Here is a 110,633-nt window from a genome sequence, read left to right on the forward strand (position 1 = left end):
TGAGTGTGTAACCCTTTGTATTTGGGTAGCAGCGAAGGATGGATATTGAGCAGGCGGCCCTGATAGTGGCGGACGAAATCAGCGCTGAGGATGCGCATGAAGCCGGCCAGCACCACCAGCTTGGGCTGGAAAGCGTCAATCAATTCGATCAAGGCGGCATCGAAGGCCTCGCGACCTTCGAACGCCTTGTGATCCAGGGTGCGGGTGTCGATACCTGCATCCCGGGCGCGCTGCAGGCCGTAGGCATCAGCGCGGTTCGAGATCACGGCACGAATGCGGGCAGGGTTGCCCGCAGTCTGTGCGTCGATCAAAGCCTGCAAGTTACTGCCGGTGCCGGACAGCAGCACCACAACATCACAGGTCTGCGACATCGGCTCTTGCATCAGTGCGCCTTGAGGTTCTTCAGTTCGACCTGGGCCGCGCCTTCGGCAGCGGTGGAGATCTGGCCGATGACCCATGGCTGCTCGCCGGCTTCGCGCAGGACGTTCAGCGCGGTTTCAACGTGTTCCTGAGCAACGCAGATGACCATGCCGACGCCGCAGTTCAGCACGCGGTGCATTTCGGTTTCGTCAACGTTGCCTTTCTCTTGCAGCCAGTCGAACACCGCTGGACGGTTCCAGCTGGCCACGTCAACCACAGCCTGGGCGCCTTTTGGCAGGACGCGCGGGATGTTGTCGAGCAGGCCGCCACCGGTGATGTGGGCCATGGCCTTGACCGCACCGGTGTCCTTGATCAGCTTGAGCAGCGGCTTGACGTAGATGCGGGTTGGCGCCATCAGCAGGTCGGTCAGCGGTTTGCCGTCGAGCTGGATGTTCTCGATGTCAGCACCCGACACTTCGATGATCTTGCGGATCAGCGAGTAGCCGTTGGAGTGCGGGCCGGAAGACGGCAGGGCGAGCAGGGCATCGCCGGCGGCCACTTTCGAGCCATCGATGATTTCAGCTTTTTCTACAACGCCGACGCAGAAACCGGCCAGGTCATAGTCTTCGCCTTCGTACATGCCAGGCATTTCAGCGGTTTCGCCGCCCACCAGCGAGCAACCGGACAGTTCGCAGCCTGCGCCGATACCGGTCACCACCTGGGCAGCGGTGTCGACATTCAGCTTGCCGGTGGCGTAGTAGTCGAGGAAGAACAGCGGTTCGGCACCGCAGACCACCAGGTCGTTGACGCACATGGCAACCAGGTCGATGCCGATGCTGTCGTGCTTGTTCAGGTTCAGCGCCAGACGCAGCTTGGTGCCGACGCCGTCAGTGCCGGAAACCAGTACAGGCTGCTTGTAGCCGGCCGGGATTTCGCAGAGGGCGCCGAAACCGCCCAGGCCGCCCATGACTTCCGGGCGCGCAGTGCGCTTGGCGACGCTCTTGATGCGTTCGACCAATGCTTCACCGGCGTCGATGTCTACACCGGCGTCCTTGTAGCTCAGGGAGGGTTGCTTGCTCATGATCCAGGCCTTTAGGGGGGATTCAGGGGTAACGACCGATCTGGCGGGAACGCTGAATGAGTCCTGGCGGGGTGGCCGCGCAAAAATCCAGAGTGCCCGGCCATTGCCGGTCTGCGAAGGCGCGCGATTTTATCAGGCTTGAGGGGCAGCGGCCATCCTCGGGCCGACGGGCAGGGACATATCGCGCAAAAAAAGCCAAAAAACACCGTCGCTGGTGAGCGACTGCGTCCCTGTATAAGGTAGGGCCGTTTACCGTCTATGGTTATGACGGGGTGAAAAACTTCTGCCGAGCCTGTGAATGTTTTGCCGGGTGCTGTGGTCACAGCCCTGTTCAAGCGCGTTCATGCGTTCAGTTCCAGCCGCTTTTTGTCGTCGGGAATCTTCCATGCGTCTGTGTAAATTGCTGTTTGCCGGTTGTTTGTCAGTCCTCAGTCTGGCCAGTCAGGCCGAAACCGTAAAAGGTCTCTATCAGGTGCGTGAGCCGGTGAGTAGCCAGGCGCCGCAAGAACGTGACCAGGCCACGCAACGGGCGCTCGATACTTTGGTCCTGCGTCTGACGGGCGATGCCAAGGCCGCGCAAAGTCCCGCACTGGCCGCGATTCGCAAGGATCCCCAGCAGATCATCAGTCAATACGGCTACGACGCCGGGCCTCCGGAAAGCCTGCAGGTCGAATTCGACCCGGCCAGTACCGATCGCGCGCTGCGTCAGGCCGGTCTGGCTCTGTGGGGTGCCAATCGGCCGTCGATTCTAGGATGGTGGCTCAATGATTCGAGTGAAGGCTCGAGCCTGGTTGGCGATGCCCAGTCCAGCGCCGAGCCGTTGCGCCGTGCCGCGCAGCATCGTGGCTTGCCGCTGCGCTTGCCGTTGGCGGATTTGAGCGAGCAATTGGTGGCTACCGCGCCGAATCTCGAAGGTAACGACCCGGCGCCGTTGCGCGATGCTTCGCAGCGCTATGGAGCCGACGGTCTGCTGGCGGTGCATGCCCGTGAGGAAGGTGGGCAATGGCAGGCCAAGTGGCACTTGTGGCTGGGTGATCAGCGCGAGCAGGGCACCGCCCAGGGTGCCGACAGCGCGGCGTTGGCCGATGCCGTATTGCTCGCGGTGAGCGAGCGCCTGGCGCCACGTTTTGCCGCCAAACAAGGCGTGGCCAGCGAACAGTTGCTCGAAGTGCAGGGCATGAACCTTGAGCGCTATGCCGCCCTGGGGCGTTTGCTCGAGCCTTTTAGCGCGCGTTTGCAGCGGGTAGTGGGCGACCGGATTGTCTACCGGGTCAACGGCAGCAGTGAACAGTTGCGTGCCCAGTTGGGCCTGGCGCACTTGCAGGAAGTGCCCGCGTCGGCACCCGCGCCCGTTGCCCCGGCTGCGGATGGCGCATCTCAAGCTCCGGCGGCAGCACCGCAGGCGCAATTGAATTTTCGCTGGTAAACGTTCTTTCCTTATATAGAAGCAATGGAGTGGTTCATGGTCGATTCGCGGCGTTGGGTTTGGCTGGGTGTGGTCGTCCTGCTGTGCGTGTTCATTTACCTGCTGCACCCGATCCTCACACCCTTTCTGGTGGCGTTGGGTCTGGCGTACCTGTTCGATCCGCTGGTCGATCGCCTGGAAAAATACGGGCTGTCACGCACCTGGGGGGTAGTCGCGGTATTTGCGCTGTTCACCTTGATTGTCATGGCGATGTTGCTGGTGCTGGTGCCGATGCTCGCCAAGCAGTTGTTGCGCTTGTATGAGCTGGCACCACAGATGCTCGACTGGCTGCAGCACGCGGCCATGCCCTGGGTCCAGGCCAAGCTCGGCCTCAATGATGGCTTCTGGAAGTTCGACAAGGTCAAGGCCGCCATCAGCGAGCACATGGGCCAGACCACCGACATCGTCGGCGTGGTGCTGAGCCAGGCGACGGCCTCCGGCCTGGCCTTGATCGGGTTTCTGGCGAACCTGGTGCTGATCCCGGTAGTGAGCTTCTACCTGCTGCGTGACTGGGATCTGATGATGGCGAAGATTCGCAGTCTGTTGCCGCGTGATAACGAAGAACGGATCGTCTCGCTGGCGGGCGAATGTCATGAGGTGTTGGGGGCATTCGTGCGCGGGCAGTTGCTGGTGATGCTGGCGCTGGGGGTGATCTATGCCGCCGGCCTGATGCTGGTGGGGCTTGAGCTGGGTCTGTTGATCGGCTTGATCGCCGGCCTGGCGGCCATCGTGCCGTACATGGGCTTCGTCATTGGCATCGGTGCGGCGTTGATTGCCGGATTGTTCCAGTTCGGCGGTGACCTGTACCCCATGGTCGGGATTGTCGCGGTATTCATGGTCGGTCAGGCCCTTGAAGGTATGGTCCTGACGCCGTTGCTGGTGGGCGACCGGATTGGCCTGCATCCGGTGGCGGTGATCTTCGCGATCCTCGCCGGCGGCGAACTGTTCGGCTTTACCGGGGTGCTGCTGGCGTTGCCGCTGGCGGCGGTCATCATGGTGCTGGTGCGTCATTTGAAGGATCTGTACAAGGATTCGCAGATGTACAGTGGTGCCGACGACCCGGAGTTATAGGTACAGTTAATCGTGCGTACGGGCGGCCTGCGTTGACGGCGGGGCGCCAGGTTAACGCAAACCTTTGATTTTGCTTGTGGTCTATCGCATTGTGCCGCTCGCGTCACGGGTATAAACTTTGCAAACTTTACACAGAGGCCACTAACGGTTCCTCAGGAACTGTTCAGTCAGCATGAAACCGATTCAGCTGCCCCTAGGTGTGCGTCTGCGTGATGACGCTACCTTTATCAACTACTACCCTGGCGCCAACGCCGCTGCACTCGGCTATGTCGAACGCCTGTGCGAAGCCGACGCCGGCTGGACTGAAAGCCTTATTTATCTGTGGGGCAAGGACGGCGTAGGGCGTACCCATCTGTTGCAGGCCGCGTGCCTGCGCTTTGAGCAGTTGGGCGAACCGGCGGTCTACCTGCCTTTGGCCGAGTTGCTCGATCGCGGTACGGAAATTCTCGACAACCTCGAGCAATACGAACTGGTATGCCTGGACGACCTGCAAGCCGTCGCCGGTCGGGCTGACTGGGAAGAGGCGCTGTTTCATCTGTTCAATCGCCTGCGAGACAGCGGCCGTCGCCTGTTGATCGCGGCGTCCACGTCGCCCCGCGAATTGCCGGTCAAGCTGGCCGACCTCAAATCGCGCCTGACCCTGGCGCTGATTTTCCAGATGCGCCCGCTGTCCGATGAGGACAAGTTGCGCGCGTTGCAGTTGCGCGCATCGCGTCGCGGCCTGCATCTGACTGATGAGGTCGGGCATTTTATTCTGACTCGCGGTACCCGCAGCATGAGTGCGCTGTTCGAACTGCTCGAGCAGCTCGATCAGGCTTCCCTGCAAGCGCAGCGCAAGCTGACAATTCCTTTCCTCAAAGAAACCCTGGGCTGGTAAAACCGCGGCCTGCAGAGCGTTTCGGCATATTCCAGGCGCCAAAAATCTCGCTGGCGGAGAGGCCTCGCAGCGCGCGTGGAAATTAAATGGGCTTAAGCGCTTAGATGTCAGGGCAAAACGGCAAAGTCACATTTAAATCGATTGAATTTGCAAATGAGGATGATAGAAGGCATAGTCTCGGCTTCTTTACACATTCAGCCACGGTCGTGCCCATGCTAAAGCGCTTCGCACCCCTCGTGCCTCTCGCACTCGTCACCCTGTTGTTTGGTTGCGCTGCGCACTCTCCAGTGTCCCAGCAGGATATCCAACAGCAACAGGCTAAAAACTCGGCTACCGCCCAGTCTTCCGCTCTTTATCAGGAAGAACTGGCAACCGAAAAAGAGCTCGCCGATTTCGCGGGCAGCAAGCCTTATCAAATGCCGGTCCTGGCCGACAGCATCCTCGAACGTGGCATGTCCCTGATCGGTACCCGCTACCGTTTCGGCGGTACCTCTGAAGCTGGCTTCGATTGCAGCGGTTTCATCGGCTACCTGTTTCGCGAAGAAGCTGGCATGAACCTGCCGCGCTCCACTCGCGAAATGATCAACGTAGACGCACCGCTGGTTTCTCGCAGCAAGCTGGAACCGGGTGATCTGCTGTTCTTCGCCACCAATGGTCGTCGCGGTCGTGTCAGTCACGCCGGGATCTACCTGGGCGACAATCAGTTCATTCACTCCAGCAGCAGCCGCAGTGGCGGTGTTCGGGTCGATAGCCTGGGCGACAGCTACTGGAGCAAGACCTTCATCGAAGCCAAGCGTGCCCTGGCGATGGCTCCGACTACGGTCACCGCGCGCAAATAAGCTGGCGGACAAAGGCGCTGTAACCCCTGTGTTAGAGCGCCCACAGTCCAACAAAGCGATCTCCCTCGGTAATACCCCTTCTTTTTGTGGTGCAAACTTAAAGTCTTACTTGAAGTTTGACGCGTAGCCGCTAGAATTCTGATCTATTGTTAAAAACTAACCGCGTAAGCCCTGCTTACGCGGTTTTGTTTTCAGCCTCCCGGCAGAGAAAGCCGCAGCCAGTTCAGGATGTTCTGTGATGACGAAGTCGGCCCGCCTAGCACTGATTGTCTGCGCCGCGCTGCTCAGCGCTTGCGCCAGCCGCACGCCACCTCCTGCAAAAGTGGTTCGCGCGCCGGTTTTCGCCCCCACCCAAACCTTTTCTCCTGTCGCTGACGACGTGCTGTTTCGGGCCCTTGGCCTGGTTGGCACGCCTTATCGCTGGGGCGGTAACACACCGGATTCGGGCTTCGATTGCAGTGGCCTGATTGGCTATGTCTATCGCGATGCGGCGGGCATTTCCCTGCCACGTACCACCAGCGAAATGATCGGCATGCAGGCCCCGAGTGTCGGCAAGGATTCACTGCAGACCGGCGATGTGATTTTCTTCGCCACCAACGGCGGTTCCCAGGTCAGTCATGCCGGAATCTACGTGGGTGAGGGGCGCTTTGTGCATGCGCCTGCGACGGGCGGAACGGTCAAGCTCGACAGTCTGTCCAAGGCGTATTGGCAACGGGCCTACCTGAGTGCCAAGCGCGTGTTGCAGCCTGAGCACCTGGCGCGCAATCCCTAGTCAATTTCCGGGTAGGCGGAGGTGGTCATGACCGCACGAACGCTTAACCTCGACGACGCCCTCTATCACTACCTGCTGGATGTTTCGCTGCGTGAAACGCCGCTGCTGCGCCGTTTGCGTGACGAAACCCAGGCCCTGCCGATGGCGCGCTGGCAGGTGGCGCCCGAACAGGGGCAGTTTCTCGCCTTGCTCATCAAGCTCACGGGTGCCCGGCGCGTACTCGAGGTGGGGACCTTCACCGGCTACAGCGCGATGTGTATGGCGGCGGCGCTGCCCGAGGATGGCCGGCTGATCTGCTGCGATATCCCCGGCGACTACAACGCCACTGCTCGCCGTTATTGGCAGGAGGCCGGTCTCAGCGAGCGCATCGAGCTGCGTCTGGCGCCTGCCTTGCAGACCTTGGCCGAACTTGAGCGGGAGGGGCAGGGCGAATGCTTCGACCTGATGTTCATCGACGCGGACAAGGCCAATTACCCGGCCTATCTGGAGCATGCCCTGCGTTTGCTGCGCACCGGTGGGCTGGCGGTGTTCGATAACACCCTGTGGAGTGGGCGAGTGCTGGAGAGCAATCCGCAAAGCGAAGATACTCGCGCCATCCAGGCCTTGAATCGGGCGCTGAAGGATGATGTGCGGGTTGATCTGTCGTTGCTGCCACTGGGTGATGGCCTGACGCTGTGCCGCAAGCGCTGACATTAGCGTGTAGCGGACACTCGCCAGACCTTGTTGCCCACGTCATCGGCCACCAGCAGGCTACCCTGTTGATCGATCACCACGCCTACCGGCCGTCCCATTGCCTCTTCATCCTTGTTCAGAAATCCAGACAGGACATCCACTGGCACGCCAGAGGGTTTGCCGTTGTGAAAGGGCACGAAAATCACTTTGTAGCCGCTGTGGGGGTCTCGATTCCATGAGCCATGCTGGCCAATGAACGCACCCTCGGTAAAAGGTGCTGGCAACTTGCTGCCCTCGGCAAAGGTCAGGCCCAGCGAAGCCGTGTGCGGGCCTACGGCGTAGTCCGGGGCAATGGCTTTGGCGACCAGGGCCGGATCCTGCGGGCTGACCCGCGCATCGACGTGCTGTCCGTAATAGCTGAACGGCCAGCCATAGAAACCGCCGTCCTTGACCGAGGTGATGTAGTCCGGCACCAGGTCGCTGCCGATCTCGTCCCGTTCATTCACCGCCGTCCACAGTGCTTTGCTGTTTGGTTCCCAGGCCATGCCGTTGGGGTTGCGCAGGCCGGACGCAAAAATCCGGTGATTGCCGGTGGCCCGATCCACCTCCCAGATCGCCGCGCGACCCTGTTCCTGGTCCAGACCGTTCTCACCGACATTGCTGTTGGAACCCACGGTGACGTAGAGCTTGCTGCCGTCGGCGCTGGCGATCACATTTTTGGTCCAGTGGTGATTGAGGGGGCCGCCTGGCAGGTCGATGACTTTCATCGGTTTCGAGCTGATCGTGGTTTCACCTTCGACGTAGTTGAAGCGCAGCAGCCGGTCGGTATCGGCCACGTATAAGTCATTGCCCACCAGGGTCATGCCGAACGGCGAGTTGAGGTTTTCGATAAAGGTGGTTTTTGTCTCGGCGACGCCATCGTGGTTGCTGTCACGCAGCAGGGTGATGCGGTTGGCGCTGGGCACCGTGGCGCCGGCACGGCCCATGACTCTCTTCATGACCCAGCCGCGCAGGCCTTTGCTGTCGTCTGGTTTGGGCGGCGCGTTGGTTTCGGCCACCAGCACATCGCCATTGGGTAGCACGTACAGCCAGCGCGGATGGTCGAGGCCTTCGGCGAAGGCCGCGACCTGGGTGCCGGGGGCTGCGGTCGGTTTGGCGCCATCGCTCCAGCCCACGGCCGGGGCGATGTTGACGGTGGGCAGCAAGGTTTTGTTCGGTGCCGGCAACTCGGGGGAGGGGCCAGTGCCCTCGGCGACTTTTAATACCGCGGTTTCGCCGCAGGCGACCAGGACTGCGGCCAGTGTGAGGACAACTGTCAGGCGGGACGTTTGCATGCCGATCTCCCATTCATAACCGCACATGAGGGGTAGAGGATGGCGCGCCGCCGAAGGTTCAATCGGTCAGAGAGCGGCTTCCTTTAATTGACGCTCCACCCCCAACCCACTAACCTTCGCGACTTGTTTCAGGTGCTCGGTGACTCGTGGGTCGATCGAGTGAAACAGGGAAGCCGGTGAGGGCGCGTTCTGCTACAGAACGGGCGACGATCCCGGCGCTGCCCCCGCAACGGTAAATGAGTAAAAGTGCTGCCATCAGCCACTGTGTCGAGCGCGACATGGGAAGGCGCAGCGCCCGGCCAATGGCCGCTCATGAGCCCGGAGACCGGCCTGATCCATCCAGCGGCATCACGGTGGGCGATGCCAGGCTTCTTGCCGTCTATTTCCATGCCTGCCCGCCGTTATCCAGCCTCAACGGAGAGCTCCCCCATGACTGATTCCCCCGAACGCGACGAACGTCACCTGGCGCGCATGCTGCGCAAAAAAGCGGTGATCGACGAGCGCATAGCCAACTCGCCCAACGAATGCGGGCTGCTGCTGGTCCTGACCGGCAATGGCAAAGGCAAGAGCAGTTCGGCGTTCGGGATGCTTGCACGGGCCATGGGCCACGGCATGCAGTGCGGCGTCGTGCAGTTCATCAAGGGCCGCAACAGCACCGGTGAGGAGCTGTTCTTTCGGCGATTCCCGGAACAGGTGCGGTTTCATGTGATGGGCGAAGGGTTCACCTGGGAAACCCAGGATCGCCAGCGTGACATCGCTGCCGCCGAAGCCGCCTGGGCCGTGTCCCGCGAGCTGCTGCGCGACCCGGCCATCGGCCTGGTGGTGCTGGATGAGCTGAACATTGCTCTCAAACACGGCTATCTGGATCTTGATCAGGTGCTCAGCGACCTGCAGGCCCGTCCGCCGATGCAGCACGTGCTGGTTACCGGTCGCGGCGCCAAGCCGGAAATGATCGAGCTGGCGGACACCGTCACCGAGATGGGCATGATCAAACATGCATTCCAGGCCGGGATCAAGGCGCAAAAAGGTGTCGAGCTGTGAGCCACTGTTCATGAATAACCCTCGTCATTGCCCCGCCGTACTGATTGCCGCGCCGGCGTCCGGTCAGGGCAAAACCACCGTCACCGCCGCCCTGGCACGCCTGCATCGCAATCAGGGACGCAAGGTCCGGGTGTTCAAGTGCGGCCCGGATTTTCTCGATCCAATGATTCTCGAGCGCGCCAGCGGCAATCCCGTGTACCAACTGGACATGTGGATGGTCGGCGAGCAGGAAAGTCGACGCCTGTTGTGGGAAGCGGCCCTGGACGCGGATCTGATCCTGATCGAAGGGGTTATGGGGCTGTTTGATGGCACCCCGTCCAGCGCCGACCTGGCCCGGCACTTTGGGGTGCCAGTGCTGGGGGTCATCGATGGCACGGCCATGGCCCAGACCTTTGGCGCTTTGGCCCTGGGTCTGGCGCGCTATCAGCCGGACCTGCCGTTTGCCGGGGTCCTGGCCAACCGGGTCGGCACCTTGCGTCACGCGCAGTTGCTCGAAGGCAGCTTGACGGAGGGCTTGCGCTGGTATGGCGCGTTATCCCGCGAGACCGGCATCGAACTGCCGAGCCGTCACCTCGGGCTGGTGCAGGCCAGCGAACTGAATGATCTCGATCTGCGTCTTGATGCGGCGGCAGACGCCCTGGCCAGCAGTTGCGAGGTGGCATTGCCGCCCGCCGTGACCTTTGCCGCGCCCGAAGTGATCCCCGCCGAGCCGCTGTTGGCCGGGGTGCGCATCGCCGTAGCCCGCGACGAAGCCTTTGCCTTCACCTATGGCGCGAGCCTCGACCTGTTGCGGGCGATGGGCGCCGAGTTGTGTTTCTTCTCGCCGATTCGTGACCAGCAATTGCCTGAGGCGGACAGCCTGTATCTGCCCGGTGGCTATCCGGAATTGCACCACGAGGCACTGGCGCAAAACAGCGCAATGCTCGCTGCTATCCGCGCTCACCATGACGCTGGCAAACCCTTGCTCGCCGAGTGTGGCGGCATGCTTTACCTGCTTGACTCGCTGACCGACGTTGAGGGCGTACGCGCCGAACTGGTCGGCTTGCTCAGCGGTGACGCGGTGATGCAAAAGCGTCTGGCCGCGCTGGCATTGCAAGCCGTGGAGTTGCCGGAGGGCGCGTTGCGCGGGCATACCTATCACCACTCGCTGACCAGCACCTCGCTTGAACCGATTGCCCGTGGCCTGAGCCCGAATGGTGGGCGTGGTGCCGAAGCGGTCTACCGTGAAGGGCGGATGACCGCATCCTACGTACACTTTTACTTCCCCTCAAATCCGTCAGCGATCGCCGCGTTGCTCGCGCCTACAGCGAACCACTCATGAGCATCAACGCGTTTTCCGAAGCGGAACGCCAGGCGGTCTATCGGGCCATAGCCGAGCGCCGCGATATGCGCCATTTCAGCGGCGGCACCGTCGCGCCGGAGCTGTTGCGGCGCCTGCTCGAAGCAGCGCATCAGGCGCCGAGCGTCGGTCTGATGCAGCCCTGGCGGTTTATCCGCATCAGTGACCGGGATTTGCGCCGGCAGATCCAGAATCTGGTGGAAGAAGAGCGGATGCGCACCGCCGAGGCGCTGGGTGAGCGCTCCGACGAATTCATGAAACTCAAGGTCGAAGGCATCAACGACTGCGCCGAAGTGCTGGTCGCGGCCTTGATGGATGACCGTGAGCGGCACATTTTTGGCCGCCGGACCTTGCCGGAAATGGACATGGCGTCGCTGTCCTGTGCCATCCAGAACCTTTGGTTGGCTTCTCGTGCCGAAGGTCTGGGCATGGGTTGGGTGTCGTTGTTCGAGCCACAAGCGCTGGCCGAATTGCTCGGCTTGCCGGCGGGGGCCAAGCCGCTGGCGGTGTTGTGCCTGGGACCGGTCAACGAATTCTATTCAGCGCCGATGCTGGCGCTGGAGGGCTGGGCGCAGCCGCGTCCGCTAAGCGAACTGCTGTATGAAAATAGCTGGGGAGTGAGTCAATGAGTGTGGCGTTGCTGAGTGTCGCCGCCGTTGCGCTGGACGCGTTACTGGGCGAGCCGAAACGCTGGCATCCGCTGGTAGCGTTCGGCCGCTTTGCCGATCGGGTCGAGCAGCGCTTCAATGCCGCCGGTCGCGGCTGGCGCAGTCATGGCGTCACTGCCTGGGTGATCGTGGTCGTGCCTTTGACCCTGCTGGCCACGGCCTTGTCCTGGTTGCCCTATATCGGCTGGCTGGTGGAAATTCTCGCGTTGTATTGCGCGCTTGGCCTGCGCAGTCTCGGCGAGCATGTCGAACCGGTGGCCCGTGCCTTGCGCAGCAACGACCTGGACGAAGCCCGCCACCGCGTCGGTTATCTGGTCAGTCGCCAGACCAGCGAACTGGACTCTACCGAAGTTGCCCGGGCGGCGACTGAGTCGGTGTTGGAGAACGGTAGCGACGCAGTATTTGCGGCGTTGTTCTGGTTTGCCGTGGCCGGTGCGCCGGGTGTGGTGCTTTATCGCCTGAGCAATACCCTTGATGCGATGTGGGGCTATCGTAATGAACGTTTCGAGCGTTTTGGCTGGGCGGCGGCAAAAATCGACGATGTGCTGAACTATGTTCCGGCGCGGCTGGTGGCCCTGACTTACGCGGTGTTGGGCAAAACCCGTCTGGCGCTCAAGTGCTGGCGGACTCAGGGGCCGACCTGGGACAGTCCCAATGCCGGGCCGGTCATGGCTGCCGGTGCGGGGGCACTGGGTGTGGAGTTGGGTGGGGCGGCGATCTATCACGGCGAGCTGCATCAGCGTCCGCAACTGGGCGAGGGTGTGCCGGCGGATGCCGACTCGATCGACCGTGGCTGGCAACTGGTCCAGCGCGGGGTGTGGTTATGGTTGCTGATTCTCTGTGTGGGAGCCGAGTTCTATGCTTGAGCACGGTGGCCGCCTGCGCAAGGCGGCCTTGCACTATGGCATTGCTGAAGCCGACTGGCTCGACCTCTCCAGTGGCCTGGCGCCGTGGCCGTGGGCGATCCCGGAAATCGCACCGCGAGCCTGGGCACGCTTGCCGGAAACCGAAGACGGCCTGGAGCAGGCCGCGCGCGAGTACTACGGCGCCAGCCAGGTGCTGCCGGTCGCCGGTTCGCAAATGGCCATCCAGTTGCTGCCGCGCTTGCGCCGTGCCGGCAAAGTCGGCGTGCTTTCTCCCTGTTATGCCGAACACGCCGAGGCCTGGCGGCGCAACGGTTACATCGTGCGCGAAGTGGTGGAGCAGGAGGTGGACTTCTACCTCGATAAGCTCGACGTGCTGGTGGTGGTCAATCCAAACAATCCCACAGGCTTGAGCCTGACCCCGGAGCGCTTGCTTGATTGGCATGCGCGGTTGGCCCAGCGCGGTGGCTGGCTGGTGGTCGATGAAGCCTTCATGGACAACACCCCGCACCTGAGCCTGGCGGCCTTTGCCAACCAGGTCGGGCTGATCGTGTTGCGCTCTTTCGGCAAGTTTTTCGGCCTGGCGGGCGTGCGCCTGGGTTTTGTCCTGGCGGAACGCAAATTGCTCAAGTTGCTCGCCGAACAGGTCGGCCCCTGGGCGGTCAGTGGGCCGACGCGGGTGCTTGGCCAGGCTTGCCTGCGCGATACCGAAGGGCATCAGCAGCAACGCCTGCGCAGCGAGGCGGCCAGCCTGCGTCTGGTCGAACTCCTCGAACGGCATGGCTTCAAGCCCCACGGTGGTTGCGCGTTGTTCCAGTGGCTGATCACCGAGCGCGCCGAGCACCTGTACGAATTCATAGCACGGCAAGGCATCTTGCTGCGCCTGTTCAGTCACAACAGCAGCGTACGTTTTGGCCTGCCGGCTGACGAAAATGACTGGCTGCGCCTCGAACGCGCCTTTGTTGCCTACGCCAAGGAAGCCTCATGACTACATTGATGGTGCAGGGCACTACGTCCGATGCCGGCAAGAGCACCCTGGTGACGGCGCTGTGTCGCTGGGTGACGCGCCAGGGCGTTGCGGTGGTGCCATTCAAGCCGCAGAACATGGCGCTCAACAGTGCCGTCACTGCCGATGGCGGCGAGATCGGCCGGGCCCAGGCGGTTCAGGCCCAGGCCGCGCACCTCGAGCCGCACACCGATATGAACCCGGTGCTGCTCAAGCCCAACAGTGACACCGGTGCGCAGGTGATCATCCACGGTCGCGCCGTCACCACGATGAACGCCGTCGCCTATCACGACTACAAAGCGATCGCGATGCAGGCAGTGCTGGCTTCTCATCAACGCCTGAGCGCGACGTACCCGGTGGTCATGGTCGAAGGTGCCGGCTCACCGGCGGAGATCAATCTGCGCGCTGGCGACATCGCCAACATGGGCTTCGCCGAGGCGGTGGATTGCCCGGTGCTGCTGATCGCCGATATCAATCGCGGCGGTGTGTTCGCCCATCTGGTCGGTACCCTGGAGTTGCTCTCGGCCAGCGAACAGGCTCGGGTCAGGGGCTTCATCATCAATCGCTTTCGCGGTGATATCGCACTGCTGCAACCGGGCCTGGACTGGCTCGAGGCGCGCACCGGCAAACCGGTGGTTGGCGTCCTGCCCTATGTCATGGACCTGCACCTGGAAGCCGAAGACGGCATCGACCAGCGCCAGACCGACAAGGCCGAGCAGGTGCTCAATGTGCTGGTGCCGGTCTTGCCGCGCATCAGCAACCACACCGATTTCGACCCGCTGCGCCTGCATCCTCAGGTCAACCTGCAGTTTATTGGCCCCGGCCAGCCGATACCGCCGGCTGATCTGATCATCCTGCCGGGCTCGAAAAGCGTGCGCAGCGATCTGCGTTACCTGCGCGCCAACGGCTGGGACACTGCCATTGCCCGGCATCTGCGTTACGGCGGCAAGGTGCTGGGGATCTGTGGCGGCCTGCAAATGCTGGGCGAGCAGGTGCATGACCCGTTGGGCCTGGAGGGCGCGGCGGGCTCCAGCGCCGGCCTGGGGTTGCTGGCCTTTGAAACCGTGCTCGAACAAGAGAAGCAACTGCGCAACGTGCGTGGCCGGCTGGCGCTGGAAAATGCCGAGGTCAGCGGTTACGAGATTCATGCCGGGGTGACCAGCGGCCCTGCGTTGGAAAATGCGGCGGTATTGCTGGATGACGGGCGTTGCGATGGCGCACAGAGTGCCGATGGGCAGGTACTGGGCACTTACCTGCACGGTCTGTTCGAATCTGCGGCGGCGTGCAGTGCACTGCTGCGCTGGGCCGGATTGCAGGATGTGCAGGAGGTCGATTACCACGGCTTGCGCGAACGCGATATCGAACGCCTGGCGGATCTGGTGGAAAAACACCTGGATACCGAATTGTTGCGTCAGCTCTGTGGGATTTGAATTGACTGCTCGGGATGAGGCTCTCAGCCTCACGGCATTTTTCAGGAAGCCTTCATGCACCAACTAATCCTCGGCGGCGCCCGCTCCGGCAAAAGCCGCCTGGCCGAAAAGCTCGCCAGCAACAGCGCCCTGGAAGTGATCTATATCGCCACCAGCCAACCCCTGGATGGCGAAATGAATGCCCGCGTGGCCCATCACCGTGAACGCCGTCCCGTCGAATGGGGCTTGATCGAGGAACCGCTGGAGCTGGCCCGTGTGTTGCGCGAAAACGCCAATGCCGAGCGTTGCCTGCTGGTGGATTGCCTGACCCTGTGGTTGACCAATCTTTTGATGCTCGATGATCCCGCGCGCCTGGCCCAGGAGCGTGAAGCTTTGCTGGAGTGCCTGGCGACATTGCCGGGTGAAGTTCTGTTAGTCAGCAACGAGACCGGTATGGGTGTCGTGCCGCTGGGCGAATTGACTCGCCGTTATGTCGATGAAGCCGGATGGCTGCATCAAGCCCTCGCCGAGCGTTGTCAGCGTGTCGTATTGACCGTTGCCGGCTTGCCCCTGACGTTGAAAGGTAGTGCGTTATGACAGATTTCTGGTGGCTGAATCCCTGTAAGGCCGTTGATGCCGAGGCTGTTGCCCAGGCGAACGCCCGGCAGCAGCAACTGACCAAACCCGCTGGCTCGCTAGGCCAACTGGAAAACCTCGCGGTGCGACTGGCCGGGTTGCAGGGGCGGGTAAAACCGAGCCTGGAGCAACTGTGGATCACTATCTTTGCCGGTGATCACGGGGTGGTTGCCGAAGGTGTCTCGGCCTATCCGCAAGAGGTCACTGGGCAGATGTTGCACAACTTTGTCAGCGGCGGCGCAGCGATCAGCGTGTTGGCGCGGCAACTGCGAGCGCAGTTGGAAGTGATCGACCTGGGCACGGTGAACCCTGCGTTGGACCTGCCGGGTGTGCGCCACTTGCGTCTGGGGGCCGGCACGGCCAACTTCGTTCAGGGCCCGGCAATGACCGCAAGCCAAGGCGAGCAGGCGCTGCAGGCTGGTCGGGACAGCGTGTTACGGGCCATCGAAGCAGGCGCCCAGTTATTTATCGGTGGCGAGATGGGCATCGGCAATACCACGGCGGCCAGCGCCTTGGCGTGCGCCTTGCTCGACTGCCCGGTGGCGCATCTAACCGGTCCGGGCACCGGCTTGAATGCTGCCGGCGTCAGTCACAAGGCGCAGGTCATTGAGCGCGCCTTGGCCGTGCATGGTGCGCAGCGTGGCGATCCACTGCAGACCCTGTTCAACCTTGGCGGCTTTGAGATCGCTGCACTGGTCGGTGCGTACCTGGCCTGCGCCCAGCAAGGCTTGCCGATCCTGGTGGACGGTTTTATCTGCAGCGTCGCCGCGCTGGTGGCGGTGCGCCTGAACCCGGCGAGCCGTGAGTGGATGCTGTTCGGCCATCGCGGCGCGGAGCCAGGACATCGCCATCTCCTGGAGAGCCTGCAGGCCACGCCGTTGCTCGACCTTGGCCTGCGCCTGGGCGAGGGCAGCGGGGCGGCACTGGCCGTGCCGTTGTTGCGCCTGGCCTGTGACCTGCACGGACAAATGGCGACCTTTGCCGAGGCGGCCGTTGCCGACCGTCCCGCATGACCTTGCACCTGGACCTGCTGCGCCACGGTGAAACCGAATTGGGCGGCGGCCTGCGCGGCAGCCTCGACGACGCGCTGACCGCCACCGGCTGGCAGCAGATGAGCGCGGCGCTGATCGATCGCGGCCCTTGGGACCGGGTGATCAGTTCGCCATTGCAACGTTGTGCACAGTTTGCCGAGCAACTGGCGTTTCGCCTGGGTGTGCCGGTCAGTCTGGAAAAGGACCTGCAGGAACTGCATTTCGGTGCTTGGGAAGGGCAGAGCGCAGCGGCGTTGATGGAAACCGACGCGGAAGGGCTCGGTTTATTCTGGGCTGACCCCTACAGTTTCACCCCGCCACAGGGCGAGGCGGTGATTGATTTCTCCGCGCGCGTGTTGGCAGCGGTCGAGCGTTTGCATCAGGCCCACGCGGGCGAGCGGGTGTTGCTGGTCAGCCATGGCGGAGTCATGCGCCTGCTGTTGGCCAGGGCCCGTGGCTTGCCCCGCGAACAGCTATTGAATGTCGAAGTCGCCCATGGAGGCTTTTTCTCCTTGAGCGTCGCCGGCGCGGGTCTGCTGCGGGAAATGTCGTGAACCTGCTGCCCTTGTGGATCGCCCTGCAATTTCTCAGCAGTCTGCCGATTCGTCTGCCTGGCATGCCTGCGCCTGAGCAGATGGGCCGATCGCTGCTGTTCTACCCGCTGGTGGGCCTGCTGTTCGGTGGGTTGTTGTGGGCGCTGAACGCTTTGCTGGCGGGCAGTCCCGTTTGGCTGCACGCGGCCCTGCTGCTGACGGCCTGGGTGATGCTCAGCGGCGGCTTGCACCTGGATGGCCTGGCGGACAGCGCGGATGCCTGGCTTGGCGGTTTTGGCGACCGCGAACGCACCCTGACCATCATGAAGGACCCACGCAGCGGACCGATTGCGGTGGTCACGCTGATGCTGGTGTTGTTGCTCAAGTTCACCGCGTTGCTGGCGTTGATCGAGCAACAGGCAACGGTCGGCTTGATTCTCGCACCGCTCCTCGGGAGGGCGGCTCTGCTCGGCCTGTTCCTCAATACGCCGTATGTACGGGCAGGAGGTCTGGGTCAGGCGCTGGCTGATCATTTGCCTCGTCAGTCTGCGGGTTGGGTGTTGCTGGCCAGTGCCCTGGCCTGCGTGTTGTTGGGTGGCTGGAGCGGGTTGCTGGCGCTGATGATGGCGTCGTTGACGTTCTTTGTCCTGCGCCGGCTGATGCTGCAACGCCTGGGTGGTACTACCGGCGACACCGCCGGAGCGTTGCTGGAACTGCTGGAAATGACTGTACTGGTGGTGTTGGCGTTGCACTGAATAAGCCGGTAACTGCAGACAATGCTTGCTTTGGATTAATCGCGGGTATATACACGCACCATGATTGCCTCTCAATGTTTGTGTATCAACCTGCGTCGCGCCGCACGTGGCGTCAGCAGGTATTACGACGGCGCCCTTGATGGCTTCGGGATCAACGTTGCCCAGTATTCTTTGCTGTGCAACTTGCAGCGCCTGGATCAGCCGAGCATTTCCACGCTGGCCGAGGCCATGGGCCTGGACCGCAGCACGCTGGGGCGCAACCTGCGGGTGCTGGAAGGCGAGGGGTTGGTACGCATGGATGAAGGTGAGGATCAGCGCAACCGCATCGTGCAACTGACGCCAGCCGGGCATGAGCGCCTGGCCGCGGCGTTGCCGGCCTGGGAAGCGGCGCAGCAACGCTTGATCGATAAATTGGGCGCCGAGAAGCGCGCAACCTTGCTGGCCTTGCTGGACGAACTCGCCTGAGGCGGGTTTTTTCGAGTTAAAGCGGGTATGTACCCGCATCTGGAGAATAAAAATGACATCGATGTGGCGTACCAGTGGATGGGTCTTGCTCGGGAGTGCGCTGATCCTGGCGTTGTCACTCGGTATCCGGCATGGCTTCGGCCTTTTCCTGCCGCCCATGAGCGCGCAGTTTGGCTGGGGACGTGAAGTCTTTGCCTTTGCCATTGCCTTGCAGAACCTGATCTGGGGTCTGGCGCAACCCTTTACCGGAGCGCTGGCCGATCGCTTTGGTGCGGCCAAGGTGGTGCTGGTGGGCGGCATTCTCTATGCGGTCGGCTTGATGTTCATGGGCCTGGCCGATTCACCGTTGTCCTTGTCGCTGAGTGCCGGGCTGTTGATCGGTATCGGTCTTTCCGGCACCTCGTTCTCGGTGATCCTCGGTGTGGTCGGGCGAGCCGTACCGCCGGAGAAGCGCAGCATGGCCATGGGCATTGCCAGTGCTGCCGGCTCCTTCGGACAGTTCGCCATGTTGCCGGGCACCCTGGGCCTGATCGGCTGGCTTGGCTGGTCCAGCGCGCTGTTGGTGCTGGGCCTGTTGGTGGCGATGATTGTGCCGCTGGTGAGCATGCTCAAGGACACCCCGCTGCCGACCTCTGGACATGAGCAAACGCTGGGTGAGGCGTTGCGCGAGGCCTGTTCCCACTCTGGTTTTTGGCTGCTGGCGTTCGGGTTTTTTGTGTGCGGGTTCCAGGTGGTGTTCATTGGTGTGCATCTACCGGCTTATCTGGTGGACCAGCACTTGCCGCCCACCGTCGGCACCACGGTGCTGGCGTTGATCGGTTTGTTCAACATTTTCGGCACCTACACCGCAGGCTGGCTCGGTGGACGCATGTCCAAGCCGCGTTTGTTGACGGCTCTGTACCTGTTGCGAGCGGTGGTGATCGGACTGTTCCTGTGGCTGCCGGTGACACAAACCAGCGCCTATTTGTTCGGCATGGCCATGGGCTTTCTCTGGCTGTCCACGGTGCCATTGACCAACGGTACGGTCGCTACGCTGTTCGGCGTCAGAAATCTCTCTATGCTGGGAGGAATCGTCTTCCTCTTCCATCAGTTGGGTTCTTTCCTCGGTGGCTGGTTGGGCGGCGTGGTGTATGACCGAACAGGAAACTATGACTTGATCTGGCAAGTGGCGATTCTTCTCAGTCTGCTGGCCGCGGCCCTCAACTGGCCTGTGCGCGAACGCCCGGTGGCGCGTCTGCAAGCCCAGGCGGGTGCCGTGTGAGCCGTATTGGCCTGTCAGTGGTGGCGGTGGCCGCTGGCGCTCTGCTCCTGGCGCTGGTCTGGTGGGGCTGGCATCAGGGTGGGTTGGCGTTGATGCAGTTGGGTCTGGGATCTTGCTAGATAGCCACTTGCCATTAATTGCGCGGGGCGAGTAACGTCGCCCTCTGACACCTACTCAAGGACGCTCGATATGCCGCTGCGCTGGCTTGCTGTTCCCGCTCTTTTGTCGATGTTCACAGGTTCCGTGCTGGCGGCTGAATGCCCGCCGCTACTGACCGGTTCCCTGCCCAAGTTACACGCCAAGGACAGCATTGACCTGTGCCAGCGCTATGCCGGCAAACCGCTGGTGGTGGTCAATACCGCCAGCTTCTGCGGCTTTGCCCCGCAATTTAAAAGCCTTGAAGCGCTGTATCAGCGCTATAAGGGCCAGGGGCTGGAGGTGCTCGGCGTACCGTCCAACGACTTCAAGCAGGAATCCGGGGATAACGCCGAGACCGCCAAGGTCTGCTATGTGAACTATGGCGTGACCTTCACCATGACCGAGGCCCAGAAGGTTCGCGGTGATGGCGCCACTCACTTGTTCAAGATGTTGGCGGAGCAAAGCAGTTCGCCGAAGTGGAATTTCTACAAGTACGTGGTCGACCGCAAAGGCAATGTGATTGCCAACTTCTCCAGCCTGACTAAGCCAGACAACCCCGAATTCATTGAGGCGGTCGAGAAGGCCCTGGCCTCCCAACCCTGAATGACGCCCACTAAAAAGCCCCGCCTCGGTCAACCGAGGCGGGGCTTTTTCACTTCACTTGCCGAGCTGTTCAGGCCTGTCTTGCATCAGAAGCGGTAGGTCGCGCCAACACCGAAGCCGTTCGCCCAGTTTTCATACTTGGCGTTGTAGCTTTGGCCACGGTCGTTGCTGTTGTTGACCTTGACGGCTTCTTCCTTGAGGTAGGAGTAGGCCAGGTCGATGGTCAGGTCATCGGTCGGGCTCCAGCCAGCGCCCAGGCTGAAGATGGTGCGGTCGCCGGTCGGGATGCGCGGTGAGCGATCAACGTTATTGGTCGGGGCCTGGTCGAACGACAGGCCGGTACGCAATACCCACTCTTTGTTCAGCTGGTACGAAGCACCGATGGCGTGTGCCCAGGTGTCGTGCCAGTTCTGCTCTTCGGTAATTTCGCCGAATTGACCTGCCAACACGCCCGGCACGCCGCTGTTCTCGACGGTGATTTCTTTCAGACGGCTCCAGCGGGTCCAGGTGCTGCCTGCATACAGGGTCCATTGGTCATCGAGGGCGTGCGTGACCGAGAAGTCCACGGATTCCGGGGTGGTCAGGTCCAGGGATGCATCGTACTTCTGGTCCTTGCTCTGGCCGGCCAGCGGCAGCAGGCCGTAGTTGACCTTGGTATTGCCTTCGAGCTTGTACTTGACCTTCGAGTGGTAGGTCAGGCCGACACGGGTGCTGTCGGTCAGCTGTGCCAGCACGCCGATGTTGTAGCCCACTGCGGTGTCGTCACCCTTGATGCGTACATGGCCATCCGGGGCCGCTTGGGTAATCGACAGGTCCGACTCGAGTTTGCCTTCGATGCGGTTAAAAGTCGGGCCGAAACCGATAGAGACCTTGTCGTTGAAGGCGTAGGAAACGGTTGGCTGCAAGGTCAGGACTTTAACGTCGCTCTTGGTGCCAAAGTATTTGCCGGCGAAACCGTTCTCGTAGTCGGTCACCAGGCCAAAGGGTGCATACGCGCCAATACCGACAGCCCAATGCTCATCGATCGGCTTGACGTAGAAGCCCATGGGTACGCCGATGAACGGCACCATGTCGCCTTTGTTGGTGCCGCCGTTAGGGCTGGAGCTGGCATGGCTGATGTCGGTATGGGCATCGAGCAGGGCGACCCCGCCAGTGACTTGTTCACGCTTGAGGCGCGACATGCCGGCCGGGTTGCCATAAATGGTGCTTGCATCATCTGCGACAGAAGAACGCCCGGCGAAACCTGTACCCATCCCGCTGATGCTTTGTTCGTTGATGGCAAAGCCAGCTGCGAAGATCTGGGTGGATGCCAAGGTAACAGCGAGGCCAAGGGTGGTTTTGAGCATGACTTTTTTCATTATTAGAAACTCCGGGTGATCACCGGAGCGGAAACTACCAATATTTTCACTCCAACGCCATAGCCTGTAATGCGCGAGTTAGAGCGCTTTTGTAGGACAATCCTACCAAATTCGCTGCTATTTCGCCGATCTTGCAATTTGCCCGGTCAGCATGCCACCTGATTCAGCGGTGAAACACAGGCCTGCCAGGCGCAAGTGTAGTCGCGCAGGCGCCCTTGTGGATTGAAAATCTGGCGCCATATTTTTGCCATGCCGAGCACGTCATCGGCGGCCGGGAGTGGGGTGTTCTGTTCTTCGATCAACAGCCAGGCAATGGCCGTGGCGTAGCGCAAATTAACCGTGAGTTCCAGGTGCGGACCGCTGAGGAAGGCGTGCTGGCTGGCGAGTCCGCGAACCAGGCTGGCGCGCTCGGGATCCAGAGCCAGGTAATCGTCCCACAGGGCTTGATGGCGAAGTTCACCAATCCGGTACAGGCCATGGCCACGGCGGTCATGCAGGCCGGAGCCCAGGGCTGACTGGCTGGCGGCAACTCCCAGCAGCAGGGTTTCGGCTGTCGTGCTGTGACTTCCCAGATAAATCAGGGTCGGGCGGATCACAAAACGGCACAGTTCGCTGGCGGCGATACCCATAAGGCCCTCGAAACGTAAAGTGGGCGGCGATGCCTGATTGGGTGGGCTTGGCAGCGGTGGGTCGACTCAGGCTCGCCGGAAGCGGATCAAGCCGCTTGAGTTGAAGTGTAGTGTCATATTCTTGCTGTAAAGGCCTGTTTTTAAAATATTTCCGGCTGCGAGTTATAACCGTTATATCGGTTGGTGCTTAGGCCGCTGTCGGTAGGCGAGAAATAAAAGGCAATAAAAAGCCCCGCATTTTCGGCGAGGCTTTTCAGGTTTTCAGCCTTTCTGGCGTCTCAGGCAACCAGTGCCTGACGGGTACGCTCGATCACGGCCTGCAGCGGCTCGGCGCTGGAGTATTGATCGGGGTACAGGCGTTCGCTGTGACGAGCGATGCCGTGTTCGTTGACCAGGGTAAAGCTGAAGCAGCCTTTGCGAGCGGCCATGATCAGGCAGTTCATCGGTGCGAAGGCGTTGGTTAGGGTGCGAATGGCATCCTGAGTATGGATTTGAGTCGACATAATTATGGGTGTTCCTACAAATGACACGGATAAGAACCGTGCAACGTTAAAACGTTCCAGTAACGTCGATCACCATTGATCGAACGAAGAACCCGACTGGAACAAAGCAGCCAGTTGAAGCGCTATAAGTTTGCGCGCTTGGGCCGGCAGGTAGGTACTTAGGAGGGCAGGCGACACATCAAGGGCAAAGGTTCTGGGCCCGGGGTGAAGATCCTGATCAATTTGCAGGTTGGTTCGGTCAGAGTAAGCGAGCTTCAAGGCACCCATTGCGTTCGTAGCAGAACAGGGTGGTTGCAAGCATTACCTGGAAACCATCGAGGTGGCCGCCCCTGTGATATCGGTGATGGCTTCTCTTTAGGGAAGGTAGACCGCAGGCGTTGTTCGACCAGAATTGACTTTCAGCTTGGTACTAACGCCGCGGATAGTAGCGCATTGAATTGGGGAATGGAAGTGTGCTAGGTGAGAAATATTTTGTTACCTGCGTCGCATTGCGTGCCTCTGGCTATTGACTCTCCCCCGAGCAAGCAGCCACCGATCATTCTGGATCCAGTTGTTACCGATCTTCAAAAAATGCCCGTTAAAAGTGCGTCGATATAACCGCTATCCAGGTACTTGTGCACATTCCGGGGGCAGGTTGTCACCGTACTGTCATGTCGCCTTCGAGGCTGATGGGTGCCTGTAGCGGAAATTTAAGTCAATGAAAAACATCGCTTTTTTTTACTGGTGAAAAAATCGTCAGTTTGAGCGGGAGCCCCATTCCACAGGGGTTACGGGCAGTTCAAGGGGTGTTGTCCACTGAGTTATCCACAGCTTCTGTGGATTGTCCCGAGCGCTTGCTCTAGCACGGGCGTGCCGGGTTTTTTTCGACTTTACCCACGCGAAAAAAGGAGTAAAGTGGCGCGCCCTCCGATCTGTCCCACAGTGCTTTATGAAGTTTCGCTCAGTATCAACTTCTGTTACCGACAAACACTCCAGTGTTACCCCGCCCAAGCGCATTTCGATGCGAGTCGCTGAGTGGCTGCTCGATAGTCCACGCTTGGGCGAAAACCCCAACGTCAAGCACTTGGCCGGGCGTTTGCTTAAGGCGCCTGCCCGGGAAGGGGTGGTGGCCGCGCAAAGTCGTCTGGGTCAGTTAATGTGCCGCGAGTGTGGCAATGCCCGGGACCGCCGTATCGGCCAAGACCTGCTGCGCCAGGCCGCCCGCGCCGGCGACCGGCGTGCCCTGCGCGAACTCGGCCAGATCGAAGACTGAGCTGTCCAAGCCTTGCCGGCTTGGTTAACCTTCGAGTTTTAGTGGATCGGCAGGAGTCTTCATGGCTATGGACTTGACCAGTGTGTTGCTGGGGCTGGCGGCTGGCGCTTTGCCGTTGCTGTTTTTGGCCTGGCAACTGCAGCGCCGATTGAGCTCGGCGCAGGCCGCGCAGTCGCTGCTGGAGGAGCGCCTGGCGACCGCCCAGTTGGCGCAGGACGGGCTGAATGCCCAGCTCGATGCCTGTCGCGACGAAATCAGCGACCTCGGGCAAGCCAATGCCAGCAAGCAGGCAGACCTCGCTGCCGTCCGCCGGGAGGTCGAGTTGCTGCAGATCGAACGTGATAACGCTCGTGACGCCGCCCATGCCTGGAACCTCGAGCGCAACAGCAAGGAGATTGAGTTGCGCCGGCTGGACGCCCAGGCGGCGTCGCTCAATGCCGAGTTGCGCGAGCAGCAGGAAAGCCATCAACAGCGCCTCAACGACCTGCAAGGCTCGCGGGACGAGCTGCGCGCGCAATTCGCCGAACTGGCCGGGAAGATCTTCGATGAGCGTGAGCAACGCTTCGCCGAGACCAGCCAACAGCGTTTGGGGCAATTGCTCGATCCGCTGAAAGAACGCATTCAATCGTTCGAAAAGCGCGTCGAGGAAAGTTATCAGGCCGAGGCGCGCGAGCGTTTTTCCCTGGCCAAGGAGCTGGAGCGCCTGCAGCAACTGAACCTGCGTTTGAGCGACGAAGCGACCAACCTCACGCGCGCCCTTAAGGGCCAGAAGACCCAGGGTAACTGGGGCGAGTTGATTCTGGAGCGGGTGCTCGAGCACGCAGGTCTGGAGAAGGGGCGCGAGTACCAGACTCAGGTCAGTCTCAAAGGGCCAGACGGGGAGCGTTTTCAGCCGGATGTGCTGATTTATCTGCCGGGCGACAAGCAGGTGGTGGTCGACTCCAAGGTCAGCCTCACGGCCTATCAGCAGTATGTCGCGGCGGACGATGCGGCCATCGGCCAAGCCGCGCTCAAGCAGCACGTGCAATCGTTGCGCAATCACGTCAAGGGCTTGTCCGACAAGGACTATAAACGCCTGGACGGCCTGCACAGTCTGGATTTCGTCCTGCTGTTCGTGCCGATCGAGGCAGCGTTCTCGGCGGCTTTGCAGGCGGAGCCGAACCTGTTCCAGGAGGCATTCGATCGGCACATCGTGATTGTCAGCCCGACCACATTGCTGGCGACCTTGCGGGTGATCGACAGCCTGTGGAAACAGGAGCGCCAGAGCCAGAATGCGCGGGAAATTGCCGAGCGTGCTGGCTGGCTCTACGACAAGTTTGTGCTGTTCATCCAGGACCTGGACGAGGTGGGCAATCGCCTGCAGCAACTGGATAAAGCCTACAGCGCTGCCCGCAACAAACTGACCGAGGGCCGTGGCAACCTGGTCAGTCGCAGCGAGCAACTTAAATTGCTCGGTGCGCGAGCCAGCAAGAGCCTGCCAGCGGACCTGCTGGAGCGGGCGATGACCGATGTCGATGGCCTGGCCGAGCTGCCCGAATAGCTACAGCGGCAGGTGCCGACTCAACAAGGCGCGCAAGGCAGCCGGTTTCACCGGCTTGGGCAAATAATCCAGGCCGGCTGCATGCACTTGGGCGATGCGCTCGGGTCGCCCGTCGGCGCTGATCACCACGCCGGGCACTGGCTCGCCGAGCTGGGTGCGCAGCCAGGCCATCAGCGCAGTGCCGGTTTCGCCCTCGTCGAGGTGGTAGTCGACCAGCGCCAGTTGCGGGCGCACGCCATCGTTGAGCAGGGCCGCGCATTCGGCACGGTTGCGGGCGGTGTGCACCTGACAGCCCCAGCGGCTGAGCAGGCTGTTCATGCCAATCAGAATGCTGTCTTCGTTATCGACGCAGAGCACTTGCGCGCCGGTCAGTGGTTGTCCGTTCGCTTCGCTGACTTTTCCCGTTGCGGCGGTTTGCGCGCGGGCCAGCGGCACGCTGACGCTGAACACGCTGCCCCGGCCCGGCCAGGAGCGCACTTGCAGTGGGTGACCGAGTACCCGACACAAGCCATCGGCAATCGCCAGACCCAGGCCCAGGCCTTTCTCGGCGCGAGTCTGGTGGCTGTCCAAGCGCTTGAACTCTTCGAAAATCACCTGGCGCTTGTCTTCCGGAATGCCCGGCCCACGGTCCCAGACTTCCAGGCTCAGGTGTTCGCCCTGGCGCCGCACGCCGAGCAGAACAGGCCCTTTGGCATAACGGAACGCGTTGGTGAGAAAATTCTGCAAGACCCGGCGCAACAGCTTGGCATCACTGTCAACGCGCAGGCGGCTGCCGCGCACCCGGAACTTCAATCCTTGCTCCTGGGCCAGCGCCTTGAACTCGGCGCCCAGGGTGTCGAACAGCTCGTTGAGCTCGAATGGCTTGCGGTCCGGATTGATCTTGCCGTTCTCCAGGCGCGAGATGTCCAGCAGGTCGCTGATCAAGTCTTCGGCCGAACGCAGTGAGCTGTCCAGGTGTTGCACCAGTTGCCGGGACTCGTCCGACAGGTCGTCGTCGCGATGGGAGAGGGCGGCCGAGAACAGACGCGCAGCGTTCAGCGGCTGCATCAAGTCATGGCTGACCGCAGCAAGGAAACGGGTTTTCGACTGGTTGGCGGCTTCTGCGGTGCCTTTGGCTTCGGTCAGGGCGACATTCAATTGCGACAGCTCATGAGTGCGCTCGGCGACTCGGCGCTCCAATCCTTCATTAGCCTCAGTCAGCGCCTGCTCGGCTTCGCGGAACGCAGTAATGTCGGTGAAACTCATGACGAAACCGCCGCCGGGCATCGGATTACCGATCAGCTCGATCACCCGGCCGTTGGGGAAAAGTCGTTCGGAAGTGTGGGCCCGTCCCTGGCGCATCCAATGCAGGCGGCGTGCGACATGCACCTGGGCTTCGCCGGGGCCGCACAGGCCGCGTTCGGCATTGTGGCGGATGATGTCGGCGATCGGCCGGCCGACGCTGATCAAGCCGTCCGGGTAGTCGAACAGTTCCAGGTAACGGCGGTTCCAGGCCACCAGCTTCAGCGACTGGTCGACCACGCTGATGCCCTGGGTGATGTTTTCAATCGCGCCTTGCAGCAAGGCGCGGTTGAACTGCAACACTTCCGACGCTTCGTCGGCGATGCGGACGACATCCTCAAGCTGCATTTCCCGCCCTTCGATAGCCGCTTTCACCACGGCGCGGGTGGAAGAAGCGCCAAGCACCCCGGCCAGCAGGCGTTCGGTATGGGCGATCCATTCGTTGTCGGCATTCTGGTTCGGGTTGAAGCCCTTGCCCTGGCGATAGGCGAAACGAATGAAGCTCTGCCGGGCGCGCTCTTCACCGACAAAACGTGCCGCCAGTTGCAGCAGGTCATCGATCTGCACCGCCAGCATCGAACGGGCACTGGGCCGCGCGCTGATTTCCTGGCCGATAAAGCGACCGGCCTGCCAGTGCTCCGAGACGCGGGTGCGCGACAGCACCGAAACCCAGGCAAACAGGGTGAAGTTACCGGCCAGTGACAGCACCACGCCTTGGGTCAACGGGGTGATCGGCAGGTTCAGCGGATTGCTGTGCAACCAGCCGAGGCCGGGGAAACTGCTCAGTGACCAGCCCATGCTGTGGGCGGCAATCGGCAGGATCAGGGTGTAGAACCAGAGGAAGGTACCGGCGGCGAGGCCGGCGAAGACACCGCGGCGGTTAGCCTGTTTCCAATACAGCGCGCCGAGCATCGCGGGTGCCAGTTGGGTCACCGCGGCGAAGGCGATTTGACCAATGGTGGCGAGGCTGGCGGTGGAACCGAGCAGGCGATAGGCGACATACGCCAGCAGCAGGATGACTACGATGCTGACGCGGCGTACCGAGAGCATCCAGTGGCGGAACACTTCGAACGGTCGCTCGGCATTTTTGCGCCGCAGCAGCCAGGGCAGCAGCATGTCGTTGGAGACCATGGTCGACAGCGCAACACTGGCGACGATCACCATGCCGGTCGCGGCTGAGGCGCCACCGATAAAAGCCAGCAACGCCAGGGCCGGATGCGCCTGGGCCAGGGGCAGGCTGATCACGAATGAGTCGGGCAGGACCGAACTGGGCAGCAGCATTTGCCCGGCCAGGGCAATGGGCACCACGAACAGCGCCGCCAGTGCCAGGTAAGCAGGGAATACCCATTTCGCCAGGCGCAGGTCTTGGGGTTCGATGTTCTCCACCACGGTGACGTGGAACTGTCGGGGCAGACAAATGATAGCCATCATGGCAACCCCGGTCTGCACCACCATCGAGGGCCAGTTGATGGTTTCTTTCCAGTATTGCTCCAAGCGCGGGGCAAGCATCGCCTGGTCGAACAGGTCGTCGAAGCCGTCATACAGGCCGTAGGTGACGAACGCGCCGACTGCGAGAAAGGCGAACAACTTGACCAGCGACTCGAAAGCGATCGCCATTACCATGCCCCGGTGGTGCTCGGTGGCATCTAGGTTGCGCGTGCCGAAGACAATGGTGAACAGCGCCAGAATCAGCGACACAATCAGCGCCGTGTCCTGGGCGCGGGTGCCCATGGCGTCGGCTCCGGCGCCGATCAACAGGTTCACCCCGAGGACGATGCCCTTGAGTTGCAGGGCGATGTAGGGCAGGACGCCGACCAGGCAGATCAACGCCACCACCACCGCCAACGATTGGGATTTGCCGTAGCGGGCAGCGATGAAGTCGGCAATCGAGGTGATGTTTTCCTGTTTGCTGATCATCACCATCTTTTGCAGGACCCAGGGTGCCAGCACCAGCAGCAGGATCGGTCCGAGGTAAATCGGTAGAAATGACCAGAGTTGCTCGGCAGCCTGGCCCACCGCGCCGAAGAAGGTCCAGCTGGTGCAATAGACGGCCAGCGACAGGCTGTACACCCAGGCGCGCATGCGCGGTGGCAGCGGGGTGCTGCGCCGATCACCGTAGAAAGCGATAGCGAACATGATGGCCATATAGGCCAGGGCGACGGCGGCAATCAGCCCGCTGGACAGCGACATGGAAACTCCTGACAAAAGGCACCCGGGAGCGCGGCCCGGTCAGACAGTCTCGCACGTAGTCCCGGCGACGTCAGTGTCGACCAAGGTCGGAGCGCGGCGGGGTGTCGCAGGGACAATCCCGTGTCGTTCAACCGAGCGCTTGAGTTAGCCTTGGGGCCTGACCTGGACCGATTCAAGGGAGTTGATTCGCAATGAAGATTATCCGCAGCAAATCCTTTACGGGTGAGCGTGCCTGGGCCGCGCTGGATATTGCCAATATGAACGGGATTACCACCCGCCTGCACTGGACCGATCAGCCCTACAAATGGCACGTCAACGATGGCCAGGAAGTGTTCGTGGTGCTCGATGGACAGGTGCGGATGCATTACCGGGAGGAGGGCGTTGAACAGGTTGCCTTGCTGGAAGTCGGCGATATTTTTTATGCCACCGTCGGCACAGAGCATGTGGCCCACCCCCAAGGGGTGGCGCGGATCCTGGTGGTCGAGACGGAGGGCAGTGTGTAGCTTTATATCTGCAAAATAGATAACAGTTAGAGAAAATACCCGTTATATGGATATTCGATCCGGTTCTATGATGGATTCAACCTCATCAGGGGACAGGAGATCAGCGTGCACACCATCCATAACAGCAGAATCATCAGCCGGCCATTGAGCCAACTGCAGCATCCGCGTGAAGTCATTCGCCAATTCACGCCCAACTGGTTCGCCGCCACCATGGGCACCGGGGTGCTGGCGCTAGCGCTGGCCCAATTACCGGTGCGCATTCCCGGACTGCACGCTGTCGCCGAGGGGTTGTGGCTGTTCAATATCGCCCTGTTCGTGCTGTTCAGTGTGCTGTACACCGCGCGCTGGGTGATGTTCTTCGACGAGGCGCGGCGGATCTTCGGGCACTCCACTGTCTCGATGTTCTTCGGCACCATTCCCATGGGGCTGGCGACCATCATCAACGGCCTGCTGGTGTTCGGCGTGCCGCGTTGGGGGCAGGGCGTGGTATCGCTCGCCGAAATCCTCTGGTGGCTGGACGTGGCCATGTCCCTGGCTTGCGGCGTGCTGATTCCGTACATGATGTTCACCCGTCAGGAGCACAGCATCGACCAGATGACCGCCGTCTGGCTGTTGCCCGTGGTGGCGGCGGAAGTCGCGGCGGCCAGCGGCGGCCTGCTTGCCCCTCATCTGGCTGACGCTCATGGGCAGTTGGTGATGCTGACCACCAGCTATGTGCTATGGGCGTTCTCGCTGCCGGTGGCGGTGAGCATTCTGACCATCCTCTTGCTGCGCATGGCCTTGCACAAATTGCCCCATGAAAACATGGCGGCCTCAAGCTGGCTGGCACTGGGGCCAATCGGTACCGGAGCCTTGGGCATGCTGGTGCTGGGCGCCGATGCACCGCCGATCTTTGCCGCCAACGGCATGCCTGGTATTGGCGAGGTGGCAGCGGGGATCGGCCTGATCGCCGGGATCACCCTGTGGGGCTTCGGCCTGTGGTGGATGCTGATGGCGGTGCTGATCACCCTGCGCTACCTGCGTGATGGCATTCCGTTCAATCTCGGCTGGTGGGGCTTTACCTTCCCGCTTGGGGTGTTCTCGCTGACCACCCTGAAGCTGGCCAGTACCCTGAACCTGAGCTTCTTCAGCCTGTTTGGCACGCTGCTGGTGGCGCTGCTGGCGATCATGTGGATGATCGTTTCCAAGCGCACCGTGCAGGGCGCCTGGCGTGGTGAGTTGTTCGTATCGCCATGCATCGCCGGGTTAAAGAAATAACGCTAAGGTTGTGGCCTGGATCGCTCAAGGACATTCCAATAAGAGCATCCAAGCCACTCAGGGACATGGAAGATGAGTCATCCTTCGCAGTTCACCTTGCTCCGTAAGCGGCGCTTCCTGCCGTTTTTCATCACGCAATCCCTCGGTGCGTTCAACGACAACATCTTCAAGCAATCGTTGATCCTCGCCATCCTCTACAAGCTGGCCATCGAGGGCGACCGCTCGATCTGGGTCAACCTCTGCGCCTTGCTCTTCATCCTGCCGTTCTTTCTGTTCTCGGCGTTGGCCGGGCAGTTCGGCGAGAAATTCGCCAAGGACGCGTTGATCCGCCTGATCAAGCTGGGGGAGATCGCCATCATGGCGGTCGGCGCGGTGGGCTTCCTGTTCGATCACCTGTGGCTGATGTTGCTGGCGCTGTTCGCCATGGGCACTCACTCGGCGCTGTTCGGGCCGGTGAAATACTCGATCCTGCCCCAGGCGTTGCGTGAGGACGAATTGGTGGGCGGTAACGGCCTGGTGGAAATGGGCACCTTCCTGGCGATCCTGGCGGGGACCATTGGCGCCGGGATCATGATGTCTTCCAGTCATTACGCGCCCGTGGTTTCCACCGCGATCATTGGCGTTGCGGTCCTTGGTTACCTGGCCAGTCGCGGGATTCCGCGGGCGGCAGCCTCGACACCGGAGTTGAAGCTGAACTGGAACATTTTCAGCGAATCCTGGGCGACCTTGCGCCTGGGTCTGGGGCAGACGCCGGCCGTTTCGCGTTCGATTGTCGGTAACTCATGGTTCTGGTTCGTCGGGGCGATTTATCTGACGCAGATCCCGGCTTATGCCAAGGAGTGGATGCACGGCGATGAAACTGTGGTCACCCTGATTCTGACGGTGTTTTCGGTGGGGATCGCCCTGGGTTCGATGCTTTGTGAAAAGCTTTCGGGGCGCAAAGTGGAGATCGGCCTGGTGCCGTTCGGCTCCTTTGGCCTGACGGTGTTCGGGCTGCTGCTGTGGTTGCATTCCGGCGGTATTCCCGAGAGCGCCGAGGGTCATGGCTGGATTCAGGTGCTGGGCTTCCGCCATACCTGGTGGGTGCTGCTGGATATTCTCGGTTTGGGGGTGTTTGGCGGTTTCTATATTGTGCCGCTGTATGCGCTGATCCAGTCGCGCACCGCCGAGCACGAGCGGGCGCGGGTGATTGCCGCCAACAACATTCTCAACGCGCTGTTCATGGTGGTCTCGGCGATCGTTTCGATTGTCCTGCTGAGCCTGGCCAAGCTGACGATTCCCCAGTTGTTCCTGGTGGTGTCGCTGCTCAATATCGGCGTGAACACCTATATCTTCCGCATCGTCCCCGAGTTCACCATGCGCTTCATGATCTGGTTGCTCAGCCATTCCATGTACCGCGTGCAGCACCGTAACCTGGAGCTGATTCCCGATGAGGGGGCGGCGCTCCTGGTGTGCAATCACGTGTCGTTTGTCGACGCCTTGCTGATTGGCGGCGCGGTGCGTCGGCCGATTCGCTTCGTGATGTACTACAAGATCTACAACCTGCCAGTGCTGAACTTTATCTTCCGCACTGCCGGGACGATTCCCATTGCCGGGCGTCAGGAAGACATTCAGATCTACGAAAAGGCCTTCAGCCGCATCGCCCAGTACCTGAAGGACGGCGAGCTGGTGTGCATTTTTCCGGAAGGCAAACTGACCGCTGACGGCGAGATCGATGAGTTCAAGGGCGGGCTGACGCGGATTCTCGAGCAGACCCCGGTGCCGGTGATTCCGTTGGCCTTGCAAGGTTTGTGGGGCAGCTTTTTCAGTCGCGACCCGAACAAGGGTTTTTTCCATCGGCTCTGGTCGCGGGTGACCTTGGTGGCGGGCCCGCCGGTGTCCGTGGGGGCGGCAGCGCCGGCGCAGTTGCAGGCACTGGTCAGCGAGTTGCGGGGGGCGGTGCGCTAGAAGAGCGAAGATAAAAAAACGCCCGCGTTATGCGGGCGTTTTTTATCCAACGGGTCAGGCCGCGCTGATCTTCAGCCCGACCAGCCCGGCGATGATCAGCGCAACGCTGGCAAGGCGGAACAGCGCCATGGATTCACCAAACAGGATGATCCCGGCGATGACCGTGCCCACTGCGCCTACGCCCGTCCAGATCGCGTAGGCAGTGCCCAGCGGCAACTCCTTCATCGCCAGTCCCAGCAAGCCGAGGCTGATCGCCATGGCGACGATGGTCAGGGCGGTGGGCAGAGGGCGGCTGAAGCCGTCGGTGTACTTCAGGCCTACGGCCCAGCCGACTTCAAACAGGCCGGCGAAAAACAGAATGATCCAGGACATGAACACCTCCATCGATAGACGGGGTCGTCCCCAGATTAATGACTCGATCGAGCCGCGAGGTCGTCCTCGCGTTGGGCGCTAGAGTGCCGCCTATTGATCCTGGGATCAATAGGCGGTACTGCCCCTGTAAGAGCGAGCCTTCTCGCGATGGCGATATGTCAGTCCCATCATTATTGAATAAGATGCCGCGATCGCGATCAGGCTCGCTCCTATAGGTTAGATCCCCTGAGGTGTCTCTTCACCGCCCAATGCTTCCACCAGGGCCGGCAGGAAGTCGCCGAAGGTCAGCATCATCAGGGTGAAACTGGCGTCCAATTGGCCCAGGGCCTCGTCGCCACCGTCCTGTTCCGCCTGGTCCTGCAGCAGGTCTTCGAACTTCAGGCGCTTGACCACCATCTTGTCGTCGAGGACGAAAGACAGTTTGTCCTGCCAGGCCAGGGACAGCTGGGTAACCACTTTGCCGGTGCTCAGGTGCAACTGGATCTCTTCGCTGGTCAGGTCTTGACGCTTGCAGCGTACGATGCCGCCGTCTTCGTGGGTGTCGCGCAGTTCGCACTCGTCCAGCACAAAGAAGTCGTCCGCGGCTTTCTGGGTGGTGACCCATTCGGTCATGGTCGCGGTTGGTGACATTTTTACCGTCAGCGGGCGTACTGGCAGTGAGCCAATCACTTCACGCAGGGTCGACAGCAGGTCCTCGGCACGTTTCGGGCTGGCCGAGTTGACCAGGATCAGGCCCTGTTTCGGCGCGATGGCGGCGAAGGTCGAAGAACGACGGATAAAGGCGCGGGGCAGGAAGGCCTGGATGATTTCATCCTTGATCTGGTCGCGCTCCTTCTTATAGACCTTGCGCATCTGTTCGGCTTCGATCTCTTCGACCTTTTCCTTCACCGCGTCACGCACCACGCTACCCGGCAGGATGCGTTCTTCCTTGCGCGCAGCGATCAGCAGGAAATCACCGCTGACATGCACCAGAGGCGCATCTTCGCCTTTGCCGAAGGGCGCGACGAAACCGTAGGTGGTCAACTCCTGGCTTGCACATGGACGCGCCAGCTTGGTGGCCAGTGCAGTTTCCAACGCCTCGGCATCAAAAGGCAGATCTTGGGTCAGGCGATAGATAAGCAGGTTTTTGAACCACATGGGGTGAGTCTCTCCTTTATACAAAGGGGGGCATTATTCTCCGCGCAGCGTCGCAGGCCAACCCTTCGCTAACCCTTTGGAAGGCCTGAGAAAATTATTTAAAAAAGTGCTTGCCAGAGGTGGGAGTGCTCCGTAGAATGCGCGCCACACCGAAGCGAAGGGTGATTAGCTCAGCTGGGAGAGCGTCTGCCTTACAAGCAGAATGTCGGCGGTTCGATCCCGTCATCACCCACCATTCGTTTCAAGTGTTTAGCGCAGCGGTAGTTCAGTCGGTTAGAATACCGGCCTGTCACGCCGGGGGTCGCGGGTTCGAGTCCCGTCCGCTGCGCCATATTCGGTAACCTGGACCACTGAACGCCAGGTCACCACGGAAAGCCCGCTAACGCGGGCTTTTTGCTGAAAGAGTTCCACGCGGTACGCACGGTTTCATCAGATTTCGGTTTTTTTAATAAATTTATTAATTAAATCAACACTTTACGAAATCTTGTGGCATAATGTGTCCCGCAACGAAGGTAAAGGGTGATTAGCTCAGCTGGGAGAGCGTCTGCCTTACAAGCAGAATGTCGGCGGTTCGATCCCGTCATCACCCACCACTTACTTTCAACGCTTAGCGCAGCGGTAGTTCAGTCGGTTAGAATACCGGCCTGTCACGCCGGGGGTCGCGGGTTCGAGTCCCGTCCGCTGCGCCATATTTGGTAACCTGGACCACTGAACGCCAGGTCACCCCAGAAAGCCCGCTTAATGCGGGCTTTTTGCTGTCTGGGATTTGGCAAATCCCGGCCATTACCCCTCAAGCGCCGATCCTGTGATTCATATCAACGGCCATTACGAACCATTCCTATAGAAAGACAGTGGGCCCTGCAGGTCCCGGTTCTTGCCTGATGAACCGATAAAAATGAATAGGAAGCTGGCCGGTGGGACCACCCGAGGCCAGTCCCAGAAGGGGTGTTTCAATGGATATGAATCTCTCGCGACTGGCGTTGCTGGTCATCTCGTTGTTTCTCTTGCCAACCCTGTATGCCGCTGAGCCAAGTGCACAGATCGAGCAGGGCGAGTACGTCGCCCGGCTCGGCGACTGTGTTGCCTGTCACACCGCCAAGGGCGGCGCGCTGATGGCTGGTGGCCTTGAGCTGCAAACGCCGATGGGCACGCTGTACTCCAGCAACATCACCCCAGACCCCGAGACCGGTATCGGTCGCTATAGCTTCGAGCAATTCGATCGGGCGATGCGTGAAGGCGTCACGCCGGCGGGCATCAACCTGTACCCGGCGATGCCCTATCCGTCCTACGCGAAGATGAGCGAAGCGGACATGCGCGCCCTCTATGCCTATTTGCTGCAAGGGGTGGAGCCGGTCAAGCAGGCCAATCTGCAGGCGGACATGAGTTTTCCCTTCAATCAGCGTTGGGGGCTGTGGTTCTGGAATACCCTGTTTGTCGACGCCAAGCCTTACGTCGCCGATCCCGGCAAAGATGCCCTCATCAACCGCGGCGCCTACCTGGTGCAGGGGTTGGGGCATTGCGGTGCGTGCCATACGCCACGGGGGATTGCCTTCCAGGAAAAGGCCATGAGCGACGGCGGCGCCAGCGGTCGACACTTCCTCGCTGGCGAAACCGTGGAGCACTGGCGCGCCCTGAGCCTGCGCAACCTGTGGACGGTGCCCGACACCGTGCAGTTGCTCAAGACCGGGCAGAACCGTTTCGCCACGGTGTCCGGCAACATGGCCGAGGTGATTCATCACAGCACCCAGCACTTTACCGACGCCGACCTGACGGCAATCGCGACCTACCTCAAGTCCTTGCCGGCGGGCAAGGATGACCTGCCGACACCGAGCGTACCGCTGGCACCGGCCGAACCGCCAAGCACCCTGTTCAGCAGCCGTGGCGGCCTCGGCTACACGCAATTCTGTGGCGACTGCCATCGCCCGGATGGCGGCGGCGTGAACGGCATGTTCCCGCCCTTGGCGGGCAACCCGAGCGTGGCCTCGGTTGACCCGACCTCGCTGCTGCACATCACCCTGACCGGCTGGAAAACCGCACAAACCCAGACCCACCCCCGGGTCTACACCATGCCCGGGTTTGCCCGGCTAGCGGACCAGGAAATCGCCGAAATCCTAAGTTTTGTCCGCAGCAGTTGGGGCAACAACGGCTCGGCGATCAGCGCGGCGCAGGTCAAGCAACTGCGGGCGCAGCTCAAACCGATCAACGAGCCGGCCACCTTTGAAACCCCACGCCTGGCCGAGATGTTGCTGGCGCCCAACGCTGAGCAGGTGGTGCGCGGCATGCGCCTGCACCTGCAAACCCGGGAACTGCTGCCGGACAACGTCGGCAATGCGCTGAACTGCACCAGTTGCCACCTGAACGCGGGCACCGTCGCCGATGGCTCGCCGTTTGTCGGCGTTTCGGCGTTCTTCCCGGGCTATGCACCGCGGGCGGGTCGGGAGATTACTCTGGCTGATCGGATCAACGGCTGCTTCCGGCGCTCGATGAACGGCCACCCGCTGCCGCCGCAGTCAGCTGACATGCAGGCGATGATTGCCTATTTCGATTGGATGAAACGCAACACCCAGCCCGGCGCCAAAGTGGCGGGGCGTGGCGTCGGCAAAATTGATCCGGCGATCAAGCCCAACGCTCAGAATGGCGAGCGGGTGTACGCCAAGCAGTGCGCGGTGTGCCATGGCAATCACGGCGAAGGCCTCAAGCACGCCACTGGCGACTGGCTATTCCCGCCACTGTGGGGCGATGAATCGTTCAATATCGGCGCCGGCATGGCCCGCACCTACACCGCTGCAGCCTTCGTCAAACGCAACATGCCAGTGGGCTTTCATGAGCAGTTCCCGCTGGGTCAGGGCGGGCTGTCCGATCAAGAGGCAGTGGATGTCGCGGAGTATTTCTCCCATCAGCCGCGCCCGGACTACCCGGACAAGCTCAAGGACTGGCCGAAAGGTGGCAAGCCAGCGGACGCGCGCTACTGAACCCGGAAAGGTCTGAAGCCGGGGTGACCGCCTTCAGATCAGCTTATTGCTCGCTGTTTCGGGCGTGCCGGTAGTCGCTGACGGCTTCATACACTGCCTTGCGCAAGCGGTTAATGCCACCGATTGGTCGATGGGCCTCAAGACCAAACCAGGGATTGAATGACAGGTTGTCGCATTGCAGGTTCTGCGCCGGGGTGTCGAAGTCCTGGGCCGGGATCCTGATCCGCGCCACGGTTTCGAATGGCGCGTCGCTTTCGCGCCATTCGATGCTGGTGTCTTCGATGGGCATGTATTTGCTCGGGTCCTGGCGCTGGATCTGCAGGACAAAACAGGCGTCGACCCGATCCGTCGACAGCTGCTGGTTCAAGGCGCTGCGCAGGAAGTTCGGCAGGTCCTGGTTCTGCGCGGGCAGGGTGTAGCTCGGGCAACTGTCCGGATCCGGCGCGACACGGAATTTGGCATTGGCGTTGCCGAACTTGTAAGGCGAAACCGAAAAATAAGTAGTCTGCGTCGGGCTGGCGGGGGCGGGCGCCAGCGTGGCCAGGGCGATGAACAGATGGCGAACCTGCCAACTGCGCGGATCCCAGGAGGGGAAGAAGGCCATGGCTTTTTTGCCGTCGGCCTGCGCGGCAACGTTCTGACGATACTCGGCGACATCGCTGACGAAGAAATTCGCATGGTTAAACATCACGAAATCCTGTTCGCCACGTCCTTGACGGTCCTTGAGCAACTGAGCACCCGGTACATCCAGCAGTTTCAAGGCCATGCCCCGGGCATCGCGCAGGCTGTCGAACTGTGGGTAGGCGTTGCCATTGGACAGACGCATGGTCGCTTGCCAGATCTTGCCCGGCTCGCTAAACACACCCTGGCGCAAATCCTCGGACAGCTGCGGCAGCACCTGTACCTCGGCGCGCAGGCAGCCGTGTGCCTTGGCATGGGCGTCGCGCAAGTAGCGGGTGTTTTCCCGGTGCTGGTCGACGATGCGCACCGCGGTCTGGATCACGTCCTGGGTCATTGCCGCTTCGCCGGCAGGAATCTGTTCTTCGACGGACGCCGGCCCGCGATGCTGCCAGGCGAACCAGGCGGTGGCCGCCGCCCAGCCCAGAAGGCCAAGACCCGCCAGCAGCATGAGGATCTTGACCAGCAGTGCACCGATACGTTGCCACAGGGTCATCAGCATGGGCGGCTCCTTTTCACCAATATTGAGTTCATGGCAGTTGCGCCTCCAGCGGGCCACCGAGGACTTTCAGGTACTCCAGCAGCGCCCAGCGTTCCTGCGGTTGCAGCAAGCGACCTATGACCCCGTTACCGCGCTCGCCGGCGCGGAATTCGTGACCGCTGTTGTGGTTGCCGGTGATGCGGGTATCGAACAGAAAACCGTTGTCGAAGGCTTCGGTTCGATAACCCAGGTGCTGCGGGTCGTACTCGAACGTACCTTTATAGAAGGTGCTGGCGCGTTCACTTTGCGGAGACAGCAATTGGTACAGGTTCGGTACCGAGCCGTTATGCAGGAACGGCGCGGTAGCCCACACGCCCGCCAGTGGCCGGGCTTTGTACGCCACACGCTCGCGCACGCCGATTGGCAGGGCGAAGCCGTCCATTTCCGGGCGCTCGGCTGGCGTGATGTTGGCGTCGCGGTAGGCGCGGTTCTCCACGAAGGCGGTGACATACGCCAAGCCCTTGGCCACCGAGAGTTGGCTCAGGTCCAGCGGTTCGGTGGGTGTGGGTTGCAGTTTCACATCCAATTTGGCCAATTCCGCCGGATCCCACTGCAGGGCGCTGACATCAAAACGGTGGTCGGCGATGTTGGTGGCACTGGACGGGTCGGTACCGATGTAGGCCACGGGCAGCATCTTCAATTGCTTCTCGGGCCGGCCGTTGGCCTCGATGACGTTGGGTACGTGGCAGCCGGCGCAGTTCTCGCTGAACAGCGTGCGCCCCTGGGCGGCCAAGGGCAGATCGACATTGCCTAGCAGTTCCTGAGGCCAGGTCGGCGGTTGCAGGCGCTTGAGGGTTTCTTCGATCAAATGCAGGTCGCGCACCCGTACGCTGGAGGGGTAGCGTGCCTCACCCTTGAGCGGTTGGCCATCGGCGGCAAAGAAGTCCAGTGTGGCGCCCACGCCTAGCGCCTCGCCTATGTTGCGGGCCATGGGTTGCTGGGCCGAACCGTTCCACTGCACCCAGTCGAAGGTCCAGATGTCCCAGAGTTGCGGGTAATCCACCGGGGCGTTGGCGACGCGATAGTTGTCGGCGGAAATGGCATCGCCAAACGTGGCATTGGCGATACGGCCGAAGGCGTCTGTGCGGCCGGGGCCTTCCTCGGTCGGGTAGAGGCCGCGATGGGTGTCATTCCAGGCAACGCGCAGGAAGGTGTCGAGCGAGGCCTTGAAGTCCTTGCGCAGTTGTTCGTGTCCGGTCTCGTAGTCAGGGCCGAGGACAGCGCGGGCGAAGCGTTCGAATTTCCACGGCAGGTAATAGGTCGAAGCGAGGCTGGCAACCAGCGCCTGGCCGAAGCTGCCGCCGCGCAATGTCGGCACGCTGGAGGGCAGCACGTGCTGTGCCGAGCCGCCATCGATACGCAATGCCTGGCCCTTTAAGCGCAGTTCGCCGGTGTGGCAGGCGGCGCAGGTAATATCCAGAAACTCTTCCTGGCTGTCGCCGTTGCGGTGTCGCGCGAAGCCAACCGGCAGGTTGCCCGGATTGGCTGGTGTCTTCGATCGCGCCGGATCCACCAGGAAGCCGAAGCGCGCCAGGTACTCGGGCGTGGCGAAACGCTGCTTGGAAAAGGGCAGTTCGAGGGCGGTGAACCAGTCGTAGCGCAAGCCTTTGACCTGAGTACCCTGGGGCGTGAAGTAATAGGTCTGGCGCTCCGCCTCGCTCCACTGTTCCTGGTAATGCACCTGCTCGACAGGCTGATAGACCGGGAGTCTCGGGTTGGCCACGTAATACAGCACGACGGCCACCAGTACGCCCACGAGGACGAGGATCAGCAACAGGGCACGCAGGAGAAAACGCACAATAAACTTCCTTGTAAATGGGGGTGGGTTTATGCCTGAGCTAAAGTTCAGCAGCAAGTGGCCATTACGCCAATCTTTGTTGCAGGAGGTAATGTTTGGCGGATTGCGTAGTTGCTGACAGAAACTTCACCACCTCGGTGTGGAAAACGCGTTAAAACACCTGAACTTATCGCCGCTTTCCTGCTCTTATGCCGGTAGCCATTGGTCGTGGCGGCCTGATAAGCTCGCGGCTTTATTCGATTGCCCTTTAGGCGCATGAACAAGGAAATAGCATGAAACAGCATCGGTTGGCGGCGGCGGTGGCCCTGGTTAGCCTGGTACTCGCGGGTTGTGACTCGCAGACCAGTGTCGAGCTGAAAACTCCGGCGCAAAAAGCTTCCTACGGTATCGGCCTGAACATGGGCAAAAGCCTCGCTCAGGAAGGCATGGATGACCTGGACTCGAAAGCCGTAGCCCAAGGCATCGAAGATGCTGTCGGCAAGAAAGAACAGAAGCTTAAAGATGAAGAGCTGGTCGAAGCCTTCGCCGCGCTGCAAAAGCGTGCTGAAGAGCGCATGGCCAAGATGAGCGAAGAGTCGGCTGCCGCCGGCAAGAAATTCCTCGAAGACAACGCCAAGAAAGCCGGTGTAACTACCACCGCTTCCGGCCTGCAGTATGAAGTCGTGAAGAAGGCCGATGGCCCGCAGCCAAAGCCTACCGACGTGGTGACTGTGCACTACACCGGCACCCTGACCAACGGCACCGTTTTCGACAGCTCGGTCGAGCGTGGCAGCCCGATCGATCTGCCAGTTAGCGGCGTGATCCCGGGTTGGGTCGAAGGCCTGCAACTGATGCACGTCGGCGAGAAGTACAAGCTGTTCATTCCTAGCGAACTGGCCTATGGCGCTCAAAGCCCAAGCCCGGCAATTCCGGCCAACTCGGTGCTGGTATTCGACCTGGAACTGCTGGCAATCAAGGATCCAGCCAAGCAAGACGACGCCAAGTAATCAGCGTCCGGCTTGAACACAACGCCCCGCTTATCCGGGGCGTTGTTGCATCTGGCGGCCGGCGGGCGAGAATCGGTTCGAACCGATGGCGATACCGGCAGTCATAGGATTAGGACTGCTGTGGGTAACCGCTGAAGATTGCCAAGTCAATGAATTGTTGGGTTTTTTTTATGTGTGTAAAAAACGCCCGATCTGACGTGAGCCCTTGTAAAACGGGGCTTTGAGGCATGGAAAGTGGCTCTGTTCACAAGGTTATCCACAATATATGTGGATAACATTTCAGTGGAGGCGTGATGAAAACACCGTGGAATTTCGCCCGATTCTTGCCACTCGCCGGTCGATTGATCAGCCGTGGGCGTTTGCCGACCCTGCTCTTTGCCGTGGCCAGCAAGGGGGCCACCCAAGGCAACCGACTGGGCAAGCTCAAGGACGATCTGCGCCTGCTGCAGGCCTTGTGCCTGGCGTACTGGCGGGGCGAGTACCGGGCCATCAGTCCCAAGGCCCTGGTGTCAGTGGTGGCCGGCCTGATGTATTTCCTCAGTCCAGTGGATGCGATCCCGGATTTCCTGCCGTTGTTTGGCATGATCGATGACATCGCGGTTCTGGCGTGGCTGATGAAAACCCTCGATGACGAACTGAACGCCTTCCGGCTCTGGCGCACTCGCCAGCATCCGGAAAAGCTTGCCTTGGTCGAGCGTCTACCCGATTCGCCAGAAAAATTAAGGCTGCAACGTCCGAAAAATAGCTGAATTGTTCCGGATCCAACTTCAGATTGATGCCCCACCGCGACCTTGGCGACTGTTAGGATTACACTTCTAGGGAAAAGTGCCGACTCGCTAAGTGTTGTTGTCCTACGGGGTAGTCATGGATATTCAGATAATTGCACGCGATGGAGAGCCCGAATATGCGGTTTTGCCATGGGCTCAGTATCAAGCATTATTGAAAGCGGCAGGTGTCACGGAACAACCCTCGCGTGAAGCAACAGCTCATCACGCGGCCACCTCGGACCCAGTATTGGTGGGTCTGGATCAACTCCGTCGTTTGCGTGAAGAACAGGGCATCGCCATTGAGGCGCTGGCCCGCACGGTAGGCATCAGCCCTTCTTACCTGGCCCTGATTGAGAGTGGCGAGCGTCAACCCGACGCCGCGATTCGCCGCAGCCTGGCCTGGGAGTTGAAGGTGCAGGGTTGGAGGGATGAATCGTGAGCGTACGCATCAGTCGTCAACATTGGGACGGTTTGCTCGGGGAGCTGGATCAGGCGCGCCGACAGCGCCATTTGTTGACCTATCGTGCCTTGCTTGAACGTCTGCAGTTGCCCAGCCCGGCCATGCAGACCCTGACCGCCGCGCTCGAACACCTGGCCGCCCTCGATGCACGGGCCGAGCAGCCCTTGCGCAGTTCGCTGGTGATCAGCCAAGGGGCGAGCCGCTTGCCGCGCACCGGCTTCTTCGAATGTGTCGAGCGTCTGGGGCGTTTCTCCGGTCCTTCTGATGGCGTTGCGGCAGCGTCCTGGCATGCGTCGGAAGTGGTCCGGGTGTTCGAATACGAATACCCCGAGTCGGCGGAGGCCTGAGTGTTTTTGCGACTCAAGTCACGTCTCGGCTATTGGTGGGCGCGGCGCCTGTTTCATTGGTCGTGGTTCGTCCGCCAGCCACGGGTCTGGCAGTGGATGGAAGGGCAATTCGCGCGCATGGCCAACTTGGGCGATGTCGGCGCCCAGAGCTTCTATGGGCACATTCTGACGTTTCGCGGCGTTGGCCTGGGGGCGCATGAGGAAGGCGTGCGCTTGCTGCGCCTGGCGGCCTTGGCGGGCGATGGCAAGGCGGCGTATCAGGTCGGTGTGATCAGCCTGGCCGGAACCCCGAGCAAAGCGCCCGATCCGGCGGAAGCGGCGCGCTGGTGGGGCATGGCGGCCAAGGCCGGCCACCCGCTGGCGGCGATCAAGCTGGAAGAGCTGGCGACGCGTTCCAATCAGGGTTGAGAGCCGCTCCAGCCGCCAGGCTGTCGATCACATGAACACTGTCGCCGGACGTGCCCTTGGCGTGGTGTTTGGCCTGTGAGGCCAGTTCCGCCAGGCGGCTGGCATCCAGTTGCGCACAGGTCTGTGGATAGAGATGCACGACGCCCACCGACAGTGACAGGAGGGCGAACTCCTGGCGCGCACCCTGGCGGTTGGACGCCACGAAGCAACCGGCGGCCAGGTGTTCGGCGCGGTAGAAGCGTTGGCACTGTTGGTGGAAGTCCTCGCGCAATTGCGCAAGTCGCTGGTGCCAGTCGCCCGGGCCGAGCACCAGCAGAAAGTCATCGCCGCCTATATGGCCGACAAAATCCCGGCTCGGATCGATGCATTCGTTCAGGCACTGCGCCAGGCACAACAGCACTTCGTCGCCACGGCCGTAGCCATAGATATCGTTGAAAGGCTTGAAGCTGTCGATGTCGACATAGCAGATCATCGACTCCCGCTGCTGTTGCAGCAGGCGCGTCAGGCACTGCTGGATCGGCACGTTGCCCGGTAGCAGGGTCAGCGGATTGGCATGGCGCGCCTGTTGGATTTTCAGTTCGGTAATCAGCTTGAGCACATCAATCACCCGACCCAGCCCCAGATAGCGGCCATTGGCGGTGATGATGAAATCTTCTTCGATGCGCTGGCGGGCGCGGCTGGTGATCAACCGGCTGACCTGTTGCAGTGATTGGCTGATCTCCACGGCCAGAAAATCCTCGCTCATCAGCCGGCTGATTGGCTTGCGGGCAAACAGGTCGGTGGCAAACGGCTTGAGCAACGCGTCGGACAGCAAATGACGATGGACGATGCCGCACGGACGGTCCTGTTCATCGAGCACCGCCAGCGAGTTGAGATTGGCCTGGCGGCGGAAGCGTTCAAGGACATGGGCGGTGGCTGTGTCGAGCGTCACCGCCGGCTGTTCGTTGAGCAGCGCGCTCAAGTCGCTGCCTTCCTCGTTCAGCCCGGCAGCGTTGCCGTCATGCCTGGGCATCAGTGCGCGGGCTTCGCGTGGCGGTTGTTCCTGCGGACGGCAGAGCAGGTAGCCCTGGAGCAGATCAACACCCATCTCGGTCAGCACCGCCAACTCTTCCGGTAATTCGATGCCTTCGGCAATCACCTGCGCCCGCGACGCCCGGGCAATCTGCAGGATCGAGCCGACAAACTCGCGCTTGAGCGCATCCTGATGAATGCCATCGATGAAGTGCCGGTCGATCTTCACGTAGTCTGGACGCAGCTCCGACCACAGGCGCAAGCTGGAGTAACCGGCACCCAGGTCATCAAGGGCAATGGAAAAACCCATCGCCCGATAATGATGCAAGGCGTTTTGCAGGAGTTGGAAGTCATCGGTCGGGGTTTGCTCGGTCAATTCGATCACCACCTGGTCGGGTGCAATGCCGAAGTCCTGAAGCATCTGCAGCGTGCGTCCAGGCTGGTGTTCGGGTTCGAGCAGCGATTCGGGGGAGACGTTGAGAAACAGTTTGCCGGGCAATTGTTGGCTGCTGAACTGGCGGCAAGCGCTGTAGCGGCAGGCCATTTCCAGCTCGCTTAGGCGACCGGCCTGACGGGCTACGGCGAACAGGGCGATAGGCGAATGCAGGGGACTGTTGGAAGGGCCGCGGCTGAGGGCCTCATAGCCGAGGATGCGCCGTTCGGACAGGCTGATGATTGGCTGGAACAGGCTGTGCAAACCGCGTTGAGCCAGGATTGAACTCAAGGCACTCAGCTGTTCGGTGGTGGTCATGGCGATCTCTGTCGATAAAAAAAGGACCGGGTTGGCCCTGTAGCAGAGCAAACCCGGTCCTGTATTTCACGACAGAATGATGTCTATTTGATGACACTCCGGAGAGGGCCAGTATTAAATAGCCATCACTTCTTGTTGCTGGCCACCGCGGTATTGAGCTTCAGGTAGTCGAGCAGAATGCGCCCGGTCTCGCTCAGGTAGGCGTCGTCTTCCGGCTTGGTCTTGTCCGGCTCGGCGGCGATGGCGTCCTCGTCCTCTTTTTTCAGTTCCTTGAGCGGCTCTTCGCCCTTGGCCTTGCGCCGGATGTTCTCCATCGCCAGTTGCTTGGCTTCGATATCGGCATGTTGCGCACGGCGTTCGGCTTCGTTGAGGCTGACGGTTTTTTCCGCCATCAGCTTCTGCGCCAGGGCCAGCTTGTCGCGGATGAACACGAATTCCGCATCCTTGGCGGTACGGTCGTCATGCTCGCTCTTGAGCTGGGCGAGGAACGGCTTGAACGGGTCCACGGCCGGCTTGATCGCTGGGCGGATGGTGTCCCACGGCATGGCTTCCGGCAGGGCGCTTTCGCCAATTTCCTTGGTATCGATCAGCGACGGGTAGTCGATGTCCGGCAGTACGCCCTGATGCTGGGTGCTCTGGCCGGAAACCCGGTAGAACTTGGCCAGGGTCAGCTTCAGTTCGCCATGGTTCAGCGGCTGGATGGTCTGCACGGTGCCTTTGCCGAAGGTCTGGCCGCCAATGATCAGCGCGCGGTGGTAGTCCTGCATGGCGCCGGCAAAAATCTCCGAGGCCGAGGCCGACAGGCGGTTGACCAGCAACGCCATCGGGCCTTTGTAGAAGGCGCCCGGGTTTTCGTCTTCGAGCACATCGACCCGGCCATCGGCATTGCGCACCAGCACGGTCGGGCCCTTGTCGATGAACAGGCTTGTCAGCTCGGTGGCTTCCTGCAGGGAACCACCGCCGTTGTTGCGCAGGTCGATAACGACGCCGTCGACTTTCTCTTTCTGCAACTCGGTCAGCAGTTTCTTGACGTCGCGGGTGGTGCTCTTGTAGTCCGGATCACCGGCACGGAATGCCTTGAAGTCGAGGTAGAAGGCCGGGATCTCGATCACGCCGAGCTTGTAGTCCTTGCCATCCTGCTTGAGGTTGAGCACGGATTTTTTAACCGCCTGGTCTTCGAGCTTCACCGCTTCACGAGTGATCGGCACGATCTTGCTGGTCTGGTCGTTCGGCGCATTGTTGGCCGGAATCACTTCCAGGCGCACCACGGTGCCTTTCGGACCGCGAATCAGCTTGACCACTTCGTCCAGGCGCCAGCCGACCACGTCGACCATCTCTTTATTGCCCTGGGCTACGCCAATGATCTTGTCCGCCGGGGCCACTTGCTTGGTCTTGTCGGCAGGGCCGGCCGGCACCAGGCGTACGATCTTGACCTGGTCGTTGTCGCTCTGCAGCACGGCGCCGATGCCCTCGAGGGACAGGCTCATGTTGATGTCGAAGTTTTCCGCGTTATCCGGCGACAGATAGTTGGTGTGCGGGTCGTAGGACATGGCGAAGGTATTGATGTACGCCTGGAAGATGTCTTCGGCGCGGGTCTGGTCCAGACGCGACAGCTGGTTTTTGTAGCGCTTGGTCAGGGTTTCCTGGATCTGCTTGGAATCCTTGCCGGCAATCTTCATGCGCAGCACTTCGTCCTTGACGCGTTTGCGCCACAGGTCGTCGAGTTCGGTGGTGGACTTGAGCCACGGTGCATCCTTGCGATCGATCAGCAAGGTTTCCTTGGTGGTGAAGTCGATCTTGTCGACGCCCTTGTTCAGTTCGGCGAGGACGAAGTCCAGACGCGATTTGACTCGGTCCAGATAACGTTTGTAGATGGTGAAGCCGGCGTTCAGATCGCCGCTCTTGAGGAAATCGTCAAACTGGGTTTTCCATTTGTCGAATTCGGCAATGTCGCTGGCCATGAAGTAGCTGCGCGAGGGATCCAGCAGCTTGAGGTAGCTGTCGTAGATAATCACCGAGCGCGCATCATCGAGTGGCGGCTTGCTGTAGTGGTGGCGCTTGAGCAGTTCGACGACGTTCAGGCTGGCAATCACCTCGTCACGATCGGGCTGAAGCTTGTCCCAGCTATTGGCTGCGAACGTATTGGCTGACAGCGACAAGCTGCCAAGACCAATGAATAGAGCGAGTGCGGTGCTGGGGAACAAATGCTTCATGCCGATTCGACGCGGGGACAATTGATAACGCATATTAGGCCGTCTTTGAAGTCGCCGGTTCCCAATGGGCCGGTCGCATAATGCAAAAAGCCCGGCGCTACAGCACGGGCTCAGTCCAGACTCACTATGGAGGCACTGTGAAGGCATTGCAAGGCGTTGAAGGTCATGTGGAGTGGGTTGAAGAGCCCAGTCCGGCCTGTGATGTAGGACAAGTTCGCATCCGTGTGGCGGCAGCGGGCTTGAATCGAGCCGACTTGTTACAGCGAGCGGGGCTCTATCCTGCTCCTCCCGGCGCCAGTCAGGTGCTGGGCCTGGAGTGTTCGGGAATCATCAGCGAGGTCGGGCCGGGCTCGTCCTGGCAGGTTGGCGACCGGGTCTGCGCGCTGCTGGCCGGTGGCGGCATGGCCGAGGAAGTGGTGGTCGACGGCCGTCACGTATTGCCGGTGCCGGAGGGCTTGTCGCTGGCTGAAGCCGCCGGCTTGCCGGAGGTATACAGCACCGCCTGGTTGAATCTGTTTCAACTGGCGGCACTCAAGCCGGGGGAGAAAGTGTTACTGCATGCCGGGGCCAGTGGCGTGGGTTCGGCCGCCATTCAGTTGTGCAAGGCGTTTGGCAGCCCGTGCTGGGTCAGCGTGGGCTCGGCGGATCGACTAGCCTACTGCGAGGCGCTTGGCGCCCAGGGCGGGGTGGTGCGCACAGATGGACTGGAGGGTTTGAATGACCTGGGGCCGTTTGATGTGATTCTCGACCCGGTCGGCGCCAACTATGCAGGGCTGAACCTCAAGGTACTGGCCCGCGACGGGCGTTGGGTGCTGATTGGCCTGATGGGCGGGCGCGACGCGAAGGTGGATCTGGCACAAGTGCTGGCCAAGCGGGTTCAGGTAATCGGTTCGACCCTGCGCAACCGTGATGATCAGTTCAAGGCTGATCTGTTCACTGATTTGCACCAGCAAGTCTGGCCGTTGTTCGCCGAAGGCCGTTTGAGCCCGCAACTGGCCAAGACCTACCCGATCACCGACGCCGAGGCGGCGTTTGCCGAGCTGGCGGGTAATCAGGTGTCGGGCAAGTTGGTGCTGGTGATCGACGAAAGTCTGGTTTGAGGCGGTAGACCGTGTTGGCTGGCACGCGCGTGGCGTGCCAGCGAACAGCGATCTCTATTTCCACAGATGAATCGGCCAGCCGGCCTTTTCTGCATGCTCACGCAACACCGGATCCGGGTTGACGACGTGCGGGAAGTCGACCTTGAGCAGCAGCGGCAAGTCGTTACGCGAATCCGAATAGAAACTCGCGCCTTCAAGGTTTTCCTCTTCGGCGTCCAGCCATTCCAGCAGGCGGGTGATCTTGCCTTCGCGGTAGGTCAGGGTGCCGACGGTCTTGCCGGTGTAGAAACCGTTGACCACTTCCAGTTGGATACCGAGGATTTCGTCGATCCCCAGGCGCTCGGCAATGGGTGCGACCAGGTGCGTACCGGAGGCGGAAATCACCAGGATTCGATCACCGGCCTTGCGGTGGGCGGCGATGGTTTTGGTGGCGTCGCTGAAGATGATGGGTTCGATGAAGTCTTCGACCCAGGGACCTACAAGGTGTTCGACTTCTTCCGGCGTGCGGCCAATCAGCGGCTCGAGGCTGAAGTCCATGAACTCCTCCATAGCCAGCTTGCCGTGGCTGTAGGCATCCATCAGTTCATTGTTGCGGCGCATGAAGGATTCGCCATCGACCCAGCCCAGGCGCGCCATCTGCTCGCTCCAAAGGGTCGCGCAGTCGCCGTGAATCAGGGTTTCGTCCAGATCAAAAATTGCCAAAGACATCAGTAGGGTTCTCTCTTCGAAATCGGTGGTTGCGGCACAAGCATTACGCTACCTCACACAAGGCCGTCGGATCGATGGACAGTGCCAGACGTTGACCATCGGCATAGAGGTCGGCCGCCGAACGGTTCAGCACATCCACCACCAGTTCCACGCCCCGAGCTTCGACCCGGTAGCGAATGACATTGCCCAGCAGACTGTGGCTGCGGATCAGTGCGTCCGGTTCACCGATGCGACTCAATTCGATGGCTTCGGGGCGTATTGCGATGCGGCTGGTGACCGGCCGTTGCAGCAGTTTGCTGGCGCTGGCCGGGTCGAGCAGGTTGTAGTTGCCGATAAAACCGGCGGCAAATACATCCGCCGGCGCAGTGTAGAGCGTCTCTGCGTCGCCACTTTGTACGATCTTTCCCTGGTTCATCAGGAATATTCGGTCAGACATTGTCAGGGCTTCTTCCTGATCGTGGGTGACGAAAATGGTGGTCAGGCCCAGTTCACGTTGAATCTGACGGATCTGTTCGCGCAGGTGTTTGCGAATCCGCGCGTCCAGTGCCGACAGCGGCTCATCGAGCAACAGCAGGCGCGGCCGGGTGACCAGTGAGCGGGCGAGGGCCACGCGCTGGCATTGACCGCCGGACAACTGGTGCGGATAACGCGCCGCAAAGTCCGTCAGCTCCACCAGTTGCAGCACTTCCTGCACGCGCTTGTGGCTGTCGTCGGCATTGACCTTTTGCATGCGCAAGCCGAAGGCCACGTTCTGCTCCACGGTCATGTTGGGGAACAGCGCATAGCTCTGGAACACCATGCCGATCCCGCGTTTTTGTGGGCTCATGGGCACCAGGTCCTGCCCCTCGAGCAGGATCTTGCCGCCATCCACCGCGGTCAGCCCGGCAATGCAGCGCAGCAGGGTGGACTTGCCGCAACCCGATGGGCCGAGCAGGGTGACGAACTCGCCTTTCTGGATCTCGCAGTTGATGTCACTGAACACCGTGGTGCCGGAATAGTTTTTTTGCAGGTGTTGGACGCTGACATAGCTCATTGGCTTTTGTCCTTGTTCAAGATATTGGCAGCCCAGGTCAGAACCAGCACAAAGAGGAAGTAGGAGATCACCAGTGCGCTGGTGAAGTGACCGCTGCTGTTACGCATGTTGTTGAGGTACACCTGCAGGGTTTCGTAGCGGGTGCCGACCAGGATGTTGGCGAACACGAATTCGCCGAACAGGAACGAGAACGACAGCAGCAACGCCACCATCAGGCCCTTGCGCAGGTTCGGCAGCACCACCAGGAACGCTGCCTGGAAGGTGCTGGCGCCGAGCAACTGGGCGGCGTCCATCAGGTCGCGCAGGTTGATCGCCTGCAGGTTGTTGGTGATTGCCCGGTACATGAAGGGCAGCGCCACGGTGAAGTAGCAGCCGATGAGGATCCAGGGCGTGCCGACCATGGCGAAGGGACCGGAACCGTAGAGTTGCAACAGCCCCACCGAGGACACCACCGGCGGCACCGCGAACGGCAGCAGGATCAAGATGTTCATCAGCGCATCGAGTTTCGGGAAGTGGTAGTGCACCACGAACAGCAGCGGCAGGATCAGCACCACCGACAGGATCAACGCGCCGACGCAGACCAGCAGCGACTGGCCGAAGGCATTGAGAAAACGCGGGTCACTCCACAGTTGCAGGTACCACTTGAAGGTGAAGCCGGAGGGCAGGATGGTCGCCGACCAACTGCTGGAAATCGAGTAGATCAGCGTGCCAACCAGCGGCAGCAGCAAGATGGCAAACAGCAGGTAGACCACCACGCGGTGATAAAGGGCTGCAGAGCCGGGTTCAGCGCGAGACATGGTAGCTCCTCTTCAACAATAACTGATGGACCACGGTCACCAGGGTCATCAAGGCCACCAGCACCACGGCCAGGGCACTGGCCATGTTCGGGTCCAGGGTAATGTCACCTGAAACCATCGCCGCGATGCGGATCGGCAAGACGTTGAAGTTGCCGGTGGTCAGGGCGTACACCGTGGCGTAGGCGCCCAGGGCGTTGGCCAGCAGGATCACGAAAGTGCCGAGCAGGGCCGGGGTCAGCACCGGCAGGCCGATGTGGCGCCAGAACTGCCAGCCGTTGGCCCCCAGCAACTCGGCGGATTCGCGCCAGTCTTCACGCAGGGCGTCGAACGCCGGGTACAGCAGCAATACACCCAGGGGAATCTGGAAGTAGGTGTAGAGGATGATCAACCCGGTTTTTGAGTACAGGTTGAAGTCCTCAATGATCCCGGCCTGCTTGAGCATGATGGTGATGCTGCCGTTGAAGCCCAGCAGAATGATGAAGGCGAAGGCCAGGGGCACACCGGAAAAGTTGCTGGTCATGTTGGCGAAGGCGTTGACGAAGTTACGCAGCCTGGAGTCGACCCGGCGCAGCGAGTAGGCGCCGAGGATGGCAATGACAATGCCGAACAGGCTGGAATAGAAACTGATTTCCAGGCTGTGCTGGATCGCTTGCAGGTAAAACCTGGAGCTGAAGATTTTATCGAAGTTGGCCAGGCCCCAGCCAAACTCTTCCGATTGCAGGCTGTTGATCAGCACCCAGCACAGCGGGGCGATCTGGAACACGAAAAAGAAGATCGCAAAAGGCACCAGGCACAAGGCTGCCAGCCATTTACCGCGCGTGATGGCGTTCACTTGAGCAACTCCCGGCATACAGGTTTGTCGTGGGGTATGCCGAGCAACTGGCACACCGTGCCGCACAGCTCGAGCTGTGCGGGAGCGGCATCGGGGTCGAAGCTGAAGGCATCGCCAATCACAAACAGTGGGACCTCCCGTTCCTCGGCCAGCAGGCCGTTGTGGGAGCGGTCGTTGTTCATGCCGTGGTCGGCGGTCACCAGCACCTGGTAGCCGGCGTCGAGCCAGCCTTGCAGGTAGTCGGCCAGGATGATGTCGGCCGAGCGGGCGCTGTTGCGGTACTGCGGGGTGTCGAGGCCGTGCTTGTGCCCGGTGTCGTCGATGTTCATCGGGTGCACCAGCAGAAAGTGCGGGGCATGTTGCAGGCGCAGGTGTTCGGCGTCGGCGAACAGGTGCGAATCCGGGTAGTGGTCGGACCAATAGAAGTGGCCGTACTGGATCGGTAATTCGGGCTCGGCGGTGTGGCGATCTCGGGCCGGGACGAAGGGGGAGCGGTTGTACAGCTCGCTGACCCAGTGATAGGCCGCGGCGGCGGTAGTCAGGCCGGCGTCACGGGCGTAGTGATAGATACTGCGCTGGTTGGACAGGCGCGCGACGTTGTTGTGGACGATACCGCTGTCGATGGGCGTGACCCCGGTCAGGATCGTTTCGTAGAGCGGGCGCGACAGCGAAGGCAGCTCGCAGGTGAGTTTGTACAGGGCGGCTTTTTTCGCCTGCACATAGGCCTGCAAATGCCCCATGGCGTGCCGCGCGACTTCGTAGTTGAGACCGTCGAGGACGACAAGGATGACGTTGTGACTCATGGCACTGAAACTCCGTACATCAGTAACTCTAAACATCGTAATTCGTTGTAGGAGCGAGCCTGCTCGCGAGAGCGGTCTGACACCCGAGATGATCTTCGAGTGTCAGGGCGCCATCGCGAGCAGGCTCGCTCTTACAGGGGTTACTTCATCTCTACGATGACTTCTTCGTTCCACTTCTGTGGCAGCGCCTTGGAAGTTTTTTCCCAAGCGTCGGCGTCCTTGATCGGGGTCACGCCTTTGTACTGCTCGTTAGGCAGCAACTTGGCCTGGATCTCGGCGGGCAGGGTCAGGTGTTCGGCGCGGATTGGCCGAGCGTTGCCTTTGGCCAGGTTGATCTGGCCTGCATCGCTGAAGATGTACTCGCGGGTCAGCTTGGCGGCGTTGGGGTTCTTCGCGTATTTGTTGATGATCGTGGTGTAGCCGGAAATCACCGAGCCATCGGACGGGATCAGCACGGTGTAGTCATCCGGGTTGGCCATCTTGGCCTTGTAGCTCAAGCCGTTGAAGTCCCAGACCACCCCCACTTCGACCTCGCCTTTCTCCATGGTGGCAATGGTCGGGTTGGCCATCGACAGGCGACCCTGCTTGGCGATTTCGGCAAACATCAACAGCGCCGGTTTCAGGTTCTTCTCGTCACCACCGTTAGCCAGGGCCGCTGCCAGCACGCCGTTGGCAGCCTGGGCGGCGGTGCTCACGTCACCGATGGAGACCTTGTATTTGCCGGTCTTGAGGTCGGCCCATTTGGTCGGAACCTCGGAGCCGTGCAGCAGCTTCTTGTTGACGATAAACGCGATGGTGCCGGTGTAGGCCAGGGCCCAGTTGCCGTCTTTATCCTTGGCCCAGTCGGGTACCTGGTCCCAGGTCGAAGGCTTGTAGGGCTGCACCACGCCCTGCTTGACCGCGATCGGGCCGAAGGCCGCGCCGACGTCGCCGATGTCGGCGCTGGCGTTGTCTTTTTCGGCGGCGAACTTGGCGATTTCCTGGGCCGAGCTCATGTCGGTGTCGATGTGCTTGAGTCCGTAGTTTTTGGCCAGGTCTTCCCAAGTGCCTTTCCAGTTGGCCCAGTCATCGGGCATGCCGACGCTATTGACCGCGCCTTCCGCACGCGCAGCGGCTTCGAGGGATTTCAGATCGGTGTCAGCGGCCATGGCGGCGGTGCACATGGCAATGGTCGTGCCTAACAGTGATGCCAGGAAAAGCTGTTTCATCGAAAGCTCCTTTGGGCGTATTCAACGCTGCGTTTTTTTAACGTTTGCGGTTGGGTTGGTCTAGGTCAGCAATACCCGAGCCAATTTAGGGGCGGTGGATGACACTTTGATGTCGGCCATTCACGCCTGTGAGGATTTTTCACTCCCGTGGGGTGGCTGCGAAGTAAGCGTAGACCATCGTTGCATTGCCGGTTTGACGGGACTTGGCCGCTGAATTGCAACGCCTGTGGGGCAGCCGTTCGGCGGCTTTGTCATCGATCGGTCATGTGCAATGCCTAGGCTTGCACTAGGTTTGAAGGGGCACTTTTTGGCGCGTTACAGCCCTGAAACAGTGCTGGTCTAGTCCAGATAGGTAACGTTGATGCGTGAAGAGGCAACCAAGGCGGTCACAGCCATCGGCCAGGTGCTGCAGGAGCAGATCGACCACGGCTTGCTGACGCCAGCGAGCAAACTGCCGGCGGAGCGCAAGCTCAGTGAGCTGTTCGGCACCACGCGGATCACCGTGCGCGAGGCACTGTTACAACTGGAAGCCCAAGGTCAGATTTATCGCGAGGAGCGTCGCGGCTGGTTCGTTTCCCCACCACGGCTTGCCTACAACCTGATGCAACGCAGTCACTTTCACGCGATGGTCAGTGCCCAGGGGCGAGTGCCGTCGACCGAGGTCATCAGTGCACGCTTGCAGCCAGCGTCGGCGGCGGTCTGTGCCTGGCTGCAGTTGCCGGCGCTATCCAGCGTGATCCAGATCTGCCGCTCGCGACGCATCGATGGGCGCCTGGTGCTGTACGTTGAGCACTATCTGAATCCGCAGTACTTCCCGGGGATTCTCGAATTCGATCTGAATCAGTCGATCACAGAGTTGTACGCGCGGCACTACGACTTGCACTACGGACGGGTGCGCTTCGAAATTGTCCCGACCTCATTGCCGCTGGACGCGGCAGCGGCGTTGCGGGTGTCGGCGGGGAGCCCGGGGTTGCGGATTGCCCGGGTCAATTATGACCAGCATGAACGCTTGATCGACTGTGACCTGGAGTTCTGGCGCCACGATGCGATCCATGTCGGGGTCGAGGTGGTTTGAGCAGGCTATCTACTAATCCTGCTCTTTGCCGCCGCCCACATTCATCACCTGAATGCTCATCCGCGGCGTCGCCAGGTCCAGTCCGGCTTCGTCGAGATGGCGTTTGAGCGACAGGTTGAACGCCCGCGACACTTCCCATTGCTTGATCGGCGCAGTCTTGAAGCGGGCGCGCAGGATCGCGCTGCCAGACTCGAAGCTTTCCACGCCCTGAATTTCCAGGGGCGACCAGATGTTGCGGCGTTGCAGGGGATCGGTGCGGATTTTCTGCCCGACCTCGCGCATCAGTTTGATCGCGTCGTCGATTTCCATGTTGTAGGGCACCGCCACCCGGAAGATCGCGTAGCCGAATTCCCGTGAGTAGTTCTTGATGCTTTTGATTTCGCTGAACGGAATGGTATGGACAATGCCATCGATATCGCGCAGGCGCACAGTGCGGATGGTCAGGCCTTCGACCGTGCCCAGGTGGCCGCCGACGTCGACATAGTCATCGATAGCCAGGGAGTCTTCAATGATGATGAACAGCCCGGTGATCAGGTCGGCCACCAGTGACTGCGCGCCGAAACCGATGGCCAGACCGATCACCCCGGCACCGGCCAGCAGCGGGGTGACGTTCATGCCCATGTTGGCCAGGGCGACGATCAGCGCAATGATGAAAATTGCCACGAACAGCACGTTGCGGATCAGCGGCATCATGGTCTGCGCGCGGGCGTTGGCCAGGCCCTTGCGTGAGCGAGTGAGGGCCAGGTGCACGGCGGTATCGCTGAGGATCCACACCAGCCAGGCAAAAATCAGCGTACCGGCCAAGCCAAGGATCTTCACGCTGACGTCGTGGCCATCGCCTTCGGTGAAGCGGATCAGCGACAGGCCCCAGACGCGCAGGCCCAGTTCGATGAACGTCAGCCACACCAGCAGATGTGCCAGGGTGTAGAAGAAACTCTTCAGGCGTTCCGAATACAGCGCGTGGCGCTTGGCCCCGCGTTGCGGTTTGAGGGCATGGCGACGCACCAGGCCGTTGATCACCATGCATAGCACCAGCAGCACGGTGCAGATCAGCGATTGGCGCAGGGCGGTGCTGGTGTCACCGGCGGAGACAAAGGTGGCGAACAGCGAAATGCCCACCAGCACCAGCGCCGGCAGATACCAGAAGGTCCCGAGGATTTCGATGGTGTCGCTCAGGGCACGGCGGGTCAGGCGCCGGGACAGTGGCTGGTTACGTACGAGGTGCGCGATGGGCCGGCGGAAGCGCAGGATGAACAGCCCGGTGAACAGCGCCGCAAGGACATTGGCCACGGTGGCTGTGGCGTGGGCCAGGTGCGGACCGAGGCCGGCCACCAGGCGCGGGTCGTTTAGCGCCTCACCGAAGGCGGCGAAGCTGCCGATCAGCCACAGTGGGTGGAAAGCCTGATGGCGCAGGATGTACAGCGCGCGGTGGCGGTGCGGGCCGTCGAGCAGGGAAAACGCGATCACGCAGATCGCCGAGAAGCAGGTGCCGACCACCAGTGCATAGGCCAGCACCATCGCCAGCGACTTGCCCAGTGACGAGGGCAGGGCGTAGCTCATATAGACGGTGATCACCAAAGCAATCAGCCACGGCCCGAGCTTGCGCAGGGCAAAGCGCAGCATGTCGAGGGCCTTTGGGTGTTGCGGCAGTTCTTCGGTCAGGCCGAAGCGCATGCGCACCCGATGGCCCAGCCAGATCAAGGCGGCGGCGAGCAGGCTCCAGAGCATCAGGACCACAGCGAAGCCGAAGATGATCGGCAGCCATTCGTTGGCCGGCAGCAGCAGGGCGTTAAATTCCTGCTGAGCCAGGTCGAGCTCGTCGGTCCAGCGGGTGATTGGGCTGTCGGCACCGGAAAACTGTTTCTCAATCGTCGCCAGGGTACCGCCAATCAACCCCAATACACCTTCTTCGGCAGGCGTCTGGGCTTTGTTCGTGGCGTCGCGCAGCTTCTTCAGGTCGGCCAGCAACTTGGCTCGTTGCTGGTCGTTCTCCAGCGACTTGATCACCTCGTCCAGCGATTGCCCCAAAGGCTCGGTGGCCTCCGGCTGGGTTTTGTTCGAGCTGCCCAGCAGGCTCGGCAAACCAACGGCCTGGGCCGGTGCCATGGGCAACAGCATCAGCAGGCATAGCAACAAGGTGGAGGGCAGGGCCAGCAGGCGAGCGAACACTAGGCGGTCAACCTCAAACAGGTACAGGTTGACCGAGTGTACGAGGGGGGCAGGACCAATGCGAGCGCAGTGGCGGCTTTTATTCGTTGAGCTTGGCGAGGATCTTGATGACCACGGTGGCGAGGATCACCAGCATGCCGATCCACATCGAGAACACACCGGCATTCTTGTCGCGAAAGTTGAAGCCGATGGCCAACAGGATCATGCCCGACAGAATCGGGATCAGCATGGAGGAAAACAGTGACATCGAGATCATGGCAACAGCCTTGGCAAGGGACGGGTTCGAGTGTAGGTGGGTTTGTGGTGGGTGAGCTGACGAATGTCAATTTAATGAGATTACGTACACCTCACTGTAGAAGCTGGCTTGCCAGCGAAGAGGCTGGCACAGGCAACCTATTCATTGCCTGGCACACCGTCATCGCGAGCAGGCTCGCTCCTACAGGGGATCATCAATATCAGGGTAATTCGCGCGAGGCGTAGAACGCGCTGAGCACTTTCACCAGATGCACCAGGTCATGGCTGCCACACAGTTCGCGGATCGAGTGCATGGCAAAGGTCGGCAGGCCGATGTCCACAGTGCGCACGCCCAGATGGCTGGCGGTGATCGGGCCGATGGTCGAGCCGCAACCCATGTCGCTGCGCACCACGAAGCTCTGCACCGGTACTTCTTCGGCCATGCACAGGTGGCGGAAGAAACCGGCGGTTTCGCTGTTGGTGGCGTAGCGCTGGTTGCTGTTGACCTTGATCACCGGGCCGGCATTGAGTTTCGGGCCGTGGTTGGCGTCGTGCTTGTCGGCGTAGTTGGGGTGCACGCCGTGGGCATTGTCGGCAGAAATCAGCAGCGATTTCTGGATCGTGCGCACGAACTCTTCGCCTTCAGGCAGCAGGCGGCGCAGGGTCTGTTCGAGCATCGGGCCATCGGCACCGCAGGCCGAGCAGGAGCCAACTTCTTCGTGGTCGTTGGCGACGAAGACGCAGGTTTCCTCGGTATCGGCGGTGAGCAAGGCTTGGAGGCCGGCGTAGCACGACAGCAAGTTGTCCAGGCGCGCGCCGGCGATGAAGTCGCCGTGCAGGCCGATCACGGCTGCGCCCTGGGTATCGTAGAAACTCAGCTCGTAATCCAGCACCACGTCGGCGTTGAGGCCATGTTCCAGTGCCAGTTGATTGGTCAGCACGGCACGGAAGTCGACGCGCTCGTCGCCGGCAAACTGCGCAAGGATCGGCGGCAGCTCGGTTTGCGCGTTGATCGCCCAGCCCTGGTTGGCTTCGCGGTTGAGGTGGATCGCCAGGTTGGGAATGATCGCAATCGGCGCCTTGAAATCGATCAGTTGGCTTTCGACCTTGCCGTCGCGGCGGAAGGTCACCCGGCCAGCCAGCGAAAGGTCGCGGTCGAACCAGGGGGCAAGCAGCGCGCCGCCATAGACTTCGACGCCCAGTTGCCAGAAACCCTGGCGCTGCAATTCGGGTTGCGGCTTGACTCGCAGGCACGGACTGTCGGTGTGAGCGCCGACCATGCGGATGCCGTCGTACAGCGGCGAGTTACGGCCCAGCTTGATGGCCACGATCGAGGAATCATTACGGGTGACGTAGTAGCGACCGTTGGCTTCGGTGGTCCAGGGTTCGCGCTCGTCAAGGCGCTGATAACCCGCCGCTTCCAGGCGCTGAACCAGGCTGGCAGTGGCATGAAAGGGGGTAGGGGAGGCCCTGAGGAAGTCGATCAGGCCTTGGTTCAACTCTTCGCGCATAAGTAGCTCCAGACAGCAGTGTCGCGAGTTTAACGTATTGCCCCGGCGCGTTGGGCAAGTGCTTGCGCGCCGGGATCAGTCGGCCAGGCGTTTGCGCAGGTAAGCAATGATGGTTTGTTCGTCATTTGCCCGGGCAGGCTTGGGCAGCTGTTTGGGCCAGCGTCCCTTGTGGGGGCCGAAAAATTTCTGCTGTTTGCTTTCGTCCCAGCGCAGGATTTCCCGCGCGGCCGATTCCCACCACTCATGGCGGCACACCTCGTAGTAGGGATGCTCTGGGGCGGCGCTGCCGTACAACAAGGCGCGGCCGACTTTCTTCAGGCTGTCGCTTTTATTGCGCAGCTTCCATTTGATCCGCAGCCGCTGCCAGGGCGAGGGTATCGGCTTGCAGCGCGGCACTTCGGTGCACAGCGCCGGCAATTGTGGGCGGAACTGTTCACCATGCTGGGTGAAAAAGTGCTTCTGCATGGCATGGAAAAAGTTCTTCTCGGCGAAGTAGTGATACACGAACTTCTTCGCTTCCTGCACCGGTTTGTCGCGCATGGCGAAAGAAATGGCAATTTGCTCGATGGTGTGAATATCGAACGAACCTCGGGTCCATTCGTCGATCAGTCGAATCGACTCCTCCAGCATCGCCGAGTCGCCTGCAGTGACGCCGCACAAGCCGCTGTTGTACAGCTTGAAACTGTTCTGCGCATTGATGCCGTGGGCTTGCAGGTGCTGGCCCAGTTTGACGTAGTCGGCGCGTGCGCAAACGGTGCTCCAGTCGTACTCGAAGCGATCCATCACGTACTGCCCGGGGGCGATTTTTTCAAACAATCGCAGCGGGTTTTCCAGGAACAGGGTGTCGGTGTCGACGAACAGGGTCTTGTCCGCCAGCCTCAGGCCCTGGGCAATGGCGCAGGCCTTGCGGCGATGGATGTAGCCATTATCGCCCTGCCAGCCCTTGAGGGTCTGTTCATCGAGCGTGATGGTCTCCACCGGCCAGCCGGCGTAGTCCTGCGGCCGATCGGTCATGATCCTGATGCACAGCGACTCGCCGCGCTTGAGCTGGGCGAGGGCGGTGAGCATGCTGAACTTGGCTTCGCGCCGGTAGACGTCCTTGTCGCCATAGATGAGATACAGCAACTGTTGCGGTGCGATCTCAAGGGGCGTCGACGCGGGGGAGGTGATAGGCGTCATGTGGCCAGGCGTCCTTCTGGTTTCAACAGGGGGCTTGGGGGTATTGAATGCGCTTAAAACGGTGCCGGGCACTCGAAGCGCAGGCGCTCGCCACTTTGCGGGTGGGTAAAGCTCAGCATGCTGGCGTGCAGGCATAGCCGAGGATACGCCGCCAGGGCTTGCGGGTGGGCATACAGCCCGTCGCCGAGCAGCGGGTGGCCGATGGACAGCATGTGCACGCGCAATTGATGAGAGCGCCCGGTGATCGGTGTCAGCTCGACCCGGCACCAGTCGCCGCAACGCTCGAGGACGCGCCAGAAGGTCAGGGCATGCTTGCCGAATTCGTGATCCACCACGTGCCGTGGCTTGGTCGGCGGATCGTAGCGCAGCGGCAGGTCGATGCTGCCACTGTCCAGCTCCGGCTGGCCCCAGCACAGCGCCGTGTAGGCTTTTTCGGTTTCACGATCATGAAACTGACGAGACAGCTCGCGATGGGTGTCCGGGTCACGGGCCAGCAGGATGATGCCCGAGGTTTCCCAATCCAGGCGATGAACAATCCGCGCTTCCGGGTAGCCGTTTTCCTGCAGACGGGTAATCAGGCAGTCCTTGTTGTCATCGGCACGGCCCGGCACGGAGAGCAGCAGGGTCGGCTTGTTCACCACCAGGACGGCGGCATCCTGATGGAGGATGTGGATATTCGACAGCGGCATTAAAAAACAGCCTCATAACGTGTGGGAGCGGGCTTGCCCGCGAAGGTTCAGCACAGCCAACACTGAAGTTGAGTGTGCCTGAACCTTCGCGGACAAACCCGCTCCCACATTGGATCAGCAGGTGTTCTAACTGCCGTGATACCTGACGGATCGACTCAGCGATCGGGCAGGGTGATGTTGAGTTCCAGAATCGAGCAGCTGCCCTGGTTTTCCAGTGCCACGTGTACGTCATCGGAGCCGATATTGACGTACTTGCGGATCACTTCTACCAATTCCTTCTGCAAGGCTGGCAGGTAGTCCGGGGTGCTGCGTTGGCCGCGTTCGTGCGCCACGATGATCTGTAGACGCTCTTTCGCTACCGACGCGGTGCTTTGCTTTTTGTTGGCACGAAAGAAGTCAAAAAGGTTCATTGTTTAGTTGCCTCCAAACAGGCGCTCGAAGAATCCCTTCTTCTGTACATCGAGGAATCGATGATCCACGGTCTTGCCCAGCAGGCGATCTACGGTATCGCTGTAGGCCTGGCCGGCATCGCTCTGGTCGTCGAGAATCACCGGAACACCCTGGTTGGAGGCCTTGAGCACCGCCTGGGATTCCGGGATCACGCCGAGCAGGGTCACCGAGAGGATTTCCTTGACGTCTTCAACGCCGAGCATTTCGCCTTTGCTTACGCGCTCTGGATGGTAGCGGGTAATCAGCAGGTGCTCTTTGATCGGGTCTTCGCCACGTTCGGCGCGACGCGATTTGCTGGCCAGCAGGCCAAGCATGCGGTCGGAGTCACGTACCGAGGAGACTTCCGGGTTGGTCACGACGATCGCTTCGTCAGCGAAGTACATGGCCAGGTGGGCACCTTTTTCGATACCGGCCGGGGAGTCGCAGACCACGAAATCAAAATCCTCCTTGAGTTGCATCAGCACTTTTTCCACGCCCTCGGTGGTCAGCGCGTCTTTGTCGCGGGTCTGGCTGGCGGCCAGCACGTAGAGGTTCTCAAGGCGCTTGTCCTTGATCAGGGCCTGCTGCAGGTTGGCTTCGCCGTTGACCACGTTGACAAAGTCATACACCACGCGGCGCTCGCAACCCATGATCAGGTCGAGGTTACGCAGGCCGACGTCGAAGTCGACGATGACTGTTTTGTGACCGCGCATTGCGAGGCCGGTACCGATAGCGGCGCTGGTGGTGGTCTTACCCACACCACCCTTGCCGGATGTAACCACGAGAATCTTGGCCAAGGTGTTTCACCCCTAAGGAAAAAGGACTTTTAGCCCCGAAAAACATCTCTTGAAACGACTGCAGTCGGACCGCCTTGGCTGGAATCAGGCCTGGGGCAGGGTTTACCGTTGGTAAACACCGCTTTCTGCCATTTTCCTACTTCGTTTGAGCCGTTTTCACTACGTTTTAGAGATGCTTGGAAAATGCGGCAGTATCCGTTAAAGCCGAATGATGTTCAACACGTCGCCCGACAGGCTGACTTGTACCCCAGCCCCCCAAAGCGGGTCGCGGCGCAGATCTTCGGAGACCTTGTAATGACCGGCGATGGACAGCAGTTCAGCGCTCATTTGCTGACAGAAAATCCGTGCCTTGCCATCGCCTTTGACCCCGGCCAGCGCTCGACCGCGCATCGGGCCGTATACATGGATGTTGCCATCGGCGAGAAGTTCCGCGCCCGGGCTTACAGAGGAAACCACTACCAAATCGCCACCTTGGGCGTAAATCTGCTGACCTCCGCGTACTGGCGAGGTAATGATGCGGGTCGGCTTGATCGTCGGCTCGGGTGGTTTTTCCGGTTTTTTCTGCGCTGCGGGTTCCGGCAGGTCGAGGGTGCGTTCGCGGGCGCCCGACGGCGGCAGCACCGGCAAGTCGACGGCGATCGCCGCGGCAATGTCTTCAATGCGACTGGCGCGAATGGCCAGGGTGCGCAGGCCATGGTGGCGGCACACACGCATCAGCGCCGGCAAATCGACCGTGCCTTCGTGGGCCGGCAGTTTGTCCAGGGCCAGTACCAGCGGCGCGTTGCTAAAGAAATTGGGTGCCAGAGCAACCTTCGCAGCCAGTTGCCGGTCGAGGGTTTCCAGGTCGTTGCGGGCCAGCTCCAGCACGGTAATGGCGAGCATGCTGCCCTTCAACTGGAACACGGGATCTTGGTCTAGCGGTTCGGTTTGGCTCATGGTTGGCATACAACGGCTTGTCGCTAAAAGTGCCGAGACTTATAACGAGAACGCCCGCGGCCCGCAAGCCGGGTCGAACCGTTGTAGAATGCGCGACCTTGTTGTCCGTCCGGAATCGTTAATGGATCGCCCGCAATTTCGAGCTGCATTTCTTTCCCCACGTTTTTGGCCGCTATGGTGCGGTCTAGGGCTGCTGTGGCTGGTTGTCCAGTTGCCGTATTCGTGGCTTCTGTGGATTGGTCGCCTGCTGGGTGCCGGCATGTATCGGGTCGCCAGCGAGCGCCGACGCATCGCCAAACGCAACCTTGAACTGTGTTTTCCGGAGAAAACTCCCGACGAACGCAAGCGTTTGCTCAAGGAAAACTTCGCTTCCACCGGCATCGCCTTCTTCGAAATGGCCATGAGCTGGTGGTGGCCCCGTGAGCGCCTGGCGCGGCTGTCCCATGTCGAAGGGCTGGAGCACCTGAAACAGGCCCAGCGCGAGGGCAAGGGCGTGATTCTGATGGCCCTGCACTTCACCACTCTGGAAGTCGGCGCGGCATTGCTTGGCCAGCAGCACACCATCGACGGCATGTACCGCGAGCACAAGAACCCGCTGTTCGACTTCATCCAGCGCCGTGGCCGCGAGCGCCATAACCTCGACTCTCTGGCGATCGAACGGGAAGACGTGCGCGGCATGTTCAAGCTGCTGCGCGCGGGCCGGGCGATCTGGTACGCACCGGACCAGGACTACGGCGCCAAGCAGAGTATCTTCGTGCCGTTGTTCGGGATCATGGCGGCGACGGTTCCGGCCACCAGCAAGTTCGCCAAGCTGGGCAAGGCCCTGGTGGTGCCGTTTACCCAGGAGCGCCTGGCCGACGGCAGTGGCTATCGCCTGGTGATCCATGCGCCGTTCGATAATTTCCCGGGGGAAAGCGACGAGGCTGACTGCATTCGCATCAACCAATGGATCGAAAGTGCGGTGCGCGGCTGCCCCGAGCAATACCTGTGGGCCCACCGGCGCTTCAAGAGCCGGCCACCGGGTGAGCCGAAGTTGTATGCCAAGCGTGGTTGAGGCCTGATTCTCGGACTCCTGTAGGAGCGAGGGCACCGAAAAACCCACCCAGCACCAAGGAGCGTTGCGTATGAGTCCAGGCGAACCGGTTACAGGCTTGATTCTTTCCGGCGGTGGGGCTCGGGCGGCTTATCAGGTGGGGGTGCTGGCGGCCATCGCCGAACTGCTGCCGGCAGGTGCGAGCAATCCGTTTCCGGTGATCGTCGGCACCTCCGCCGGGGCGGTCAACGCAGTGAGCCTGGCCAGCGGCGCGCTGGACTTCAGCGCTGCGGTCCGGCGCTTGACCGAGTTCTGGCAGGGTTTTCGTAGCCATCAGGTGCTGCGCAGCGATTGGCCCGGGGTGATTCGCCAAGCCAGTCGCTTCGTCAGCCACAGCCTGCTGGGGATTGGCGCCAAGGTCCCGGTGGCGCTGCTCAACAGCTCGCCCTTGCGCCACTTGCTGGAGCACAAGCTCGACCTGCGCGGCATCGACCAGGCCATCGCGCAAAAGCAGCTGCACGCCGTGGCTGTCACTGCCTTTGGTTACGAATCCGGGCAAGCCGTGACCTTCTACCAGGGCGGGCGCAGCATCGATGCCTGGCTGCGCCATCGGCGAGTTGGTGTGCCGACCCAGCTCAAGGTCGAGCACTTGCTCGCCAGTTCGGCAATCCCCTTGCTGTTTGCCCCGGTAAAAATCGGTGATGAGTACTTCGGTGATGGTGCCGTTCGTCAGTCGGCGCCGATCAGCCCGGCGCTGCACCTGGGCGCGAGCCGGGTGCTGGTGGTAGGGGTCAGTGGCAACCCGCGCGGCCTTGACCCGCAAAATCCCATGCAGCGCGCCTACACCGGCCAGCAGCCATCGCTGGCTCAGATCGGCGGACACATGCTCAACAGTACGTTCATCGACAGTCTGGAGAGTGATATCGAGTTGCTGCAGCGCTTGAATCAGTTCAGCCAGTTGCTGCCCATCAATGAGCAGTCACGTAGCCTGGGTGTGGCGCCGGTGGACGTGCTGGTGATTGCGCCCAGTCAGCCGATTGACGAAATCGCCGCCCGCCATCGCCAGGAACTACCACCCGCGCTACGTCTGTTTTTACGCGGCCCGGGCGCGACCAGGACCAGCGGGGCAGGGGTTTTGAGTTACTTGCTGTTCGAGGCCGGGTATTGCAGCGAACTGATCGAACTGGGGCGGCGTGATGCCTTGGCCAAGCGCGACGAATTGTGCCGCTTCCTGGGTATCACAGAGCCGGCCATCCCGGCCTGAAAGATCATCGAACCGTCTTGCGCAGTATTTTTTCCCGATACTGCATCCAATCGGTCCTCTGGCGGGTAGTACAGGTAGTAGCCCTTGCTGCTGAACTGTTCCCTCATCTGGAGAGCCCCCATGAACGCTAAACGATTCTTCGGTATTGTCGGCGCCACGCTTACTGCCACCTGCTGGTTGACCGCCGCGCCTGCGGCCTTCGCGCAAGCTCAACTGCCTGACAGCATCAAAGTCCCGGACGGTCATAAAATCGCCCTGGAGACCGTCGGCGTTGGCGAAATCACCTACGAATGCCGTGACAAACCCAACACAGCCGGGCAGACCGAGTGGTTTTTCGTCGGGCCCAAAGCCGTGCTCAATGATCGCAGCGGCAAGCCGGTTGGCAGCTACTTTGGACCGCCCGCCACCTGGCAGGCCAAAGATGGTTCGACCGTCACCGGGACCCAACTGGCGGTAGCGCCGGCGGGCACTGGCGACCTGCCTTATCAATTGGTCAAGGCCAACCCTGCGCAGGGCCAGGGTGCGATGAATGGTGTCAGTTACATCCAGCGCCTGGCCGTCAAAGGTGGTGTTGCGCCTGGCACTAAGTGTTCCGTGGCTAACCGCGGCGCCCGAGAAGTGGTGAAGTATCAGGCGGACTATATTTTTTGGGCCGCCAAGTAAGCCCTCGATCTGCAGCAGCTTGCTGGCGTGCAAAGTGGTCTACGCTGCTGCGTGGAACCCCAGCCTCAGGGCTGGGGCATTTATCCCTTGTTGGTAGCTGAAGTCCTTGTCCCTACCCGAGCACGGTTATGACTATGAAGCCTGCCTGGCGGCGTGCGCTCGCGGCGAGAGGCAGGCATTGCGGGCGTTGTATGAGCAGGAAAGCGCCCGGCTCCTGGGCGTCGCCCAGCGCATCGCTGGCGACAAGGCCCTGGCCGAAGACATTGTGCACGATGCCTTTATCAGGATTTGGACCGGTGCCGCCAGCTTTGATCCGGCACGGGGTTCGGCGCGCGGCTGGATCTTCAGCGTGACGCGCCATCTGGCCTTGAACTTTGTGCGAGGGCACGCCCGCGAAGTGCCTTACAGTGAACCAGAAACGGTGGCTGCGGAACACTTGGATACCTTCGATTATCAAGCCCGTTCCGGGCGTATTTATGGCTGCCTGGAGCAGCTCGACCCCGCGCGTCGTAACTGCCTGTTGCACGCGTATGTGGACGGCTACTCGCATTCACAGATTGCGCAAAAAATGAACACACCCCTGGGGACCGTCAAAGCCTGGATCAAACGCAGCCTGGCGGCATTGCGCGAGTGCATGGGATGAACACACGCCCTGAAGACGACAGTCCGGACGCCACCGACGAACTGGCCAGTGAGTATGTGCTGGGCACCTTGCCCGCCGAGCAACGCCTCGAGGTTCAGCGGCGTCTTGAGCGTGATCCAGGGCTGCGGGCCGCAGTGGATAGCTGGGAGCAGCGCTTGCTGGTCTTGACCGAGCTTGCCGAACCGCAAACGCCGACGCCCAGGCTGTGGGAGCGAATCGAGCGCACCCTGGGCAGTCTCGAGCGACGCACACCTGACGCACGCTCTAAGCCCGTCACCTCATGGTGGAATCTTCTGCCGTTGTGGCGCGGGCTCGCAGGCGCGGGGCTGGTGGCAAGCTTGCTACTCGGCATCATGCTGCTGACGCGAACGGTGGCGGTGAGTCCGACCACCTATCTGGTGGTGTTGGTAGCGCCGCAGAATCAGGCGCCCGGCTGGGTGATCCAGGCGAGCAGTCCGCGGGAAATCCAGTTGATACCCTTGGGGGTGGCGCAGGTGCCGAGCGACAAGGCGCTGGAGTTCTGGACCAAGGCCGATGGCTGGCAGGGTCCGGTATCGCTGGGGTTGGTCAAGCCTGATCAAACACTGTCGGTGCCGTTGGACAAACTGCCGCCACTGCAGCCCAACCAATTGTTCGAGTTGACCCTGGAGAATCCTGGCGGATCGCAGACAGGCAAACCGACTGGGCCGGTGCAGTTCATCGGTCGTGCGGTCAAAGTGCTCTGACACCGCTGTGACTTCTGCAGGTGATGCGCGCCTGCAGAAGTCGGTCGCAACGAAGGCCTGTCAATTCAGACTCAGAAGTGCACCTTGACCAGGAAACTGGTCACGCTCTGGTCGGTCTTGAAGGCCTGAGTGTCTTCGATACCGTACTTGTCTTTCCAGTAGTCGTACTCGACACCCACGTACAGCTGCTTCTCGCCCAGGTTCAGCGCCTTGCCCAAGTCGTACTTGATCTGTGGGTTGAAGTGCAGGTTGGCGTGGTAGGTGCCTTTGCTGTTGACGTCGTTGTCGACCACCCAGTCCATATAACCGTCGATCAGCACGTCGGAGCTGCCTACAGGAATGGTGTAGGACCAGACCGGAGTGATCTGCCAGACATCATCACCCGGGCGGCTGCCTTCGGTGTGGCGGTTGTAGAAGTTCAACTGGAAGTAGTCGAAGCCCGGGATCGCCAGGTCGAAACCTGGACCGATCAGGTAGGACTCGGTGTCGTCTTCGCCAAACTCGTAGGTCATGGCCAGCAACACGTCCTTGATCGGACCGAATTCGAATTTCTGGTCGAAGATTTTGCCGAACGACAGGCGCGGCTGGAACTCGCCGTAGTGTGTGTTTTTGCCAGCGAAGGCATCTTCTTTACCGTTGTAGAAGATCTTGTCGATGAAGAAGAAGTTGTCGCCGTACTTCCAGCCATCGGCGTGCTCGAAGGTCACGGTCTGCTGGATCCGCGGGTTGACTTGAAAGTCTTTGCCGTAGAGGTAAGTCAGGCTGTTGTTCTGCCACTGCAGCAGATCGCCGGCCATGGCTTGGCCGCCTGCCAACAAGGATCCCGCGAGCATCAGGCTAGTGCACGTACGTTTCATTCGGTTGCTCCCAAAGTAAGTGGTTCCACGTTTTTGAGTCGGCGCTCTGGTGTGGCGCCTTTTTTCGGTGCTGCAAAAAACATCCGTTCGGTCAGCTTTGGTGCTGATAGCAAAGGTCGCGCCAAGGCTTTCGCAAAGCACAAAAACTCCCGCTCGGCTGTGCAGGCACAGTCGATCGAGAGTGGGTTGTGGGTGCCTTGATACCGTCCAGGGCCGGGATAAGTTGGCTTTCTGGTCAGGAATTAAATCCGGGCTTTTTTTTAAAGCGGATTCAGGCGGCCGCGGAGAATACTGACTCCTTGGCCAGGTCTCAAGTGCCCCGCAACAGCGCACCGACGACAGGATTGGGGCGTGGTTGCGGGTCATTTCAGAAGTGCACCTTCACCAGCAGGCTGGTGGTGTTTTCGTTGGTGTCGAAGTTGGAGGTGTTTTCGATGCCGTATTTATCTTTCCAGTAGCTGTATTCGACGCCGACATAGACCTGCTTTTCGCGCCAGCCCAGGGACTTGCCCAGGTCGTACTTGATTTGTGGGTTGAAGTGCAGGTTGGCGTGGTAGATGCCGTGGCGGTTTTCGTCGTTGTCCACCACCCAGTCGATGTAGCCATCGAGCAGCAGGCTCGAATTGCCCACAGGTACGGTGTAGGACCAGGCCGGGGTGATCTGCCAGACGTTGTCGCCGGCGCGGGAGCCTTCGGTGTGGCGGTTGTAGAAGTTCAGGGTGAAGAAGTTGAAGCCAGGGACCGCGAGGTCGAAACCTGGGCCGATTAGGTAGGCTTCGGTGTCGTCTTCGCCGTTCTCGTAGGTCATCGCCAGCAGGACATCCTTGATCGGGCCGAATTCGAAACGCCGGTCGAAGATCTTGCCGAAGGACAGGCGCGGGCTGAACTCGCCGTAGTAGGCGTGGACCCCTTTGTTGCGGTCTTTCTCGCCGTTGTAATAGGTGCTGTCGACGAACAGGAAGTTGTCACCGTACTTCCAGCGGTCGGCGTGTTCGAAGGTGATCGTCTGCTGGATCCGTGGGTTGACCACGAAGTCCTTGCCGTACAGGTAGCTTAGGCTGTTGGTCTGCCACAGCAGCAGATCGCCGGCCATAGCCTGACTCGCGGCCAACAGACCTCCTGCCAACAGCAAGTGGGTTTGCATCCGAATCATGTGTTGCTCCCTATTTGTTTTTATTTTTTGTGGGGGCGAGCCTGCTCGCGAAAGCGGCGTGTCAGTCAGCAGTGATGGTGTGGCTGATGCCGTCATCGCGAGCAGGCTCGCTCCTACAGGAGTCGTGCCTGGTTACTTCAGTGGGCCTGACAGTCATTGACCGCCGCGCGTTCGCTGCCGCCGAGAATGTTGAACAGCAGGTTCAAGGTCAGCGCGCTGACGGTGGCCAGTGCGATGCCGCTGTGGGTGATCGGGCTCATCCACAGGGGCAGGTGGGCGAAAAAGTCCGGGCGCATCACGGGGATCAGGCCCATGCCGATGCTCACCGCCACCAGCAGTTGATTGCGGCGGTCGCCGATGTCGGCTTCCTGGAGGATCTTGATCCCGGTTGCCGCTACCATGCCGAACATCGCGATCGCCGCGCCGCCGAGCACCGCCGGTGGAATCGAAGCAATCAGGAACGCCGCTTTGGGCAAGAGGCTGAGGAGGATCAGCAGGCCACCGGCGACGATGGTCACCGAGCGGCAGCGCACGCCGGTCATCTGCACCAGGCCGATGTTCTGGGCGAACGAAGAATGCGTGAAGGTGTTGAGGAAGCCGGCGAAGAACGACGCGCCGGCATCACATAGCAAGCCACGGCGCAGCATACGCGGGCACACTTCCTGGCCGGTGATCTTGCCCAGGGCGATGAACATCCCGGTGGACTCGACGAAGATGATCACCACCACCAGGCACATCGAGAGGATCGGTGCCAGTTCGAATTTGGGCATGCCGAAGTGCAGCGGCGTGACGAATTGCAGCCAGGGCGCGTTGTCCATGCCGCTCAGATCGACCATGCCGATCAGGCCGCAGAGCAGGTAACCCAGGGTCATGCCGATCAGCACCGAAATGTTCACCCAGAAGCCGCGCATAAAACGGTGCACCAGCAGGATGCAGGCCAGCACCAGGGCGGAAATGGTCAGGTAGATCGGTGAACCGAATTCGGCGCTGGTACCGCCACCGCCAGCCCAATTCACGGCCACGGGGAACAGCGACAAACCGATCGAGGTGATGACCGTGCCGGTCACCAGCGGCGGGAAGAAGCGCACGACTTTGGACATGAACGGCGCAATCAACATGCCGAAGAAGCCGGCGGCGATGGTCGCGCCGAAAATCCCCTGCAGGCCGATACCGGGCATCCCGGCCATGGCGACCATGCTGCCGACGGCCGCGAAACTGGCGCCCATCATCACCGGCATGCGAATGCCCATGGGGCCTATCCCCAGCGACTGGACGATGGTGGCGATACCGGCGACCAGCAGGTCGGCGTTGATCAGGAAGGCGATTTCTTCACGACTCAGGCCAGCGGCCTGTCCGATGATCAGCGGCACCGCAATGGCACCGCCGTACATCAGCAAAACGTGTTGCAGACCCACGAGGATCAGTTGCAACAGGGGCAGTCGCTGAATGGCAGGTGCGTCGGGGATGCGCGCTTTGGATGACACGGACATGCAACACCTCGGATCTTTTTTATTCTTGTGATTTTGTGCATCAGGGTGACCGCAGTGCGGACGATCGCGAGCAGGCTAGCTCCTACAAAACTGTGTAGGAGTGAGCCTGCTCGCGATGCTTTTCAACGATTAATTGGTCGGGGCTCCCTGCACAATCCAGGCGCCGATCAGGTCACGTTCCTGCTGGGTCATCTGGGTGATGTTGCCCAGTGGCATGATCTGCGTGGTGACGGCCTGGGCCTGGATCCGTGGCGCGTTCTGGCGGATCTGCTCGGGGGTGTCGAACATCACACCGGCGGGCGCAGCGCTGAACAACGGGCTGGTGGGTTTGGCCGAGTGGCAGACCGCGCAGCGTTCCTGGATCACCGAGTGCACCTTGTCGAAACCCGGACCGGCGTTGGACGCCTGGGCCGGTGCAGCGGCAGGGGTTTCAGCCGGCGTCGCGGCAGCCGGTTTGGCGCCACCGCCGACTGCAGTTTCCGGCAACGGCTGGTACTCGATTTTCGCCGGGGCCTTGGCCACTTCCGGGCTGTTCATCGGTGCAGGACCGGTGACGTAGGCCAGGCTGATCATGCCAACCGCAGCAACCGGCAGGGTCCAGGCGAACTTGTGGCTGTCATGACGGGTGTTGAAGTAGTGGCGCACCAACACCGCCAGCACCGCGATCCCGGCCAGGATCAACCAGTTGTACTGGCTGCCGTAGGTGCTCGGGAAGTGGTTGCTGATCATGATGAACAGCACGGGCAAGGTGAAGTAGTTGTTGTGACGCGAACGCAGCAGGCCTTTGGCGGGCAGCGCTGGATCCGGCGTGCGGTTCTCGGCAATCGCCGCTACCAGTGCCCGTTGGGCCGGCATGATGATGCGGAACACGTTACCGACCATGATGGTGCCGATGATCGCGCCGACGTGCAGGTAGGCACCACGACCGCTGAACACTTTGCTGAAGCCGTAGGCGGCGCCAATGATCAGTACGAACAGGATGAAGCCGAGCAGGGCAGGGCGTTTGCCCAGGGCCGAGTCGCACAGGAAGGAGTAGATGAACCAGCCGGCGAACAGCGAGCCGATACCCAGCAGCACACCTTCAGGGCCGCTCAGGCTGCTGCCCGGTGCCAGGAGGTAGAGCGTCGGGTTGGAGTAGAACACCACGCACAGCAGCGCGATACCCGACATCCAGGTGAAATAGGCTTCCCATTTGAACCAGTGCAGGTTGTCCGGCATGGTCGGTGGAGCCAGTTTGTATTTCTCCAGGTGGTAGATCCCGCCACCGTGAATTGCCCAGAGATCGCCGGCCAGGCCACTCTTCGGGTTGACCCGATTGAGGTTGTTTTCCAGCCAGACAAAATAGAAGGACGCGCCAATCCAGGCGACGCCAGTGATCATGTGAACCCAGCGCACGCTCAGGTTCAGCCATTCGTACAGATGTGCTTCCACAGTCTTTACCTCTCGCCTGTCACTCTGTTATCGAGTGTTCAGACCTTCTCTTATTGGTGGGGGGCAAGGATCAGACGCTCATCCTCTTTGAAAAAATGCTCATCGCAGTTGTTGCCTGTGCCACTGCGATCAACCACCAGGAAGTCATCCCGCTTTTCGATCGTCAGCACCGGGTGGTGCCAAACGCCGCGATGGTAATTAATGCCCTGCCTGCCGTTAGTGACGAAGGCGCGGACCAAGCCTGATACAGGTTCATCGCCAAGTGGCGCGACCACGATCAGAAAGGGGTTGCCGAGCAGCGGAATGAAAGCCTGGCTGCCCAGCGGATGGCGCTCCAGCATGCTCACGGTCAGCGGCATGTCCTGCGCGTCGGCGCGGAAGATGCTGATGATCGCGTTGTCTTCTGGCTTGGCGGTTTCCACCGTGGCCAGTTTATGGAAGCGCATGGTCGAACCGTTGTTGATCATGAAGTGATCGCTGCCGTCGGTTTCGATCACGTCACCGAAAGGAGCGAAGGCTTCTTTGGTCAGCGGTTCAATCTGTAGTGTGCGCATGCTGTTCTTCTTATCCGAATTCTGTGTTGACTGTTCTGACGCCTTCGCGAGCAGGCTGGCTCCCACAGGGGATTGCATTCCAAATGTGGGAGCGACGGTGCGACGATTCGACCTGCTCGCGAATGGCTTCACTGCTTATTTAGCGACCTTGCCCAGTACACGCAGGCGGCTCACGCCACCATCCGGGAACACGTTCAGGCGGATGTGGGTGATCGGGCCCAGGGCCTTGATCTGCTCGGCGAAGGTGTGTTCAGCGTGCATTTCCAGCTTCTGGCTTGGCAGCAGTTCGCGCCAGAACAGCGACTGGGTTTCGATCTGACTGTCGGTACCGCCTTTGACGAACGCGCCCTGGATCGAGCAGCTGTCCGGGTAATTGCCTTTGAAGTGCAGGGTGTCGACGACGATTTTTTCGATCTCGCCCGGGTGACCCAGGGCGACGATCACCCAATCGTTACCTGGCGTGCGACGACGGGCGGTTTCCCAGCCATCGCCCATGTTGATGCCACGGCCCGGGTTGAGGATGTTGCTCATGCGACCGAAGTGTTCGTCGGAGCAGGCCAGGGCGCGACCACCGTTGAGGGCGGCTGCCAGGTCGACTTGCTCGTTGTCGCCCACTGCCGACCAGTCGCGGAACGGCACGCCGTACACACGCAGACGGGCGACACCACCATCCGGGTAGATGTTGAAGCGCAGGTGGCTGAACGCCTGGTCGTTGCTGATCTCGTGGTAGTGGTGGCTGTTGCCTTGCAGCTCGACGGCGGACAGCACTTCAGTCCACTGGGTGTTGGCATCAGGCTCGCCAGAGGCCAGGAAGCAGGCTTCCAGGGACGCCGATGGCGGGAAGTTGCCGGTGAAGAATGAGGTGTCGATGTCCACGCCCTTGATCGAGCCTGGTACGCCCAGGCGGATCACGGCGCTGTCGTAGCCTTCGAAGCGCTTGCGACGCGACTCCCAGCCGTCCATCCACTTGCCGTTGTCATCGAACACGCCCTCCTTCCATACGGCCGGGGTCGGCTGGAACAGGCGGTTGGCGTCGGCGAACCAGTCATCGGTGACCGAGATGATCTTGGTGCCCAGGCGGGCATCGGCCAGGTTGACGAACTTCTCGAAAGGTACGGCGTAAGCTTTCATTCTTCTTGTCTGCCTTTGAATAAGTGGCTTGGGATGCTTGCGAGGCCCGGGCCGGATTCGGCGTTCTTGAATCCTTGGGGGCCAGGCTTGCTATAGGGTCAGTAAACGGAACAGGGCGATCTTGTTGATCTCCGCCAGCGCGCACTTGAACTCGGTGTCGACCGGGTTGTGGATGCGCGTTTCGAACGCTGCGAGGATCTGATGCCGGTTGCTGCCTTTTACCGCCATGATGAAGGGAAACTTGAACTTGGCCTTGTAGGCATCGTTCAGCTCGGTGAAGCGCTGGAACTCTTCGGCCGTGCATTGGTGAATACCGGCGCCGGCTTGTTCATTGGTGCTGGCTTCGGTCAACTGGCCCTGGACGGCAGCTTTGCCGGCCAGGTCCGGGTGAGCGTTGATCAGTGCCAGCTGACTGGCGTGATCGGCGCTCAACAGGATATCGCTCATGCGCTGGTGCAGGGTCTCGATCTGGTCGATCGAAGCGTCCTGGCCCAGGTCAAAGGCCTTTTCGGCGACCCATGGCGAATGTTCGTAAATATCGGCGAAAGCGGCGACAAAGGCGTCACGGCTCAGCGTCGAGGGTTGCAGGGTTTGGAAGGTGGTCATTTCGACGCCCCTTGGTACGGGTGGGTTTGTTGCCAGTGACGAGCGATGTCGACGCGGCGGCTGAACCACACCTGTTGGTGGCTTTTAGCGTATTCGATAAAGCGTTTGAGCGAAGCAAGACGCGCCGGACGGCCGATCAGCCGGCAGTGCAGGCCGATCGAGAGCATTTTCGGCGCTTCGGCGCCTTCGGCGTAAAGCACGTCGAACGCATCCTTGAGGTATTCGAAGAAATCGTCGCCCTTGTTGAAGCCCTGGACCTGGGTGAAGCGCATGTCGTTGGTGTCCAGGGTGTAAGGGATCACCAGGTGCGGCTTGCCAGTCGGGTTATTCGGTTCCCAGTAGGGCAGGTCGTCGTCGTAGGTGTCGCAGTCGTAGAGGAAACCGCCTTCTTCCATCACCAGACGCCGGGTGTTCGGGCCGGTGCGGCCGGTGTACCAGCCCAGTGGGCGCTCGCCGGTGACTTCGGTGAGGATGCGGATGGCTTCGAGCATGTGCTCGCGCTCCTGCGCCTCATCCATGTACTGGTAGTCGATCCAGCGGTAGCCGTGGCTGCAGATTTCGTGGCCGGCTTCAACCATGGCGCGAATCACATCCGGGTGGCGCTGGGCGGCCATGGCCACGGCGAATACCGTCAGCGGAATGTCGAATTCCTTGAACAGCTTGAGAATCCGCCAGACGCCGGCACGGCTACCATACTCGTACAGCGACTCCATGCTCATGTTGCGCTCGCCTTGCAGCGGTTGCGCCGAAACCATTTCCGAGAGGAAAGCTTCGGATTCCTTGTCGCCGTGCAGAATGTTGCGTTCGCCGCCTTCTTCGTAGTTGAGGACGAACGACAAGGCAATGCGGGCATTGCCCGGCCAGTGTGGGTGGGGAGGGTTACTGCCGTAACCGATCAGGTCGCGTGGGTAGTCGCTCACTGCAGTCTTCCTTCTTGTTCGGGTTTGCCGGGGCGCGATAAGGGTTGGTGTGGGGGCCTGAACCTGTGATGAAAGGCTGGCGTCACAACGATGGAGTGATTGTATACAACTTTATGCGCGATTTGTAAGCCCGATTTTTTGCATTTTTCACCATTTGTCATCTTCAGGTGGTACTGCAAAAAACCTGCCTGATTGATCAGCTATTGGGCCAGAGCTCTCTATAGCCTAAGACTTTGCCGACTTTTGCAGCTAAACAGGGCGCGTCGGAGATTCACTGAAAAAATGTCGAATTTATTGTGTACAATTTTTCTTGAAAATGTCTTAATCAGTCGCTCGCCGCCGCTTTTCCTGCACCGAAAGGTGGCGGCCTTCATTTCAACTGACTCCGGGAGGTGCGAAGTCTGGCTGCGACACACGCAGACGGGCCCGCAGAATCAATGGGACGTTTGACTACACACGTTTTGGATGCCGCACACGGTTGCCCGGGCAGCTCGATCAAGATCGAGTTATACCGCGTTGAAGGTTCGCAGCTGGAATTGGTCGCCAGCGCACTGACCAACAGCGATGGCCGTGTCGATACACCGTTGTTGCAAGGCGATGACTACCGTTCCGGGGTTTATCAGCTGCAGTTTCACGCCGGCGACTACTACCGCGCACGCGGTGTGCAATTGCCGGAGCCGGCGTTTCTCGACGTGGTGGTCCTGCGTTTCGGCATTTCTGCTGAGCAGGACCACTACCACGTGCCGCTGCTGATCTCGCCGTACAGCTATTCGACCTACAGAGGAAGCTAGGACTCTCCCCCCACGAATCCTGCGCACATAGCTTCTTTGGTCATTCGCCCGCTCACACTGCGGGCTTTTTTTCGTCCTTGAGAAAGGTGCTGGCTGGGCGGGCGTTTCGTTGCGATGCGCGGCTGTAGGAGCCGGCTTGCCGGCGAAGGCATAGGGTCTGACACACTGCAGTGCCGCCATTCGCTGGCAAGCCAGCTCCTACAAGGGTTGGTACTGACAGCCGAACATGTGAGCGTGCACAAACCCTTGTAGGAACCGGCTTGCCGGCGAAGCGCTTGATTATCGGCTCAACAACGAAGCCGCCCCCGCCCCACCAAACAGCCCGGCGCTGATCCGGTTGAACCAACTCTGGCCCTTGCCGCTACGCAGGTAGCGCGCCGCGCCGTGGGCGCCGAGGCCGTAGGCGAGCTTGCAGCACAGGTCCAGCAGGGTCCAGGTGGCGATCATGATCAGCAACTGCGGCAGGAATGGCTGCTGGGCATTGAGGAATTGCGGCAGGAAGGCGGCGAAGAACAGGATGTCCTTCGGATTGCTCGCTCCCAGCACAAATGCGCGCCCGAACAGTGCGCGAAAGCGCGGCACCGGTGGCGCTTGCGGCACTTCGGTGGCGTGCGCCGGTTGCCGTGACTGCTGCCAGCTTTGCCAGGCGAGGTAGAACAGGTACAGGGCGCCGACGATCTTCAGTGCGCTGAACAGTTGTTCCGAGGCCAGCAGCAGGGCGCCGAGCCCCAGTGCTGAGGCGCTGAGCAGGCAGATCGAAGCGAACACGCCGCCGAGAAATGCCGGGTAGGAACGGCGCAAGCCATAGTTCAGGCTGTTGCTGATCATCAACAACGACAGGGGTCCCGGGATCAGGATTACCACCAGAGCGGCGCCACTGAACAGCAGCCAGGTTTCCAGACTCATCACTTTCCTCCATATGTGCAAAAGCCCCACCCGACGGGGTGAGGCTGGGTCACGCTTGAAACCGTTACAAGAAAATGAACTTGGCGATAAAGATCGCGCACAGTACCCACAGGCTAACCGAAATTTCCTTGTACTTGCCGGTACCGGCCTTCAGCGCCACGTAGGTGATGAAACCCAGGGCGATGCCGTCGGCAACCGAAAAGGTCAGGGGCATCATGATTGCGGTGACAATAGCCGGAATGCTGTCGGTGGCATCGTCCCACTCGATGTGTTCCATCCCGCCCATCATCAGCATCGCCACGTAGATCAGCGCGCCAGCGGTAGCGTATGCCGGAATCATGCCAGCCAGCGGTGCGAAGAACATCGCCGCAACAAACAGCACGCCGACAGTGACAGCGGTCAGACCGGTACGGCCACCGGCTGCAACACCTGCGGCACTTTCCACATAGCTGGTGACTGGCGGAACACCGACCACCGCACCGAACACACTGGAAGCACTGTCGGCTTTCATGGCGCGAGAGAGGTTTTCGATCTTGCCGTCCGCACCCACCAGATTGGCCCGTTGTGCGACGCCCATCAGGGTGCCGGCGGTATCGAACATGTGTACAAAGAGGAAGGCCAGGACGACGCTGATCATGCTGACGTTGAACACGCCGGCAACGTTCATGGCCATCCAGGTCGGAGCCAGGCTCGGCGGTGCCGACATGATCCCTTCATAATGCACCAGGCCCAGACCCCAACCTGCGAGGGTCACAGTAATGATGCTGATGAGGATCGCGCCAAATACCCGGTGGTAGCTGAGGATGGCAATCATCAGGAAGCAGATGGCGGCGAGCAGCGGGCCCGGCTCGCGCAGGTTGCCGATCTTGATCAGGGTGGCCGGGCTGTCGACCACGATGCCGGCGGTTTTCAGGCCGATCAGGCCAAGGAACAGACCGACACCGGCGCCCATGGCGAAGCGCAGGCTCACTGGAATGCTGTTGAGCAACCACTCGCGGATGCGCGAGAAGGTCAGGAACATAAACAACACGCCGGAAACGAACACCGCACCCAGTGCGGTTTCCCAGTTGTAGCCCATGGTGCCGACCACGGTGTAGGTAAAGAAGGCGTTGAGCCCCATGCCTGGCGCCAGGCCGACGGGCCAGTTGGCGTACAGGCCCATCAACAGGCAACCGAGTGCGGCGGCGATGCAGGTGGCGACGAAGGCGGCGCCGTGATCAATCCCGGCGTCGGCCATGATGTTGGGGTTGACGAAGATGATGTAGGCCATGGTGATAAAGGTTGTCAGGCCTGCGATCAGCTCGGTTTTCACCGTGGTGCCATGCACGCTGAGTTTGAACAAGCGCTCCAGCAGACCTGTGCGTAGGGGCGGCGAGAGATCCAGCGGCGATGCTTCGGATTTGCGGCTTTCCACAGCGAGTACTCCTCAACAGTTTTATTGTTATTTCCAGAGCCGGACACAGAGGTGGGCAGCGGCTCTTTGAGGCATTTGCGAATTTGTTGACTAATGGGTCAGGAACTCGCACGCAGCGAATTATGCTTTTGTATACAAATAAAGCAAATAATGTTTTTGATTTTGTCGACGAAAGTTTTGCTGAAAGGGCTATATCGCTCCACAGGGTTGGCGAAAATTTCTCGAGGGCATCAACTACTCGGGAGCCGCCTGGCTTTTTCCAAGCGCCAGATTCACCGCCAACCAGCCATTCACCGCCGTTTCCCCAGCCTCGGCAAATACCCGTTCCAGCAGTTTCACCTGCTCGCGGCGCAACGCCTGCTCGAAACGCGCGCCCTCGTCGGTCAGTTCCAGCAGGCGTTTGCGCTTGTCGGTGGCGGACGCGACGCTGTTCACCAGATGCATTTCCTGCAGTTGCCGCAGCGGCATGTTCAGCGCCTGCTTGCTGACGCCCAGCAGCGCCAGCAACTCTTTCACGCTCAGATTCGGATAGCGCGCGATGAAGAACACGATGCGTTGATGAACCCTGCTCAAGCCCCGGCGTTCGAGCATTTCGTCGGCCTTGGCGGTGAAGGCCTGGTAGCCGAAGAAAAACGCTTCCATGGCCTGCTGCTGAGAAATCGGGTTTTTAAGGTCAAGCATGTTGACGTATTCCCTCGGCTTGTCGTAATTTCGGTCAACCAGTTTGACTTAATTCCCTTGGCCTTTGCTACCGGTGGTCCCCATGGCATTTTCCGAACGTGTAACGCGCCTCAAAAGCTCCCTGATCCGTGAAATCCTCGCCGCAGCCCAGCGCCCGGAAGTCATGTCCTTTGCTGGCGGCTTGCCGGCGGAGGCGATGTTGCCGAAGGTCGACTGGACGCAGATGCCGGTATCGATCGGTCAGTACGGCATGAGCGAGGGCGAGCCGGCCTTGCGCGAAGCCTTGGCGGCCGAGGCGCGGGCTTTGGGTGTGCCCTGCGAAGCGAGTCAGGTTTTGGTGGTCAGCGGCTCCCAGCAAACCCTTGACCTGGCGGCCAAGCTGTACATCGACAAGGGCACCGAGATCATGCTCGAGGCGCCGACGTATCTCGCCGCCCTGCAAATTTTTCAGCTGTTCGGCGCTGACTGTCTGACCGTGCCGCTGCAAGCCGACGGTCCGGACCTGGTGGAGTTGCGCGCGCGCCTGAGCAAACACCGCCCGGCGTTCATCTATTTGATTCCGACTTTCCAGAACCCCTCGGCGGTGCGCTACAGCGAGGCCAAGCGCGATGCCGTGGCGGCGTTGCTCGACGAGTTTGGCGTGACCCTGATCGAGGACGAGCCGTACCGCGAGCTGACGTTTGATGGCGGCAATGCCACGCCGATCGTCAGTCGCTTGAAGAAGGCCAGCTGGATCTACACCGGCACCGTGTCGAAGACTCTGCTGCCGGGCCTGCGTGTCGGATATCTGATCGCCAGTGCGGACCTGTTCCCGCACCTGCTGCGTCTCAAGCAGTCAGCGGACCTGCACACCAACCGGGTTGGCCAGTGGCAGGCGATGCAATGGATCGGTAGCGAGCGTCTGCGTGATCACCTGGGTGAGTTGCGCGATTTCTACCGGGGCCGTCGTGACAGCTTTCAGGCCGCACTGGAAAAACACTTTGCCGACCTGGCGGACTGGAACATGCCGCAAGGCGGGTTGTTCTTCTGGCTGACACTCAAGCAGCCGCTGGATACCCGGACGTTGCTCAAGGCAGCGTTGGACAATGATGTGGCGTTCATGCCCGGCGAGCCGTTCTTCCCGGAACCGGATCGCCATCCGGGTCATCTGCGGCTGAACTTCAGCCATATCGACCCGGCGCGCCTGGATGAGGGGTTGAAGCGGTTGGCGGCGGTGGTGCGGGAGGCGCAGGCAGCAAAGGCTGCTTGAGGGGGGAGTGCAGCAGAACCTGTAGGAGCCAGCTTGCCGGCGAAGGTCGTGAACGATAACGCGGGCATCCAGAGTGCACGCGGTGTCCTCAGGTTCTTCGTCGGAACGCCACCCGGAGCAGTCTAGCTCCTACAAAAGCTGCTTGATCAGTCAAGCCGCCGCAAAGCGCTTATCCAGATAATCAATGATCACCTTGGATTCATACATCCAGGTGGTCTGGCCGTTTTCTTCGATGCGCAGGCACGGCACCTTGATCTTGCCGCCTTGCTCCAGCAGCGTCTGGCGGTCCTGCTCGCTGTTCTTCGCATCGCGCAGGGCCACCGGCACGTTCAGGCGGCGCAGGGTGCGGCGGGTTTTCACGCAGAACGGGCAGGCGTGGAACTGATACAGGGTCAGGTCTTTGGCGGCAGCTTCGACCTGGGCCTGGGCGGCGGCAGGGCGCTGCTTTTTCGCCGGACGGGTGATGAAGTCGACGAAGATGATCAACTGGCCGAGGCCGACACGAAGCGCTTTGACGAACACGATACAAGCCTCACGGGGCAAATGGGAAAGGCGCGCAGCTTACCTGATTTTTTGCGGGCGAAAAAAAACCGGCGATGAATGCCGGTTTTCTTCGTTGCCTGATTACTTGATCAGGCTGAGAAACTCGCTGCGCGTCGCCGCGTTTTCGCGGAACTCGCCGAGCATCACCGAAGTGATCATCGAGGAATTCTGTTTCTCCACACCGCGCATCATCATGCACATGTGCTTGGCCTCGATCACCACCGCAACGCCCAGGGCGCCGGTCACTTGCTGCACAGCATCGGCGATCTGGCGGCTGAGGTTTTCCTGGATCTGCAGGCGGCGGGCGTACATATCGACGATCCGCGCGACTTTAGACAGACCCAGTACCTTGCCACTCGGGATGTAGGCGACGTGCGCCTTGCCGATGAAAGGCAGCAGGTGGTGTTCGCACAGCGAGTACAACTCGATGTCCTTGACCAGCACCATTTCGCTGTTGTCGGAGCTGAACAAGGCACCGTTGGTGACTTCTTCAAGTGTTTGTTCATAGCCGCGGCAAAGGTACTGCATGGCTTTGGCGGCACGCTTTGGCGTGTCGAGCAGGCCTTCGCGGGAGACGTCCTCGCCCAATTGGCCGAGAATCGCGGTGTAATTCTGTTCCAGGGACATGAATCTACCTGTGGGATTTTACGCAAAGGGCAAGGGTACGGTGGCAAACACGGCGCTGCAAGCGTGATGCATCAGCTTTACTCGTCGCGACCTTCCATCATGGTGCGTTTGAGCATCACATACACCGCGCCGGCACCGCCATGTCGGGCCTGGCAGGAAGTGAAGCCCAGCACCTGCGGATGCTGGCGCAGCCAGGTGTTGACGTGGCTTTTGATCATCGGTCGCTTGCCGTCCAGGCGCACGGCCTTGCCGTGAGTGACGCGCACGCAACGGATTTCGAATTTTGTCGCTTCGGCGAGAAACGCCCAGAGGGTTTCCCTGGCCTTTTCCACGGTCATGCCGTGCAGGTCGAGGCTGCCTTCGAACGGGATCTGCCCGATCTTCAGCTTGCGCATCTGGCTTTCCTGCACACCGTCGCGAGCCCACATCAGCTCGTCTTCGGGGCCGACATCGATCACGAACTGGTCGGACAGGCCATCGACGGCGGCGACGTCGGTGCGCACGGTCGCCGCTTGCCGCAGCTTGGCAATCTGCGCCCGGTCAGTCTTGGGTTTGCCGGTGTCGGCGCGGTCGTGCTTGATCGGCTTGACGCCTTGGATCGAGCTTTTGAACAGGGAAAAATCGTCGTCTTGCATGTCAGCCTCCGCGAAGGGCGGCCAGTTTACCCAAGTCCGGGCGAATCGGGCGCAGCAAAACGCCTGGCGCTCGACTCAGTCGTGTTTTTTCATCAAATGCGGGGCCATGTTCAGCTCGCGGGGTTGGCGCATGCGGCGCCGGCAGCGACGCCAGAACGCAATGCCGAGATAGAGCAGCAGCAAGCCGACCACCAGGATGATCGCCGAACCCAGCGGGCTGGCGTTCAGGTCGCGCAGGGCGGGCGGGTGACCCAGCAGACTGGCGGCCCCGGCCATGGCCGACAGCACGCCAAGGGTGGCGAGCAGGGCGGCGAAGGCGGCGCCAAAGCGATAACGCCAGTTGCGCGGCCCTTTGGGGCGCAAGCGGCGAGCGTCAAATCCATCGGATATTTTCATTCCGACCTTCCTCAATGATATCGGCCCTTCGACCGGGAGTTGCCCGGCTTGTTCCTGAGGCTAAGTCAATTAGAAGAAATGAGAGGCTTTTGCGGATGAGCGGCGGTTGCCGCCGCTCAAAACGGGCGATCAGATCAGGTCTTGGGTCAAGGCCAGGGTGGCAAAGTTGTCAGCCATGATTGCCATTTCGGTCTGCTGGACCTGCTCGGCCGAAAGCACACCGCCCTTGTAAGGCAGGTCGCGGGTGGCGCAGGCGTCTTCCACCAGGGTGCAGCGAAAGCCCAGGTTTTTCGCAGCACGCACCGTGGTGCTGACGCTGGAGTGGCTCATGAAACCGCAGACGATCAGGTCGAGCGGGCCACGATCCTGGAGAATCTTTTCCAGGCCCGTGCCATGGAAGGCGCTTGGCAGGATCTTTTCAATGCGGATTTCATCGACTTCCGGTTCCAGCCCGGGAATGAACTGGCCGCGCTCGCCATTGGGGTCGAACATCCCGCCGACGGTGCCGCGATGGCTGACATGCACGATCGGGCGGCCGGCCTTGCGGGCGGCGGCGAGCAACTGCTTGATGTTGTCGACAGCTGCGTCCATGCCGGACAGGGCCAGCGGACCGCTGAGATATTCTTTCTGGGCGTCGATGATCACCAGCGTCGCCTGGGCCAGATTGGCTGGCGCATAACCACGACCGCTGAGTTGAAACATCGTCTTTGGAACGGACATTCGAGGGCTCCTTCGAGTGGGGCTTTTGCGACATTGTCCTCTGGCTGAGCGTTTCTGTGAATCGCTACCATCGTAGGCACCGTCGTTGCTGGCCTGTAGCCTGTCCTGCGCTGAGTGAATGTTCAATCAAAAGCTGAAAAAAGCGAGAAATCCTACATTTTCCCGAGGTTTCTTTCTCGCATCGTCGGGGCCGGTTTAGGCTGTTAGAATCGCCGGTCGTTTTTTCAGGAGTCTACCCCGTGATCACTTCCCGCCTGCGCACTTTGCGCGACCATATTCGTTGGGCCGTCAGTCGCTTTCATGGGGAGGATCTGTTTTTCGGCCATGGCACCGACAATGCCTGGGACGAAGCCCGGCAACTGGTGCTGGGGGCCTTGCACCTGCCCTGGGAAATCGCAGACAGCTATCTGGACTGCGCGTTGGAAGAAGACGAGTTGGTGAATCTGCAACGCTTGCTCAAGCGCCGTATCGAGGATCGCGTCCCCACCGCGTATCTGCTGGGCGAAGCCTGGTTTTGTGGCATGTCGTTCATCGTCGACGAGCGCGTGCTGATCCCGCGTTCGCCGATTGGCGAACTGATCGAAAACCGTTTTGCCCCCTGGCTGGATGGCGAGCCGGCACGGATTCTCGACCTGTGCACCGGTTCCGGTTGCATCGGCATCGCTTGTGCCTACGAGTTCCAGGACGCTGAAGTCGTGTTGGCCGATTTGTCGTTCGAAGCACTGGAAGTGGCCAATCAGAACATCGAGCGCCACGGCGTCGACGAGCGTGTCTACACCGTCCAGGGCGATGGCTTCGATGGGCTGCCGGGCCAGCGTTTTGACTTGATCGTGTCCAACCCGCCCTATGTCGATGCCGAAGACTTCGCCGACATGCCGGACGAATATCAGCACGAGCCGGAGCTGGGCCTGGCCTGTGGCGACGATGGCCTGAACCTGGTGCGCCGAATGCTCGCGCAAGCGGCGGACCACTTGAATGACAAGGGCCTGTTGATCGTCGAGGTGGGTAACAGCCAGGTGCACGTCGAGGCGCTGTACCCGGAAGTGGACTTCGCCTGGCTCGAGTTCGAGCGCGGTGGCCACGGCGTGTTCATGCTCAGCGCCGAACAATGCCGCGCGCACCAGGCGTTGTTCGCGTCACGGGTCTGACGGCTTGAGTTTCTGCAGGAGCAGCATGCTCCTGCAGGGATCTAGCGGTGGGTCGCGATCCAGATCAGCAACCCGGCCTGAAACATGGCGAACGCCACCAGACAGGTAATAGTGAAGCGCAGCCCGGTTTCCTCACGCTTGAACTTGCTCACTGTCTCTTCCTGCTTCTGCAGTTTGACTTCCTGCTCGGCCAGATTCTGCTCGGCCTGCTGAAGCATCTGTGCGGCTTCGAGGATCTCCACGAACTGCAGCTTCTCGTTGTTCCAGTCTCCCAGCAGATCGCCAACCTTGCCTTCCCTGACGCTACCCTTCAGATGCTGGGCGTCGGCATAAACCACATCGAAACCCTGGACCCGCAGAAAGTGGTCGCGGCGCAGGCGAGTGTCTTCCACCAGCGCATCTTTATTGCTCAGATCGATGGCATCGAAGCTGTAGCTCGACCATTTTCTCTTTGCCCAGGTAATGCCCTGGGCGGCGAGGAAACGACCGATGCCGCGGTTCATGGGTTCGACCTGCAGGCCGGTATCCGGGCGAAAGTGCACGCGACGCAGTTCGTGGTCGACCCAGACGTCGAGGTGGTTCTGCTCCTTGCGCACCTTCTGCCACGGCAGGTTAATGCTCAGGCGTAGCAGGCTGTGCTGATGGTTGTTGCGCTCGGCATAGCCGAACTCGACAAAGCGCAAAGGCCGGCCCCCGGTCGCACGATCGGTTTTCAGCGGCGCCAGGCGCAGCATGCGGTGATGCTCGGCCTGGACGTCCGCCCACGGCAGGTCAACCGTTTCGGCTGGCGCGGTATCGGCAGCGGTGTCGGGGGCTTTTTGGGTTTCAGTCATAACGGCAAGGTCCTGTCCAAGCTCTGCGTGTCGACCGCCAAAGGGCTGTCGACACCGGCTTATCGGCCGCTTTTTCCAGGACTGGAGGGTAAAACCGGCTTAACTTGGGCGAATGCCGTCAATAAAGCCGAGGATCCGTGTGCCGAGTTCGGCGGCCAGTGGTAGTTGTGGATCCTTATAGGACGCCAACTGGCGCTTGAGGTCGTTGGGGACGATGCGCATCACGTGATTCATGCCCTCGATCACTGCCAGTTGTGCGTCGGGCTTGGCCGCCTTGAGCATTTGCGCGTCAGCGACACCGACCTGCACATCGTTGCTGCCCTGGATAATCAGTGCCGGCATTTTCAGTCGGGCAAAGGCGGCTGCCGGGTCCTGGCGAAACAGGCTGATCAGGTACGGCTGGACGCTGGGGCGGAAAATCACTTGCAACGGCGCCGGCACGTCGGTATCGACCCGGCCGGCCTTGAGGCTGTCCAGTAATTGATTGGCACGGGCCTGCAAGGGCGGCGGCAGGTGTTCGGCCAATTGCTGGCGCAGTACCTGATCCACCGGTCGTGCGCTGCCTGAGAGGGAGATAACGCCGGCGGCATCGACTTGCGGGGCGGCGAGGGTGGCGACCAGCGCGCCCTCGCTGTGCCCCAACAGAATCAGCGGCCCGAGGCGCGAGTCGGTCTTGAGTTGCTTACCCCAGGCAACGGCGTCGGCGACGTAAGCCTCAAGACTCAGGTTGCGCTCATCCGGTGTGGCGGCCAGGCTCGCCGCCACACCGCGCTTGTCGTAGCGCACGCTGGCAATGTTGTGTTTGGCCAGCAGCCAGGCCAGGCGCTTGAGGCTGTCATTGTTGCCGCCATCAGGATTGTTGCCGTTGCGGTCGGTGGGGCCGGATCCGGAAATAATCAGCACCACCGGAACCGGTTTCGCGGATTCGGGCAGCAGCAAGGTGCCAAACAGCTCACCGCTGCCGGTGTCCAGGCTGACGGGACGTTGCAGAACCGCGGCCTGGGCCACGTGGGGCAGCAGACCGGCAATCAGGGCCAGACTCAAGGCAATTACTCGCAGCATCATCACGCCATCATCGATTAGGTGTCGGTTGGACTCGCAAGCATCAATAAGGTTCGAGGGTGATCTACCGGTATAGCCTGCGTATACTGGCGCGCACTTAGTTCAGCGATTTCACGGAGCGCCCTGCATGTCCGGCAATACCTACGGCAAGCTGTTCACTGTCACCACCGCGGGCGAAAGCCATGGTCCGGCGTTGGTCGCCATTGTCGATGGCTGCCCGCCGGGCCTCGAATTGTCCCTGGACGATCTGCAGCGCGACCTCGACCGCCGCAAACCGGGCACCAGCCGCCACACCACCCAGCGCCAGGAAGCCGACGAAGTCGAAATCCTCTCCGGGGTGTTCGAAGGGCGCACCACCGGCTGCGCGATTGGCCTGTTGATTCGCAACACCGACCAGAAGTCCAAGGACTACTCGGCGATCAAGGACCTGTTCCGACCGGCCCACGCCGACTACACCTACCACCACAAATACGGCGAGCGCGACTACCGTGGCGGCGGCCGCAGTTCGGCCCGCGAAACCGCAATGCGCGTGGCGGCCGGGGCGATTGCGAAAAAGTACCTGGCCACCCAGGGCATCGTCATTCGTGGCTTCATGAGCCAGTTGGGCCCGATCGAAATCCCGTTCAAGACCTGGGATTCGGTGGAACAGAACGCCTTTTTCAGCCCTGATCCGGACAAAGTGCCAGAACTTGAGGCCTACATGGATCAACTGCGCCGTGATCAGGATTCCGTGGGCGCGAAGATCACCGTGGTCGCCGAAGGCGTCAAGCCTGGCTTGGGCGAGCCGATTTTCGACCGTCTCGATGCCGAACTGGCCCACGCGTTGATGAGCATCAACGCGGTCAAGGGCGTGGAAATCGGTGCCGGTTTTGCCAGTGTGGCCCAGCGCGGCACCGAGCATCGCGATGAGTTGACCCCTGAAGGCTTCCTCAGCAACAACGCCGGCGGCATCCTCGGTGGCATTTCCTCGGGCCAGCCGATCGTCGCCCACTTGGCGCTGAAGCCGACCTCGAGCATCACCACCCCGGGCCGTTCGATCGATGTCGACGGTAACCCGGTGGACGTCATCACCAAGGGCCGCCATGACCCGTGCGTCGGCATCCGCGCCACGCCAATCGCCGAAGCAATGATGGCCATCGTCTTGATGGATCACCTGCTGCGCCATCGCGGGCAGAACGCCGATGTGCGCGTCAGCACCCCGGTGCTGGGCCAGCTGTGAAGCCATGCGCTGAAGTCGCTGCGGTCTGATGGCCGTGGCGGCGCTCCCGTACTGGCGGCTCTCCAGTTTTTACCTGTGTTATTTCGCCTTGCTCGGTTCGACAGCGCCTTTTCTGGCGCTGTACTTCGATCACCTGGGTTTTTCCGCCGCGCGCATCGGCGAACTGGTGGCCATCCCCATGCTGATGCGCTGCATCGCGCCGAACATCTGGGGTTGGTTGGGCGACTACACGGGCCGGCGCCTGGCAATCGTGCGCTTTGGTGCAGTGTGCACGCTGCTGACCTTCTCGTTGATCTTCATCAGCAAAAGCTACGCCTGGCTGGCGTTGGTCATGGCGCTGCATGCGTTCTTCTGGCACGCGGTGCTGCCGCAATTCGAAGTCATCACCTTGGCGCACTTGCAGGGCCAGGCCTCGCGCTATAGCCAAATCCGCTTGTGGGGCTCAATTGGCTTCATCATTACTGTGGTTGCCCTGGGCCGTTTGTTCGAGTGGCTGAGCTTGGACATCTACCCGGTCGCCTTGGTGGTGATCATGGCGGCGATTGTCCTCAGCAGCCTGTGGGTGCCCAACGCGCAACCGTTGCAGGGGCATCGATTGGCAGGCGAGGGCTTTCTCAAGCAATTGCGCAGTCCGGGAGTGTTGGCGTTTTACGCTAGCGTGGCGCTGATGCAGATGAGCCACGGGCCGTATTACACCTTCCTGACTCTGCACCTGGAGCGCCTCGGCTACAGCCGCGGCGTGATTGGCATGCTCTGGGCCCTGGGCGTGGTCGCCGAGGTGCTGGTGTTTTTGGTCATGAGCCGGATTCTCACGCGGTTCTCGGTGCGCCGGGTGCTGATTGCCAGTTTCCTGCTGGCCGCCGTGCGCTGGGTGTTGCTGGGAACGTTTGCCGAATTCCTCTGGGTGTTGCTGTTTGCCCAGATCCTGCACGCCGCCACCTTCGGCAGCTTTCACGCCGCCGCCATCCACTTCGTGCAACGCAGCTTCGGCGCCCGTCAGCAAGGCCAGGGCCAGGCCCTTTACGCGGCGCTGGCCGGCACCGGTGGTGCGCTGGGCGCTTTGTATGCCGGCTATAGCTGGAATGCCCTGGGGCCTGCCTTCACCTTTAGTATTGCCAGCGTCGCGGCCCTGGCGGCAGCCGTTATTATTGCGACACGTATGCAGGAGGAGAGGCCATGAACATGGCGCTGGAACCCTTTGTCCTGCACCTGATCCATGGCGCTGTCCGTACGGTCTAAATGACCGCACGGCCGCGTCGCCCACAAGGAAAACCTGCATGAGCAGCCTGTCTGTCTACCACATTTCAAGCCTGGATCTGCCGAACAAGGTCCTGACCCATGGCGAAGACATCACCGCGACCCTGGCCGAGCACGGCGTACGGTTCGAGCGTTGGCCCGCCGCGGCGAAAGTCCAGGCTGGAGCCAGTCAGGATGAGGTCGTTGGCGCCTATCAGCAGCAAATCGAGCAACTGATGAGCGAGCGCGGCTACGACAGGGTGGAGGTACTCAGTGTAAGCGGCGATCAGCCCTCAGCGCCCCCTTACGAGCAGCGTCATGAGCAGGACGTTGTAAGACTATTCGTCATGGGGCTTGGCTTGTTCAATCTGCATATCGACGACTATATCTATGCCGTCCTGTGCGAAAAAAATGATCTGCTGCTGCTTCCAGCCGGCTTAAAACACTGGTTCGACAGCGGGGAGCGCCCGCACTTCATGGCTATTCGTCTGTTCAGTGCCGCGGATGGCGCCGTCGCCCACGTCACCGGCGACGATATCGCCAGCCGTGTCCCGCGCCTGGACGACTAACGCCCTGAATGAACGCTACTGACTGACTACTCGCCGTAACCCGTCAGCCATTTCAGCGAATCTACACAAGACTGTGAGCTCGCCTGTAGGACCTGTAGGTCGTTGCCTATTGGTCCGTCAGGCATCCCTGATTTGCCTTTTTCATCTTGTTTAATCTCCTGCCTATGTAAGTCTTTCTTTCTGATTCGGGGCTGTTCAGCCGTAGGGAGGAAGGGAATGACAAGCGCAACGCCTGAGGCTGTGCCGCTGTCGAAGCCGGTGCAACACCGGCGCATCGTCAAGGCAGGCAGGCCGCTGAGCAAAAAGGAACTGGAGGTCTTGCGTTGGGCCACACAGGGCAAGACCGTTTGGGAAATCAGCGTGATCCGTGCGATTTCCCCGGCCACCGTGAAATTTCACCTGAGCAACATCTACGCCAAGCTCGGGGTGAGCAATCGTGCGCAGGCGGTGGGTGAGGCCGGCAGGCGAGGCTTGTTGCGCTGAGCGAAAAGAAGACCGTCAAGCGCAAATGCCGCTCTTGTAGGAGCGAGCAAGCTCGCTCCCACGGAATCGAACAGCATTACAACTGCGTGGACGTGGCAGCCAGAAAATTGGCTAAATATTTACATCGAGTAATAGCTCGGCAGCGCAAAGCGTTGCTGGCTCTGCAACATGGAAATCTGCGGCAACTCGCTGGCATGTTCGGCCAAATCGCGGCGGATGGCGCTGATGGCCCAGGATAATTGATCGCCGGCGTGCAGTTGCGAGTAGGAGATCGACCGCTTGAACACTCGACCATCACTGCTGCGCAACGTCAGCAGGATCCCGCCGTCCGGACGTGGCTGAGTGGTGACGTCGTAGTTGGAGAACAGCGAAGTAAACTTTTCTTGGATCAGGTTCATGTCAATCGGCTCCATTTGCGCATGTGTGGCAAGCATGGAGGGGTAGTTGCAGCGATTGTGCCAGTATTCTAGATTTATAAATTCGTTATAAATCAATAAGTTAATAAAAATTGAATTTATTGGATTCGTGCAATCTGCATGAATGGCCATCGTGCATCCTGCATTTTGCGAGGTGACGGGCAGTGCTGAGGTCTTGCTCGGCGGATACAAAACATTTCAAAAACTGCGTGTACAGCCGCGCAACCGCAGGCGTACTTTTTGCCCGTTCAGCAGAGGAATTGCTGTTGTGTCTCATGCCCGAACACCGCCCGACAATAACAATACAGGCCCGACGCAGAGGGCCTAGCGGGAGCATCCATGAGCGGCACGCATCACGACATGATCACCTGGAGCATGATGCTCCGAAAGCTACCGGCAATCGTCAAAGCCCTGCCACGAGTGGTCAAGGGGTTGAAGATCGGCAACGTCAAACAGCCGGACCAGCCTTGTGGCCTGGCCTTCACCTTCGAGCAGGCGACGCTGCGCAACCCGGATGGCCCGGCGCTGCTGCAAGGCTCGGTGGTGCTCAGCTATCGCCAGGTCAATCAGTGGGCCAACCGCATCGCCCACCATCTGATTGCCCAAGGGATCGGCAAGGGCGACGTGGTCGGTATTCTCATTGAAAACCGCCCCGAGTTGCTGGTCAGTGTGCTGGCAGTGGCCAAGGTCGGCGCTATCAGCGCCATGCTCAATACCTCTCAGACCCAGCAGGCGCTGCTGCATAGCGTCAATCTCGTCAACCCGGTGGCCGTTGTGGTGGGGGCGGAGTTGGTCCAGGCCTACTCGGCGATTCGCCAGCGAGTGGCCATCGATCCCGATAAAACCTGGTGGTTGGCCGATCCGCTGAATCCGCAAGCGTTGCCTGAGGGCTTCGCCGACCTGATCGCCGCAAGTGTCGATTGCCCCTTGGACAATCCAGCCAGTAGTCAGCAGGTATATTTCGACGACGCCTGTTTTTACATCTATACCTCGGGCACCACAGGCTTGCCCAAGGCCGGAGTGTTCAAGCACGGGCGCTGGATGAAGAGCTCCACCAGTTTCGGTCTGATCGCCCTCGATATGGGACCCGACGATATCGTCTATTGCACCCTGCCGCTGTACCACGCCACCGGGCTGTGCGTGTGCTGGGGTTCGGCGATTTGCGGCGCTTCGGCGTTCGCCATCCGCCGCAAGTTCAGCGCCAGTCAGTTCTGGAATGACGTGCGCAAGTACCGCGCCACGACTATCGGCTATGTCGGCGAGCTGTGTCGCTACCTGATTGACCAGCCCGCAGGCCCTGACGAGCGCGAGCATGGGGTGGTGAAGATGATCGGCAACGGTTTGCGCCCAGGGGTGTGGAGTGAGTTCAAGGGGCGTTTTGGCGTCCGGCACGTCTGTGAACTGTATGCGGCGAGCGACGGCAATATAGGCTTCAGCAACATTCTTAACTTCGACAACACCATCGGATTCTCGCTGATGTCCTGGGAGCTTGTGGAGTTCGCCCATGAAACAGGGGCGCCGCTGCGCAACGGCAGGGGCTTCATGCAGAAAGTCGGCAAGGGGCGGCAGGGGCTGCTGTTGGCGAAAATCGATGACAAGGCGCCACTGGACGGCTACACCGATCCGCAGAAAACCGAAAAAGTCGTGCTGCATGATGTCTTCGAAAAGGGCGATCGCTACTTCAATACCGGTGACCTGTTGCGCAATATCGGCTTCGGCCATGCGCAGTTTGTCGATCGGTTGGGCGATACCTTTCGCTGGAAGGGCGAGAATGTTTCGACCACCGAAGTTGAAAACATCCTGCTGCAGCATCCGCAAATCGCCGAGGCCGTGGCCTATGGCGTGGAGATCAGCAATACCAATGGCCGGGCCGGGATGGCGGCGATTACCCCGGCGGAGTCCCTGGCCACCCTGGATTTCACTGATCTGTTGAAATTCGCCCGGGAACAACTGCCCGGCTACGCAGTGCCGTTGTTTCTGCGGGTCAAAGTCAAAATGGAAACCACCGGCACGTTCAAATATCAGAAGACCCGACTCAAGGAGGAGGCCTTTGATCCAGGCAAGACGGCTGAGGATCCGATTTACGCCTGGTTGCCGGGGTCGGACACCTATGTGCAAGTGACCGAGCAGATACTGCTGGATATCAATGCGGGCAAGTACCGTTATTGATTGTGGCTATGGCGGCGCGAGAGAAAAAAGGGGTGACAGCGGCAGCGCCGCTTGAGGACACTAGCGGCTTTGCGATTGACCGAATGTGGAGCCTCAAATGTCAGACCAATCCCGCCAGATGACCCCGGAAGAAGCCGCGGAGTTTGCCGAGCAGGTTTTCAACAAGGCTCGCGAGGGCGACGCGGCCATGCTCGCGGCCCTGCTGAGCAAAGGCTTGCCGGCTAACCTGCGCAACCACAAGGGCGACACCCTGCTGATGCTGGCGGCCTATCACGGGCATGTCGAGGCGGTGAAAGTCCTGCTCGAACACAAGGCTGATCCGGAAATTCGTAACGATAACGGCCAGAGCCCGATTGCCGGCGCGGCATTCAAGGGCGATCTGCCAGTGGTCACCGCCTTGATTGAAGGTGGCGCCGAAATCGAAGGTTCGTCCTTCGACGGCCGTACCGCATTGATGATGGCGGCAATGTTCAACCGCACCGCGATCGTCGACTACTTGATCAGCAAAGGGGCCGACCCCCGGGCCAAGGATGCCAATGGCATCACCGCGCTGGACGCGGCGAAGACCATGGGCGCGACCGACACCACGGCGCAATTGCAGAAAATCCTCGGCTGAGTGGCCTGGCGTTGAGTCGGTGTTGGTCAGCCAGTGCCGGCCAAACGTTGGCAAATACGCTATTCTTCGCCCCCGAAAATCTCCCCGCAACAGGATCCGCCATGAAAGCTGCACTCATCGAACTCATCAGTAAAATCAGCTCCGGCTGCATGAGCGAGGACGAAATCACGCGGATCGCCGACGAAGCGGCGCAAGCCTACGCAGATCCCGAGGCCTTTCTGGCGGCCAATCCGGATATCAATTACGACGAGACCTTCCCGATTGCCCTGGGTGAGTGGGTAGTTGTGGGTAGCCTGCCGGAGACGGTGTTGTTCCAGGCCGACACCTACATGGATCTGTTTGCGCAGATCGTCGCCTCGTTCGGCCCGGACGTGGCCTTCAACATCAAGCCCAAGCAACTGGCCAAGACCGAGGCGTTGACTGCGCTCAATCGCATCCAGATCCAGATGGGCAGCATGAATCCGGAAAACGGCGGCTACACCCTGATCAACTTCAGCCAATTGCTCGACGATGAACTGCAGGTGGTGCTGGTATACGGCAATGACGTGGCGCGGGTCCTGGAGTTGTGTGCCGAAGTCGGCATCCAGGCGGCGCAGTCCCTGGAAGCGCTGAAAGTGGCGGTCCACGTCTGAACCCTTGGGTGCAATAAAACGGAACCCTTGCGGGAGCGGGCTATCCTAAGGGACGAATGCCTTCTCTTTGGAGTGACACCATGGGTTCTACCTTCAATGGCCTGATTGGCCTGATCATCCTCGCGCTGGATATCTGGGCGATTATCAATGTGCTCAAAAGCAGTGCGTCCACCGGGATGAAAATTGTCTGGACGCTGTTGATCCTGCTGTTGCCGGTGCTGGGCCTGATCATCTGGGCAATTGCCGGGCCACGAGGGAATGTGCGTATTTGACCTCCCACAGGCAGGTCAACAGAGGGGCCGATCAAGGCCCCTTTTTTGTGTTTCGAGATATGCGTTGCACGAAATTTTCACAATCGCTCCAAGACAATCCTTCCGCGCAAACTTCACCCCGGCCATCCTTGATCCAGTAATCAATGGCAATGGCGTGGGTGATCGTGCAACATCTGCGCACCGCGCAAAGTCCCGGCCGTTGCCCGCAGGTGACGGCAATCAGAGGCCACGGCGCCGCGACTGCTTTGCAACTTCAACTTCCAATGGGTCCTAAAACGACATGGCAAACCCGGACGCCCTGAATCAGCAGCGAGCCTCGAATCGTCTGCTGCAACCGACCGTGAAATCCCATCTGGCCTACACGCTGCTTTGTGCCCTGGTCATGATGGTGATGCTCTCCCTGCTGCGCGTGGCGCTGCTGGTGTACAACCGGGAGATGATGCTCGATACACCGGCTTCGACCTTCCTCGAAGCATTCGCCAACGGCTTGCGCTTCGACCTGCGCCTGGTGGTCTACCTGAGCATCCCGCTGTTGCTGGCGCTGTTCAGTGTGCGCGCCATGGCTGCGCGCGGCCTGTTCCGCCTGTGGCTGACCGTGGTTTCGAGCATCGCGCTGTTCCTCGGCCTGATGGAGATGGATTTCTACCGCGAATTCCACCAGCGCCTCAACGGCCTGGTCTTCCAGTACGTCAAGGAAGACCCGAAAACCGTGATGAGCATGCTCTGGTACGGTTTCCCGGTGGTTCGCTACCTGCTGGCGTGGGTGGTCGGGACCTGGATCCTCAGCCTAGCGTTCAAGGGCGCTGACCGTGCCACCCGTCCTCGGGGCCCATTCAGCGGTGGCAATGTCAGCACCCGCCAGGTGGCACCGTGGTACACCCGCACCGCGGTGTTCATGGTCTGCCTGCTGATCTGTGTCGCGGCGGCCCGTGGCACTCTGCGTCAGGGCCCGCCAATGCGCTGGGGCGACGTGTACACCACCGACTCCAACTTCGCCAACCAGTTGGGCCTTAATGGCACCTTGCAACTGATTGCGGCAGCGAAAAGCCGTATGTCCGAAGACCGCGACAACATCTGGAAACCTACCCTGCCGCAGCCTGAAGCGCAGCAGATCGTGCGTGACCTGCTGGTGATGCCGGACGAAAAACTGGTGGATGCCGACACCGCTGCCGTGCGCCGCGACTTCCTGCCGCCAGCAGACAAGACCCTGCCGATCAAGAACGTCGTGGTCATCCTGATGGAAAGCATGGCCGGTCACTCGGTCGGTGCGCTGGGCGCGCCGGGCAACATCACGCCGTACCTGGACAAACTGTCCCAGGAAGGCCTGCTGTTCGACCGCTTCTTCTCCAACGGCACCCACACCCACCAAGGCATGTTCGCCACCATGGCGTGCTTCCCGAACCTGCCGGGCTTCGAATACCTGATGCAGACCCCGGAAGGCAGTCACAAGCTGTCGGGCCTGCCGCAGTTGCTCAGCGCGCGCAAGTTTGACGATGTATACGTGTACAACGGCGACTTCGCCTGGGACAACCAGTCGGGCTTCTTCAGCAACCAGGGCATGACCAACTTCGTCGGTCGCAACGACTTCATCAACCCGGTGTTCTCCGACCCGACCTGGGGTGTGTCCGACCAGGACATGTTCGACCGCGGCCTGGTGGAACTGAAGGCCCGGGAAAACGGCAAGCCGTTCTACGCCTTGCTGCAGACCCTGTCCAACCACACCCCGTACGCGCTGCCGACGCCGTTGCCGGTGGAGAAGGTCACCAACCGTGGCAACCTCAACGAGCACTTGACCGCCATGCGCTACTCCGACTGGGCACTGGGCCAGTTCTTTGAAAAGGCGCGTAAAGAGCCGTATTTCAAGGAAACCCTGTTTGTCATCGTTGGCGACCACGGTTTTGGCAACGAGCGCCAGATCACCGAAATGGACCTGGGCCGCTTCAACGTGCCGATGCTGATGATTGCGCCGGGCATCCAGGAGAAGTTCGGCAAGCTGGACCATACCGTCGGCACCCAGGTCGACATCGTACCGACCATCATGGGTCGCCTCGGTGGCGAAGTGCGTCACCAGTGCTGGGGACGTGACCTGCTCAACCTGCCGGAAGGCGATACCGGTTTCGGCGTGATCAAGCCGTCGGGTAGCGAGCAAACCACGGCAATCATCACCCAGGACCAAGTGCTGGTACTGCCTAAAGAGAAAGACATGGCGCCGAAGATGTACAAGTACCAACTGGGTGCCAACCCGGGCGCCGAAGTGGTGCCGGATGCACCGCGTACAGCGGAGATGAAGCAAAAACTTGAAGCATTCCTGCAGACAGCGACCAAGAGTCTGATGGATAACACCGCCGGTGTCGTCGACGGCACGCCGGATTAATCTGCGCCGCAGTAACGCGCCGGATTAACGTCCAGCGTAACGAACTGTCGGAGCGAGCCAGCTCGCTCCGACAGTTTTCTGGAAAAGCGCAGGGGTTGTTGGTTACCCGTCAAATCCTGCCCAGTAGCAGCAACACCAGCAAGACCACCACCACTACGCCGATCACCCCTGACGGTCCATAACCCCAACTTCTGGAGTGTGGAAACACCGGCAGGCCGCCGATCAATAGCAGAATCAGAATAATCAGAAGAATCGTGCCCATGTCGAATTCCTTATTGGAGTGGCATTGAACGTCGCACTGGTTGAACAACAGGCTCGCTTGTTTTAAATCCGAGCGGCTTAAAACTTCCGACTGCGGCATACACGAGAAAATTCAAAGTTTCTTCCAGCAGGCTGCGTTGTTCCGCGTTAGTCCAGCCCTACGCGTTGCGGTTTGCCCGGGGCATTCAGCGCTTTGATGGTCGTGGGTGTAGGAAATTCCTTCGCTACACTGCGAGCATCTTTCCCAGAACAACAAGGCAACTTCCTATGCAAAATCGCATGATGATCACTGGCGCCGGGTCCGGCCTGGGTCGCGAAATCGCCCTGCGCTGGGCGCGTGAAGGTTGGCAGTTGGCCTTGTCCGATGTCAGTGAACCGGGCCTTCAGGAAACCTTGAGGCTGGTGCGCGAGGCGGGCGGTGATGGCTTTATCCAGCGTTGCGACGTGCGCGATTACAGCCAGTTGACCGCCTTTGCCCAGGCTTGCGAGGTCAAGCTCGGCGGCATCGATGTGATCGTCAACAATGCGGGCGTGGCGTCCGGTGGCTTTTTCAGCGAGTTGTCGCTGGAAGATTGGGACTGGCAGATTGCGATCAACCTAATGGGGGTGGTCAAGGGCTGCAAGGCGTTCCTGCCGCTGCTGGAGCAGAGCAAAGGCAAGATCATCAACATCGCGTCGATGGCGGCACTGATGCAGGGGCCGGCCATGAGCAACTACAACGTGGCCAAGGCTGGCGTGGTGGCACTGTCCGAGAGCCTGCTGATCGAATTGGCGCAGCAGGAGATCGGCGTGCACGTGGTCTGCCCGTCGTTCTTCCAGACCAACCTGCTCGATTCATTCCGCGGCCCGACCCCGGCCATGAAGGCCCAGGTCGGTAAGTTGCTGGAAAGCTCGCCGATCAGCGCCAGCGACATTGCCGACTACATCTATCAGCAGGTGGCGGCCGGAGAGTTCATGATCCTGCCCCACGAACAAGGGCGCATGGCCTGGGCGCTGAAGCAGAAAAACCCGCAATTGCTCTACAACGAAATGACCCTGATGGCCGACAAGATGCGCGCCAAGGCCCGCCAGGGCGCCAACTGAGCTTGCGACTGACCGACTGCCTCGTTAGGGTGGCCGCACCTGGCTTCCCTGACGAGATGGATGCATGCTCAATTACCTGTGGTTCTTCCTCGCCGCGCTGTTTGAAATCGCCGGCTGCTACGCGTTCTGGATGTGGCTGCGCCAGGGCAAAAGCGCCTGGTGGATCGCGCCGGCGCTGCTCAGCCTGACGCTGTTCGCCCTGTTGCTGACCAAAATCGAATCGAACTATGCCGGTCGGGCTTATGCGGCCTATGGCGGCATCTACATCGTGGCCTCGATTGGCTGGCTGTGGATGATCGAGCGGGTCCGGCCGCTGGGTTCTGACTGGTGGGGCGTTGCCCTGTGTGTGCTGGGGGCGAGCATCATTTTGTTGGGACCGCGCTTCACTGCAACTTGAGGCAAAACCGCTGCTTTGCAAGGGATGTCTGTAGGGTAATTCGATCTAGCGTGTAGGAGGTGGCTGATTTCCCGCGGCTGTCTTGAAGGGCCGCCACAACCCGGCCATCTTCAAGGCCCGGTTACCTCAAGGACTACAGCCATGCTCGTTCTCAGCCGCGCTATCGGTGAACAGATCTCCATTGGCGACACCATCACGGTACGCATCCTCGCCGTGAGTGGCGGCAACGTGCGCTTCGGCATCGAAGCCCCGCGACACGTTAACGTCTACCGTTGCGAAATCTATGAGCGCATTCATGCCAAGCGCCTGCGCAAGGAGGTGCGGGGCTGAATATTCAGTCGAACAGGTGCTTGGGCACGTCGTGCTTGAGCATAAGCTGGCACTGCTCGCTTTCGGGATCAAAGACAATCACCGCCTGGCCTTTACTCAGGGCATTGCGCACCCGCAGTACGCGGGTTTGCAAAGGGGTGTCGTCACCGTTGTCGGTGCCGTCGCGGGTGACGAAGTCTTCGATCAGGCGGGTCAGGGTGTCGACTTCAAGTTGCTCGTGGGGGATCAGCATAACTACCTCGGTCATCAATTCGCTGATGCTACGGCGCTTCACCCCACACTTCCAGTAGGCGTCTGCCCTCAGTCGGTTGAGCGCTGTCCTACCAGGCTGTCCACCGACGGCACCCGGGTCTCGCTTTCCATTTGCGCGTCATGTTCGATCTGATGGCTGAAGCGGTCCAGCGAACCCTTGGCCGGCTGCGCATCGCTGGCAAATACCGGAGGGCTGAGGATGTAGGCGCCGAGCAGGCGACTCAAGGCTGCCAGGCTGTCGATGTGGGTGCGCTCGTAACCGTGGGTGGCGTCGCAACCGAAGGCCAGCAGGGCGGTGCGGATGTCGTGGCCGGCGGTGACCGCGGAGTGGGCGTCACTGAAGTAATAACGGAACAGATCGCGACGCACCGGCAGTTCGTTGGCGCTGGCCAGGTGCAACAAGTGTCGCGACAGGTGATAGTCGTAAGGCCCGGCGGAGTCTTGCATGGCCACGCTGACCGCGTGTTCGCTGGAGTGTTGGCCGGGGGCGACTGGGGCGATGTCGATGCCGACGAATTCGCTGACATCCCAGGGTAACGCCGCCGCCGCACCGCTGCCGGTTTCCTCGGTGATGGTGAACAGGGGATGACAGTCGATCATCAGCGGCTCATCACTCTCGACGATTGCCTTGAGCGCGGCCAGCAGCGCGGCGACGCCAGCCTTGTCGTCCAGATGGCGGGCGCTGATATGGCCGCTTTCGGTGAATTCGGGCAGCGGGTCGAAGGCGACGAAGTCGCCGACGCTGATCCCCAGCGAATCGCAGTCGGCCCGGGTGGCGCAGTAGGCATCCAGGCGCAGTTCGACGTGGTCCCAACTGACCGGCAGTTCGTCCACCGCCGTGTTAAAGGCATGTCCGGAGGCCATTAGTGGCAACACGCTCCCACGGATCACCCCGGTATCGGTAAACAGACTGACGCGACTGCCCTCGGCGAAGCGGCTCGACCAGCAGCCCACCGGGGCGAGGGTCAGGCGACCGTTGTCCTTGATTGCGCGGACGCTGGCGCCGATGGTGTCCAAATGCGCGGAAACGGCGCGGTCGGGACTGTTTTTCTGGCCCTTGAGGGTCGCGCGGATGGTCCCGCGCCGAGTCAGTTCAAAAGGGATGCCCAGTTCTTCGAGGCGTTCTGCGACATACCGCACGATGGTGTCGGTGAAGCCGGTGGGGCTGGGAATCGCGAGCATTTCCAGCAGGACTTTTTGCAGGTAAGCGAGATCGGGTTCTGGAATCTTACCGGTCATTGGAACTCCTGAAGGGTAGGGGCGCTGGTCAAATCGCCACATGACTGTGGGGAAACAGCAGGTCGACAAAACGCTCTGCCACCGGTTGCGGCTCATGGTTGGCCAGCCCGGCGCGCTCGTTGGCTTCGATGAATACATAATCCGGCTGGTCTGCCGCGGGCACCATCAGGTCGAGGCCGACCATCGGGATGTCGAGAGCGCGGGCGGCGCGCACGGCGGCGTCGACCAGGGTTGGATGGAGGATCGCGGTGACGTCTTCCAGGGTGCCGCCGGTATGCAGATTGGCGGTACGTCGCACGAACAACCGCTCGCCTGCCGGCAGAACGGTGTCGTAGTGGTAGCCGGCACTTTGCAGGGTACGTTCGGTTTCGTGGTCCAGCGGGATCTTGCTTTCGCCATGGGTGGCGGCCTGGCGCCGCCGGCTTTGCGCCTCGATCAGGGCCTGAATCCTATGCTGGCCGTCGCCGATGATCTCTGCCGGACGGCGAATTGCCGCTGCCGCCACTTCGAAGCCAATGACCAGGATGCGCAGGTCGAGGCCTTCGTGGAAGCTTTCCAGCAGCACCCGACTGTCGAAGGCACGGGCGGCGTCGATGGCCTGCTGCACCTCGTCGATCTGCTGCAAATCCACCGCCACGCCCTGGCCCTGCTCGCCGTCCAGCGGCTTGACCACCACCCGTTGATGCTCGTCGAGAAACGCCAGGTTGTCGTCGGCATTGCCCGCCAGTTGCTGCGCGGGAAGATTAAGACCGGCGGCCTTGAGCACTTTGTGGGTCAGGCTTTTGTCCTGGCACAGGCTCATGCTGATGGCGCTGGTCAGGTCGCTGAGGGATTCGCGGCAACGCACCCGGCGCCCACCGTGACTCAGAGTGAACATGCCGGCCTGGGCGTCATCGACCTGCACATCGATGCCGCGCCGGTGGGCTTCCTCGACAATGATTCGCGCGTAAGGATTGAACTCGGCTTCGGGTCCCGGGCCGAGGAACAGCGGCTGATTGATGCCGTTCTTGCGCTTGATGGCGAAGGTCGACAGCGTGCGAAACCCCAGCTTGGCGTAAAGCTGCTTGGCCTGGCGGTTGTCGTGCAACACCGAGAGGTCGAGGTAGCTTAAGCCACGACTCATGAAATGCTCGATCAGGTGACGCACCAGCACCTCGCCGACCCCGGGTCGCGTGCACTGCGGATCGACCGCCAGGCACCAGAGGCTGCTGCCGTGCTCCGGGTCGTGGAACGCCTTGTGATGATTGAGCCCCATGACGCTGCCGATCACTGCGCCGCTGTCTTCGTCCTCGGCCAGCCAGTACACCGGCCCGCCATGGTGACGGGGTGTCAGGCGTTCGGGGTCGATCGGCAGCATGTTGCGCAGTTGGTACAGCCGGTTGATCGCTTGCCAGTCCGTCGCGCTCTGGGCACGGCGGATGCGAAAACCGCGGAACACCCGGGTCGCCTGGCGATAGTCGCTGAACCACAGGCGCAGGGTGTCGGAGGGGTCGAGAAACAGCTGCGCCGGTTCCAGCCCCAGCACCTGCTGGGGTGCGGCAACGTAGAGGGCGATGTCACGCTCGCCGGGTTGTTCGTGGGCCAGTTCACCGGCCAGGCTCGCCGCGTCGGGAAAGGTGTGGCCGATCAGCAAGCGCCCCCAGCCGCAATGCACGGCAATCGGCTCGCCGCTGCTGTTGCCGTCTTCGGCAAAACGCGCCTGCAGGCGTTCATAGGACGGCGCCTGGCCGCGTAGCAAGCGCTGGTTGAGGGCTGTGGCGTGAGGTTTCATTGATCAGATTCCTTGTTCGCTGAGCCACAGGTTCAGCGCCGCCAGTTGCCACAGCTTGGAGCCGCGCAGCGGGGTCAGTTGGCCCTGCGGGTCGGTGAGCAGGCGATCGAGCATCGCCGGATTGAACAGGCCACGGTCCTGGCTTGGGTCGAGCAGCAACTCGCGCACCCAATTCAGGGTGTCGCCCTGCAAATGCTTGAGCCCGGGCACCGGGAAATAGCCTTTCTTGCGGTCGATCACCTCGCTGGGGATCACCAGCCGCGCCGCTTCCTTGAGCACTTGCTTGCCACCGTCCGGCAGCTTGAATTTGCCCGGCACCCGGGCGGACAACTCCACCAGGCGGTAGTCGAGAAACGGCGTGCGCGCCTCCAGGCCCCAGGCCATGGTCATGTTATCCACACGCTTGACCGGGTCGTCGACCAGCATCACCGTGCTGTCCAGGCGCAGCGCTTTATCCACAGGCGCTTCGGCGCCGGGCTGGGCGAAATGCTCGCGGACGAAGTCACCGGCCGCATCATGGTCGGTCATCCACTGCGGTTGCACCGTGGCGGCGTAGTCCTCGTAACTGCGGTCGAAAAACGCCTGGCGATAGGCCGCGTATGGATCGCTTGCGGCATCTACCTGCGGGTACCAGTGGTAGCCGGCAAACAGTTCGTCGGCACCCTGACCGCTTTGAACCACCTTGCAGTGTTTGGCCACCTCACGGGACAACAGATAAAAGGCAATGCAGTCGTGGCTGACCATCGGCTCGCTCATCGCCCGAAAGGCCGCCGGCAATTGCTCGATGATTTCTTTTTCGTCGATGCGCAGCTGGTGATGGCGGGTGCCGTAGTGCTTGGCGATCAGGTCGGAATACTGGAATTCGTCGCCGCGCTCGCCGCCGGCATCCTGAAAGCCGATGGAAAAGGTCGACAGATCCTCAACGCCCACTTCACGCAACAGCCCCACCAGCAGGCTCGAATCGACGCCGCCGGACAGCAGCACACCAACGTCCACCGCTGCCCGTTGCCGAATCGCCACGGCTTCGCGGGTGCTGTCGAGAACCCTGTCACGCCAGTCTTCGAGGGTCAGATTCTGCTCGTCGGCGCGTGGGCCGTAGGGCAGGGTCCACCAGGTTTTCTGCTCGGTGCGGCCGTCGGCCTCGATGCGCATCCAGCTCGCTGGCGGCAGTTTTTCAATGCCGGCCAACAGGGTACGCGGCGCCGGCACCACGGCGTGGAAGTTCAGGTAGTGGTTCAGCGCGACGGGATCGAGAATCGGCGTGATGTCGCCGCCCTTGAGCAGCGCCGGCAAGGCTGAGGCGAAGCGCAGGCGCTGATCGGTGCGCGACAGGTACAGCGGCTTGACCCCGAGACGATCGCGGGCGATGAACAGGCGCTTGGCATCGCGCTCCCAGATGGCAAAGGCAAACATGCCATTGAGTTTCGGCAGCAGCGCTTCGCCCCAGGCGTGGTAGCCCTTGAGCAGAACTTCGGTGTCGCCACCGGAATGGAACGCATAGCCCAGGCCTTCCAGCTCAGCGCGCAATTCCGGGAAGTTGTAGATCGCGCCATTGAAGGCCAGGGACAGGCCCAGGACGTTGTCGACCATCGGCTGCGCCGATCCGTCCGACAGGTCCATGATTTTCAGGCGGCGATGGCCCAGGGCAATCGGCCCCTGGCTATGAAAACCCCAGGCGTCGGGGCCACGCGGTGCCAGATGATGGGTGATGCGTTCGATGGCCGCCAGGTCGGCCGGTTGAAGATCAAAACGTAACTCGCCAGCTAATCCGCACATGTAGTCCAAGCCCTTTTTTTCGGCATGTGTGTCGCTACTGGTGGCTTAGGTGTACCGCTGATTGCAGCATTTGCACTCTGTACGGCTTTTCAGGCGGCACCTGCTTGCGCAGCGCGCTCGACCAGTAGCGTTATGCATCGAACCGGGCGGCATTTGCGTGCCGCCACGGCTGATGGTCTGGGTTTTTCGAGTGACCGGGCGCCGCGATCGTTCAATAAAATTTACCAACGGTCGTGGCTTGGCGGGCTTTTTTCACTGAAAGGACACTACTGCCGGCGTAAAACCCGGATAATCGCGCCCATTCAGTTTCGCTAGACTTTTTTGGTAATCCCTTATGGAAATCAAGGTTAATTTTCTCGACAACCTCCGACTTGAAGCCAAGTTCGATGACTTCACGGTGATTGCCGACCAACCGATTCGCTACAAGGGTGATGGCTCGGCTCCAGGGCCGTTCGATTACTTCCTGGCCTCGTCGGCCCTGTGTGCGGCGTACTTCGTGAAGCTGTACTGCAGCACGCGCAACATTCCCACCGAGAACATCCGGCTGTCGCAGAACAACATCGTCGACCCGGAAAATCGCTACAACCAGATCTTCAAGATCCAGGTTGAACTGCCGGCCGATATTTCCGACAAGGACCGCCAGGGCATCCTGCGATCCATCGACCGCTGCACGGTGAAAAAAGTGGTGCAGGCCGGGCCGGAGTTCGTTATCGAAGAGGTGGACAACCTCGACGCCGATGCTCAGGCGCTGCTGATGCCTAACTCGGCGGCGGACGCCAGCACCTTCATCGTCGGCAAGGACCTACCGCTGGAGCAGACCATCGCCAACATGTCGGGCATCCTCGCCGACCTGGGGATGAAGATCGAAATCGCTTCATGGCGCAACATCGTGCCCAACGTCTGGTCGCTGCATATCCGCGATGCCCATTCGCCGATGTGCTTCACCAATGGCAAAGGCGCCACCAAGGAAGGCGCACTGGCCTCTGCCCTGGGCGAGTTTATCGAGCGGCTGAACTGCAACTTCTTCTATAACGATCAGTTCTGGGGCGAAGACATCGCCAACGCGGCGTTCGTGCATTACCCAGACGAGCGCTGGTTCCAGCCAGGTCGCAAGGATGAACTGCCGCCAGAAATCCTCGATCCGCACTGCCTGAAGATCTACAACCGAGATGGCGAGTTGCGTGGCTCGCACCTGTTCGACACCAACTCAGGTAACGAAGAGCGGGGCATCGTGTCCTTGCCGTTCGTGCGCCAGTCCGATGGCGAAGTGGTGTATTTCCCGTCGAACCTGATCGAAAACCTGTTCCTGAGCAACGGCATGAGTGCCGGCAATACCCTGGCTGAAGCCCAGGTGCAGTGCCTGTCGGAGATCTTCGAGCGGGCGGTGAAGCGCGAAATCATCGAAGGCGAGTTCGCCCTGCCGGACGTACCGCAGGAAGTGCTGGCCAAGTACCCGGCGATTCTTGCCGGGATCCAGGGGTTGGAGGAGCAGGGCTTCCCGGTGCTGGTCAAGGATGCTTCGCTGGGCGGTGAATTCCCGGTGATGTGCGTGACCCTGATGAACCCGCGCACCGGCGGTGTATTCGCCTCGTTCGGCGCGCACCCGAGCCTGGAAGTGGCGCTGGAACGCAGCCTCACCGAATTGCTTCAGGGCCGCAGTTTCGAGGGCTTGAACGATTTGCCGCTGCCGACCTTCGAAGGCCACGCGGTGACCGAGCCGAACAACTTCGTCGAGCACTTCATCGACTCCAGCGGCGTGGTCTCGTGGCGCTTCTTCAGCGCCCAGTCGGATTACGAGTTTGTCGAGTGGGACTTCACCAGCGAAGGCGAAAACTCCAACGCCGAAGAAGCCGCGACCCTGTTCAAGATTCTCGAAGACATGGGCAAGCAGGTGTACATGGCGGTGTATGAGCACTTCGGTGCCACGGCCTGCCGGATCCTGGTGCCGGACTATTCGGAAATCTATCCGTTGGACGACCTGATCTGGGACAACACCAACAAGGCGCTGTTCTTCCGTGCCGACATCCTCAATCTGCACAGCCTCGACGACGCCGAGCTGAAGGCCCTGGGTGAGCGCCTGGTGGAAAGCGAGCTGGACGATTACACCGACATCACCACCCTGATCGGTATCGAGTTCGACGACAACACGGCCTGGGGCCAGTTGACCATCCTCGAGCTGAAACTGCTGATCTACCTCGCCCTGCAACAGTTCGAAGAGGCGAAGGACGCGGTGGAAGCCTTCCTGCAGTACAACGACAACACCGTCGAGCGCGGCCTGTTCTACCAGGCAGTGAACGCAGTGCTGGAGATGGAGTTGGACGAAGACCTGGAGCTGGCGGACTACGAGGTCAACTTCCGTCGTATGTTTGGCAACGAGCGAATGGACGCGGCGATTGGTTCGGTCAACGGCAGCGTGCGCTTCCATGGCCTGACGCCAACCAGCATGAAGCTCGAAGGGCTGGATCGGCACCTGCGGTTGATCGACAGCTACAAGAAACTGCATGCGGCACGGGCCAAAGTCGCGGGTGTTTGACGGCTGTAGGCGCTGGCTTGCAAGCGACTGGGGGCTCTGCGGTGTGTCAGAAACAGGAATAGCATTTTGAAATTTCACCCTGTCACCGCCACAGAAATCCCCGAGGTCCTGACCTTCGTTCAACAGGTCCGCGCCGAGTTGTTTCCCAAGCTCAGCGCCAGCGGCCTGCCGGCTGATCTGGCGCATTTCGAGGCGGTCTATCTGCGCGGTGACGGGCGGTTTCTGGTGGCGCGGGTCGACGGGCTGATCGTCGCCACGATCGGCTACCTGCCGTACGACGGACGTTTCCCCCAGCTGGATTATCGCGGCCGCAAAGTGGTCGAGGTGGTTCGGCTGTTCGTCCTGCCGGCTCACCGACGAGTCGGTCTGGCGGCGCAGCTGTACCGCGCCTTGCTGGCCCTGGCCCAGGCGGACGGCGTGCAGGTGGTCTACCTGCACACCCATCCCTTCCTTCCCGGCGCCATTGATTTCTGGATTCGCCAGGGCTTCGCGATCATCGATGTCGAGGCTGATCCGCTGTGGCAGACCACCCATATGGAATTCCAACTGGCGACTATTGAGCCTGCTGGTGCTGCAACAGACGGCTGAAACGCTCGGTGGCACGCTTTGGCAAGGCTGACGGGATTTCGGCTGGCTGGGCGGTGGTTGGACCGACCTGGATCAGCATCACCATGCCCATGGCCAGATGCGGGGTGCATTGGATGCCATACAGGCCAGGGATGTCGAAAACCTGCTCGATCTCCTGATTGATTTTGCCCTTGAACGCAGTAGCACCTGCCGGCAGTAGCCCCGCGACCGAAGCGGCGTTGTGTCCGCTTTGGCTGGGAATGAACCTGACACTGTCACCGGGCTCGATACGCAGGTAATCCGGCTCGTAGACCATGCTGCCAGCGGCACCACGGGTGAGCATTTTCACTTCAAAAGTTTGCGCCTGCAGGGCCGAGCAGAACAGGGCGCTGGCGAGCAGCAAGGGTAAGGATAGAGAGCGCATGTCGAGTCCTCGATTGATCAGGTGGCGCGCAAGCGCAGGATCTGCGCGCCATCGAATGGGTCCGTGAGGTAGTGGGCCTGTACGCCGAAGGTGGCGTGCAAACGTTGTGGCGTGAGCACTTCCAGGGGCTTACCGAGCGCCACCAGCCGTCCACGGTCGAGGATTGCCAGGCGGTCGCAGGTCAGGGCCTGGTTGAGGTCGTGCAGCACGATCAGGCTGGTAACGGGCAGCGCCTGCACACCCTTGAGAATCGTCAGTTGATGCTGGATGTCGAGGTGGTTGGTCGGCTCGTCGAGCAGCAGGATCTGCGGACGCTGGGCGAGGGCCCGGGCGATATGCACGCGCTGGCGCTCACCCCCGGACAGACCACGCCAGATGCGTGTGCTCAGGTGCGTGGCGTCGACATCGTGCAGGGCCTGGCGGACGATCGCCTCGTCCTCCCGGCTCCACGGGCTCAGGGCCGACAACCAGGGCGTGCGGCCGAGCGCGACGGCGTCGAACACGCGGATCGCGTCGTCGGTGTCGGCCTGTTGCTCGACCACCGCCAGGCGTTGCGCAATGCTGCGGCGCGAAAGTTTTTCCAGCGGCTGGTCAGCCAGCCACACACCGCCGGCTGACGGCGTGCGCAAGCCGGCCAACAGCTTGAGCAAGGTGGACTTGCCGGAGCCGTTGGGCCCGACGACGCCGAGGGTTTCGCCGGGGTGCAGATCGAGATGGATATCCTGCAGCAACTCGGCGTCACGCACCTTGAAGGACAGACCTCGGCACCTCAGAACGGGGGCGCTCATCGGGCGCTCCTGCGGCCGATCAGGATCAGCGCAAACACCGGCGCACCGACCAGCGCGGTGATCACCCCGACCGGAATCACCTGGCCCTTGATCAGGGTGCGTGACAGCACGTCGGCGGCAATCAGAAACAACGCGCCGGCCAGGGCACTGGCGGGCAACAGGCGCGAGTGCCCGGTGCCGAGCAGCAGGCGCACGGCGTGGGGAATTACCAGACCGACAAAACCGATGGAGCCGACAATGGACACCATCACCGCCGTCACCAGCGCCGCGCACCCCACCAGCACCAACTGCACCCGGCGCACCGGTATGCCGAGTGATGCGGCTGAATCGCTGCCAAAGGCAAAAGCGTCCAAGGCACGTCGGTGCAGCAGGCACAACACCAGACCCGCGACTGCCACCGGCACCGCCAGCCACACCGACGGCCAGCGCACCCCGCTGAGGTTGCCCAGCAGCCAGAACATGATGCCCCGTGCCTGTTCGGAGCTGGCCGATTTGGTGATCAGGAACGCGGTGATGGCGTTGAACAACTGCGAGCCGGCAATGCCCGCGAGGATGATTTGCCCAGTGCCACGGCTTGAACCGCTGAGTCGCGCCAGCAAAATCACCAGGGCGAACGCAGCCATGGCGCCGACGAAGGCGCCGGCCGACAAGGTCAGCATGCCGGCGCCGACGCCGAGCAGAGCCACCAACACCGCCCCGGTTGAGGCTCCGGCACTGACGCCCAGCAGATACGGATCAGCCAGGGGATTGCGCAACAACGACTGCAGAATCACCCCGCAGGTGGCCAGGCCGGCACCGCAGGCCGCCGCGACCAGGGCGCGGGTCAGGCGATAATTCCAGACGATGCCTTCGTCGATCGGGTCCAGCGCGTAGCCGGCGGCCCACAGTTTGTTTGCCAGCACCTGGAACACCACGTGAAGCTCAATGGCGGTTTCACCGATGGCCACGCCGGCGATGACAGCTGCCAACAGCAGCGCCATGGCCGACAAGCTTCTAATCAGACTCGCAGTCATTGCGGCAGGTTAAAGCGGTCGATGGCCTCGGCCAGTTGCTGCAGGCCGTCGAAGGTGCGCACGCTGGCCTGCATGGCCATCGCATCAAGCACGATGATGCGGTTGTTTTTCACCGCGTCCATGTTGCGTGTCACCGGGTCGCTGCGCAGAAACGCCAGTTTCTTTTCATGGTCATCGGCGGGGAAGCGGCGGCGGTCCATGCGCGCGATGACCAGGAAAGTCGGATTGGCCTTGGCGATGGTTTCCCAGCCGACCGTCGGCCATTCCTCGTCGGACTCGACCACGTTACGCACGCCCAACGTCGTCAACATGAAGTCGGGAACGCCCTTGTGGCCGGCCACATAAGGATCGATGTCCATGTCGGCGCTGGAGAACCAGACCAGGGCACTGAGCGGCGGGTGCTTTTTCTCGTGGGCCTTGGTAATCGATTGGGCGAGGCTGGCCTTGAGCTCGTCCGTCAGTTGGGCGCCGCGCTCGCGCACATCGAAAATCTCGGCGAGCTGCTCAATGCCCTTGTAGATGCTCTCGATGCGGAACGGCGCCAGGCGCGTACCGTCAGCGCCCACCAGGTTGTCCTTGGCTTCACAGTCTGAAGGCAGCAGGTAGGTGGGGATTTTCAGCTCATGAAATTGCTCGCGAGTGCCGACCACGCCTTGCGGACCGACCATCCATTCCAGCTCAACCGTCACCAGTTGCGGGCGCTTGCCGATCACCGCTTCGAAACTGGGATCGTTGTCCGCCAAGCGCTCGATCTTGTCGTTCTGCGCCTTGTACACCGGCAACACGTTGTTGAACCACAGCGACGTGCCGAGCACTTTGTCGCTCAGGCCCAGGGCGTAGAGCATTTCGGTACCGGCCTGGCCAATGGTCACGGTGCCGCTGGGCGCATGCTGGAAGGTCAGGCTGCTGCCGCAGTTTTCGAGGGTCAGTGGGTACTGGGTCGGGGTGGCCTGGGCCAGGGCGCAAAGAGCCATACCGGCAACGAGGGTCGAAAGGCGGGGCAACAGCATGGGGCAATCTCCATTTGAACCGTACAGGCAACAGCAGGGATACGGTTTGGAAACACACCCTCGAACACTGCGTTGAACACAGGGCAAGACCGCGCGACAAGGAAACTGGCGGGCAGCAGGGATGTCCTTCCCGGACACCCCGCCGGTTAGTGATTTTGCTTGGCCGGCAGGTCTCCTGACTCATGCGTCGTTGCCGCACCCCAGCCTTCCCGGAAATGATCCAGTGGCAGTTGTGGAGTGGGCTCGGCATCTACAGTTGCGGGGGCAGTTCCGATTGACACCGGGTGTGGTGTTTCGGATTCCCTATTAATCCCCTGGGGGACCGGCGGCGCTATGGTAGTCGATCACGGCACCGGGAGGAAATGCGCGGGCTGCCAACTAGGGCAGGCGCGGCGGATGGAAGTTGCTGTCGATGAGCGACTGGACGATTTCGATCGAGCCATTGATGGCGAACTGAGCGCCCATGCACACCAGCAAAAAGCCCATCAGTCGGGAGATTGCGTCGATCCCGGACTCGCCGGTTATGCGCATGATCAGCCCCGAGCTGCGCAGGCAGATCCACAGGATCAGCGCGGTGAACAGGAAGATTAGCGCAGGGGCGGCCATTATCACCCAGGCCGGGAACATCGTGCTGTGCTTGATCGTTGCCGCAGAACTGATGATCAAGGCAATGGTGCCGGGGCCGGCGGTGCTGGGCATAGCCAGCGGGATCAAGGCGAAGCTCTCCTTTTCCTTGACGTCATGGTCGGTCGTCGGTGGTGCGGGCGGTGGAAACAGCATCTTCATGCCCATGACGATCAGGATTCCACCCCCGGCTATGCGCAAACCGGGGATGGAGATGTTGAAGGCATCCATGATCAGTTCGCCGGTGTAGTAGGTTAGCGTCATGATCAGGAAGACATAGAAGGCCGTCAGCCGCGCCTGTTTATTCTTTTGCCGTTGGTTGAGTCCTTTACTCAGGGCGAGGAACAGCGCCACGGTGGTGGGCGGGTTGAGCAACGGCAACAACGCCAGCAATCCCAGGGCAATCGCGTTGAATAAATCACTCATGGGCGATTATGGGTTGGTCGAGGTTTTGATTTTCAGGATCTCGGTGTAGATCGCCTCG

112 protein-coding genes, 4 tRNA genes and 2 riboswitches (2 of these 118 only partly in view) are annotated in these 110,633 nt (G+C 60.9%); of the genes, 59 read left to right on the top strand and 57 right to left on the bottom strand.

Features of this window, described 5'->3' with window-relative positions; genetic code table 11:
• Together purN and purM are read right to left on the bottom strand one after the other, a co-directional pair.
• Nucleotides 1–371, bottom strand: partial view of a phosphoribosylglycinamide formyltransferase gene (gene purN, locus NR126_RS09405; protein WP_027619972.1) — the 5' portion only. The gene continues 277 nt to the left of window position 1, outside the view; the window shows 371 of its 648 coding nt (coding positions 1–371); its start codon is at nt 369–371; its stop codon lies off the left edge, out of view.
• 11 nt (nt 372–382) lie between these two features.
• Entirely contained in the window at nt 383–1,441 is a 1,059-nt protein-coding gene (purM, locus tag NR126_RS09410; protein WP_027619973.1) for a phosphoribosylformylglycinamidine cyclo-ligase, read from the bottom strand.
• Between the two features lie 385 nt (nt 1,442–1,826).
• Here purM and NR126_RS09415 point away from each other — a divergent pair, with 385 nt between their 5' ends.
• The 6 genes from NR126_RS09415 (at nt 1,827) to NR126_RS09440 (ending at nt 7,155) form a co-directional block, all read left to right on the top strand.
• On the top strand, nt 1,827–2,867 hold the full coding sequence (locus NR126_RS09415; RefSeq protein ID WP_256830076.1) for a DUF2066 domain-containing protein: 1,041 nt from the start codon (nt 1,827–1,829) through the stop codon (nt 2,865–2,867).
• Nucleotides 2,868–2,903: 36 nt separating this feature from the next.
• Nucleotides 2,904–3,977 (top strand): AI-2E family transporter, encoded by a 1,074-nt coding sequence (locus NR126_RS09420; protein ID WP_027619975.1) that lies wholly within the window; start codon nt 2,904–2,906, stop codon nt 3,975–3,977.
• Nucleotides 3,978–4,149: 172 nt separating this feature from the next.
• Nucleotides 4,150–4,854, top strand: a complete 705-nt coding sequence (hda, locus tag NR126_RS09425; protein WP_027619976.1) for a DnaA regulatory inactivator Hda — start codon at nt 4,150–4,152, stop codon at nt 4,852–4,854.
• 212 nt (nt 4,855–5,066) lie between these two features.
• Nucleotides 5,067–5,693 carry a C40 family peptidase gene (locus NR126_RS09430; RefSeq protein WP_027619977.1) on the top strand — a complete coding sequence of 209 codons (627 nt, stop codon included), beginning with the start codon at nt 5,067–5,069 and terminating at the stop codon, nt 5,691–5,693.
• 238 nt (nt 5,694–5,931) lie between these two features.
• A complete protein-coding gene (locus tag NR126_RS09435) occupies nt 5,932–6,465 on the top strand; it encodes a C40 family peptidase (RefSeq protein ID WP_027619978.1) in 534 nt (177 codons plus the stop codon).
• 27 nt (nt 6,466–6,492) lie between these two features.
• Complete coding sequence (locus tag NR126_RS09440) at nt 6,493–7,155, top strand: class I SAM-dependent methyltransferase (protein ID WP_105753818.1); 663 nt, start codon at nt 6,493–6,495, stop codon at nt 7,153–7,155.
• A 2-nt stretch (nt 7,156–7,157) separates the two neighbouring features.
• Here the strand turns inward: NR126_RS09440 and NR126_RS09445 are convergent, their stop codons facing one another.
• Nucleotides 7,158–8,471 (bottom strand): sorbosone dehydrogenase family protein, encoded by a 1,314-nt coding sequence (locus NR126_RS09445; protein ID WP_256830081.1) that lies wholly within the window; start codon nt 8,469–8,471, stop codon nt 7,158–7,160.
• Nucleotides 8,472–8,584: 113 nt separating this feature from the next.
• Nucleotides 8,585–8,820, top strand: a riboswitch (cobalamin riboswitch).
• 80 nt (nt 8,821–8,900) lie between these two features.
• Between NR126_RS09445 and cobO the strand changes: the two genes are divergently transcribed.
• The 14 genes from cobO to NR126_RS09515 all read left to right on the top strand — a co-directional run bounded on the left by cobO (nt 8,901) and on the right by NR126_RS09515 (nt 20,219).
• Nucleotides 8,901–9,512 (top strand): cob(I)yrinic acid a,c-diamide adenosyltransferase, encoded by a 612-nt coding sequence (cobO, locus tag NR126_RS09450; RefSeq protein ID WP_027619981.1) that lies wholly within the window; start codon nt 8,901–8,903, stop codon nt 9,510–9,512.
• Nucleotides 9,513–9,522: 10 nt separating this feature from the next.
• Nucleotides 9,523–10,833: a cobyrinate a,c-diamide synthase gene (locus NR126_RS09455; RefSeq protein ID WP_105753930.1), complete on the top strand. Its 1,311-nt coding sequence runs from the start codon at nt 9,523–9,525 to the stop codon at nt 10,831–10,833.
• Nucleotides 10,830–11,480, top strand: a complete 651-nt coding sequence (gene bluB / locus NR126_RS09460; protein ID WP_256830083.1) for a 5,6-dimethylbenzimidazole synthase — start codon at nt 10,830–10,832, stop codon at nt 11,478–11,480. The genes NR126_RS09455 and bluB overlap by 4 nt, the downstream gene beginning before the upstream one ends.
• Complete coding sequence (cbiB, locus tag NR126_RS09465; protein ID WP_027619984.1) at nt 11,477–12,385, top strand: adenosylcobinamide-phosphate synthase CbiB; 909 nt, start codon at nt 11,477–11,479, stop codon at nt 12,383–12,385. The genes bluB and cbiB overlap by 4 nt, the downstream gene beginning before the upstream one ends.
• Nucleotides 12,378–13,370, top strand: a complete 993-nt coding sequence (gene cobD, locus NR126_RS09470; RefSeq protein WP_256830084.1) for a threonine-phosphate decarboxylase CobD — start codon at nt 12,378–12,380, stop codon at nt 13,368–13,370. Before cbiB ends, cobD begins: the two co-directional genes overlap by 8 nt.
• A complete protein-coding gene (locus tag NR126_RS09475; RefSeq protein ID WP_027619986.1) occupies nt 13,367–14,818 on the top strand; it encodes a cobyric acid synthase in 1,452 nt (483 codons plus the stop codon). The genes cobD and NR126_RS09475 overlap by 4 nt, the downstream gene beginning before the upstream one ends.
• 54 nt (nt 14,819–14,872) lie before the next feature.
• Nucleotides 14,873–15,394 (top strand): bifunctional adenosylcobinamide kinase/adenosylcobinamide-phosphate guanylyltransferase, encoded by a 522-nt coding sequence (gene cobU / locus NR126_RS09480; RefSeq protein ID WP_256830086.1) that lies wholly within the window; start codon nt 14,873–14,875, stop codon nt 15,392–15,394.
• Entirely contained in the window at nt 15,391–16,446 is a 1,056-nt protein-coding gene (gene cobT / locus NR126_RS09485) for a nicotinate-nucleotide--dimethylbenzimidazole phosphoribosyltransferase (RefSeq protein WP_256830087.1), read from the top strand. Before cobU ends, cobT begins: the two co-directional genes overlap by 4 nt.
• Complete coding sequence (gene cobC / locus NR126_RS09490; RefSeq protein WP_027619989.1) at nt 16,443–17,018, top strand: alpha-ribazole phosphatase family protein; 576 nt, start codon at nt 16,443–16,445, stop codon at nt 17,016–17,018. Before cobT ends, cobC begins: the two co-directional genes overlap by 4 nt.
• A 2-nt stretch (nt 17,019–17,020) precedes the next feature.
• Nucleotides 17,021–17,752, top strand: a complete 732-nt coding sequence (locus NR126_RS09495; RefSeq protein ID WP_256830203.1) for an adenosylcobinamide-GDP ribazoletransferase — start codon at nt 17,021–17,023, stop codon at nt 17,750–17,752.
• Nucleotides 17,753–17,812: 60 nt separating this feature from the next.
• Entirely contained in the window at nt 17,813–18,217 is a 405-nt protein-coding gene (locus tag NR126_RS09500; RefSeq protein WP_027619991.1) for a MarR family winged helix-turn-helix transcriptional regulator, read from the top strand.
• 52 nt (nt 18,218–18,269) lie between these two features.
• A complete protein-coding gene (locus tag NR126_RS09505) occupies nt 18,270–19,478 on the top strand; it encodes an MFS transporter (RefSeq protein ID WP_372826143.1) in 1,209 nt (402 codons plus the stop codon).
• Entirely contained in the window at nt 19,475–19,597 is a 123-nt protein-coding gene (locus NR126_RS09510) for a hypothetical protein (RefSeq protein WP_256350834.1), read from the top strand. The genes NR126_RS09505 and NR126_RS09510 overlap by 4 nt, the downstream gene beginning before the upstream one ends.
• 70 nt (nt 19,598–19,667) lie before the next feature.
• Nucleotides 19,668–20,219, top strand: a complete 552-nt coding sequence (locus NR126_RS09515; protein WP_105753812.1) for a glutathione peroxidase — start codon at nt 19,668–19,670, stop codon at nt 20,217–20,219.
• Between the two features lie 86 nt (nt 20,220–20,305).
• Here the strand turns inward: NR126_RS09515 and NR126_RS09520 are convergent, their stop codons facing one another.
• The 3 genes from NR126_RS09520 to NR126_RS09530 all read right to left on the bottom strand — a co-directional run bounded on the left by NR126_RS09520 (nt 20,306) and on the right by NR126_RS09530 (nt 22,709).
• On the bottom strand, nt 20,306–21,577 hold the full coding sequence (locus NR126_RS09520) for an OmpP1/FadL family transporter (protein ID WP_105753811.1): 1,272 nt from the start codon (nt 21,575–21,577) through the stop codon (nt 20,306–20,308).
• Nucleotides 21,578–21,723: 146 nt separating this feature from the next.
• A complete protein-coding gene (locus NR126_RS09525; protein WP_027619995.1) occupies nt 21,724–22,206 on the bottom strand; it encodes a hypothetical protein in 483 nt (160 codons plus the stop codon).
• Between the two features lie 278 nt (nt 22,207–22,484).
• A complete protein-coding gene (locus NR126_RS09530) occupies nt 22,485–22,709 on the bottom strand; it encodes a hypothetical protein (protein WP_007898912.1) in 225 nt (74 codons plus the stop codon).
• A gap of 928 nt (nt 22,710–23,637) precedes the next feature.
• Here NR126_RS09530 and NR126_RS09535 point away from each other — a divergent pair.
• Entirely contained in the window at nt 23,638–23,961 is a 324-nt protein-coding gene (locus tag NR126_RS09535; protein ID WP_105753809.1) for a hypothetical protein, read from the top strand.
• Between the two features lie 175 nt (nt 23,962–24,136).
• The gene (gene rmuC, locus NR126_RS09540) at nt 24,137–25,501 is read left to right on the top strand and encodes a DNA recombination protein RmuC (protein ID WP_177327274.1); all 1,365 of its coding nucleotides are present in this window, start codon (nt 24,137–24,139) and stop codon (nt 25,499–25,501) included.
• Here rmuC and NR126_RS09545 read toward each other — a convergent pair whose 3' ends face one another.
• Nucleotides 25,502–28,972 (bottom strand): PAS domain-containing hybrid sensor histidine kinase/response regulator, encoded by a 3,471-nt coding sequence (locus NR126_RS09545; RefSeq protein ID WP_256830088.1) that lies wholly within the window; start codon nt 28,970–28,972, stop codon nt 25,502–25,504.
• A 191-nt stretch (nt 28,973–29,163) separates the two neighbouring features.
• Between NR126_RS09545 and NR126_RS09550 the strand changes: the two genes are divergently transcribed.
• The 3 genes from NR126_RS09550 to NR126_RS09560 all read left to right on the top strand — a co-directional run bounded on the left by NR126_RS09550 (nt 29,164) and on the right by NR126_RS09560 (nt 32,679).
• The gene (locus tag NR126_RS09550) at nt 29,164–29,475 is read left to right on the top strand and encodes a cupin (RefSeq protein ID WP_027619999.1); all 312 of its coding nucleotides are present in this window, start codon (nt 29,164–29,166) and stop codon (nt 29,473–29,475) included.
• A 105-nt stretch (nt 29,476–29,580) separates the two neighbouring features.
• Nucleotides 29,581–30,732, top strand: a complete 1,152-nt coding sequence (locus tag NR126_RS09555; protein WP_256830089.1) for a TDT family transporter — start codon at nt 29,581–29,583, stop codon at nt 30,730–30,732.
• 72 nt (nt 30,733–30,804) lie between these two features.
• On the top strand, nt 30,805–32,679 hold the full coding sequence (locus tag NR126_RS09560; protein ID WP_256830090.1) for an MFS transporter: 1,875 nt from the start codon (nt 30,805–30,807) through the stop codon (nt 32,677–32,679).
• A 54-nt stretch (nt 32,680–32,733) separates the two neighbouring features.
• On the opposite strand, the gene sugE is transcribed toward NR126_RS09560, so the two are convergent.
• Nucleotides 32,734–33,051 (bottom strand): quaternary ammonium compound efflux SMR transporter SugE, encoded by a 318-nt coding sequence (gene sugE, locus NR126_RS09565; protein ID WP_027620002.1) that lies wholly within the window; start codon nt 33,049–33,051, stop codon nt 32,734–32,736.
• A 216-nt stretch (nt 33,052–33,267) separates the two neighbouring features.
• Nucleotides 33,268–34,188, bottom strand: coding sequence for a recombination-associated protein RdgC (gene rdgC / locus NR126_RS09570; RefSeq protein WP_007936132.1), 921 nt, complete (start codon nt 34,186–34,188; stop codon nt 33,268–33,270).
• A gap of 159 nt (nt 34,189–34,347) precedes the next feature.
• On the opposite strand from rdgC, the gene NR126_RS09575 reads away from it, so the two are divergent.
• The 5 genes from NR126_RS09575 (at nt 34,348) to NR126_RS09595 (ending at nt 37,160) form a co-directional block, all read left to right on the top strand.
• Nucleotides 34,348–34,423, top strand: a tRNA-Val gene (locus NR126_RS09575).
• A 19-nt stretch (nt 34,424–34,442) separates the two neighbouring features.
• Nucleotides 34,443–34,519: transfer RNA gene (locus NR126_RS09580), tRNA-Asp, on the top strand.
• A gap of 186 nt (nt 34,520–34,705) precedes the next feature.
• Nucleotides 34,706–34,781 (top strand) — tRNA-Val (locus tag NR126_RS09585).
• Nucleotides 34,782–34,800: 19 nt separating this feature from the next.
• A tRNA-Asp gene (locus tag NR126_RS09590) sits at nt 34,801–34,877 on the top strand.
• A gap of 264 nt (nt 34,878–35,141) precedes the next feature.
• Nucleotides 35,142–37,160 (top strand): c-type cytochrome, encoded by a 2,019-nt coding sequence (locus tag NR126_RS09595; protein WP_256830091.1) that lies wholly within the window; start codon nt 35,142–35,144, stop codon nt 37,158–37,160.
• A 43-nt stretch (nt 37,161–37,203) separates the two neighbouring features.
• Here the strand turns inward: NR126_RS09595 and NR126_RS09600 are convergent, their stop codons facing one another.
• Both NR126_RS09600 and NR126_RS09605 read right to left on the bottom strand, forming a co-directional pair.
• Nucleotides 37,204–38,340: a catalase family protein gene (locus tag NR126_RS09600; protein ID WP_105753806.1), complete on the bottom strand. Its 1,137-nt coding sequence runs from the start codon at nt 38,338–38,340 to the stop codon at nt 37,204–37,206.
• A gap of 28 nt (nt 38,341–38,368) precedes the next feature.
• The gene (locus NR126_RS09605) at nt 38,369–40,177 is read right to left on the bottom strand and encodes a di-heme-cytochrome C peroxidase (protein ID WP_256830092.1); all 1,809 of its coding nucleotides are present in this window, start codon (nt 40,175–40,177) and stop codon (nt 38,369–38,371) included.
• Nucleotides 40,178–40,449: 272 nt separating this feature from the next.
• Here NR126_RS09605 and NR126_RS09610 point away from each other — a divergent pair, with 272 nt between their 5' ends.
• From NR126_RS09610 to NR126_RS09630, 5 genes are all read left to right on the top strand, one after another.
• Nucleotides 40,450–41,163 (top strand): FKBP-type peptidyl-prolyl cis-trans isomerase, encoded by a 714-nt coding sequence (locus NR126_RS09610; RefSeq protein ID WP_027620006.1) that lies wholly within the window; start codon nt 40,450–40,452, stop codon nt 41,161–41,163.
• Nucleotides 41,164–41,456: 293 nt separating this feature from the next.
• The gene (locus NR126_RS09615) at nt 41,457–41,912 is read left to right on the top strand and encodes a YkvA family protein (protein WP_027620007.1); all 456 of its coding nucleotides are present in this window, start codon (nt 41,457–41,459) and stop codon (nt 41,910–41,912) included.
• A gap of 115 nt (nt 41,913–42,027) precedes the next feature.
• Nucleotides 42,028–42,369 carry a helix-turn-helix domain-containing protein gene (locus NR126_RS09620; protein WP_027620008.1) on the top strand — a complete coding sequence of 114 codons (342 nt, stop codon included), beginning with the start codon at nt 42,028–42,030 and terminating at the stop codon, nt 42,367–42,369.
• Nucleotides 42,366–42,737 (top strand): hypothetical protein, encoded by a 372-nt coding sequence (locus NR126_RS09625; RefSeq protein ID WP_003179080.1) that lies wholly within the window; start codon nt 42,366–42,368, stop codon nt 42,735–42,737. The genes NR126_RS09620 and NR126_RS09625 overlap by 4 nt, the downstream gene beginning before the upstream one ends.
• On the top strand, nt 42,738–43,145 hold the full coding sequence (locus tag NR126_RS09630) for a sel1 repeat family protein (RefSeq protein WP_256830093.1): 408 nt from the start codon (nt 42,738–42,740) through the stop codon (nt 43,143–43,145).
• Here NR126_RS09630 and NR126_RS09635 read toward each other — a convergent pair.
• Nucleotides 43,105–44,907 (bottom strand): bifunctional diguanylate cyclase/phosphodiesterase, encoded by a 1,803-nt coding sequence (locus NR126_RS09635; RefSeq protein ID WP_105753805.1) that lies wholly within the window; start codon nt 44,905–44,907, stop codon nt 43,105–43,107. The two genes, NR126_RS09630 and NR126_RS09635, sit on opposite strands and share 41 nt — an antisense overlap.
• 125 nt (nt 44,908–45,032) lie before the next feature.
• Complete coding sequence (locus tag NR126_RS09640; RefSeq protein WP_177433237.1) at nt 45,033–47,120, bottom strand: carboxy terminal-processing peptidase; 2,088 nt, start codon at nt 47,118–47,120, stop codon at nt 45,033–45,035.
• 137 nt (nt 47,121–47,257) lie between these two features.
• Here NR126_RS09640 and NR126_RS09645 point away from each other — a divergent pair, with 137 nt between their 5' ends.
• Nucleotides 47,258–48,220, top strand: coding sequence for a zinc-binding dehydrogenase (locus NR126_RS09645; RefSeq protein WP_027620012.1), 963 nt, complete (start codon nt 47,258–47,260; stop codon nt 48,218–48,220).
• A gap of 54 nt (nt 48,221–48,274) precedes the next feature.
• On the opposite strand, the gene NR126_RS09650 is transcribed toward NR126_RS09645, so the two are convergent.
• The 6 genes from NR126_RS09650 to NR126_RS09675 form a co-directional block, all read right to left on the bottom strand.
• On the bottom strand, nt 48,275–48,928 hold the full coding sequence (locus NR126_RS09650) for an HAD family phosphatase (RefSeq protein WP_027620013.1): 654 nt from the start codon (nt 48,926–48,928) through the stop codon (nt 48,275–48,277).
• A gap of 43 nt (nt 48,929–48,971) precedes the next feature.
• Entirely contained in the window at nt 48,972–49,961 is a 990-nt protein-coding gene (locus tag NR126_RS09655) for an ABC transporter ATP-binding protein (RefSeq protein ID WP_105753803.1), read from the bottom strand.
• The gene (locus NR126_RS09660) at nt 49,958–50,758 is read right to left on the bottom strand and encodes an ABC transporter permease (RefSeq protein WP_027620015.1); all 801 of its coding nucleotides are present in this window, start codon (nt 50,756–50,758) and stop codon (nt 49,958–49,960) included. The genes NR126_RS09655 and NR126_RS09660 overlap by 4 nt, the downstream gene beginning before the upstream one ends.
• Nucleotides 50,745–51,590, bottom strand: coding sequence for an ABC transporter permease subunit (locus tag NR126_RS09665; RefSeq protein ID WP_027620016.1), 846 nt, complete (start codon nt 51,588–51,590; stop codon nt 50,745–50,747). The genes NR126_RS09660 and NR126_RS09665 overlap by 14 nt, the downstream gene beginning before the upstream one ends.
• Nucleotides 51,587–52,393, bottom strand: a complete 807-nt coding sequence (locus tag NR126_RS09670) for an alkaline phosphatase family protein (RefSeq protein WP_256830094.1) — start codon at nt 52,391–52,393, stop codon at nt 51,587–51,589. The genes NR126_RS09665 and NR126_RS09670 overlap by 4 nt, the downstream gene beginning before the upstream one ends.
• A gap of 140 nt (nt 52,394–52,533) precedes the next feature.
• A complete protein-coding gene (locus tag NR126_RS09675; protein WP_027620018.1) occupies nt 52,534–53,601 on the bottom strand; it encodes an ABC transporter substrate-binding protein in 1,068 nt (355 codons plus the stop codon).
• Nucleotides 53,602–53,962: 361 nt separating this feature from the next.
• On the opposite strand from NR126_RS09675, the gene phnR reads away from it, so the two are divergent.
• Nucleotides 53,963–54,676, top strand: a complete 714-nt coding sequence (gene phnR, locus NR126_RS09680) for a phosphonate utilization transcriptional regulator PhnR (RefSeq protein ID WP_027620019.1) — start codon at nt 53,963–53,965, stop codon at nt 54,674–54,676.
• Between the two features lie 12 nt (nt 54,677–54,688).
• Here phnR and NR126_RS09685 read toward each other — a convergent pair whose 3' ends face one another.
• The 8 genes from NR126_RS09685 to minC all read right to left on the bottom strand — a co-directional run bounded on the left by NR126_RS09685 (nt 54,689) and on the right by minC (nt 62,620).
• Nucleotides 54,689–56,845 carry a mechanosensitive ion channel domain-containing protein gene (locus NR126_RS09685; protein ID WP_027620020.1) on the bottom strand — a complete coding sequence of 719 codons (2,157 nt, stop codon included), beginning with the start codon at nt 56,843–56,845 and terminating at the stop codon, nt 54,689–54,691.
• A gap of 79 nt (nt 56,846–56,924) precedes the next feature.
• On the bottom strand, nt 56,925–57,101 hold the full coding sequence (locus NR126_RS09690) for a hypothetical protein (RefSeq protein WP_177327264.1): 177 nt from the start codon (nt 57,099–57,101) through the stop codon (nt 56,925–56,927).
• A 199-nt stretch (nt 57,102–57,300) separates the two neighbouring features.
• Nucleotides 57,301–58,590: a M18 family aminopeptidase gene (locus NR126_RS09695; RefSeq protein WP_105753800.1), complete on the bottom strand. Its 1,290-nt coding sequence runs from the start codon at nt 58,588–58,590 to the stop codon at nt 57,301–57,303.
• A gap of 75 nt (nt 58,591–58,665) precedes the next feature.
• A complete protein-coding gene (locus NR126_RS09700; RefSeq protein WP_256830097.1) occupies nt 58,666–59,769 on the bottom strand; it encodes a hypothetical protein in 1,104 nt (367 codons plus the stop codon).
• Nucleotides 59,770–59,822: 53 nt separating this feature from the next.
• Nucleotides 59,823–60,458 (bottom strand): RluA family pseudouridine synthase, encoded by a 636-nt coding sequence (locus NR126_RS09705; protein WP_027620023.1) that lies wholly within the window; start codon nt 60,456–60,458, stop codon nt 59,823–59,825.
• Nucleotides 60,459–60,613: 155 nt separating this feature from the next.
• A complete protein-coding gene (gene minE, locus NR126_RS09710) occupies nt 60,614–60,868 on the bottom strand; it encodes a cell division topological specificity factor MinE (protein WP_027620024.1) in 255 nt (84 codons plus the stop codon).
• Nucleotides 60,869–60,871: 3 nt separating this feature from the next.
• Nucleotides 60,872–61,684, bottom strand: coding sequence for a septum site-determining protein MinD (gene minD, locus NR126_RS09715; RefSeq protein WP_027620025.1), 813 nt, complete (start codon nt 61,682–61,684; stop codon nt 60,872–60,874).
• A 198-nt stretch (nt 61,685–61,882) separates the two neighbouring features.
• The gene (gene minC / locus NR126_RS09720) at nt 61,883–62,620 is read right to left on the bottom strand and encodes a septum site-determining protein MinC (protein WP_027620026.1); all 738 of its coding nucleotides are present in this window, start codon (nt 62,618–62,620) and stop codon (nt 61,883–61,885) included.
• A gap of 121 nt (nt 62,621–62,741) precedes the next feature.
• On the opposite strand from minC, the gene NR126_RS09725 reads away from it, so the two are divergent.
• The 5 genes from NR126_RS09725 (at nt 62,742) to NR126_RS09745 (ending at nt 66,948) form a co-directional block, all read left to right on the top strand.
• Entirely contained in the window at nt 62,742–63,674 is a 933-nt protein-coding gene (locus NR126_RS09725) for a lipid A biosynthesis lauroyl acyltransferase (protein WP_033866304.1), read from the top strand.
• A 70-nt stretch (nt 63,675–63,744) separates the two neighbouring features.
• Nucleotides 63,745–64,917 (top strand): patatin-like phospholipase family protein, encoded by a 1,173-nt coding sequence (locus tag NR126_RS09730; protein WP_027620028.1) that lies wholly within the window; start codon nt 63,745–63,747, stop codon nt 64,915–64,917.
• A gap of 120 nt (nt 64,918–65,037) precedes the next feature.
• Nucleotides 65,038–65,580, top strand: a complete 543-nt coding sequence (locus NR126_RS09735; RefSeq protein WP_027620029.1) for a DUF3455 domain-containing protein — start codon at nt 65,038–65,040, stop codon at nt 65,578–65,580.
• Between the two features lie 106 nt (nt 65,581–65,686).
• Complete coding sequence (locus NR126_RS09740) at nt 65,687–66,223, top strand: sigma-70 family RNA polymerase sigma factor (RefSeq protein WP_256830099.1); 537 nt, start codon at nt 65,687–65,689, stop codon at nt 66,221–66,223.
• Entirely contained in the window at nt 66,220–66,948 is a 729-nt protein-coding gene (locus NR126_RS09745; protein WP_027620031.1) for an anti-sigma factor domain-containing protein, read from the top strand. The genes NR126_RS09740 and NR126_RS09745 overlap by 4 nt, the downstream gene beginning before the upstream one ends.
• A 71-nt stretch (nt 66,949–67,019) precedes the next feature.
• Here the strand turns inward: NR126_RS09745 and NR126_RS09750 are convergent, their stop codons facing one another.
• From NR126_RS09750 to puuE, 8 genes are all read right to left on the bottom strand, one after another.
• The gene (locus NR126_RS09750; RefSeq protein ID WP_027620032.1) at nt 67,020–67,805 is read right to left on the bottom strand and encodes an outer membrane protein OmpK; all 786 of its coding nucleotides are present in this window, start codon (nt 67,803–67,805) and stop codon (nt 67,020–67,022) included.
• Between the two features lie 367 nt (nt 67,806–68,172).
• Nucleotides 68,173–68,958: an outer membrane protein OmpK gene (locus tag NR126_RS09755; RefSeq protein WP_256830101.1), complete on the bottom strand. Its 786-nt coding sequence runs from the start codon at nt 68,956–68,958 to the stop codon at nt 68,173–68,175.
• 137 nt (nt 68,959–69,095) lie between these two features.
• Entirely contained in the window at nt 69,096–70,448 is a 1,353-nt protein-coding gene (locus NR126_RS09760) for a nucleobase:cation symporter-2 family protein (RefSeq protein ID WP_105753794.1), read from the bottom strand.
• A gap of 129 nt (nt 70,449–70,577) precedes the next feature.
• Nucleotides 70,578–71,879, bottom strand: a complete 1,302-nt coding sequence (locus NR126_RS09765) for a urate hydroxylase PuuD (protein WP_105753793.1) — start codon at nt 71,877–71,879, stop codon at nt 70,578–70,580.
• A gap of 50 nt (nt 71,880–71,929) precedes the next feature.
• Nucleotides 71,930–72,433, bottom strand: a complete 504-nt coding sequence (locus tag NR126_RS09770) for an ureidoglycolate lyase (protein ID WP_150735271.1) — start codon at nt 72,431–72,433, stop codon at nt 71,930–71,932.
• Nucleotides 72,434–72,568: 135 nt separating this feature from the next.
• A complete protein-coding gene (gene alc, locus NR126_RS09775; protein ID WP_027620037.1) occupies nt 72,569–73,564 on the bottom strand; it encodes an allantoicase in 996 nt (331 codons plus the stop codon).
• A 90-nt stretch (nt 73,565–73,654) separates the two neighbouring features.
• Nucleotides 73,655–74,170, bottom strand: a complete 516-nt coding sequence (gene uraD / locus NR126_RS09780; RefSeq protein ID WP_027620038.1) for a 2-oxo-4-hydroxy-4-carboxy-5-ureidoimidazoline decarboxylase — start codon at nt 74,168–74,170, stop codon at nt 73,655–73,657.
• A complete protein-coding gene (puuE, locus tag NR126_RS09785; RefSeq protein WP_027620039.1) occupies nt 74,167–75,090 on the bottom strand; it encodes an allantoinase PuuE in 924 nt (307 codons plus the stop codon). Before puuE ends, uraD begins: the two co-directional genes overlap by 4 nt.
• Nucleotides 75,091–75,527: 437 nt before the next feature.
• Between puuE and uraH the strand changes: the two genes are divergently transcribed.
• Nucleotides 75,528–75,881 carry a hydroxyisourate hydrolase gene (gene uraH, locus NR126_RS09790; RefSeq protein ID WP_105753792.1) on the top strand — a complete coding sequence of 118 codons (354 nt, stop codon included), beginning with the start codon at nt 75,528–75,530 and terminating at the stop codon, nt 75,879–75,881.
• A 279-nt stretch (nt 75,882–76,160) separates the two neighbouring features.
• Here the strand turns inward: uraH and NR126_RS09795 are convergent, their stop codons facing one another.
• The 3 genes from NR126_RS09795 to NR126_RS09805 form a co-directional block, all read right to left on the bottom strand.
• Nucleotides 76,161–76,787 carry a LysE family translocator gene (locus NR126_RS09795; RefSeq protein ID WP_027620041.1) on the bottom strand — a complete coding sequence of 209 codons (627 nt, stop codon included), beginning with the start codon at nt 76,785–76,787 and terminating at the stop codon, nt 76,161–76,163.
• Between the two features lie 64 nt (nt 76,788–76,851).
• The gene (locus NR126_RS09800; RefSeq protein WP_027620042.1) at nt 76,852–78,201 is read right to left on the bottom strand and encodes an NCS2 family permease; all 1,350 of its coding nucleotides are present in this window, start codon (nt 78,199–78,201) and stop codon (nt 76,852–76,854) included.
• Nucleotides 78,202–78,435: 234 nt separating this feature from the next.
• Nucleotides 78,436–78,882, bottom strand: coding sequence for a MarR family winged helix-turn-helix transcriptional regulator (locus NR126_RS09805; protein ID WP_027620043.1), 447 nt, complete (start codon nt 78,880–78,882; stop codon nt 78,436–78,438).
• An 82-nt stretch (nt 78,883–78,964) separates the two neighbouring features.
• Between NR126_RS09805 and NR126_RS09810 the strand changes: the two genes are divergently transcribed.
• Nucleotides 78,965–80,131, top strand: a complete 1,167-nt coding sequence (locus tag NR126_RS09810; RefSeq protein WP_027620044.1) for a PLP-dependent aminotransferase family protein — start codon at nt 78,965–78,967, stop codon at nt 80,129–80,131.
• 150 nt (nt 80,132–80,281) lie between these two features.
• Here NR126_RS09810 and NR126_RS09815 read toward each other — a convergent pair whose 3' ends face one another.
• From NR126_RS09815 to NR126_RS09835, 5 genes are all read right to left on the bottom strand, one after another.
• Nucleotides 80,282–80,653, bottom strand: a complete 372-nt coding sequence (locus tag NR126_RS09815) for a glutathione S-transferase N-terminal domain-containing protein (protein ID WP_027620045.1) — start codon at nt 80,651–80,653, stop codon at nt 80,282–80,284.
• 102 nt (nt 80,654–80,755) lie between these two features.
• Nucleotides 80,756–81,301, bottom strand: a complete 546-nt coding sequence (folE, locus tag NR126_RS09820) for a GTP cyclohydrolase I FolE (RefSeq protein ID WP_003204506.1) — start codon at nt 81,299–81,301, stop codon at nt 80,756–80,758.
• A 77-nt stretch (nt 81,302–81,378) separates the two neighbouring features.
• Complete coding sequence (locus tag NR126_RS09825; RefSeq protein ID WP_027620046.1) at nt 81,379–81,936, bottom strand: Smr/MutS family protein; 558 nt, start codon at nt 81,934–81,936, stop codon at nt 81,379–81,381.
• Nucleotides 81,937–82,011: 75 nt separating this feature from the next.
• A complete protein-coding gene (locus NR126_RS09830; RefSeq protein WP_027620047.1) occupies nt 82,012–82,332 on the bottom strand; it encodes a hypothetical protein in 321 nt (106 codons plus the stop codon).
• Nucleotides 82,333–82,461: 129 nt separating this feature from the next.
• Nucleotides 82,462–83,052 (bottom strand): cysteine hydrolase family protein, encoded by a 591-nt coding sequence (locus tag NR126_RS09835; RefSeq protein WP_027620048.1) that lies wholly within the window; start codon nt 83,050–83,052, stop codon nt 82,462–82,464.
• 239 nt (nt 83,053–83,291) lie between these two features.
• On the opposite strand from NR126_RS09835, the gene prmB reads away from it, so the two are divergent.
• A complete protein-coding gene (gene prmB / locus NR126_RS09840) occupies nt 83,292–84,200 on the top strand; it encodes a 50S ribosomal protein L3 N(5)-glutamine methyltransferase (RefSeq protein ID WP_256830102.1) in 909 nt (302 codons plus the stop codon).
• 41 nt (nt 84,201–84,241) lie between these two features.
• Here prmB and NR126_RS09845 read toward each other — a convergent pair whose 3' ends face one another.
• Complete coding sequence (locus tag NR126_RS09845) at nt 84,242–85,033, bottom strand: hypothetical protein (RefSeq protein WP_256830103.1); 792 nt, start codon at nt 85,031–85,033, stop codon at nt 84,242–84,244.
• A gap of 99 nt (nt 85,034–85,132) precedes the next feature.
• Nucleotides 85,133–86,143 carry an alpha/beta hydrolase gene (locus tag NR126_RS09850; RefSeq protein ID WP_081786395.1) on the bottom strand — a complete coding sequence of 337 codons (1,011 nt, stop codon included), beginning with the start codon at nt 86,141–86,143 and terminating at the stop codon, nt 85,133–85,135.
• Nucleotides 86,144–86,222: 79 nt separating this feature from the next.
• On the opposite strand from NR126_RS09850, the gene aroC reads away from it, so the two are divergent.
• The 4 genes from aroC (at nt 86,223) to NR126_RS09870 (ending at nt 89,602) form a co-directional block, all read left to right on the top strand.
• Nucleotides 86,223–87,314 carry a chorismate synthase gene (gene aroC, locus NR126_RS09855; protein WP_027620052.1) on the top strand — a complete coding sequence of 364 codons (1,092 nt, stop codon included), beginning with the start codon at nt 86,223–86,225 and terminating at the stop codon, nt 87,312–87,314.
• 28 nt (nt 87,315–87,342) lie between these two features.
• Nucleotides 87,343–88,494 (top strand): MFS transporter, encoded by a 1,152-nt coding sequence (locus NR126_RS09860; protein ID WP_177327265.1) that lies wholly within the window; start codon nt 87,343–87,345, stop codon nt 88,492–88,494.
• A 97-nt stretch (nt 88,495–88,591) separates the two neighbouring features.
• Nucleotides 88,592–89,119, top strand: a complete 528-nt coding sequence (locus NR126_RS09865; protein WP_256830104.1) for an acireductone dioxygenase — start codon at nt 88,592–88,594, stop codon at nt 89,117–89,119.
• Between the two features lie 216 nt (nt 89,120–89,335).
• Nucleotides 89,336–89,602 carry a response regulator transcription factor gene (locus NR126_RS09870; RefSeq protein WP_033866308.1) on the top strand — a complete coding sequence of 89 codons (267 nt, stop codon included), beginning with the start codon at nt 89,336–89,338 and terminating at the stop codon, nt 89,600–89,602.
• Nucleotides 89,603–89,721: 119 nt separating this feature from the next.
• Here the strand turns inward: NR126_RS09870 and NR126_RS09875 are convergent, their stop codons facing one another.
• The gene (locus tag NR126_RS09875) at nt 89,722–90,000 is read right to left on the bottom strand and encodes a DUF3509 domain-containing protein (protein ID WP_027620056.1); all 279 of its coding nucleotides are present in this window, start codon (nt 89,998–90,000) and stop codon (nt 89,722–89,724) included.
• Nucleotides 90,001–90,357: 357 nt separating this feature from the next.
• On the opposite strand from NR126_RS09875, the gene NR126_RS09880 reads away from it, so the two are divergent.
• The 5 genes from NR126_RS09880 to NR126_RS09900 all read left to right on the top strand — a co-directional run bounded on the left by NR126_RS09880 (nt 90,358) and on the right by NR126_RS09900 (nt 96,081).
• On the top strand, nt 90,358–92,187 hold the full coding sequence (locus NR126_RS09880; protein ID WP_256830105.1) for a long-chain-acyl-CoA synthetase: 1,830 nt from the start codon (nt 90,358–90,360) through the stop codon (nt 92,185–92,187).
• Between the two features lie 97 nt (nt 92,188–92,284).
• Nucleotides 92,285–92,803: an ankyrin repeat domain-containing protein gene (locus tag NR126_RS09885; RefSeq protein WP_027620058.1), complete on the top strand. Its 519-nt coding sequence runs from the start codon at nt 92,285–92,287 to the stop codon at nt 92,801–92,803.
• 101 nt (nt 92,804–92,904) lie between these two features.
• Complete coding sequence (locus NR126_RS09890) at nt 92,905–93,435, top strand: hypothetical protein (RefSeq protein ID WP_027620059.1); 531 nt, start codon at nt 92,905–92,907, stop codon at nt 93,433–93,435.
• A gap of 80 nt (nt 93,436–93,515) precedes the next feature.
• Nucleotides 93,516–93,707: a PLDc N-terminal domain-containing protein gene (locus NR126_RS09895; RefSeq protein WP_027620060.1), complete on the top strand. Its 192-nt coding sequence runs from the start codon at nt 93,516–93,518 to the stop codon at nt 93,705–93,707.
• A gap of 280 nt (nt 93,708–93,987) precedes the next feature.
• Nucleotides 93,988–96,081, top strand: coding sequence for an LTA synthase family protein (locus tag NR126_RS09900; protein ID WP_027620061.1), 2,094 nt, complete (start codon nt 93,988–93,990; stop codon nt 96,079–96,081).
• Nucleotides 96,082–96,190: 109 nt separating this feature from the next.
• On the opposite strand, the gene NR126_RS09905 is transcribed toward NR126_RS09900, so the two are convergent.
• Nucleotides 96,191–96,343, bottom strand: a complete 153-nt coding sequence (locus tag NR126_RS09905; RefSeq protein ID WP_033866310.1) for a DUF3309 family protein — start codon at nt 96,341–96,343, stop codon at nt 96,191–96,193.
• A gap of 266 nt (nt 96,344–96,609) precedes the next feature.
• Here NR126_RS09905 and NR126_RS09910 point away from each other — a divergent pair, with 266 nt between their 5' ends.
• The 3 genes from NR126_RS09910 to csrA all read left to right on the top strand — a co-directional run bounded on the left by NR126_RS09910 (nt 96,610) and on the right by csrA (nt 98,152).
• Nucleotides 96,610–97,425 carry an SDR family oxidoreductase gene (locus NR126_RS09910; protein ID WP_105753786.1) on the top strand — a complete coding sequence of 272 codons (816 nt, stop codon included), beginning with the start codon at nt 96,610–96,612 and terminating at the stop codon, nt 97,423–97,425.
• A 64-nt stretch (nt 97,426–97,489) separates the two neighbouring features.
• Nucleotides 97,490–97,822, top strand: coding sequence for a YnfA family protein (locus NR126_RS09915; protein ID WP_027620063.1), 333 nt, complete (start codon nt 97,490–97,492; stop codon nt 97,820–97,822).
• Nucleotides 97,823–97,963: 141 nt separating this feature from the next.
• The gene (gene csrA / locus NR126_RS09920; RefSeq protein ID WP_027620064.1) at nt 97,964–98,152 is read left to right on the top strand and encodes a carbon storage regulator CsrA; all 189 of its coding nucleotides are present in this window, start codon (nt 97,964–97,966) and stop codon (nt 98,150–98,152) included.
• 4 nt (nt 98,153–98,156) lie between these two features.
• On the opposite strand, the gene NR126_RS09925 is transcribed toward csrA, so the two are convergent.
• From NR126_RS09925 to NR126_RS09940, 4 genes are all read right to left on the bottom strand, one after another.
• On the bottom strand, nt 98,157–98,384 hold the full coding sequence (locus NR126_RS09925; RefSeq protein ID WP_027620065.1) for a YheU family protein: 228 nt from the start codon (nt 98,382–98,384) through the stop codon (nt 98,157–98,159).
• Between the two features lie 68 nt (nt 98,385–98,452).
• Nucleotides 98,453–99,643, bottom strand: a complete 1,191-nt coding sequence (locus NR126_RS09930) for an osmoprotectant NAGGN system M42 family peptidase (RefSeq protein ID WP_027620066.1) — start codon at nt 99,641–99,643, stop codon at nt 98,453–98,455.
• 28 nt (nt 99,644–99,671) lie between these two features.
• Entirely contained in the window at nt 99,672–101,414 is a 1,743-nt protein-coding gene (gene ngg / locus NR126_RS09935; RefSeq protein WP_027620067.1) for an N-acetylglutaminylglutamine synthetase, read from the bottom strand.
• A gap of 3 nt (nt 101,415–101,417) precedes the next feature.
• Entirely contained in the window at nt 101,418–103,190 is a 1,773-nt protein-coding gene (locus NR126_RS09940) for an N-acetylglutaminylglutamine amidotransferase (protein WP_256830108.1), read from the bottom strand.
• A 334-nt stretch (nt 103,191–103,524) separates the two neighbouring features.
• On the opposite strand from NR126_RS09940, the gene NR126_RS09945 reads away from it, so the two are divergent.
• Complete coding sequence (locus NR126_RS09945) at nt 103,525–105,723, top strand: OsmC domain/YcaO domain-containing protein (RefSeq protein WP_105753782.1); 2,199 nt, start codon at nt 103,525–103,527, stop codon at nt 105,721–105,723.
• 66 nt (nt 105,724–105,789) lie between these two features.
• Nucleotides 105,790–106,311, top strand: a complete 522-nt coding sequence (locus NR126_RS09950; protein ID WP_256830109.1) for a GNAT family N-acetyltransferase — start codon at nt 105,790–105,792, stop codon at nt 106,309–106,311.
• On the opposite strand, the gene NR126_RS09955 is transcribed toward NR126_RS09950, so the two are convergent.
• The 6 genes from NR126_RS09955 to NR126_RS09980 form a co-directional block, all read right to left on the bottom strand.
• Entirely contained in the window at nt 106,277–106,714 is a 438-nt protein-coding gene (locus NR126_RS09955) for a pseudoazurin (RefSeq protein WP_256830110.1), read from the bottom strand. The two genes, NR126_RS09950 and NR126_RS09955, sit on opposite strands and share 35 nt — an antisense overlap.
• A 17-nt stretch (nt 106,715–106,731) precedes the next feature.
• The gene (locus NR126_RS09960; protein ID WP_256830111.1) at nt 106,732–107,502 is read right to left on the bottom strand and encodes an ABC transporter ATP-binding protein; all 771 of its coding nucleotides are present in this window, start codon (nt 107,500–107,502) and stop codon (nt 106,732–106,734) included.
• Complete coding sequence (locus NR126_RS09965; protein WP_256830112.1) at nt 107,499–108,515, bottom strand: iron ABC transporter permease; 1,017 nt, start codon at nt 108,513–108,515, stop codon at nt 107,499–107,501. The genes NR126_RS09960 and NR126_RS09965 overlap by 4 nt, the downstream gene beginning before the upstream one ends.
• Nucleotides 108,512–109,525: an ABC transporter substrate-binding protein gene (locus tag NR126_RS09970; RefSeq protein ID WP_033866314.1), complete on the bottom strand. Its 1,014-nt coding sequence runs from the start codon at nt 109,523–109,525 to the stop codon at nt 108,512–108,514. Before NR126_RS09970 ends, NR126_RS09965 begins: the two co-directional genes overlap by 4 nt.
• Before the next feature lie 147 nt (nt 109,526–109,672).
• Nucleotides 109,673–109,867, bottom strand: a riboswitch (cobalamin riboswitch).
• A gap of 36 nt (nt 109,868–109,903) precedes the next feature.
• A complete protein-coding gene (locus tag NR126_RS09975) occupies nt 109,904–110,575 on the bottom strand; it encodes a MarC family NAAT transporter (RefSeq protein ID WP_027620074.1) in 672 nt (223 codons plus the stop codon).
• Nucleotides 110,576–110,581: 6 nt separating this feature from the next.
• Nucleotides 110,582–110,633, bottom strand: partial view of a hypothetical protein gene (locus NR126_RS09980; protein WP_027620075.1) — the final stretch only. 533 nt of this gene lie beyond the right edge of the window; only the last 52 of its 585 coding nucleotides appear in the window; its start codon lies off the right edge, out of view; the stop codon is at nt 110,582–110,584.

Source organism: Pseudomonas sp. Pse1 (genome assembly GCF_024519635.1).
Taxonomy (GTDB): Bacteria; Pseudomonadota; Gammaproteobacteria; order Pseudomonadales; family Pseudomonadaceae; genus Aquipseudomonas.

What these genes read in the sequence shown, in the direction of transcription:
- purM (WP_027619973.1), bottom strand. Translation starts at nt 1,441, where the DNA reads ATGAGCAAGCAACCCTCCCTGAGCTACAAGGACGCCGGTGTAGACATC.
- NR126_RS09415 (WP_256830076.1), top strand. Translation starts at nt 1,827, where the DNA reads ATGCGTCTGTGTAAATTGCTGTTTGCCGGTTGTTTGTCAGTCCTCAGT.
- NR126_RS09420 (WP_027619975.1), top strand. Translation starts at nt 2,904, where the DNA reads ATGGTCGATTCGCGGCGTTGGGTTTGGCTGGGTGTGGTCGTCCTGCTG.
- hda (WP_027619976.1), top strand. Translation starts at nt 4,150, where the DNA reads ATGAAACCGATTCAGCTGCCCCTAGGTGTGCGTCTGCGTGATGACGCT.
- NR126_RS09430 (WP_027619977.1), top strand. Translation starts at nt 5,067, where the DNA reads ATGCTAAAGCGCTTCGCACCCCTCGTGCCTCTCGCACTCGTCACCCTG.
- NR126_RS09435 (WP_027619978.1), top strand. Translation starts at nt 5,932, where the DNA reads ATGACGAAGTCGGCCCGCCTAGCACTGATTGTCTGCGCCGCGCTGCTC.
- NR126_RS09440 (WP_105753818.1), top strand. Translation starts at nt 6,493, where the DNA reads ATGACCGCACGAACGCTTAACCTCGACGACGCCCTCTATCACTACCTG.
- NR126_RS09445 (WP_256830081.1), bottom strand. Translation starts at nt 8,471, where the DNA reads ATGCAAACGTCCCGCCTGACAGTTGTCCTCACACTGGCCGCAGTCCTG.
- cobO (WP_027619981.1), top strand. Translation starts at nt 8,901, where the DNA reads ATGACTGATTCCCCCGAACGCGACGAACGTCACCTGGCGCGCATGCTG.
- NR126_RS09455 (WP_105753930.1), top strand. Translation starts at nt 9,523, where the DNA reads ATGAATAACCCTCGTCATTGCCCCGCCGTACTGATTGCCGCGCCGGCG.
- bluB (WP_256830083.1), top strand. Translation starts at nt 10,830, where the DNA reads ATGAGCATCAACGCGTTTTCCGAAGCGGAACGCCAGGCGGTCTATCGG.
- cbiB (WP_027619984.1), top strand. Translation starts at nt 11,477, where the DNA reads ATGAGTGTGGCGTTGCTGAGTGTCGCCGCCGTTGCGCTGGACGCGTTA.
- cobD (WP_256830084.1), top strand. Translation starts at nt 12,378, where the DNA reads ATGCTTGAGCACGGTGGCCGCCTGCGCAAGGCGGCCTTGCACTATGGC.
- NR126_RS09475 (WP_027619986.1), top strand. Translation starts at nt 13,367, where the DNA reads ATGACTACATTGATGGTGCAGGGCACTACGTCCGATGCCGGCAAGAGC.
- cobU (WP_256830086.1), top strand. Translation starts at nt 14,873, where the DNA reads ATGCACCAACTAATCCTCGGCGGCGCCCGCTCCGGCAAAAGCCGCCTG.
- cobT (WP_256830087.1), top strand. Translation starts at nt 15,391, where the DNA reads ATGACAGATTTCTGGTGGCTGAATCCCTGTAAGGCCGTTGATGCCGAG.
- cobC (WP_027619989.1), top strand. Translation starts at nt 16,443, where the DNA reads ATGACCTTGCACCTGGACCTGCTGCGCCACGGTGAAACCGAATTGGGC.
- NR126_RS09500 (WP_027619991.1), top strand. Translation starts at nt 17,813, where the DNA reads ATGATTGCCTCTCAATGTTTGTGTATCAACCTGCGTCGCGCCGCACGT.
- NR126_RS09505 (WP_372826143.1), top strand. Translation starts at nt 18,270, where the DNA reads ATGACATCGATGTGGCGTACCAGTGGATGGGTCTTGCTCGGGAGTGCG.
- NR126_RS09515 (WP_105753812.1), top strand. Translation starts at nt 19,668, where the DNA reads ATGCCGCTGCGCTGGCTTGCTGTTCCCGCTCTTTTGTCGATGTTCACA.
- NR126_RS09520 (WP_105753811.1), bottom strand. Translation starts at nt 21,577, where the DNA reads ATGAAAAAAGTCATGCTCAAAACCACCCTTGGCCTCGCTGTTACCTTG.
- NR126_RS09525 (WP_027619995.1), bottom strand. Translation starts at nt 22,206, where the DNA reads ATGGGTATCGCCGCCAGCGAACTGTGCCGTTTTGTGATCCGCCCGACC.
- NR126_RS09530 (WP_007898912.1), bottom strand. Translation starts at nt 22,709, where the DNA reads ATGTCGACTCAAATCCATACTCAGGATGCCATTCGCACCCTAACCAAC.
- NR126_RS09535 (WP_105753809.1), top strand. Translation starts at nt 23,638, where the DNA reads ATGAAGTTTCGCTCAGTATCAACTTCTGTTACCGACAAACACTCCAGT.
- NR126_RS09545 (WP_256830088.1), bottom strand. Translation starts at nt 28,972, where the DNA reads ATGTCGCTGTCCAGCGGGCTGATTGCCGCCGTCGCCCTGGCCTATATG.
- NR126_RS09550 (WP_027619999.1), top strand. Translation starts at nt 29,164, where the DNA reads ATGAAGATTATCCGCAGCAAATCCTTTACGGGTGAGCGTGCCTGGGCC.
- NR126_RS09560 (WP_256830090.1), top strand. Translation starts at nt 30,805, where the DNA reads ATGAGTCATCCTTCGCAGTTCACCTTGCTCCGTAAGCGGCGCTTCCTG.
- sugE (WP_027620002.1), bottom strand. Translation starts at nt 33,051, where the DNA reads ATGTCCTGGATCATTCTGTTTTTCGCCGGCCTGTTTGAAGTCGGCTGG.
- rdgC (WP_007936132.1), bottom strand. Translation starts at nt 34,188, where the DNA reads ATGTGGTTCAAAAACCTGCTTATCTATCGCCTGACCCAAGATCTGCCT.
- NR126_RS09595 (WP_256830091.1), top strand. Translation starts at nt 35,142, where the DNA reads ATGGATATGAATCTCTCGCGACTGGCGTTGCTGGTCATCTCGTTGTTT.
- NR126_RS09600 (WP_105753806.1), bottom strand. Translation starts at nt 38,340, where the DNA reads ATGCTGATGACCCTGTGGCAACGTATCGGTGCACTGCTGGTCAAGATC.
- NR126_RS09610 (WP_027620006.1), top strand. Translation starts at nt 40,450, where the DNA reads ATGAAACAGCATCGGTTGGCGGCGGCGGTGGCCCTGGTTAGCCTGGTA.
- NR126_RS09615 (WP_027620007.1), top strand. Translation starts at nt 41,457, where the DNA reads ATGAAAACACCGTGGAATTTCGCCCGATTCTTGCCACTCGCCGGTCGA.
- NR126_RS09620 (WP_027620008.1), top strand. Translation starts at nt 42,028, where the DNA reads ATGGATATTCAGATAATTGCACGCGATGGAGAGCCCGAATATGCGGTT.
- NR126_RS09635 (WP_105753805.1), bottom strand. Translation starts at nt 44,907, where the DNA reads ATGACCACCACCGAACAGCTGAGTGCCTTGAGTTCAATCCTGGCTCAA.
- NR126_RS09640 (WP_177433237.1), bottom strand. Translation starts at nt 47,120, where the DNA reads ATGAAGCATTTGTTCCCCAGCACCGCACTCGCTCTATTCATTGGTCTT.
- NR126_RS09650 (WP_027620013.1), bottom strand. Translation starts at nt 48,928, where the DNA reads ATGTCTTTGGCAATTTTTGATCTGGACGAAACCCTGATTCACGGCGAC.
- NR126_RS09655 (WP_105753803.1), bottom strand. Translation starts at nt 49,961, where the DNA reads ATGAGCTATGTCAGCGTCCAACACCTGCAAAAAAACTATTCCGGCACC.
- NR126_RS09660 (WP_027620015.1), bottom strand. Translation starts at nt 50,758, where the DNA reads ATGTCTCGCGCTGAACCCGGCTCTGCAGCCCTTTATCACCGCGTGGTG.
- NR126_RS09670 (WP_256830094.1), bottom strand. Translation starts at nt 52,393, where the DNA reads ATGAGTCACAACGTCATCCTTGTCGTCCTCGACGGTCTCAACTACGAA.
- NR126_RS09675 (WP_027620018.1), bottom strand. Translation starts at nt 53,601, where the DNA reads ATGAAACAGCTTTTCCTGGCATCACTGTTAGGCACGACCATTGCCATG.
- phnR (WP_027620019.1), top strand. Translation starts at nt 53,963, where the DNA reads ATGCGTGAAGAGGCAACCAAGGCGGTCACAGCCATCGGCCAGGTGCTG.
- NR126_RS09690 (WP_177327264.1), bottom strand. Translation starts at nt 57,101, where the DNA reads ATGATCTCGATGTCACTGTTTTCCTCCATGCTGATCCCGATTCTGTCG.
- NR126_RS09695 (WP_105753800.1), bottom strand. Translation starts at nt 58,590, where the DNA reads ATGCGCGAAGAGTTGAACCAAGGCCTGATCGACTTCCTCAGGGCCTCC.
- NR126_RS09700 (WP_256830097.1), bottom strand. Translation starts at nt 59,769, where the DNA reads ATGACGCCTATCACCTCCCCCGCGTCGACGCCCCTTGAGATCGCACCG.
- NR126_RS09705 (WP_027620023.1), bottom strand. Translation starts at nt 60,458, where the DNA reads ATGCCGCTGTCGAATATCCACATCCTCCATCAGGATGCCGCCGTCCTG.
- minE (WP_027620024.1), bottom strand. Translation starts at nt 60,868, where the DNA reads ATGAACCTTTTTGACTTCTTTCGTGCCAACAAAAAGCAAAGCACCGCG.
- minC (WP_027620026.1), bottom strand. Translation starts at nt 62,620, where the DNA reads ATGAGCCAAACCGAACCGCTAGACCAAGATCCCGTGTTCCAGTTGAAG.
- NR126_RS09725 (WP_033866304.1), top strand. Translation starts at nt 62,742, where the DNA reads ATGGATCGCCCGCAATTTCGAGCTGCATTTCTTTCCCCACGTTTTTGG.
- NR126_RS09730 (WP_027620028.1), top strand. Translation starts at nt 63,745, where the DNA reads ATGAGTCCAGGCGAACCGGTTACAGGCTTGATTCTTTCCGGCGGTGGG.
- NR126_RS09735 (WP_027620029.1), top strand. Translation starts at nt 65,038, where the DNA reads ATGAACGCTAAACGATTCTTCGGTATTGTCGGCGCCACGCTTACTGCC.
- NR126_RS09745 (WP_027620031.1), top strand. Translation starts at nt 66,220, where the DNA reads ATGAACACACGCCCTGAAGACGACAGTCCGGACGCCACCGACGAACTG.
- NR126_RS09750 (WP_027620032.1), bottom strand. Translation starts at nt 67,805, where the DNA reads ATGAAACGTACGTGCACTAGCCTGATGCTCGCGGGATCCTTGTTGGCA.
- NR126_RS09755 (WP_256830101.1), bottom strand. Translation starts at nt 68,958, where the DNA reads ATGATTCGGATGCAAACCCACTTGCTGTTGGCAGGAGGTCTGTTGGCC.
- NR126_RS09760 (WP_105753794.1), bottom strand. Translation starts at nt 70,448, where the DNA reads ATGTCCGTGTCATCCAAAGCGCGCATCCCCGACGCACCTGCCATTCAG.
- NR126_RS09770 (WP_150735271.1), bottom strand. Translation starts at nt 72,433, where the DNA reads ATGCGCACACTACAGATTGAACCGCTGACCAAAGAAGCCTTCGCTCCT.
- alc (WP_027620037.1), bottom strand. Translation starts at nt 73,564, where the DNA reads ATGAAAGCTTACGCCGTACCTTTCGAGAAGTTCGTCAACCTGGCCGAT.
- uraD (WP_027620038.1), bottom strand. Translation starts at nt 74,170, where the DNA reads ATGACCACCTTCCAAACCCTGCAACCCTCGACGCTGAGCCGTGACGCC.
- uraH (WP_105753792.1), top strand. Translation starts at nt 75,528, where the DNA reads ATGGGACGTTTGACTACACACGTTTTGGATGCCGCACACGGTTGCCCG.
- NR126_RS09795 (WP_027620041.1), bottom strand. Translation starts at nt 76,787, where the DNA reads ATGAGTCTGGAAACCTGGCTGCTGTTCAGTGGCGCCGCTCTGGTGGTA.
- NR126_RS09805 (WP_027620043.1), bottom strand. Translation starts at nt 78,882, where the DNA reads ATGCTTGACCTTAAAAACCCGATTTCTCAGCAGCAGGCCATGGAAGCG.
- NR126_RS09810 (WP_027620044.1), top strand. Translation starts at nt 78,965, where the DNA reads ATGGCATTTTCCGAACGTGTAACGCGCCTCAAAAGCTCCCTGATCCGT.
- folE (WP_003204506.1), bottom strand. Translation starts at nt 81,301, where the DNA reads ATGTCCCTGGAACAGAATTACACCGCGATTCTCGGCCAATTGGGCGAG.
- NR126_RS09825 (WP_027620046.1), bottom strand. Translation starts at nt 81,936, where the DNA reads ATGCAAGACGACGATTTTTCCCTGTTCAAAAGCTCGATCCAAGGCGTC.
- NR126_RS09830 (WP_027620047.1), bottom strand. Translation starts at nt 82,332, where the DNA reads ATGAAAATATCCGATGGATTTGACGCTCGCCGCTTGCGCCCCAAAGGG.
- NR126_RS09835 (WP_027620048.1), bottom strand. Translation starts at nt 83,052, where the DNA reads ATGTCCGTTCCAAAGACGATGTTTCAACTCAGCGGTCGTGGTTATGCG.
- NR126_RS09845 (WP_256830103.1), bottom strand. Translation starts at nt 85,033, where the DNA reads ATGACTGAAACCCAAAAAGCCCCCGACACCGCTGCCGATACCGCGCCA.
- aroC (WP_027620052.1), top strand. Translation starts at nt 86,223, where the DNA reads ATGTCCGGCAATACCTACGGCAAGCTGTTCACTGTCACCACCGCGGGC.
- NR126_RS09860 (WP_177327265.1), top strand. Translation starts at nt 87,343, where the DNA reads ATGGCCGTGGCGGCGCTCCCGTACTGGCGGCTCTCCAGTTTTTACCTG.
- NR126_RS09865 (WP_256830104.1), top strand. Translation starts at nt 88,592, where the DNA reads ATGAGCAGCCTGTCTGTCTACCACATTTCAAGCCTGGATCTGCCGAAC.
- NR126_RS09870 (WP_033866308.1), top strand. Translation starts at nt 89,336, where the DNA reads ATGACAAGCGCAACGCCTGAGGCTGTGCCGCTGTCGAAGCCGGTGCAA.
- NR126_RS09875 (WP_027620056.1), bottom strand. Translation starts at nt 90,000, where the DNA reads ATGAACCTGATCCAAGAAAAGTTTACTTCGCTGTTCTCCAACTACGAC.
- NR126_RS09880 (WP_256830105.1), top strand. Translation starts at nt 90,358, where the DNA reads ATGAGCGGCACGCATCACGACATGATCACCTGGAGCATGATGCTCCGA.
- NR126_RS09885 (WP_027620058.1), top strand. Translation starts at nt 92,285, where the DNA reads ATGTCAGACCAATCCCGCCAGATGACCCCGGAAGAAGCCGCGGAGTTT.
- NR126_RS09890 (WP_027620059.1), top strand. Translation starts at nt 92,905, where the DNA reads ATGAAAGCTGCACTCATCGAACTCATCAGTAAAATCAGCTCCGGCTGC.
- NR126_RS09895 (WP_027620060.1), top strand. Translation starts at nt 93,516, where the DNA reads ATGGGTTCTACCTTCAATGGCCTGATTGGCCTGATCATCCTCGCGCTG.
- NR126_RS09900 (WP_027620061.1), top strand. Translation starts at nt 93,988, where the DNA reads ATGGCAAACCCGGACGCCCTGAATCAGCAGCGAGCCTCGAATCGTCTG.
- NR126_RS09905 (WP_033866310.1), bottom strand. Translation starts at nt 96,343, where the DNA reads ATGGGCACGATTCTTCTGATTATTCTGATTCTGCTATTGATCGGCGGC.
- NR126_RS09910 (WP_105753786.1), top strand. Translation starts at nt 96,610, where the DNA reads ATGCAAAATCGCATGATGATCACTGGCGCCGGGTCCGGCCTGGGTCGC.
- NR126_RS09915 (WP_027620063.1), top strand. Translation starts at nt 97,490, where the DNA reads ATGCTCAATTACCTGTGGTTCTTCCTCGCCGCGCTGTTTGAAATCGCC.
- csrA (WP_027620064.1), top strand. Translation starts at nt 97,964, where the DNA reads ATGCTCGTTCTCAGCCGCGCTATCGGTGAACAGATCTCCATTGGCGAC.
- NR126_RS09925 (WP_027620065.1), bottom strand. Translation starts at nt 98,384, where the DNA reads ATGCTGATCCCCCACGAGCAACTTGAAGTCGACACCCTGACCCGCCTG.
- NR126_RS09930 (WP_027620066.1), bottom strand. Translation starts at nt 99,643, where the DNA reads ATGACCGGTAAGATTCCAGAACCCGATCTCGCTTACCTGCAAAAAGTC.
- ngg (WP_027620067.1), bottom strand. Translation starts at nt 101,414, where the DNA reads ATGAAACCTCACGCCACAGCCCTCAACCAGCGCTTGCTACGCGGCCAG.
- NR126_RS09940 (WP_256830108.1), bottom strand. Translation starts at nt 103,190, where the DNA reads ATGTGCGGATTAGCTGGCGAGTTACGTTTTGATCTTCAACCGGCCGAC.
- NR126_RS09945 (WP_105753782.1), top strand. Translation starts at nt 103,525, where the DNA reads ATGGAAATCAAGGTTAATTTTCTCGACAACCTCCGACTTGAAGCCAAG.
- NR126_RS09955 (WP_256830110.1), bottom strand. Translation starts at nt 106,714, where the DNA reads ATGCGCTCTCTATCCTTACCCTTGCTGCTCGCCAGCGCCCTGTTCTGC.
- NR126_RS09960 (WP_256830111.1), bottom strand. Translation starts at nt 107,502, where the DNA reads ATGAGCGCCCCCGTTCTGAGGTGCCGAGGTCTGTCCTTCAAGGTGCGT.
- NR126_RS09965 (WP_256830112.1), bottom strand. Translation starts at nt 108,515, where the DNA reads ATGACTGCGAGTCTGATTAGAAGCTTGTCGGCCATGGCGCTGCTGTTG.
- NR126_RS09970 (WP_033866314.1), bottom strand. Translation starts at nt 109,525, where the DNA reads ATGCTGTTGCCCCGCCTTTCGACCCTCGTTGCCGGTATGGCTCTTTGC.
- NR126_RS09975 (WP_027620074.1), bottom strand. Translation starts at nt 110,575, where the DNA reads ATGAGTGATTTATTCAACGCGATTGCCCTGGGATTGCTGGCGTTGTTG.